The sequence below is a fragment of the Paraburkholderia phenoliruptrix genome, from assembly GCF_902859825.1.
GTDB classification, from domain to species: Bacteria; Pseudomonadota; Gammaproteobacteria; order Burkholderiales; family Burkholderiaceae; genus Paraburkholderia; species Paraburkholderia phenoliruptrix.
In genome coordinates this window covers 1-99,010 of record NZ_CADIKB010000026.1, presented here as the reverse complement: position 1 = coordinate 99,010, position 99,010 = coordinate 1, and the positions used below count along the sequence as shown (strand labels likewise).

The window sequence follows — 99,010 nt, the reverse complement described above, 5'->3', positions numbered from 1 at the left end:
GGCGGTTCTCCTTGGTTCCCTGTTCGGGAGGTTGGTCCTGGAAACCCGATTCTCTCGGATTCCACTGGCGAACCGCCGCCTTCAACCTTCAACTACGCCTGGGACATTGCCTCGGGTAACCGAGCAGCGCACTGCGCAGTTCACCGACTGGCTTACATCCAGTCATCCAATCGTCACAGCTTTGCCACGCGAGCGTCACCGGGCGTTACTACATTGGCGAAAAAAGACTCACCCTTTTTCGACCAGGACGCCCCAATGCGAGAACTGCCGACGCCTACCCTGCCCCTCGCTTCGATCTTCGAGTCGCGTCGCCTGCCCCGCGCTGAAGAGACGGTTACCGCGCAACACCGGCTGCGAGTCACGTGGGCTCGCACCGACGAAGAGCTTCGCGAGGCGCAGCGTCTGCGTTACCGTGTGTTCGCCGACGAAATGGGCGCGCGCCTCGCGGGCCCTGCCGGCCTCGACGTCGATTCGTTCGATCCATACTGCGATCACCTGCTGGTGCGCGACCTCGATACGCTGAAGGTGGTCGGCACCTACCGCGCGCTGCCGCCGCATCAGGCCGCGCGCATTGGACGCCTCTACGCGGAAAGCGAGTTCGACATCTCCCGTCTCACGCATCTGCGCGCGAAGATGGTGGAGGTGGGCCGCTCGTGCGTGCATCCCGACTATCGCAGCGGCTCGGTGATCATGTCGCTGTGGGCCGGCCTTGCGGCCTATATGAAGCACAACGGCTACGAGACGATGCTCGGCTGCGCAAGCGTCGCGATGGTCGACGGCGGCCACTATGCAGCAAACCTCTATTGCTCGCTGCGCGACAGCGCGCTCACGGCGCCGGAATATCGCGCATTCGCGCACACGCCGCTGCCCGTGGACGAACTGCAAACGGGCGCCAATGTCGCGCCTCCGCCGCTCGTCAAGGGATATCTGCGTCTCGGCGCGAAGATTTGCGGCGCGCCCGCGTGGGACCCGGACTTCAATACGGCCGATTTCCTGACCCTATTCCGTCTTTCGGACATCAATGCGCGCTACGCCCGCCACTTCCTCGGCGACGCATTGCCGCGCTAGGCGCGCACGCGCAGCGCCGGGTGCATGAATACAACAAGCAGAAAAGCCCGGCAAAAACCGGGCTCTTCTTCATCTTCAGCCTGCTTCGCCCAAGCGCGGGAAAGGCTCGGCGTCATGCATCAGTCGTCCGTATAGACCACTCGATACGGAATGCCAACCTTTTCCCACTCTGCCGCCTCCTGAATCAGGCTGTAGTCAGTGAGCGGATTATTGGCGACCCATTCATTGGGCAAACGCACCTCATAACCGCCGTTCGCCTGCGCGACCGTAATGCCGGGCAGCCCGACGTCGGCACGCCGGCGGCACAACAATGCCGCGAGCCGCAGACAGAACAGCAACGGCCACTCGACCTCGCGCGTTTGCGACAGCTTGCCGAGCTTGCCTGCATGACCGAGCACGAGCGAGGCGAGCCGCGCCTGGTCGGTGCGCGAAAAGCCGGGCATGTCCGCGTTGCTCGCGATATACGCCGAATGCTTGTGATACGCGCTGTGCGAAATCGACAAGCCGATTTCGTGCAGCGCCGCTGCCCAGCCGAGAAACATGCGATTTTCGACGCGGCGTTCTTCGTCCGGCTCCGCGAACTGATCGTAGAAACGCACCGCCAGCTCGCCGATGCGCCCCGCCTGCGGGCGGTCCACGCCGTAGCGGCGCATGAAGCCTTCCACGGTCACCGTGCGCATGTCTTCATGCTGCGAACGGCCGAGCAGATCGTAGAGCACGCCAAGGCGCAACGCGCCGTCCGTCGTATCGACGTAATCGACGCCCAGTTCGTCGAACACCGCGATCATGATCGACAGACCGCCGGCCAGGACGGGAATACGGTCCGCCTTCAGCGCAACGAGCTTCAGCCGATTGACGTTTTCCGCCTTGATCAACGCGCGCTTCAGGCGCTCGAGGCCGCCGCGCGAAATGCCGTGCGTCACGCCGGGGTCGTTAAAGCCGTTCGCCTCGACCAGTTCGGCGAGCGCGCGCGCCGTGCCCGACGAACCGATGGCCTGCTCCCAGCCCGTCTTTTTGTATTCCGACGAAATGATCTGGATTTCGCGGCCCGCGGCGAGTTCGGCCTGACGCATCGTGTATTCGTCGACGTTGCCTGCGGGGAAAAATGCCCGGCTATGGCTCACGCAGCCGATATACAAGCTCTCCATCTTGATCGGCGTGTAATGCGAGCCGATGATGAACTCCGTCGAACCGCCGCCGATGTCGACCACGAGCCGCTTGCCGGGACTCGCCGGCACCGAATGCGCGGCGCCAGCGTAGATGAGCCGCGCTTCTTCGCGGCCCGCAATCACTTCGATCGGAAAGCCGAGCGCCGCTTGCGCTTCACCGAGGAATTCGCCGGCATTCTTTGCGATGCGCAGCGTGTTGGTCGCAACCGCGCGCACGTGATCGGGATGAAAGTCGCGCAGGCGCTCGCCGAAGCGCTTCAAGGCGTCCCAGCCGCGCACCTGCGACGCCCGGTCGAGCATTTTGTCGCGCGACAGACCCGCGGCGAGCCGCACCGGCTCGCGCAACGCATCGACCTGATAGATCTGGCTGCCGGCGTCGGTTTCCTCGACCCGGCCGACGATCAGCCGGAAGCTGTTCGAACCGAGATCGACGGCAGCAAGGAGTTGTGGGGTATTGACCATCGGGTATGCGGACTCCATGCGCGCGAGCGCGGCAGCGGTGGATGCGAGCAAGGCGGAACCTCCGCCAGAGGTTCCCGGCGCCTTGCGACCGGCCGCGCTGTTCAAAGACGCCATTCTAAGCGTACCGGAGCTCACGATGTCACCTCGCGGAGATGGGGGTGCCCCATGCTCCCATACGAACTGCGTCATCTTGACGACAGGCGAGGAACACAGCGTAGAATTTATAACATCGAGAATGTCATAACAATGTCATCATATTGTGAGAATTTCCGAGCGTCTTTCCGCCCCTATATCCGAAATTCCATTCTCGCTGCCGATGTCCATCCGCTACCCCTTATTGAACCGCGAGCTGGGCATTCTGGGTTTCAACGAGCGTGTGTTGGCGCAGGCTGCCGACCCCGCCGTCCCTTTGCTCGAACGCCTGCGTTTCATCTGCATCACCAGCAGCAACCTCGACGAGTTCTTCGAAGTCCGCATGGCCGGTCTGCAGGAGCAGATGCGCGACAATCCCGGCGCGCTGTCGCCTGACGGCATGTCGCTGCAGCACGTGTACGACCTCGTGGTCGAGCGTGCGCAAAAGCTCGTGCATCGGCAGTACACCATGCTGCACGACACCGTGCTTCCCGCGCTCGAGGCGGAAGGCATCTATTTTCACGGCACGGAAGCGTGGAGCGAAGCGCAGACCGAGTGGGCGCGCAATTATTTCTTCGACGAACTGCTGCCCGTGTTGACGCCGATCGGCCTCGACCCGGCGCATCCGTTTCCGCGCGTGCTCAACAAGAGCCTGAACTTCGTCGTCGAGCTGGAAGGCAAGGACGCCTTCGGCCGCCAGGCGATGATGGGCATCGTGCAGGCACCGCGCGCGCTACCGCGGCTCGTGCGCATGCCGCAGGAACTATCGGGCTATCCGCATGGCTTCGTGCTGCTGAGCTCGCTGTTGCAACGCTTTGTCGGCGAGCTGTTCCCCCATCTCGTCGTGCGCAGCTGCAACCAGTTCCGCATTACGCGCAACAGCGAGCTGTTCGTCGACGAAGACGAAATCACCAACCTGCGTGTCGCGTTGCAGGGCGAACTGCCGGCGCGGCATCTGGGCAACGCGGTGCGGCTCGAAGTATCGGCGGAAACGCCCGCGCATGTCGTGCGGCGCCTGCTCGACGAAAGCAGCCTCAGCAATAAGGACTGCTACTACGCGAACGGTCCTGTGAATCTCGTGCGTCTCATGCAGTTGCCGGAAATGGTGGATCGGCCGGACCTGAAGTTCGTGCCGCACATTCCCGCCATTCCCGCGCCGATTGCTAACGCCGCCAGCATGTTCGACGTGATCGATCAGGGCGACGTGCTGCTGCATCATCCGTACGAGAGCTTTCAGCCGGTGCTCGAGCTGCTGCTGCAAGCGGCCAAAGACCCGAATGTGGTCGCGATCAAGCAGACCATCTACCGCACGGGCACCGACTCGCCGCTCATGGATGCGCTGATGCAGGCCGCGCGCAACGGCAAGGAAGTGACGGTGGTGGTCGAACTGCTCGCGCGCTTCGACGAAGAAACCAACATCAACTGGGCGGCGCAGCTGGAAGCGGTCGGCGCGCATGTCGTGTACGGCGTGGTGGGCCACAAGTGTCACGCCAAAATGATGCTGATCGTGCGACGCGCAACGGTGGGCGGCAAGACGACGCTCAAGCGCTACGCACACCTCGGCACCGGCAATTATCATCCGCGCACCGCACGTCTTTATAGCGACTTCGGTCTGATGACCGCCGATCCGAAAATCTGCGAAGACGTGCATCACGTGTTCCAACAGCTTACCGGCATTGGCGGCGAACTGAAGCTGCACGAGTTATGGCAGTCGCCCTTCACGCTGCATCCGAAGCTGGTGGAGGCCATCCGCGCCGAAGCCGACCATGCGCGCGCGGGCAAGAAGGCGCGCATTGTCGCGAAGATGAACGCGCTGCTGGAACCCACGGTGATTGCGGAGTTGTACGAAGCGTCGCAGGCTGGCGTGAAAATCGACCTGATCGTGCGCGGCGTATGTTCGCTGCAGCCCGGCGTGCCGGGCCTCTCCGAGAACATCACGGTGCGCTCGATTGTCGGGCGCTTCCTCGAGCACCATCGCATCTATTATTTCTACGACGACGGTCGCGAGCAGGTGTATCTGTCGAGCGCGGACTGGATGGATCGCAACTTCTTCCGCCGCGTCGAAGTCGCGTTTCCGGTCAACAATCGGCGGCTCAAGCGCCGCGTGATCGCCGAAGGTCTCTCGGCATTTCTTGGCGACAATCAATCGGCGTGGCTCATGCAAAGCGACGGCCATTACCGCCGACGCCGGCCCGGCAAGTCCTCGCGCAACGCGCAGATGAGCCTGCTCGCGAAGTTCTGTTCGTGAATCGGGGTGCTCGCCTCAACGAGCGCTGAAGTCTTACGAAGCGCCTCGCGCGGTCAGAGAAAAAAAGCCCGCTGCTTAGCGGGCTTTTTTTTCTCTGACCGTCAGCTGTCATGCATGCGCCGGCTGCCGCCGCGCCGTGCGATACAGCGGAAATCTCACGGAAAACGTACTGCCCCGCCCTTCTTCGCTTTTGACGTCGAGTTGCGCATCGTGCCGTTGCAGCACGTGCTTGACGATCGCGAGTCCGAGACCGGTGCCTCCCGTATCGCGCGAGCGGCTGCGGTCGACCCGATAAAAGCGCTCGGTCAGACGCGGAATGTCCGCGGCCGGAATGCCGAGGCCGCTATCGGTCACCGCGAAGACCGCCGCACCGCCCTGCGTGAGCCAGCTCACCTTGATGGTGCCGCCGTCAGGCGTATAGCGGATCGCGTTGGTCACGAGATTGCCGAACGCGCTCAGAATCTCGGTTTCGACGCCCGTGACGGTCAGGCTTTCGTCGGCTTCGAAGGTGATGGTGTGGTGATCGCTCGACAGGCTTTCCGCGTCGTCGCGCAAATGGCGTAACACCGCGCGCATGTCGATCATCTGATCGCTCGGCGGCTTGTTGTCGCCCTCCAGTTTGGCAAGCACCAGTAGATCGTTGACGATGTGCCGCATGCGCGACGCCTGCTGCTCCATCAGGTCGAGATAGCGCGTGCGCTCCGCTTCCGCGAGCGGCAATTCGCGCATCGTCTCGAGAAAACCCGACAGCACCGTGAGCGGCGTTTTCAGTTCGTGCGACACGTTGGCCACGAAATCGCGGCGCATCGCATCCGTTCTTTCCAGCTCGGTAATGTCTTGCGACAGCACCAGCTTGCGGTTCTCGCCATAAGGGAACACCTGCACGGAGAGCACGTTTTGCCGCTTCTCGCCCATGCCGCGCATGATCAGCATTTCTTCGTACTGGTGCGAATTCAGGTACCGCACGAAGTCCGGCTGACGCACCAGATGCGTGATGTGCTGACGCAGATCGCGCTTCGCGTCGAGGCCGAAATGCACTTCGGAGATGGCATTGCACCACTCGATCTGGTCATGATCGTCGAGCATGGCCACCCCATTCGGCGAGGCCTGAATCGCCTGAATGAAGCGCGAGTGCTGCTGTTCGACCTGGCGCACCTGCGCATGCCAGCGCTTCGCGAGCTTGTGCAGACGGTAGTAGATTTCGCCCCAGATGCCGGGCGCACTCGGCACCTCGCCGTAGACCGGCGCGTCGAGCAAACGCCACAAACGCTCTTTATGGAAGGTGCCGACGAGGCTCTGCACGAGCAGCATGACGACCGCGAGGATCAATGCCGCCTTTACGTTCACGAATGCGCCGACCACCGCGCACAGTATGGCGAGCAGCACGATCGAAACGATGGAGCGCGCCCAGATGATGTTCATGGTCTAAACGATCGAAGAGAACGGCATGCGCGCCGCGGCGAGAGGTCAAGCGCTCTTGGCCAGACGGTAGCCGCTGCCGCGGACCGTCTCGATCATAGCATCGCAACCCGCCGGCTTGAGTGCCGCGCGCAGACGCTTGATATGCACGTCCACCGTGCGCTCTTCGACGAACACATGGTCGCCCCACACCTGATCGAGCAATTGCGTGCGGCTGTGCACGCGCTCGGGGTGCGTCATGAAAAAGTGCAATAGACGGAATTCGGTCGGACCGAGGTCCAGCTTGATCTCGCTGCCTTCGGCGTGCGCGGCCACCCGATGCGTAGCCGGGTCGAGCTTGAGCCCGTTGATCGCGACCACGTCTTCGGTGAGTTGCGGCGCGCGGCGGCGCAGCACCGCCTTGATGCGCGCCATCAGCTCTTTCGGCGAAAACGGCTTGGTCACGTAGTCGTCCGCGCCGATTTCGAGGCCGAGCACCTTGTCCTGCTCGTCGCCGCGCGCGGTCAGCATGATGATCGGGATGTGCTTCGTGCGTTCGTTGTTGCGCAGGTCGCGCGCGAACGCAATGCCCGACTTGCCCGGCAGCATCCAGTCGAGCAGGACGAGGTCAGGCAATACGTCGCTGATCAGGTTCTGCGCCTGTTCCGCGTTGTACGCGCGAATCGGGCAGTGTCCGGCGTGTTGAAGATTGACCGAGATCAGTTCGGAAATAGCGGGCTCATCTTCAATGACGAGAATGCTGCTGGGCATCGGCACCTCTGGTCCTTATCTCTGGATTTAACTGAGCGCTTCGCGTTCGAGCGCGTCGCGCGACTTGTGCCGCACGTCCGTACCCTTCACGATGTAAATGATGAATTCCGCGATGTTCTTCGCGTGGTCGCCGATCCGCTCGATCGCCTTCGCGATGAACAGGAAGTCGAGTCCCACGGAAATGGAGCGCGGATCTTCCGTCATATACGAAATCAGCTTGCGCACGAACGCGCGGAATTCCTCGTCGATCGCCTTGTCGTCGCGCACGATCTGCGCGGCGGCGACCGTGTCGAGGCGCGCGAATGCGTCGAGCGCGCGGCGCAGAATCGACACCGCCATTTCGCCCGACAATTTGATCTCGGCGATATTGATGGTGCGCGACGCGCCGTCTTCCATGAGACGCTTCGTGCGCTTGGCGATTTTCTCGGCTTCGTCGCCGGCTCGCTCGAGATTGGTAATGGTCTTCGAAATCGCAATCAACAGGCGCAGGTCGCGCGCGGCCGGCTGACGGCGCGCGATGATGTTGCTGCACTCCTCGTCGATTTCCACTTCCATCGTGTTCAGGCGATCTTCGGCGGCGATAACCTGCTCGGCGATCTCAAGATCGAATTCGTTGAGCGCCTGCATGGCTTTGACGATCTGCGATTCGACGAGGCCGCCCATTTCGAGCACCTTCGAGGAAACCAGATTCAGGTCGGCGTCGAACTGGCTGGAGAGGTGTTTGTCGGACATGTCGTACTCCGTTGGGTTGCCCGGCGCTTAGCCGAAGCGGCCAGTAATGTAGTCTTCCGTTTCTTTGCGGACCGGCTTGATGAAGATCTTTTCGGTGTCGCCGAACTCGATCAGCTCGCCAAGGTACATATAGGCAGTGTAGTCCGAACAGCGGGCCGCCTGTTGCATGTTGTGCGTGACGATCACGACCGTGTAATCGCTCTTCAATTCGGCGATCAGTTCTTCGATGCGACCCGTCGAAATCGGGTCGAGCGCCGAGCACGGTTCGTCGAGCAGCAGCACTTCAGGACGGATCGCGATGCCGCGTGCAATGCACAAACGCTGCTGCTGGCCGCCCGACAGGCCATAGCCGCTCTGGCCGAGCTTGTCCTTCACCTCGTTCCATAGCGCCGCCTTGGTCAGCGCCCATTCGACGCGGTCGTCCATTTCCGAGCGCGGCAGCGACTCGAACATTTTCACGCCGAACGCGATGTTGTCGTAGATGGACATCGGAAACGGCGTCGGCTTCTGGAACACCATGCCGATGCGCGCGCGCAGCAGCGAAATATCGCGCTTCGAGGTCAGCAGGTTTTCGCCGTCCATCAGGATCTCCCCTTCGGCGCGTTGCTCCGGATAGAGCGCATACATCTTGTTGAACGTACGCAGCAACGTCGACTTACCGCAACCCGACGGGCCGATGAACGCCGTCACCTTGCCTTCGGGAATCTGCAGGTTGATGTTCTTCAGCGCGTGATACTTGCCGTAGAAGAAGTTCAGGTCGTTGACCTCGATCTTCGGGCGTGACGGCGAAGGCTCCTGGCCGCTTTGCGCGGGATCGAAACCGGCGGGCGCAGTGGGACGCGAGATCGGATTGAGTTGAGTTTCTGCCATGTTCATCGGATTACACTCCGCCCTTACTTGTTCGAAAAGATCGTGCGCGCGAGGATGTTCAGTCCCAGCACCGCGAGCGTGATCAGGAAGACGCCGGCCCACGCGAGCGATTGCCATTGCGCGAACGGACTCATCGCAAACTTGTAGATCGTGACGGGCAGATTGGCGACCGGCTGGCCCAGATCCGCCGAAAAGAACTGGTTCGACAACGCGGTGAAAAGCAGCGGCGCGGTCTCGCCGGCGATGCGGGCCACCGCCAGCAGCACACCGGTGACGATGCCGGCCACGGAAGCCTTCAGCGTGATCGACAGCACCATCTTCCACTTCGGCGTGCCGAGCGCGAACGCCGCTTCACGCAAGGCGTTAGGCACGAGCTTCAGCATATTTTCGGTCGTGCGGATCACGATCGGAATCTGCAGCAGCGCGAGCGCGAACACGCCGGCCCAGCCGCTGAAGTGACCCATCTTCGCGACGACCAGCGCGTAGACGAAGAGACCGACGACGATGGACGGCGCCGACAGCAGAATGTCGTTGATGAAGCGCGTGACGCTCGCGAGCCAGCGCTTTTGCCCATACTCGGCGAGATAGACGCCCGCGAGAATACCGATCGGCGTACCGACGAACGTTGCGATCACAACCAGCAGCAGGCTGCCGACAATCGCGTTGGCGAGACCGCCGCCGTCGGTATTCGGCGGCGGCGTGGACTGCGTGAACAGTTCGATGGACAACCCGCCGACGCCGAGGCGCAGCGTCGTGTACAGAATCCAGATCAGCCACAGGAGACCGAAACCCATCGCCGCAAGCGACAGCGTCAGTGCGATCGCGTTCTGCATGCGCCGGCGCCCTTGCAGACGCTCGCGCATTTTCTCGAGCGCGGCGGCGTCGCTCGAGCCCGGCATGTTCAAGGTGGGCTGGCTCATTTCGCGCCCTCCCCTTTCTCGAGACGAAGCAGCATGATCTTCGAAATCGCCAGCACGATGAATGTGATCACAAAGAGAATCAGGCCGAGTTCCATCAGCGCCGACGTATGCAGGCCCGGGTCGGCTTCGGCGAATTCATTGGCGAGCGCCGACGTGATGCTGTTGCCCGGCGAAAAGAGCGACACGTTGTCGAGCAGGTTCGTATTGCCGATCACGAAGGTGACGGCCATGGTTTCGCCGATTGCGCGGCCGAGGCCGAGCATCACGCCGCCGATCACGCCGCTCTTCGTGAAGGGCAGCACGATCTTCCACATCACTTCCCACGTCGTGCAGCCGATGCCGTAGGCCGACTCCTTCAGCAGTACGGGCGTGACTTCGAAAACGTCGCGCATCACCGACGCGATGTACGGAATGATCATGATGGCGAGAATCACGCCGGCGCACAGAATGCCGATGCCGATGGGCGCGCCCTGGAACAGCGCGCCGACGACCGGAATGCCGCCGAGCACCGCGCCGAGCGGCTTCTCGAACCACGTCGCGAAGATCGGCGCAAACACGAGCAGGCCCCACATGCCGTACACGATCGACGGAATCGCGGCCAGCAGTTCGATCGCGATGCCGAGCGGCCGGCGCAGCCACGCGGGCGAGAGTTCGGTCAGAAAAAGCGCGATGCCGAAGCTGACGGGCACCGCGATGATGAGTGCAATGATGGACGTGGCAATCGTGCCGTAGATCGGCACCAGCGCGCCGAATTGCTTGCTGGGCGGATCCCATTGCGCGCTCCACAGGAAGCCGAGGCCGAACTGCCTGATCGACGGCATGGAAGCGATGATCAGCGAAACGATGATGCCGCCGAGCAGCATCAGCGTCACGATGGCGGCGAGGCGCGCAAGGCCGCCGAAGATCACGTCGCCGGCGCGGCTGGGCGCCTTCTGCTGCGACGCGCCGCCGGGCGGAGTCGCCCTCGGTGCGCCGGACGCTAATTGGATATCGGACATAAGAGCCTGATGGACCTTTTCCAGTTGCCATGCGACGTATGTCGCGCGGCGGGTCATGCATGTGTGCACTGTGATCCGGGCCCCGCTTCGGCGGGCAGAAATCCGCCGGTAAAAGCGGCGCCGGTCAATGCCATTGGCCGTCCTCACACGAGGACGGCCAATGTGTTACATGAAGCCGTGGCGGATGACCGCTGCGGCCACGCTTACTCGGCGAGCGGCTTGCCCGACGCGTCCTTCACCTTCGACTTCCACTGCGTCTTGATTTCCGACACGACGGAATCCGGCAGCGAGATGTAGTCCAGATCGTTTGCAGCTTGCGTGCCGTTCTTGAACGCCCAGTCGAAGAACTTCAGCGTTTCGCTGCCTTGCGGCGCCTTTTCCTGCGTCGTGTGCAGCAGCACGAACGTTGCGCCGACGATCGGCCATGCGTTCTTGCCCGGCTCGTTCGTCAGGATCTGGTAGAACGACTTCGACCAGTCCGCGCCCGCAGCCGCTGCCTTGAACGTATCCGTCTTCGGCTCGACGACCGTGCCCGTCGAGTTCTTCAGCGCGACGTAGGTCATGTGGTTCTGCTTCGCGTACGCCCATTCCACATAGCCAATTGCGCCCGGCAGACGTTGCACGAAGGCGGCGACGCCGTCGTTGCCCTTGCCGCCCGTGCCGGTCGGCCAGTTGACCGTCGAACCTTCACCGACCTTCGACTTCCACTCGGTGTTGACCTTCGACAGGTAATTCGTCCAGATGAAGCTCGTGCCCGAACCGTCGGCGCGGCGGACCACAGCGATGTCGGTGTCCGGCAGCTTGATCTTCGGATTCAGCGCGACGATCGCCGGATCGTTCCACTTCTTGATCTTGCCCAGATAAATGTCGCCCAGCACTTCGCCCGAAAGGACCAGCTCAGCCGGCTTCACGCCCGGCACGTTGACGACCGGCACCACGCCGCCGACCACCGTCGGGAACTGGAACAGGCCGTCCTTCGCGAGTTCGTCGTCCTTCAGCGGAGCGTCCGAGCCGGCGAAATCGACCGTCTTCGCGATGATCTGCTTGATACCGCCCGACGAGCCAATGCCCTGGTAGTTCACCTTGCCGCCGCCCGACTTCTGGTAAGCGTCGGCCCACTTCGTGTAGATCGGTGCTGCGAAGGTGCTGCCCGCGCCGGTGATGTCGGCTGCCTGTGCTGCCATCGCGAAAAACGCGCCAGCGACGCCAGCGAACACGGTTTGCATCAATTTCATCGAAACCTCCAAGGTGTGAGCGGTATGAAACACGAACACCGCGAAGCTTAGGGTCTCTTTGTGACAGTAACGTGACTAACCGTGAAACGCATGTGACAGTGCGTTTACTAACGTGAAAGGCGTTGCAGCGGAAAAGTCAGCGGTTTGATGGCGCGTGGCCGATGCCTGTACAGATTAGGCGAAAAAGAGGGGGCGCGAACGTTTGCGAGCGCGCGGCGCGGCTTTCGCGCGCTGCGTGGCAAGGTTCGTATGCTGATGACGCGCGGCGTGCTGCAGGAAGGACGGAGCGCCCCGGCGATGTGCTCCGTCCATGCGTGTAAATAAATGTCCGCTTAAGCCGTTGCCTGCTGCACGGCCGCCGCGATCGACTCCGCATGGCGGACCGCGTCGTCGACGTGTTCCGCTTCGACCATCACGCGCAGCACCGGCTCCGTGCCCGAAGCGCGAATCAACACGCGCCCGCGGCCATCGAGCGCGTCTTCCGCGCTCGCAATTGCGCGACGGATCGTGTCGCTGCTTTTCCAGTCGGCGTCCGGCTTCATGCGCACGTTGATCAGCTTCTGCGGGAACAGCGTGACGCCGTCGAGCAGTTCGGCGAGCGTCCGGTCGCTGCGCTTCATGGCGGCGAGCACGAGCAGCGCCGAGACAATGCCGTCTCCCGTGGAATGGCGATCCAGCGACAAAATATGGCCGGAGCCTTCCGCGCCGAGCTGCCAGCCGTGCTCGCGCAGCTGTTCGAGCACATAGCGGTCGCCCACGGCCGCGCGCACGAACTTCACGCCGGCCGCCTGCAACGCGACTTCGACGGCCATATTGGTCATCAGGGTGCCGACCGCGCCTTCCACCTTGCCGTCCGTCGCGATGCGGTCCTTGACCAGCACGTACAGCAGCTCGTCGCCGTTATAGAGGCGCCCCGCTGCGTCGACGACCTGCAGACGGTCGGCGTCGCCGTCGAGCGCAATGCCGAGGTCCGCGTGGTTCGCGCGCACCGCGCGCACCAGCGCGTCCGGCGCCGTGGCGCCGACGCCGTCGTTGATATTGAAGCCGTTCGGCGCGACGCCGATCGGAATCACCTCCGCGCCCAGCTCGTGAAAGACGTGCGGCGCGACGTCGTACGCGGCACCGTGCGCGCAGTCGACCACCAGCTTCAGCCCGCGCAGATCGAACGCCGCCGGAAAGGTGCTCTTGCAGAACTCGATGTAGCGGCCGGCCGCGTCGTCCAGCCGCCGAGCCTTGCCGAGCTGCTCCGACGCCGCACAGGCGAGCGGCAGCTCCAGCTGTTCTTCGATCTGCGATTCGACCTCGTCGGGCAGCTTGTTGCCGTCGGCGGAGAAAAACTTGATGCCGTTGTCGTAATACGGATTGTGCGACGCGCTGATCACGACGCCGGCCGCGAGCCGCAACGCGCGCGTCAGATAGGCAATACCGGGCGTGGGCATCGGACCGGCCAGCATCACGTCGACACCGGCGGCCGAAAAGCCCGATTCGAGCGCCGCTTCGAGCATATAGCCCGACACCCGCGTGTCCTTGCCGATCAGCACCGTGGGCCGTGTGCCCGTGCGCGCCCAACGGTCCGCGCCGACCAGCACCTTGCCTGCCGCATAGCCGAGCCGCAGCACAAACTCCGGCGCAATGGGGCCTTCGCCGACTTTGCCCCGAATTCCGTCCGTGCCGAAATAACGACGTGCCATCTTGTGTGTTCCTCCTTGCTTGTGGCTCAGCTGCGCGGGCCGGCGTGATTCGCCGCGTCGCGCAGGGCTGCCCATACTTTCAATGCGTCTACGGTTTGCGCGACGTCGTGCACGCGCACGATGGCTGCGCCGCGTTCGGCTGCCAGAACCGCTGCCGCCACGCTGCCCGCCACGCGCTCCGGCGCCGGGCGGCCGGTGACCGCGCCGATCATGGATTTGCGCGACATGCCGGCGAGAATGGGGTACGGCGGCTCGGCACGCGGCGCGGTGTCCGCGAGACGTGCGAGCAGCGCGTAGTTATGCTCGACCACCGCCTTGCCGAAGCCAAAGCCCGGGTCGACGCTAATTCGCTCGCGCGCAATGCCGGCCTGCCTGAGCACCGCCACCCGCTCCTCCAGGAACTGACGGACTTCGCCGACGACCTCGCCATAAGCCGGCTCGCCCAGCTGCATGGTTTGCGGCTCGCCCAGCATATGCATCACGCACAGGCCGCAGTTGCTCTCGCGCACCGCTTCGACGGCACCCGGCATGCGAAAGCCCCAGATATCGTTGATCAGGTCGGCGCCGGCAATCAAGGCGCGCCGCATCACTTCGGGTTTGTAGGTATCGACGGAAAGCGGCACGTTGGCGCCGTGCAGTTGCTCGATAAGCGGGATCACGCGTTCGAGTTCTTCGTCGAGCGGAACCGGCGGGGCGCCGGGGCGCGTCGATTCGCCGCCGATGTCGATCATGTCCGCGCCTTCGAGCATCATGCGCTCGGCGTGGCGCAGCGCATCGCCGCGCATCGCGTGCTGGCCGCCGTCGGAGAAAGAATCGGGCGTGACGTTCAGGATGCCCATGACCAACGGGCGTTCGAAGCTCAGCTTGAATCGGCCGCACTGCAGCGGCTCGGGAAGGGAAGGTGGAGAGAAAGCGGGTGTGGGCACGTAGCGTTGCGTTAAATGAATGCGGATAAATGCAAAACGGGCCGGTGTGGAAACACACCGGCCCGCACTTTCTACTGACAGCCGATCAGGCCGGCGCCGTCGCGCTGCCCGGCTTGACCTCGGTGCCGGGGCTGCCGCCCGACGACGCGTCGCTGGCCGACGGCGGCGAGCTCTTCGGCGAGCGCGGCGGACGTCCGGCCATGATGTCGTTGATCTGATCGGAATCGATCGTCTCCCACTCCATCAGCGCGGCGGTCATGGCCTCGACCTTGTCGCGGTTTTCTTCCAGCAGGCGCTTGGCGAGGTTGTATTGCTCGTCGAGCACGCGGCGGATCTCCGCGTCGACCTTCTGCTGCGTCGCTTCCGAAATGGTGCGCGTGAAGCCGCGGCCGAAGGGCGTGGCGTCGTTTTCGTCGTCCACGTAGACCATCGGTCCCAACGCGTCCGTCATGCCGAAGCGGGCCACCATGGCGCGCGCGGTTTGCGTGGCCTTGTTGAAGTCGTCCGACGCGCCCGTGCTGATCAGGTTCAGGAACAGCTCTTCCGCGACGCGGCCGCCGAACAGAATCGCGAGACGGTCGAGCAGATAGTCTTTCGAGTACGTTTCGTTGTCGTGCTCCGGCAACTGCCACGTAACGCCCAGCGCGCGGCCACGCGGAATGATCGTGACCTTGTGCACCGGATCGGCCTTCGGCAGCAGCTTCGCAATCACGGCATGGCCGGACTCGTGGTATGCGGTGGCGCGCTTCGACTCCTCGCGGATCACCGCGGACTTGCGCTCCGGACCCATGAAGATCTTGTCCTTCGCGTCTTCGAAATCGGTCATTTCGACAATGCGCTTGCCGCGGCGCGCCGCGAACAGCGCCGCTTCGTTCACGAGGTTCGCCAGATCGGCGCCCGAGAAGCCCGGCGTGCCGCGCGCAATGACCGCTGCGTCGACGTCATTCGAGATCGGCACCTTGCGCAGGTGGACCTTCATGATGTGCTCGCGGCCGCGGATGTCCGGCAGACCGACATACACCTGACGGTCGAAACGGCCCGGACGCAGCAGAGCCTTGTCGAGCACGTCCGAACGGTTCGTGGCAGCAATCACGATGACGCCGGAGTTCGCCTCGAAACCGTCCATTTCGACGAGCATCTGGTTCAGCGTCTGCTCGCGCTCGTCGTTGCCGCCGCCCATGCCGGCGCCGCGATGACGGCCGACCGCGTCAATTTCGTCGATAAACACGATGCATGGCGCGTGCTTCTTGGCCTGCTCGAACATGTCGCGCACGCGCGCCGCACCCACGCCGACGAACATTTCGACGAAGTCCGAACCCGAGATGCTGAAGAACGGCACCTTCGCTTCGCCCGCAATGGCGCGCGCGAGCAGCGTCTTACCGGTTCCCGGCGGGCCGACGAGCAGCACGCCGCGCGGAATACGGCCGCCCAGCTTCTGGAATTTCTGCGGATCGCGCAGGAAGTCGACCAGTTCGGAGACCTCTTCCTTCGCTTCGTCGCAGCCGGCGACGTCGGTGAAATTGATTGCGTTGTTGTTTTCGTCGATCAGACGCGCGCGCGACTTGCCGAACGAGAAGGCGCCGCCTTTCCCGCCCCCTTGCATCTGTCGCATCATATAGAACCAGAAACCGATGATCAGGATCGTCGGCCCGAGGTAATACAGCGCGGAAACCAGCGCATTGGGTTCGTCGTCAGCCTTGCCGCTCACCTGAACGCCGTACTTCATCAGATCGCCGACCATCCAGATGTCGCCGGGCGATACGATCTGGTACTTCTGGCCGTCTGCTGGAGTGACCGTGAGGTTCCGCCCCTGGACAATGACGTTCTTGACTTTGCCGTTCTTCGCGTCGTCCATGAACTGCGAATAGGAAACGCCTTCCTGGACACGGGGCTTGTCGAACTGCTTGAACACCGTAAATAGCACCAGTGCGATAACCAGCCACACTGCTGCCTTCGAAAACATATTGTTGTTCAAAGCACCACTCCTTCACTTAGACGGGCGCCTACATTTGCCTTGCGGCACCACGAAAGCATTCTAATCCAGTCCGCAGACCCCTGCCATAAGGTTTCGCTACCACAGAAATAGCATGGCGGGGGCTGCGCGGGACGCCCTAGACGGGCTTCTTCAGATGCTTACCCAAAATAAACGTTTCTGACGACTTGTCCCGCGAAGCCTTGGGCTTGCGGGCAGCCACCACCTTGAACTGGCGCTTGAACTTTTCGACAATCTGGCTGTAACCGCTGCCGTGAAAGCATTTGACTAAAAGGGCTCCATCCGGTTTCAGGTGATTTTGCGAGAATTCCAGCGCGAGATCACACAAATGCTCGATTCGCGCCGCATCCGCCACCGCCACTCCCGACAGGTTGGGCGCCATATCCGAAATTACAAGATCGACTTGCCGCTCGCCGACTAATTCTTCCAGCTGAACCAGCACGGAGTCTTCGCGGAAGTCGCCCTGAATGAAGTGGACGTCGGCGACGGGCTCCATCGGCAGGATGTCGAGCGCGATGATCGTGCCGTCGATGCCGCCCTCGCGCTCCGCGTCGCGCTGCGCGCCTTTGGCGAGCTTGTTGCGCGCGTACTGGCTCCAGCTGCCCGGCGACGACCCGAGATCCACGATCACCTGCCCCGGCCGGATGAGCTTGTCCTGCTCGTCGATTTCCTTCAGCTTATAGGCGGCGCGGGCGCGATAGCCTTCCCGCTGCGCCATTTTCACGTACGGATCGTTGATGTGGTCATGCAGCCACGCCGTATTGAACTTGTTTTTTGCCATTAAACGTTGAACTCTTGCTGCGTCATGTCACGCTTTAGCGGATAATACGCGGTTAATTCGCGCGGCGACCGCCAGAAAACCGGCTGTTATCCGCGATTCTGTTGTCCTTGCGCGCCGCCTGCCGCAGTGTCCCAATCGTGTTCCGCTCCACCGCGTCGAAAGACGGGATGGGGAACGCAGGTGCCGCCATTTTAGTCGAGTCTCCCACTTCACATGCCCGCCCTCAAAGTCTCCTCCGACCAACGCGCCGAGTTGCGCTCCCAGGCACATGCGCTCAAACCGGTCGTGCTCATCGGCGCGGAAGGCTTGACTGACGCCGTGCTCGCCGAGATCAAGGTTCACCTCGCCGCTCATCAGCTCATCAAGATCCGCGTATTCGGCGACGAACGCGAGGAACGGATCGCGATTTACGAACAGATCTGCGACACGCTGAACGCCGCGCCGATCCAGCATATCGGCAAGCTGCTCGTCATCTGGAAGCCGGAAGCGGCCGCCCAGCCCGCGGCGAAAGCCAAACGCGGCACCCTGCCGAGCGCGCGCGAAGCCGCGGTCGAAGCCAAACCCGGCAAGGGCCGCGCGCCACGTGTCGTCAAGGTCGTGAAGCCGAGCGAAGTGCCCATGCGCAAGCCCAAGGCGAAGGCGGTGCTGGTGCGCGGCAACGAGCGCGTCACGCAAGGCGGGAACATCAAGCGCGCGAAGAAGCGCCAGACCAGCACGAAGCGCGCGCATCAATCGAAGTAAGCCGGCCGGCCAAGGTGCGGCGAGATCCGCGCCCGGGCCGCGCCGTGGCTTGTGGGCGGCTCGCGTTGAGCGGTTTCCGCTTCCCTAGCCCGCCGCCTCTCCGGGAACGTCGCGCGCGCCCTGCCGCGCGGCGCCGGCTCCGCTGTCCACGGGCAGCTTCCACACGAGCGCAATGCCGAGCAGGCTTTCGATCAGATAAAACACGCTGGACACACCGTGCAGCATGCCAAAGCGCGCTGCATAGGCGGAATGCGCGAGGTCCGTGCCCGCTTCAAGTGCCGCGACGCGCATCGCGTTCATGAACGGCTGCAACGCGAAGTACCCGACGAGCACGCAGATCAGCATGCCGGCCACGAGCCAGCGCAAACGCCGATAGGCATTGCCGCCGCGCCGGACCATCACGTTGGCGAGACCCAGCAGCAAAATGCCGCAGACGGCGCCCAGCACGCCTTCTATGCGAAACAACTGAGCCGCCACCGCGCCTGCCGTCGTCCGGTCGAGCGAACTGAACAGCACCGGCGCAACGGCATAGCCAATGGTCAGCAGACTGCCGACCCACACGACCGTCAAGAGACGAAAAATTCGATGCGGCATCAGAGACACCGGAGCCGCCTTCAAACGTAGCTGACCGCGATGATTTCGTACTCGCGCACGCCGCCCGGCGCCTGCACCGACGCCACGTCGCCTTCCGATTTGCCGATCAGCGCGCGCGCGATCGGCGAGCTGATGGAGATCAGACCATGGTCGATGTCCGCTTCGTCGTCGCCGACAATCTGATATTTGACCGACGCGCCCGACTCCAGGTCTTCCAGTTCGACTGTTGCGCCGAACACCACGCGGCCGTCAGCCTCTACTTGCGACGGGTCGATCACCTGCGCGCCCGCCAGCTTCGATTCGATTTCGGCAATGCGGCCTTCGATAAAGCCCTGTTTTTCTTTCGCGGCATCGTATTCCGCGTTTTCGGACAAATCGCCCTGCGCGCGCGCTTCCGCAATCGAGTTGATCACGGCGGGACGCTCGACCGATTTGAGTCGCTGCAATTCGTCGCGCAGCATGTCTGCGCCGCGCTTGGTCAATGGAATAGTGCTCATAAACAACTCTCGAGAAAACGCCGGGCCGCTTCCAGTTTTCGTAGCCCTATTCGGGATCTGGCGCAAAAGCGGCAGAAGCGGGCGCTGTGGAACGAAAAACGGCCGTAAAAAAAATCACCGCGGTTAAGTGCATTTCGCGGGAGCCGGCGGCCGGGGGAAAACCCCGACCACAGCACCTGCGAAACGCCGCTTAACCGCGGCACTTACATCCTGGACAGGTATTTGAAGCCTTAGTTTAGGCGAGCGTGCAAGCCTTGTAAATCATAGACTTCCAGGTCCTTCAGGTAGCGCAGGCCCTCGACCGCCGCGCGCGCGCCCGACATGGTCGTGTAGTACGTGACCTTGTTCGCCTGCGCGCTCATGCGGATCGAGCGCGAATCGGCAATGGCGGCACGGGTTTCGTCGACGGTCGTGAAAACCAGCGCAATCTCGCCGTTCTTGATCATGTCGACGATGTGCGGACGGCCGTCCTTCACCTTGTTGACCACCTTCACCGGTACGCCGGCCGCTTCGATCGCGGCAGCCGTGCCTTTGGTCGCCACGATCGGATAGCCGAGCTCGTGCAGCATGCGTGCGACTTCGACGGCCTTCGGCTTGTCGGCGTCCATCACGGTCAAGAGCACCGTGCCCGACTCCGGCAGGCGCGAACCCGCCGCGAGTTGCGACTTGAAGAGCGCCTCGCCGAACGTGCGGCCCACGCCCATCACTTCGCCGGTGGAACGCATTTCGGGTCCGAGCACCGGATCGACTGCCGGGAACTTGACGAACGGGAACACCGCTTCCTTCACGCTGAAATACGGCGGCTCGATTTCCTTCGTCACGCCTTGCTGGGCAAGCTTCTGGCCGACCATGGCGCGCGCGGCGATCTTGGCGAGCGGCAGGCTCGTCGCCTTCGACACGTACGGCACCGTGCGCGACGCACGCGGATTCACTTCGAGCACGTAGATGATGTCTTCTTTCGAACCGTCCGCCTGCGGAACCTGCTGGATCGCGAACTGCACGTTCATCAGGCCCACCACGTTCAGTGCCTTCGCCATTGCACCCGTCTGACGCTTCAGTTCGGCCACGGTCTCCTTCGACAGCGAGTACGGCGGCAGCGAGCAAGCCGAGTCGCCCGAATGCACGCCCGCCTGTTCGATGTGCTCCATCACGCCGCCGATGAACACCGCGTCGCCGTCGGAAATGCAGTCCACGTCGCATTCGATCGCGTCGTTCAGGAAGCGGTCGAGCAGCACCGGCGAATCGTTCGACACCTTCACGGCCTCGCGCATGTAGCGCTCCAGATCGCGCGGCTCGTGGACGATTTCCATGGCGCGGCCGCCCAGCACGTACGACGGACGCACGACAAGCGGATAGCCGATTTCGTCGGCGAGCTTGAGCGCTTCGTCTTCGGCGCGCGCCGTGCGGTTGGGCGGCTGACGCAGGCCGAGGTCCTGCAGCAGCTTCTGGAAGCGCTCGCGGTCTTCTGCCGCGTCGATCATGTCCGGCGACGTGCCGACGATCGGCACGCCGTTCGCCTCGAGATCGAGCGCGAGCTTCAGCGGCGTCTGGCCGCCGTATTGCACGATCACGCCGACCGGCTTTTCCTTGTCGACGATTTCGAGCACGTCTTCGAGCGTGAGCGATTCGAAGTACAGGCGGTCGGACGTGTCGTAGTCGGTCGAAACGGTTTCAGGGTTGCAGTTGACCATGATCGTTTCGTAGCCGTCTTCGCGCATGGCGAGCGCGGCGTGCACGCAGCAGTAGTCGAACTCGATGCCCTGGCCGATCCGGTTCGGACCGCCGCCCAGCACCATGATCTTTTTGTTGCTGGTCGGATTCGCTTCGCACTCTTCCTCGTAGGTCGAGTACATATACGCGGTTTTGGTGGCGAATTCCGCCGCGCAGGTATCCACGCGCTTGTACACCGGGCGCACGTTCAGCTCGATGCGGCGTGCACGTACGTCCGCCGGCTTCGCGCCGAGGAGCTTCGCGAGACGGCGATCGGAAAAGCCGCTTTGCTTCAGATACTTGAGCTCTTCTTTCGAGAGGCTGGCCAGCGTACGGCCCGCCAGCGCCTTTTCCTTCAGCACGATCTGTTCGATCTGCGCGAGGAACCACGGGTCGATCGACGTCTCTTCGAAGATCTCTTGCGCCGTCATGCCGATACGAAACGCGTCGCCCACGTACCAGATGCGGTCCGGGCCCGCTTCGCCGATCTCGCGAATGATCTCGTCGCGATTCGTGGTCTTTTCGTCCAGACCATCCACGCCGACTTCGAGGCCGCGCAGCGCCTTCTGGAACGACTCCTGGAAGGTGCGGCCGATGGCCATGACTTCGCCGACCGACTTCATCTGCGTGGTCAGGCGCGAATCGGCTTCGCGGAATTTCTCGAACGCGAAGCGCGGAATCTTCGTGACGACGTAGTCGATAGTCGGTTCGAACGAGGCCGGCGTCTGGCCGCCGGTGATTTCGTTCTTCAGCTCGTCGAGCGTATAGCCGACAGCCAGCTTGGCGGCGACCTTGGCGATCGGGAAGCCGGTGGCCTTCGACGCCAGCGCCGACGAGCGCGACACGCGCGGATTCATTTCGATCACGATCATCCGGCCGTCTTTCGGATTGATCGAGAACTGCACGTTCGAGCCGCCGGTGTCCACGCCGATTTCGCGCAGCACCGCGAGCGACGCGTTACGCAGCACCTGATATTCCTTGTCGGTGAGCGTTTGAGCCGGCGCGACGGTGATCGAGTCGCCGGTGTGGATGCCCATCGGGTCCAGGTTTTCGATCGAGCAGACGATGATGCAGTTGTCCTTTTTATCGCGGACCACTTCCATCTCATACTCTTTCCAGCCGAGCAGCGATTCTTCGATCAGCAGCTCGCGGGTGGGCGACAGATCCAGGCCGCGCTTGCAGATTTCCTCGAACTCTTCGCGGTTGTAGGCAATGCCGCCGCCCGATCCGCCCAGCGTGAACGACGGACGGATCACGACCGGATAGCCGCCGGAGCCGGTTTCCGCCGCGATGCGCGCGTGGACCTGCAGCGCTTCTTCCATGGAATGCGCGGTGCCCGACTTGGCCGAACCGAGGCCGATCTTCGTCATCGCGTCCTTGAACTTCTGGCGGTCTTCCGCCTTGTCGATGGCTTCCGGCGACGCGCCGATCAGCTCGACCTTGTACTTGTCCAGCACGCCGTGCGCGTGCAGGTCGAGCGCGCAGTTCAGCGCCGTCTGGCCGCCCATGGTCGGCAGGATCGCGTCGGGGCGCTCCTTCGCGATGATGCGCTCGACCACTTCCCACGTGATCGGCTCGATGTAGGTAACGTCGGCCGTGTTGGGGTCGGTCATGATCGTCGCCGGATTGCTGTTGACGAGAATGACCTTGTAGCCTTCCTCACGCAGCGCCTTGCAAGCCTGCGCGCCCGAGTAATCGAACTCGCACGCCTGGCCGATGATGATCGGACCCGCGCCGATAATGAGAATGCTCTTGATGTCTGTCCGCTTGGGCATAACGCTCTCGCTAATTTATTCCTGTGTCGACCGGAGTTGGCGCTTCAGCGCCTTACTCCCGGTCCACGCAACTTGTTTGCCATTCTTTCCGTCGACGCGCGCCGCCTGTGCGGGTGCGCGCTGTGCCTTTCGCCGCTCTTCGCCGGGCTCCTGCTTATGCCGCCGCAGTCTTGCCGGCCTCGGTCTTGCCGGCCTTTTTCGCGTCCATCAACGCGGTAAAGCGGTCGAACAGATACGCGATGTCGTGCGGACCCGGCGACGCTTCCGGATGGCCCTGGAAGCAGAATGCCGGCTTGTCGGAGAGCGCGAAGCCTTGCAGCGTGCCGTCGAAGAGCGACACGTGCGTCACGCGCGCGTTGGCGGGCAGCGTGGCGGCATCCACCGCGAAGCCGTGGTTTTGCGACGTGATGACCACGCGGCCGTCTTCCAGATCTTTCACCGGATGGTTCGCGCCGTGATGGCCCGTCTTCATCTTGACGGTTTTCGCGCCGAGCGCGAGACCCATGATCTGATGGCCGAGGCAGATGCCGAAGGTCGGGATGCCGCGCTCGATCAGCTCTTTCGTGGCCTGAATCGCGTAGTCGCACGGCTCCGGGTCGCCCGGGCCGTTCGACAGGAAAATGCCGTCCGGGTTGAGCGCGAGCGCGTCCGCCGCGCTCGCCTGCGCCGGCAGCACGGTGACGTGGCAGCCGCGCTCGGCCAGCATGCGCAGAATGTTGTACTTGACGCCGTAATCGAACGCGACGACACGGTACTTCGGCGCGTTCTGCTTGCCGTAGCCCTCACCCAGACGCCATTCTGTCTGCGTCCATTCGTAGCGTTCCTTCGTCGACACGACCTTGGCGAGGTCCATGCCCGCGAGGCCCGGGAACGAGCGCGCGAGTTCGACGGCCTTCGCTTCGTCGTCGGAACCGGCGAGGATTGCGCCGTTCTGCGCGCCCTTGTCGCGCAGCACGCGAGTCAGCTTACGGGTATCGAGGCCGGCGATGGCCACCACGCCTTCGTCCTGCAGATACTGGCTGAGCGTGCGCTCCATGCGGAAGTTCGACGCGAGGACCGGCAAGTCGCGAATGATCAGCCCGGCGGCATGGACTTTCGTCGCTTCGACGTCTTCGGCGTTCACGCCGACGTTGCCGATATGCGGATACGTGAGGGTCACGATCTGGCGCGCGTAGCTCGGGTCAGTCAGGATTTCCTGATAGCCGGTGATAGCCGTGTTGAACACGACTTCGCCGATGGTATGCCCGGGGGCGCCGATCGAATAACCACGAAAGACCGTGCCGTCGGCGAGCGCGAGCAGAGCGGGAGAAAATGACGGCAACACGGGAGACTCCTTGGGGGAACACCCTGTTGCCGACCTGCCTATCCGGTTTGCGAGCCGCAGCGGACAGCATCGTGCGATGCGCGCGCAGACTCGCTCGCGTACTGCCGTTGACGTTGCAAGGGGCGCGATGGGTCCATTGTGTGGACGGATCGGCAAGGTGCGGGCCCTTCTTGCGACGCCTGTGGCGCGCGGCGGATGAACGGTATGGGAGAGGTAGGCGCTAGGGTGCGGGTTGATAAGCTCAAACCTTGAAATTATAGCCTGAAACTGCCCTTCTCTCCAAATGTGAGATGGCCGGGCGCGCGCGTGGAGGCGCGCATGGAGCCGGCGAAAGCCTTATTGGAGGCGGCTAGCGCTGGGGCAGACCACATCCGCGAGAGGCGATTCGGGATAGCGCCCGGCCGCCACTCGGGCTCATGCGAATCGCCCGACAGGCTCTTACACCGTGGCTCGGCAAGCGGCGCGGCGTGCCGCCGGGTGACAGCTTAGGTGCGCCCCAAATGAAAAACGCCGTCACCACAGGGTGACGGCGTCGAAAAATCCGGGAGTGCGGAGGCTTCTGCGCGGACCGGCACTTCAACCGCCGCCGCGGCGTATCCAAACATCCGGCTTACTTGCTCTTTTTGGTGCTGGCCGCGCTCTTCGTTGTCTTGCTGGAGGTCGAGGCCGACACCTTCGTCACCTTGCCGGCAGGCGCCGCGGACGCTTTCGCTTTACCGGCCTTCGTCACCGGCTCCGACACCTTCACGACAGCGGAATGGCCCCGGCCCTTCCTGGTGTCGCCGCGCGATTCGCGCTTCGAGCCGCTGACGTGCGTGCCGATCTTCTGGACACCGCCGCCCTCGACGTCGGTCGCGATACGCTCCGGCCCCGGCTCGCTCGGAACAGCCTTGCCGACCGGCACATGCAGCACCACCACCTGGCCGCGCGACACGCTGTCGCGATGCGTGCGGTTCCAGGCCTTCAACTGGCCGACGGACACGCCGTAACGCAGCGCGATAGCCGCCATCGACTGATTGCGGCGCACGCGGATCAGCATCTTGCGCGTGTCGGGGACGTCGGGCTCCATCGCGAGCACGGCGCTTTCTGCAACGTCCGCGCTGATGTCCTCGTCGTCGTCCGAACCGCGCGGCACGACGATAGTGGAGCCCGGCTTTAGACGCATACCGACCGGAATCTTGTTCACTTCCATCAGCGTGTCGGCGTCGACGCCGATTTTTTGCGCGATGGCCGCCGGCGCCGAGCGCTCCGTGACCGTGTACGTGGTCCACGACGACAGCGAACCGGAATAGGTTTTCAGATTGCGCTCGAACGCGCTCGCATTGTCGAACGGCAGGAGAATCTGCGGCTGCGTGGCGCCGAGAATGACCGGCTTCCTGAACGACGGATTCAGCGAGCGGAATTCGTCGAGCGACATATTGGCCAGTTTGGCGGCCATGTCCACGTCGATGTCGTGCGACGTGGTCACCGTCACGAAATACGGGTGATTCGGAATGGACGGCAGCGTGAGCCCGTACATTTGCGGGTTCATCACGATGTTCTTGACCGCCTGGAGCTTCGGCACATAGTTGCGCGTTTCGTTCGGCATGCGCAAGCTCAGGTAGTCGGTGGGCAAGCCCGCCGCTTCATTGCGCGCGATGGCGCGCTGCACGTTGCCCTCACCCCAGTTGTAGGCGGCGAGCGCAAGCTGCCAGTCGCCGAACATGTCGTGCAGGCGGGACAGATAGTCGAGCGCGGCGCTGGTGGACGCCAGCACGTCGCGGCGCTCGTCCTGCCACATGTTCTGCTTGAGGTTGTAGGTGCGGCCCGTGCCCGGCATGAACTGCCACATGCCGGCCGCCTTCGCCACCGACAACGCCTGCGGGCTGTACGCCGACTCGATAAACGGCAGCAACGCGAGCTCGGTCGGCATATGGCGCGCCTCGAGCTCCTCGACGATGTGATACAGGTACTTCTGCGAGCGCTCGGTCATGCGCTGCACGTAGTCGGGGCGCTGCGCGTACCAGTTGACCTGCATGTCGACGAGGTCGGTCTGCAAGTCGGGCATCTGGAAACCGCGGCGAATACGGCCCCACAGATCGGCGTCCGCGCTCGTCAGTTGCGTGACGGAGCCCTGGTCGACGTTAATAGTTTGCTTGGCGGTGGCTGTCTTGCGAAGTGCGTCGGCTACGTCTTGCTGGCTGGCGGGATTTGTTGCGGTGGTGGGGCTGACCGTTGTTGGTCCCTGGCTCGCGCAGGCGGCGAGCGTCAGGACCAGCAACGCACTAAAGATAAATCTCATGAACGTCTCGGCTTCCACAAGGGCTGGAATTTGCAGCCGATAGTACGAAACCGCAACGTCTACGTCAATCGGAAATTGACAAAAAAATCAAGCAAATCTAGGGCTTGGCGAATTCTTCCGATTCTTCGCTTGAGGAAAACCCCGAGGCCGACCCGGTCACCTGAAGCGGTTCTTCCATTCGCGCATCAAGGTGAACGCCGTCAGCCGGTCGAAAATTTTCTCGTGCAACTGCTCTTGCAGCGTGGCGTGGACGGCGGGACTGTCGGAGCGCAGGAAAGGATTCACCGCGCGCTCGTGGGCAATGGTGGTCGGCAGGGTCGGCTGATTGCGCGCCCGCAGCTCGCTCGCCTTGTCGCGCCAAGCCTGCAGCTCCACGTTGCCCGGCTCGCAGGCGAGCGCGAATCGAATATTGGAGAGCGTGTATTCGTGCGCGCAGTGAACCTGCGTCGCGCCGGGCAGCGCGGCAAGCGCGTCGAGCGACGCGAGCATCTGGGCCGGCGTGCCTTCGAAGAGCCGCCCGCATCCGCAGGCGAAAAGCGTGTCGCCGCAAAACACGTGAGGCGTGCCGCCGGGATCCGCGGCCTGGAAATACGCAATGTGGCCGCTCGTGTGCCCCGGCACGTCGAGCACGCTGAATTCCAGTGCGGGCTTCGCAATCGTCACCCGATCGCCGTTTTTAAGACGCTGCGTGACATGCGCAATCGCTTCGCCGGCGGGGCCGTAGACGGGAACGGCCTGGCCTTTCAGCAGATCGGCCACCCCGCCGACGTGGTCTTGATGATGGTGCGTGAGTAAAATAGCGCTCAGCCGCCACCCGCGTTTGGCCAGACAGGCGCGAACAGGAGCGGCTTCGCCCGGATCGACGACGACCGCATGGTGCCCGTCGGAAACGACCCAGATGTAATTGTCTTCAAACGCCGGGACCGGTACGTACTCGAGCGCATTCATAGGCGACGCATTTTTGATATGACTGATCGAGCGATTATAGACTGGCCCGCCTGGACGGATTCGCCGCCTGGCCGCTACGTGCTTGAGTGGGAACAAACCCAGCTCGACCGGGTGGTCTCCGACGTGTTCGGCTACCACGCACTGCAGCTCGGCCTGCCGCAGCTCGACGCCTTGCGCGAAAACCGCATGCCCTGCCGCGGGCTGGTGCTCGACGCCGCCAGCGGCGCGAGCGCACCCTACAGTTTTCCGCGCGCAGGCCCGCACGGCGGCCATGGCGGGAACGGAGCGGGCAACGGCATGCACGCGGGGCCGGCGCCCGGCGGCTACGCGCCGCTGCCCGCGCCCGGCGGGCGCAGCGCCGTCTGGTGCGACTTGCTGGATTTGCCTTTCGAAGCCCAAAGCGTCGATCTGCTCGTGATGCCGCATACGCTCGAATTCACGAGCGACCCGCACCGCCTGCTGCGCGAGGCCGAGCGCGTGCTGATGCCGGAGGGTCAGTTGATCATTCTCGGCTTCAACTCGCTGTCGCTATGGGGCGCCCGGCAATCGGTCGGCAAGATGACCGGGCGGCCGTTCGTGCCAGCCGCCGTCGACCTGATCGCCTTCACGCGCCTGAAAGACTGGATCAAGCTGCTCGGCTTCGATCTTGAACGTGGGCGCTTCGGCTGCTATCGTCCGCCGCTCGACAGCGACCAGTGGCTCTCGCGCTACGGTTTCATGGAAGCCGCCGGCGACCGCTGGTGGCCGATCTTCGGCGCGACCTACATGATCAAGGCGATCAAGCGCGTGCGCGGCATGCGCCTCGTCGGGCCGCTGAAGGTCAAAAAACCCGTCCTCGCCGCCGGCCTCGCGCCCGCCGCCACACCGAACACACGCAACCACACTCAATGACAGCGAACATCATCGACATTTATACCGACGGCGCCTGCAAGGGCAACCCGGGCCCCGGCGGCTGGGGCGCCCTTTTGCGCTTCGGCGATCAGGAAAAAGAGCTGTTCGGCGGCGAAGCGAATACGACCAACAACCGCATGGAGCTGATGGGCGTGATCTCCGCGCTCGAAGCATTGAAGCGCCCATGCCAGGTCGTCGTCCACACCGACTCGCAGTATGTGCAGAAAGGCATCAGCGAATGGATTCACGGCTGGAAGAAGAAAGGCTGGGTCACGGCCGCGAAGCAGCCTGTGAAAAATGCGGATTTGTGGAAGCGGCTCGATGCGCTCGTCGCCCAGCATGAGGTGCAATGGCGCTGGGTGCGAGGGCACAACGGCCACCCGGAAAACGAGCGCGCCGATCAGCTCGCCAACCGCGGCGTGGCGTCGCTCGCGGAACTATGACGCCCGGGCGCTTTACCTGCGCTCTTTTCTCTGCGCCATGTACCGCGTCGTCCTCGGCATTTTTCTGTGCTGATTTCCGGCTGCAACTTTTCAGGCAAAGCTAATCCGACATGCGTCAACTCATTCTCGATACTGAAACGACCGGCCTCAATGCGCGCACGGGCGACCGCATCATCGAAGTCGGCTGCGTCGAACTGGTGAACCGCCGCCTCACCGGCAACAACCTGCACTTCTATATCAATCCGGAGCGCGACAGCGATCCGGGCGCGCTGGCGGTCCACGGCCTGACCACCGAGTTCCTCAGCGACAAGCCGAAGTTCGCGGAAATAGCCGACGAGTTTCGCGATTTCATTCAGGGCGCGGACCTGATCATTCACAACGCGCCGTTCGACATCGGCTTCCTGGATGCCGAATTCGCGCTGCTCGGGTTGCCGCCGGTGAGCACGCATTGCGGCGAGATCATCGACACGCTCGCGCGCGCCAAGCAGATGTTCCCCGGCAAGCGCAATTCGCTCGACGCGCTGTGCGATCGCTTCGGCATCAGCAATGCCCACCGCACGCTGCACGGCGCGCTGCTCGACTCCGAACTGCTCGCCGAGGTGTATCTCGCGATGACGCGCGGCCAGGAAAGCCTCGTCATCGACATGCTGGGGGAATCGCATGCCGGCGGCGAAGCGCATGCGCCGCGCGTCGCGCTGGACTCGCTCGACCTCGTGGTGATCGCAGCCAGCGACGAGGAACTGGCCGCGCATCAGGCGGTGCTCGACGGCCTGGACAAGGCGATCAAAGGCACGAGCGTGTGGCGTCTGGAACCTGCGCCCGTGTCGGATGAGCAGGCTGCTTAAAAAGTGCTGGACGAGTCAGGAAATCCCTGACATAATCTCTATCTCTTCGGGTGGTTAGCTCAGCGGTAGAGCACTGCCTTCACACGGCAGGGGTCACTGGTTCGATCCCAGTACTACCCACCAGATTCTTGGTGTGTCGATCACCGAAGACAAAGGGCTTACGCAGCAATGCGTAAGCCCTTTTTCCGTTTTGTCTTTTTTGCTTTGTGTGCTCTGGCTCTGCAAGCGCAAGTGCGGTCAACACCGAAACCTCGTCGTTTGCGGCAGTCAGCCATGCTGATATAGTCGGTTCTCGGGCATTCGCTCCGTCAACTTTCTCCACCTCATCGACTACAGGGAGGCGTCACATGTTCGCAGTGCATATGGCTGTCCCTGACATAGTCCCGCGACGCGTTACTTCGTCGCTCTCTCGTGGCCCGCGGTCGCTGATCCGTCAGTAAGCCGTTGCCCTTCGCGGAGCAGCCCGACAAGGCGCTCCACGCAATTCCAGACAGTCAGTCCACCGCTCGGTACGCAGGCCTATTGCCCGCCGCCGCATTGCCGTTCAGCGGCACGGTCGACTGTCTCTTCATTCTGCTTTTGACTGGAACCCCGCTGCGTCACGCGCACCCGGGTTGTCACACATGACCGGAAAAAAACTCGACTTTCGCGGGCAGGCCTTCAAGGATGTCCTCGGCTTCACCTTCCATCACTGGGCGCAACAGCCGTGGCGGATCGTCGTCATTGCTGCGCTCGTCATGCTCTCCGCCGTGGCGGACGTGCTCACGCCGATGTTCGCCGGCCGTCTCGTCGACGCCATCGCGTCCGGCCCGGCCGCGCGCGGCAGCGCCTGGCACGCGGCCATCACGGCGTTCGGCGTGCTCGGCGCGCTGGGACTCGGCGCGACGCTGCTGCGCCAGGGCATGTACTTCAACATCATCAAGCTGACGCTCAAGATGATGAGCGAGATCGCCGCCAACGCGTTTCATCGCGTGCAACGGTTTTCGACCGACTGGCATGCGAACAGCTTCGCCGGTTCGACGGTACGCAAGATCACGCGCGGCATGTGGGCGCTCGACCTGCTGAACGACACGCTGCTGATCGCGCTCTTTCCGTCGCTGATCATGCTGGTGGGCGCGACGCTCCTGCTCGGCTGGCGCTGGCCGATGATGGGCGCGGTGGTCGGCGTCGGCTCGCTGGTCTACATCGCCGTGACGGTCGCGCTGTCGCTCGGCTACGTGGCGCCCGCCGCGCGCCTCGCCAATGCGTGGGATACGCGCATGGGCGGCGCGCTCGCGGACGCAGTGAGCTGCAACGGCGTGGTCAAGGCCTTCGGCGCGGAAGCGCGCGAAGAGCTGCTGCTTGCGCGCGTGATCGCCAAGTGGCGCGAGCGCACGCGCCGCACGTGGACCCGCGGCACGATCAACGGCGGCGTGCAGGGCGCGATGCTGGTGGCGATCCAGACTGCCATTCTCGGCACCGCGCTGGTGCTGTGGCTGCGCGGCGAGGCGAGCGTGGGCGACATCACCTTTGCATTGACGATGTTCTTCATGCTGCAAGGCTATCTGCGCGAGGTCGGCATGCATATCCGCAACTTGCAGCGCTCGGTCAACGACATGGAGGAACTCGTGTCGCTCGAGCGGCAGCCGCTCGGCATCGAGGATCGGCCGGGCGCCGGTCCCATTGCGATCGGTAAAGGCGAGATCCGCTTCGAGCACGTCACGTTTCACTATGGCGCGAACGCCACCCCGCTCTATCGCGACTTCTGCGTGCGCATTGCGCCGGGCGAACGCGTGGGGCTGGTCGGCCATTCGGGTTCGGGCAAAACGACCTTTATCAAGCTGATCCAGCGTCTCTACGACGTGTCGGAAGGCCGCATCACGATAGACGGTCAGGACATCGCACAGGTGAAGCAGGCGTCGCTGCGCAGCCAGATTGCCACCGTGCAGCAGGAGCCGGTGCTGTTTCACCGCTCGCTCGCCGAGAACATTGCGTATGCGCGTCCCGACGCGAGCCGCGCCGACATCGAGCGAGCCGCGCGGCTCGCCAATGCGCACGAGTTCATCAGCGCCCTGCCGCACGGTTACGAGACGCTGGTCGGCGAGCGCGGCATCAAGCTCTCGGGCGGCGAGCGTCAGCGGGTGGCCATCGCGCGGGCATTTCTCGCGGACGCCCGCATCCTGATCCTCGACGAAGCCACGTCGAGCCTCGACAGCGAAAGCGAAGTCCTGATCCAGCAGGCTATGGAACGGCTGATGGTGGGCCGCACGACGCTCGTCGTGGCGCACCGGCTGTCGACGGTGCGCGCGCTCGACCGCCTGCTCGTGCTCGACAAGGGCAAGGTGATCGAGGAAGGCACGCACGAAACGCTGATCGGTCTCGAAAACGGCGTGTACCGGCGGCTTTTCGAACGCCAGGCGCTGGAATTGATCAAGGGTCTCGGCGAAGCGCCGCTCGCGCACGAAACGCGGCGCATGCGCAGCGCCGCAATCGACGATTCGAGCTTGCTGGTCGGCAAGTAAGAACGGCAGCGAGGGCACGCGTCGGGCGCAAGCGCGTATCGCCGCAAGCGCTTTGCGCGGACGCGCCGCCGGTCACACCACGCCGGAAGGCAAACCGATGCCGCGCGCCATGCCCGTCGCCGCGAACACCATCAGCACCAGCAAGACGGTCTGAATCACGCTCAGGTGCGCATAACGCCGCGCGTGGTGCAGGTCCGGCGCCTCGCCCTTGCGGATCGACGCGCGCCAGCGCATCAAGGCCAGCATCGACGGCACTTCCAGCACGATGATGATGACGAGCAGCGCCATCTTCACGTGAAAGAGCGGCTCGTGGATATAGTAGTCGGCGCCCTTTTCGTAAGGACCGAAAAGCCGCAGCAGTCCGGTCGCGACCAGCACCGCCGCGGACAGCCCCCAGCGCGTGTCGGCGCGGAACACCGAGCGTAGCGCGGCCGGCACCGCCGCGCGGCGCAGCGACCACGTGCGCCGCAAGATCGACGCAAGCGCAAAGCCATAGGCGAGCAGATGAAGAGCGGCAAGTAACCAGCGAACCAGCATAGCGACTCCTGCAAACGACACGGCACATCGATTGTTATCACTCGCCCGCCATCCGGCGCGGGCGGCATCTTCATTTCATTATCGGCCAGGGCTTACTTTACAACGCGCTCGCCAGTCGCAGCGTGTGACCGACTGCACACAGCGCTCACGCTTGCCGCAAGGTGCTGTCGAGCGCGCGTGCCGCCACGCGGTCGCCTTCGGTCGTCAACGCGGCGCGAAATACCGTCTGCCTGTTGTGGCCCGCCGCAGCCGGCGAATCCCATAGCAACTCGATCTTCGGACGCCGCCCGAATGCGGCACGGGCAAGCGACGGCGCACCGGTCGAGCGCGGCGCCGCGGCCGTGGCGAGCGTGTCGCCCGCGGCATGGAGCGCGACCATCGGCGTGGGCGGCGCCGCAGACCGCGTGCCTGGAGCGTCCGCCCAACGCACCGAGAGCTCGCGGGCGTCGTACTGCCCCACCTTGCGACGCTCGGCCCACACGCTCACGGTCCGCGTCAGCGGATCGAGCGAGACCGCATAGCGCCCGATTGCAAAACGGCGCGCGGCAATGTTGGTGCGCCACAGCGCGCGCGGCCGGCAGATCCACAGAACCGCCGCATAGAGCGCGGGCGCGGCCAGCAGCCAGCCGTTCGTCGCCGCCACTGTTTGCGCGGCGCGGCGCCAGCCGGCACTGACCGCGAACGCACTGACGATCCAGATGGCGAACACCAACCCGAGGAAGGCGAACAGACGCAGCGTTTGCCGCAGCCACTGCGGCAACGGATGGAACGGCCGCTCGGCAACCGCGCGCGCGCCGGGCAAAAAGATCAGCAGGAACAGGAAGACGAGGTTGATGCATGCCCACGGCGACGACGCCATGGCCGACAGCGATGTCGTCAGATTCATCTCCGACATCGAAAACAGCCAGCGGGCGAGGAGCACGAGACCGATGGCGCGCAACGCGAAAATCGTTCCGGCGCCGGGCGCGGCATTCGCACGCGTCTCTTTCGTTCTCGCCAAGGCATCCTCCTGTCGTCGGCGGCGCCGCAGCCAAATTTGCGGCACGGCCATTATAGGGATATTACGAATCTCGGCTCGCTGCGGGGGCCGCGAAACACTCAGTTTGCATCGCAGAAAGCAAAAAAACGCGGCGCGGATGCAACAACGCCCCGCGAGCGGCTTGCACGCGGGGCGTTGCGGGCGGCCGGCGAAGCGCCCAAAGGGCACTTTATCCGCCGAACCTGTTGGCTGCGACCGGTCGTTTCCGGTCTCGCACGCTTACTTTGCGCTCGGTTCGCGCTTAGTTCGCATTCACTTCGCGCAGCACGGTGCGGTGCTTCTGACGCAGCAGCTCTTCATACGTGGCGACGTAGTTGCGCGCCATCACCTTCGACGAGAAGCGCGCCTCGAACGCCTCGCGCACCTTCGCGCGCGGCAGCGCGTGCAGACGCTTCACCGCGGCGACCGCGCTGATTTCGTCTTCCACGACGAAACCCGACACGCCGTTCTCGATCACTTCCGGCACCGAACCGCGATTGAACGCGATCACCGGCGTGCCGCACGCCATCGCCTCGATCATCACGAGGCCGAACGGCTCCGGCCAGTCGATCGGGAACACCAGCGCATGCGCGTTGCCGAGGAACTCACGCTTTTCGGCTTCGCCGATTTCGCCGATGTACTCGACGTGCGGCAGCGCCATCAGCGGCTTGATCACTTCTTCGTAGTACGCGCGGTCGGCCTTATCGATCTTCGCGGCGACCTTGAGCTTCATGCCTGCCTGGCCGGCGATGCGGATCGCGCGGTCGAGGCCCTTCTCCGGCGAAACACGGCCGAGGAAAGCGAGGTAGCCCGGCTCGACATTCGGGATCGGCTTCAGCACGTCTTCCGGCAGGCCGTGATAGACGGTCTGCAGCCAGTTGGCCTGCGGCAGCGGAATGCGCTGGTTGTCCGAGATCGACACGACCGGCACGTCCTTGAACGTGTTGAAGATCGGTTGCAGTTCCGGCAGGTCCAGACGTCCGTGCAGCGTGGTCAGGAACGGCACCGGCTGGCGTGCGAACAGCGAAAACGGGTAATAGTCGATGTGGAAGTGCAGCACGTCGAACTCGTCCGCGCGGCGGCGCACTTCTTCGAGCAGCAGCATGTGCGGCGCCATTACGTCGCGGATGGTGGGGTCAAGGCGCAGCGCTTGCGGCCAGAACGCTTCCAGCTTTGCCGAGGTTTGCGAATCGCCGCTCGCAAAGAGCGTGACGTCGTGGCCCTGCTCGACCAGCGCTTCGGTCAGATAGGACACCACACGTTCCGTACCACCGTACAGCTTGGGAGGAACCGCCTCGTGCAACGGAGCGATTTGAGCGATTCGCATAATGGAGAACTCCTCGTAAAAAACCGGCAAAAGTACTGCGTTTGGTAAAAGCGACTCGCTTGCTCGCCAGGGCAGTCGGCCGGACAGGCCGGCGCAGGCCTGATTCTCTCGAGATATCCTGCGATAGATCGCTTCAGTCTAAATAGCCCGGACGATGATCACCGCCCATGCCTGTGCGGTAAACGCACAGGCGTGCACGACGTTGACAAACTGTCAGAAATTTCGGCAGGGCTTACAGCGCATGCATTATCAATGCCGGAAGTTACGCTGCGCCACAGCATTTCAAAGTCTTTACGTTGTTACAAGGCGGATACACTTTGCAAACCCTTGTTTTGCAAGACAGTTCTACAGTAACCACTGGTCGGCGCGGCCGCCTCGTATGGGCTCGCCGGCTGCGTTTTGTAAGTTCGTGCATGAGGCTTGCCGGCACCCGTTGAAAAGACTCCAGCAGCCCGGCTGAATGCAATTTGTAATTATATCCCGAAATATTCCGCAAACCGCGTGAACCCCTGCCGCCGCCACCGGTCGAGCTAGAGGTAGATCGCGGACGTCCATCGCGACATCAATCGCGCCAAAAGCCCGGATACATAGGGCGCAATCGCCGTTGCATGTTTACAATGCGAAGCATTGGCTTCGCCACGGAACTTTTCGCGTGGCCCGTGCCTTGCATGCACACCCCCGAACCACACCGACCTCTCGCTCAATTGGAACATCTGACCATCGCCCAGCGCAACGCCCAGAACGCAAAGCTCGCGAGCTATGCGCACAGGCCGCTTGCGTTCCTTTTCCGCTTTATCCGCCGCCATCCGCTCGCTCATGCGACCGTGCTGTGCAGCGTGATAGCGGCCGTGGGCTGTGCGCTCGCTTCGCAGTACGCGATCAAGCATCTTATCGATGTGCTCGGCACCGGCCGGCATCATCCGGGTCCGCTGTGGGGCGCGTTCGCGATCCTCGTCGGGCTGATCGCAGCGGACAACCTGCTGTGGCGGGTCGGCGGCTGGGTGGCGGCGCACACGTTCGTGGCCGTGACCGGTGACCTGCGGCGCGACCTGTTCCAATACCTGAGCGGCCATTCGCCGACCTACTACGCCGAAAAGCAGCCGGGCATGCTGGCAAGCCGGATCACCGCAACCTCGAACGCGGTCTACACGGCCGAGAACACCACAGCCTGGAACGTGCTGCCGCCGTGCATCGCCGTGCTCGGCGCGATTTTCATGATCATCGCGGTGAACCCGCTGATGGCGGGCGGCCTGATGCTGTGCTCGGCCATTCTGTCGGTGGTGCTCTACAAGCTCGCCGGCCGCGGCTCGGTGCGCCATCACCATTTCGCGACCAAGGCGGCGTCGGTGGACGGCGAACTCGTCGACGTGATCAGCAATATGGGCCTCGTGCGCGCGTTCGGCATGACCTTTCGCGAGCAGCAGCGGTTCGGCGCGACGGTCAAGGCGGAAATGGACGCGCGTCAGCAGAGCCTGCTCTATCTGGAAAAGCTGCGCCTGCTGCACGCGGTCATCACGGCGCTGCTCTCGGCGGGCCTGCTCGGCTGGGCGCTGGTGCTGTGGGATCAAGGCAAGGCGACCTCGGGCGACATCGTGCTCGTCAGCTCGCTCGGCTTCACGATTCTGCACGGCACGCGCGATCTGGCGGTCGCGCTGGTGGACGTGACCCAGCACGTCGCGCGTCTCGCGGAAGCCGTGCGCACGCTGCTCGAGCCGCACGGCATGCCCGATCGCGACGGTGCGACCGAACTCGTGCCGCAAGGCGGGCGCGTCGACTTTGAAGGCGTGACGTTCGCCTATCCGCGCCGCCGGCCGATCCTCGATCATTTCGACCTGCACATCGAACCGGGCCAGCGGGTTGGACTGATCGGCAAATCGGGCGCGGGCAAGTCGACCGTGCTCGCCCTGCTCCAGCGTTTCTATGAGACGCAAGGCGGCGCGATCAGGATCGACGGCCAGGACATCGCGACCATCACGCAGGACAGCCTGCGCCACGCGATCGCGCTGGTGCCGCAGGACATTTCGCTGTTCCATCGCACGGTGTACGAGAACATTGCGTATGGCCGTCCCGAAGCGAGCCGCGAAGAAGTGCTGGCCGCGGCGCGCGAGGCGCGCTGCACGGACTTTATCGAGGCGATGCCGGAAGGCTTCGACACGATTGTCGGCGACCGCGGCGTGAAGCTCTCCGGCGGGCAGCGCCAGCGCATTGCGATTGCGCGCGCCATCCTGAAGAACGCGCCGATCCTGCTGCTCGACGAAGCGACCTCGGCACTCGACAGCGCCTCGGAAGAAGCCATCCAGAAGGCGCTGGACCGCCTGATGGTGGGCCGCACCGTAATTGCCATCGCGCACCGCCTGTCCACGCTGCATAACTTCGACCGCATTATCGTGATGAGCGCCGGCAAGGTAATCGACGACGGCAGCCCCGAAGAATTGCGCCAGCGCCCCGGCCTCTATCGAGACCTGCTGTCGAAGCAATACGGCAAGGGCACAACGCTGCACATCGGCGGCAAGAAGGTCGACGAACAGCATGTGATCTGAGCGGCCGCGCGTCGCACCGAAGCGAGGAGCGCGTCAGCAACGCGCCGGGATCGCCCAACGAAAAAGCCGCTGTCAAGCGGCTTTTTCATTTCAGCTGCGCCGCGCACGAAGGCGGCTAGCCCTCGCTCGCCAGAACCTCGCGCGCGCTTTTCTTCCCCACTCGGGCGCGCGAGCGCGCACTGCCGGTGCGCGTTGCACCATCGGTGCTCTGCAGATCGCGCATGAAGTTGTCGCGCCAGACCGACACATTGTTCTCCCGCAATTGCGCCATCATGCCGCGGTGACGCGCCTGGCGCTCCGCGAGCGGCATGTCCAGCGCCGTCGCGAGCGCATCGGCCATTCCGTCGATGTCGACCGGATTCACGATCAGCGCGCCGTCGAGCTCCTGCGCGGCGCCGGCAAAGCGCGACAGCACGAGCACGCCGGGATTCTCGGGGTCCTGTGCCGACACGTACTCCTTTGCGACGAGGTTCATGCCGTCGCGCAACGGCGTCACGTAGCCGACGTGCGCAGTGCGAAACAGCGCGGCGAGCACGGAGCGCTCATATTGCTTGTGGATGTAGAGAATCGGCGTCCAGTCCAGCTCCGCGAAGCGTCCGTTGATGCGGCCCGACTCCCCTTCCAGCTGCAGGCGGATGTCCTGATAGGCGTGCATGTCCGCGCGCGTGGGCGGCGCGATCTGCAGGAACGACACCTTGTTGCGCTGCGCGGTGGCGTGTTCCAGCAGACGCTCGAACGCGCGAAAACGCTCGACGAGTCCCTTCGAATAATCGAGGCGGTCCACGCTCATGATCAGCTTGCGCGAATGCAGCGTCGCTTTCATCGTGCGCACGGGCTTGCCGCGTTCGCCCGCTTTCGCGAGTTCGGCGATCTCGTCCGGATACACGCCGATCGGATACGCCGCGGCGCGCAATGTACGGCCAAACGCGTGAATGGCGAGCGGGCCGGCAGCGGATGGCTCGACCGTGCCGTTCGCCTCGTTGACGATGTAGTCGCAAAACGCGCGCAGATCCGGCGCCGTCTGAAAGCCGAGCAGATCGAACGAACACAGAGCTTCCACGAGCTCGCGATGCGGCGGCACGGCGAGCAGCACTTGCGACGCCGGAAACGGAATATGCAGGAAAAAGCCGATGCGATTCTTTACGCCCGCCGCGCGCAGTGCCTCGGCGAACGGAATCAGGTGATAGTCGTGGACCCAGATCACGTCGTCGTCGCGCAACAGCGGCACCAGTTGCTGCGCGAGCCACGCATTCACGCGGCAATAGCCGGCGAAATCATGCCGGTCGTAATGCAGCAGATCGGCCCGATAGTGGAAAGCCGGCCACAGCGTCGCGTTCGAGAAGCCGCGGTAGTACTGGTCGTAGTCGCGGCGCATCAGCGCAATGGTCGCGAACGTCACGGGGCCGCGCTCCTCGACCTTGATCTGCGGCTGGCCGGAGCTCAGCACTTCGCCGCTCCAGCCGAACCACATGCCGCCGGTTTCCTTCAGCGCGTCATACACGCCGACCGCGAGACCGCCCGCCGCCGGGCCGCCCTCCGAGATCGGCGCAACCCGGTTCGAAACGATAATCAGTCGGCTCATGAAGCGCTGTCCCCGATGTAATGCGTCGTTGTCGCGCTATGTCGTGCGCGTTGTAAGCGTTGCGGCGCCGGCGAAGCAAGCGTCATGCGCCACGCGCGGCCGCGACCACTGTCTGCAGCCAGTCGAGCAGCGCGCTCACCGAGTCGAGGCGCGTGCGCGCCGTGGTCTCGCCCGCGCCGACCTTGATGGACAGCCCGTCGCGCTCGTTGACGACCGCAAAGCCCTTTTCGTCGGTCAGGTCGTCGCCGGCAAACACCGCCTTGCGTCCGACGAACGGCGGCTCGTCGAGGAACGCGCGCAGCGCGCGGCCTTTGTCGACATCTTTCGGCTTGATCTCGTAGACCATCTTGCCCGGCTGCAGCACGTACGAGCTCGGGTAGTCCGCGACGAGCCGCTGGGTCGCCTCGCGCGCCGCCGGCTCGCGGTCCGGCGCGTTGCGATAGTGCAGCGCGAGCGCCGCGCCCTTGATTTCGAGCAGCATGCCGGGGTTCGCGTTGACCACGTCGGCGAGCACCTGCTCCATACGCAGAAGCCGCTCATCGTGAAAGCCGATGCGTTGCGTGTCGCCATTCGCGTCGCGCCGCTCGGCGCCGTGCAGACCGGCAATCGGCAAATCGGGCATGCCGAGAAAGCTGTCGATGCTGTCGATGCCGCGACCCGACACCACCGCGACCGCCCCGTTCGTCAGGCGGCGCAATTCGCTCAGCAGGTCGATCACGCGGGGCTGCACCTGCACGCCGTCGGGCGTAGGCGCGAGTTCGACGAGCGTGCCGTCGAAATCGAAGAAAAACGCGGTCTCGCTCGGAGACAGGAAAGCTGGAAGTGCGTGCATCGGTCAATTTGCCTTTCGGCCTGTACAGCCGGAAAAGTGTGCGCATCTTACCGCGCATCCACCAATTTTTCGAGAAACGAAGCCGCGCCGACAGCGCCAAGGCGCGGCGGCGCCGCTCGATCAGAGCGCGCTCGCCCGCATTGCGTTCAAAACGGAAACGATCCGGCTTCAGTCGGCTTTCAGCCGCGTGCGTCAAATTGCCTCGCAAACCGCGCGCCCGTCGGCTGCGAGCGACGCCCTCCGGCAATTTGCGATACAGTCGCAGCCACACGAGACTTTGGCGTTACGACGATTTTTGTCCACTATCGCGAACCGCACGCTTTGCGAGGCGCGCGCCTTGACGGCGTCGGAGCGCACGCGCGGCGGCAAGTGCCGCTCTTCAATCGAGTCATGGATATCTGCTTTGTTCCCGACCCTCTCACTGCGACGGCTGCAACCTGACCCGGCGGCATCGCGCCGCGCCGGAACGACGCGCCGGCTGGCGTCGGCGGTCAGGGCGGGCGCGCTCGCCGCCATGGTCGCGCTGGCGGGCTGCACGAATGCCGGGCCGCCCTGGCATTTGACCAACGTGAGCGGCCATTTGCCGGACCTCGACTTCTCGCTGACAGGCGACGACGGCCGTCCCGTCACGGGCGCTTCGTTCCGGGGCCGCGCGTCGCTCGTCTATTTCGGCTACACGCATTGCCCCGACGTCTGTCCCGAAACCATGGGACGGCTGATGGAGGTGCTCGCCAAACTGGGCCCCGACGCGCAAAAGGTGCGCATTCTCTTCATCACTGTCGACCCCGCGCGCGACACGCCGCAGGCGTTACACGACTATGTCGGCGCCTTCGACTCGAAGCATGCCGAGGGGCTGACCGGCACCGACTGGCAGATCGAGTCGCTCGCAAAGCGCTACCGGGTTGCGTATCAGATGGAAAAGCGCGACCCCAGCGGCAATTACGAAGTCACCCATAGTTCCGCCGTCTACGTTTTCGACGCCCAAGGCCGCGCGCGCCTGCTCGCGACCGACAACGACACGCCCGATGCCATTGCAGAAGACCTGCGCCGCATCGTCGATCAACGCTCCTGACCATTGACCATGACTTCTATCACGAACCACGTCCGAACTCTGTCCGCGCGTGCGGGCGCATTGGCCGGCGCCCTTGCCCTCTCGCTTGCCTTCGCGAGCAACGTCCACGCGGCCGGCGCGCAGGCGATCACCGCCAAAGACGCGTGGGTGCGGTGGCTGCCGAACAACCTGCCGGCGGCCGGCTACGTGACGCTCGTCAATGCCGGCGACAAGCCGGTCGACCTCGTCGACATTTCGAGCAGCGATTACGGCGACGCGATGCTGCATCAAACGGTGTCGAACGGTTCGTCGCAGAAAATGGTGATGGTCGACAAGCTCACGGTGCCGGCGCACGGCCAGGTGGCGATCGCGCCCGGCGGCTATCACGTCATGCTCGAAGATGCGAAGCACAAGATCGCGCCGGGCGACACGGTGCACCTGAAACTGAAGTTCTCCGACGGCGCCACGCTCGACACGCCTTTCGCCGTGAAGTCGCCGGCGCAGACCAAGTAAGCCCGACTGTGCCACTGTCCGCAGCAATGAACCTGCTCTACTGGCTCGATCCCTGGGAATTTTCGCCGACGGTTGTGCTCGCGCTGCTTGTGCCTGCCGTATTGTTCGTGCGCGGCGCGGGCCGGGCAAAGGTATCGATGGCGCGGCGCATTGCCTTCTGGTTCGGGCTTGTGGCCTTGTACGTCGCGTTGCATACGCGGCTCGATTATTTCTTCGAGCACGAGTTCTTCATGCATCGCGCGCAGCATCTCGTGCTGCATCACCTTGGACCGTTTTTTATCGCGCTGTCGTATCCTGGCGCCGCCTTGCGCGCGGGCATTCCGTTCAGCTGGCGGCAACGCTTCGTGCGGCCCGTGCTGGCCACGCCGGCCGTGCGCAAGCTGCTCGATGTCGTCATGCATCCGGTCGTCGCGGTGGTGCTGTTCGTCGGGCTCATCTACTTCTGGCTGATGTCGCCCATCCATTTTGTCGCGATGCTCGACTGGCGGCTTTACCGCGTGATGAACTGGAGCATGGTGATCGACGGCCTGCTGTTCTGGTGGCTCGTGCTCGATCCGCGGCCCGCGCCGCCCGCCCGTTTGTCGCCCGGCAAGCGTGTGCTGGTGGTCATCGCCGCGATTCCGCCGCAGATCGTCCTTGGCGCGTTTATCTTCTTCACGCCGCACGAGCTCTATCCGATCTACTCGATCTGCGGCCGCGCGTTCACATGGCTGAGCCCGATGCGCGATCAACAGATCGGCGGGCTGCTGCTGTGGATTCCCGGTTCGATGATGAGCGTGATCGGCGCGCTCATCGCGCTGCGTCACTGGATGCGCTTGTCCGCCCGCGGTCGCCTGCGCGGTGAGCGCCGCGCGATGGCGCGGGGAGCTGCGCGGGCCGACGCCAACCGCGCAACGAATGCACTCGCCGCGAGAACCGCCTCGTCAACCGACACGAGCCGCGGCTGATGCGCACCATGATGCACGACTCCCGCGGCGCTTGAATCTGCGTCGACGTAAAGGCCGTGGGCCCCTTCAGGCCGAACGCATCCAGACGTGCGGAATGCCGTCTTCTTCGTGAATCTCCGAGACAGGCTCGAAACCGAACGCGCCGTAGAAACGTTGCAGATGCGCCTGTGCATGCAGGCGAACCGGCGTGCCGGGCCACTGCGTGCGAATGTGCGCGATCGCGCGCTCCAGCATCGCGTTGCCGAGGCCGATGCCGCGAAAGGCCGCGGTCGTCAGCACCCGGCCGATGCGGATATCGGCGTCGTCGGCGTCGGGCAAAAGCACGCGCAGATAGCCGGCAAGCGGCGGCCGCGTCGTGAGCGCCGCCGTTCGCGCGGACTCACCGGCGGGGGCACCGAATGCGAGCAGATGCCACGCGTCGAGGTCGAGCCCGTCGATATCGCCATACAGGCAGTTCTGCTCGATCACGAAGACTGCGCTGCGCGCGGCGAGCATGGCGTAGACCTCGGCGCTCGTCAGTTCGTCGAACGCTTTCCAGCGCCATTCGAGTGCCGCGAGGCGCGCGGCGGCGGTTTGCTGCGGTTCAGTCATGAGAGGATTTTCTTGTAGAGTCGCGCCGTTGCAAGCAACAGCGCGACAACGGCGAGGCAACGAGCCAACGCTCACGGCTCACGGCGACGACGCCGTGATGCGGCGCGCGGCATCCGGATGGTGCTACGGTTATTCAGGAAACCGCGTGATTTTACGCGCCTCGGCAAGATCGCCGCTGGTTCTCGCGCCGCTTTGTTGCACAGCTTCGTTGCACAGTTTTGTCGGGCAGCTTTGTGACCCAGCTTCGTTGCGCCGCTTTCTGGCGCTGCTTTGTCGCGCCGTTTCGTCACGCAGTCACTCCCGCCGCTTCCGCCCTACTCGCTTTCGAGCACCGGTTGCACAGGCCGCGCGAGACGTTCGACGAGATTCCCCGGTCCACACAGATGCAGTGCGCCCATCACCACCAGCGTGCGCTGCGCTCGCGGAAACAGGTTTTTCACGCGCTCGGCCCACAGGCGATTGCGCGTATCCAGCATCGCGCGCCGGATCTCGGGCAAAGCGAACATCGGCGATTCGACAGCAATGCGATGCACGGCCGCGAGATCGCCCTCGAGCCACGCCGCGTGCATGCGCTCGAGCGTGCGCTGCGGCTCGCCGACGTCCTGCATCAGCGCCGCGAGCGCGGCGGCGACGACATCCGGCGGAATCGACTCGAGCGCGTCGGCGACTTCGCCCGCCGTCTCCAGATACTCGAAAGGTTTGCCATGCACAAGCGCCCAACGCAGCATGCGCGGCTCGACGCCCTCGACGAGCTGCTGAAAAAGCGTCGGCGCGACGATCAGCGCGGCCCACGGCCTGAGATCGGCGAGCGGCGCCAGCGGGCCTTCAGGCGGCCATGCGGCTTGCAGACGCGTCCACGCGTCGGCGGAAAGAAGCGCGTGCAGGCGTGGCACGCCGCCGGCGGAATCGGCTTTCAGGAAAGGCAGGATGGTCGGCGGATCGGATTCGAATATCAGCGTTTCGGCCCAGTCATAGGCTTCGTCGACCCAAGGCGGCGTTCGGCGGCTCGCAGCGGGAAAGAGATGCATGGAGCCAAGCAGGCGCACTGTCGTGCCGGGAATGTGCAGATACATGCGTGTCGGATGGCGAAGGGCGAAGAGCAAAGCCGCATTGTGCGCCATGTCGTCGGCGTGGTGCCGCTGGCGTTGGAGGCCTCGCACTGCACACGCGTTCAAGCCGGCGACGAGCGCGGAAAAAAGAAAAGCCCCGACAGGTCGGGGCTTTTCTGCACTTCAACTTCTGGAGGCGCGAGCCGGAGTCGAACCGGCCTAAACGGCTTTGCAGGCCGCTGCATAACCGCTTTGCTATCGCGCCGCAAGCGGATTGGAACCTAGCTGCAGATTCGCTGATTTGTCTCGTGGACAACCGTCAGTCCACCAAACAAAAAGGGAAGCGTTGCTTCCCCTGATGTATGGAGCGGGAGACGAGGCTCGAACTCGCGACCTCAACCTTGGCAAGGTTGCGCTCTACCAACTGAGCTACTCCCGCATTGCACTGCTTCGCAACGCCTTGCACTTTGACTTCGCCACACTACTTACTGAACAACGCGCTGCTTCAAAAATCTGGAGCGGGAGACGAGGCTCGAACTCGCGACCTCAACCTTGGCAAGGTTGCGCTCTACCAACTGAGCTACTCCCGCATTGCACTGCTTTCTTCTACTGCCACCGACGCTCAGAACTGCGTGCATCGGAGAAACGAGATTATGGAGAAACGACTGAAACGTGTCAACCCCCTTTGCTAATCTCTTTAACTGAACAGATTTCACTCACGGGCTTGCCGCTTGTCGCTGCTTTTCGTCGTGCTTCTCGCCACTTGTGGCTGCCTGTCGCTGCCCTACGAAACAGGCTGGACCACGCGGGAATTCAGACCACCCCGCCCCGTTCGCGGATTTGCGGCCACGCGAGCTTCATGTAATAGAGCATCGACCAGATGGTCAGGAATGCCGCGAGATAGATGAGCCACAAGCCCCACGTGCGCGTGTCGATAGCCACGCCGCCGCCGAACGACAAGGGACCGTTGAACAGCAGCATGGGAATCGCCACCATCTGGCAAGCCGTCTTGAATTTGCCGAGCGAGTTCACGGCGACGCTCTTTGACGCCCCGATCTGCGCCATCCATTCGCGCAGCGCCGAAATGGCGATCTCGCGTCCGACGATCACGAGCGCAATTGCCGAGTCGATGCGCGCGAGCTGCACGAGCACGAGCAACGCGGCTGTCACCATCAGCTTGTCGGCGACCGGATCGAGAAACGCGCCGAACGCCGAGGTCTGATTCCACTTGCGAGCCAGGTAGCCGTCGAACCAGTCTGTCAGCGCGGCCAGCACGAAGATGGTCGCCGCCGCGAGATTGCGGTGCGCCGGGCTCATCATCATGTCGGGCAAATAGAACACGCCGACGACGAGCGGAATCAGAACGATCCGCAGCCAGGTCAGGAAAATCGGGAAGTTGAACGGCATGGGAAGGCGCAGCGTCTGACAGGAGAGATGCAATTGTGCCGTGTCACCGTGCCTGCCACAAGCAAAGCGGCGCCGCGAGCCCGGGTGTGCGCCTTACGTGTGCGCCTTACGTGTGCGCCCCACGCGCGCGCCTGACGCGCCGGCCCTCGCGGGCCGCACGGCTGCTGCCGCCGGGGCGCCGAGCGGCGAGCGTCGCCAATCAGTGCAATTGCCGGTAGATCTGCTCGGCGAGCGCCTGCGAAATGCCTTCGACGCTCGCGAGATCCTCCACGCTTGCCGCGACCACCCCGCGCAAGCCCCCGAAGCGCGCCAACAGCCGCTGACGCCGCTTCGCGCCGACGCCCTCCAGTTCTTCGAGCCGCGACGTCTGGCGCGTCTTGCCGCGCTTCGCGCGCATGCCGGTGATGGCAAAGCGGTGCGCCTCGTCGCGGATTTGCGCGACCAGCATCAGCGCGGCGCTTTCCTTGCCGAGTTCGAGCGGCGCGCGGCCGTCGGCGAAGATCAGGGTTTCCAGGCCGACCTTGCGCCCCTCGCCCTTCGCGACGCCGACGAGCATCCCCGTGTCGAGGCCGAGCTCGGTGAACACCTGGCGCGCGATTTCGACCTGGCCTTTGCCGCCGTCGATCAGCACGATGGTCGGCAGGATGCCGCCCGACGCGACCGGCTCCGCGGCCTCCGGCGCCAACGACGGATCCACGGCCGCATCGCTTTGCAGATCGACGGCTTCGTCGGAGGCGTTCGCGGCGGCTTGGGCGACCATCTTCTCGTAGCGGCGCGTGAGGACCTGGCGCATGGCCGCGTAGTCGTCGCCGGGCGTGATGCCGGTAATGTTGTAGCGGCGATATTCCGACGACTGCATCTTGTGATGGTGATACACCACGCACGACGCCTGCGTCGCCTCGCCCATCGTGTGGCTGATGTCGAAGCATTCGATCCGCACATGCGCGAGGTCGTCGCACTCCATGCCGAGCGTGTCGGTGAGCGCGCGCGTGCGGGCCTGCTGCGAGCCTTGCTCCGACAGTAGCCGCGCGAGCGCGAGCCGCGCATTCTGCTCGGCCATCGCGAGCCACGCGCGACGCTGGCCTTGCGGCTGACGCAGCACGGTGACCTTGTGGCCGGCCTGCTCGATCAGCACGTCGACGAGTTCGCGCGTAGCCGGCGCGTGACTGACGACGAGCACGGGCGGCACGCGGTTGCCCAGATAGTGCTGGGCGATGAACGCCTCGAGCACTTCGGATTCGATGCCGCCCGCCGCGCGGCGTTTGCGCGGCTTGGCGGGTTCGCTGCCGGATGCGGGGTCGGTGTCGGCGCTGCTGGGGTCGACGCTGTCCGAGTCGTTGTCGGCCGGGTCATCGTCGGTTGAGTCGCCTTCGCTCCCTTCCTCGTCTTCCGGCAGCAGCTCCTCTGCAATGGCGAGCGCGTCGGCGTCCGCTTCCCGGCCTGCGTCGTGTTCGACCGACGAACCCGCGTCCGGCGCGATGCCCGCCAGCGCGTCCTCGTCGCCGGCATCTTCCAGACCGCCCTCTTCCGCGGTGAGCGCGCTTTCCACGTGCGCGGGAAAATAGGCTTTATCGCCGAGATGCCGGCCGCCGCGCACCATCGCGAGGTTCACGCAAACCCGCCCGCCCAGCGCGACCACCGCGAGAATGTCGACGTCGCTGTCGCTGCCCACTTCAATGGCCTGCTGATGAAGCACGGTCGAGAGCGAACTCATCTGGTTGCGCACCGCCGCCGCCTGCTCGAACTTCAGCTCGCTCGCGAACGCGTGCATCTTCTGCTCGAGTTCCTTCATCACCTCGCCCTGGCGGCCGAGCAGAAAGCGCGATGCATTGGCGACGTCGCGCGCGTAATCCTCTTCGCTGATGTTCGCGACGCACGGCGCCGTGCAGCGCCCGATCTGGTGCAGCAGGCACGGCCGCGTGCGGTTGTTGAAGACCGAGTCCTCGCAGGTGCGCAGCTGGAATACGCGCTGCAGGATCTGAATGCTCTCGCGCACCGCCCAGGCGCTCGGAAACGGCCCGAAGTACTGGTTCTTCCGATCCACCGAGCCGCGGTAGTACGCCATGCGCGGGAACTTGTGCCCGGTCAGCTTCAGATACGGATACGACTTGTCGTCGCGAAACAGAATGTTGTAGCGCGGCGCGAGGGCCTTGATCAGATTGTTTTCGAGCAGCAGCGCCTCAGCCTCGGAACGTGTGACGGTCGTCTCGATACGCGCGATGCGCGTCACCATCATCGCGATGCGCGGCGACAGCTGCGTTTTCGTGAAATAGCTCGACACGCGCTTTTTCAGATCGCGCGCCTTGCCGACGTACAGCACCGCGCCGTGCGTGTCGTAATAGCGATAAACGCCTGGCAGATGCGGCAACTGGGCGAGCACTGTCTTTGGCTCGAATTCGATGCTTGCTTCGGGTTCGGTCATGCAGATGGGCTGGGTGGAACGGTCTCGCGAAGAGTCGCGCCGCCGCACGCGCGCCCGCGTTGCGGCCGGCGCGCGAAAATTGGACGGATGCTGCGTACAGGTGCTTTAGAATCGCCAGTTTAGAACATTCCGCGTCCGCCCGAGCCCTGCTCATGTCCTCCACTGCGCCGCTCCCCGGCTCTCCCGCCGCGCCGCCGGGCCCACCGGCCGCTGCCATTGCGTGCGATATTTTCTGCGCGGTGATCGACAATTTCGGCGACATCGGCGTGTGCTGGCGTCTTGCGCGGCAATTGGCCGCCGAGCACGGCTGGCAGGTGCGCGTCTTCGTCGACGATCTGCATGCGTTCCAGAAGCTGTGCCCGTCGCTTGCGCCGGATCGCGCGCGGCAGACGGTCGCCGGCGTCGTCGTCGAGCATTGGCATACGCCCGCGCACGCGGGCGACACGCTGGAGACGGCCGACGTCGTGATCGAGGCGTTCGCCTGCGAGCTGCCGCCCCTCTACGTGGCGGCGATGGCGCAGCGCGAGCGCGCGCCCGTGTGGATCAACCTCGAATATCTGAGCGCCGAAGACTGGGTTGCCGACTTTCATCTGCGGCCGTCGCCGCATCCGCGCTATCCGCTCGTCAAGACGTTCTTTTTTCCCGGACTCGGTCCGGGCACGGGCGGCGTGCTGAAGGAACGGAATCTGGATGCCGCGCGCGCCGCGTTCGAAGCATCGCCGGCCGCGCGCGATGCCTGGTGGCGCGAAACCGTCGGCCGTGCGCCGCCCGCCGACGCGACCGTCGTATCGCTTTTCGCGTATGAGAATCCCGCCGTCGACAGCCTCCTCGAACAATGGCGCGACAGCGCGGAACCCGTGGTGCTGCTCGCGCCGGAGGGCCGCATTTCCGGTGCGCTGGCGCGCTTTTTCGGGCTGCCTGCGTTCGGCGCGGGTGCCCATGCGGAGCGCGGCGCGCTGAGCGCGCACGGCCTCGCGTTCACGGAGCAGGCGGGCTACGACGCGCTGCTGTGGGCGAGCGACCTGAACTTCGTGCGCGGCGAGGACTCCTTCGTGCGCGCACAGTGGGCCGCGAGGCCATTCGTCTGGCATATCTATCCGCAGGCCGACGACGCTCATCTGCCGAAACTCGATGCCGCGCTAGCGCACTACGCGCGCACGCTTGCCGCCGAGCCCGCCGCTGCGCTCGCGCGCTTCTGGCACGCGTGGAACGGCGGCGGCGTCCCCGACTGGGCGGCGCTGTGCCGTCACGCTCCCGCGCTCCGGCGGCGCGCGGTCGAATGGGCCGGCGAGCTGGCGCAAGTGGGCGACCTCGCGGGAAATCTGGCCTTGTTCACAAAAACTCAGTTAAAATAAGCGGTTATCCAACGGCCGACGACGCAAGCGCGGCCCGATCGCAGCAAAAATCCTGGTCGAAAGCGGGTTCGAGCGAACTCGTAAAAGCGCCCGGACCGCGCTGCCGACCGGCGCCACTCGTGGACACGCCCGCATCGGGTAAAAAAGCAGGTAACGGACTGCGGCGGACTGCGGCGGACTGCGGGATAGTGGGGCTGTGACACTGTGGCGGCGGCTAAATAGGCAACATCAGTCGCAACGTCGGCGGCAACGTCGGCAACAGCGCCACCCAATCCCGCGGCAAGCCCGCCACGCTTCATGCACGCTTCCCGCCAGGCCGTCCCGGCGCGGCGCGAGGTGCCGGAAACGTCGAAGCCGCTTGCGCCGTATGCCGTTGAGCACCAGTTACAGCTACTTATTTCGTACAGGACAGTTTTATGAAGACCGCACAGGAACTCCGCACGGGCAACGTCGTGATGATCGGCGCTGACGCCATGGTCGTGCAAAAGGCCGAATACAACAAATCGGGCCGCAACTCCGCCGTCGTCAAGATGAAGTTCAAGAACCTGCTGACCGGCGCAGGCATGGAAAGCGTCTACAAGGCAGACGACAAGTTCGACGTCGTCGTGCTCGAGCGTAAGGAAGTGACGTACTCTTACTTCGCCGACCCGATGTATGTGTTCATGGACGCCGACTACAACCAGTATGAAGTCGAAGCCGAAATGATGGGCGACGCAATGAACTACCTCGAAGACGGCATGGCTTGCGAAGTTGTCTTCTACAACGACAAGGCCATCTCCGTCGAACTGCCGACCACGCTGGTCCGCGAAATCATCTATACGGAACCGGCTGTCAAGGGCGACACGTCGTCGGGCAAGGTGCTGAAGAACGCCAAGCTCAACACGGGTTTCGAACTGCAAGTGCCGCTCTTCTGCAACATCGGCGACAAGATCGAAATCGACACGCGTACCCACGAGTACCGCAGCCGCGCCTAAGCGCCGGCCACCTCTCTTAGCGCGACGCATCGCGCTTGAGAAAAAATAAGAAAGCGCCCAGATTGGGCGCTTTTTCTTTTTTGTGCCGCCGAGTATCTTTGAGGAAAACTTTACCGGCAATTTTCTCAAAATTGCCGGCGCCGCCGCCCGTTCTTGCCGGCTCTCGCCCGGTAAGCCATTGATCTAGCAAGCCAAAACGCATTGGCACAAGTCATGCTAGTCAACACTTACCTTATGTTTCTCGACTGCGGAGATGCGAGATGAACAACGACATCGCGGAAGGCAAGTGGAAGCAACTGGTTGGCAAAGCCAAGGCGGCATGGGGCGAGCTGACCGACGACGAACTGACGAAGGCCGAAGGCCGCGCCGATCGTCTGGCCGGCCTGATCCAGGAACGTTACGGCAAGACCCGCGAAGAAGCGGAGCGTGAAGTGCGCCGCTTTTTCGACAGCAACCGGGATATCTGACGCGAGAAAGTGAGGTAGGTACCGGCGCCCTTGCCTTCACATCGTGGCCGCGAGGGCGCCGGCGGATTCCGACGGGCGGCCCGACGCGGAGCAGGGAGTCGCGAATCGCCCTTTTGCTGCAACAAAGGACCAGAACTACGTGAGTCGACTCGCCGCCCGCATCGCCCGGCGTCATACCAGCCGGATACCGCACTCATGCCGACTGGAGGGCCGCTGCCGCGCCGACTCCATCGAGGCAGCGCGCGTGGCGACGTATCCGACCGACAGTACCGGCCAGCCATCGCGCCCGCGCCGCACGCCCCGCTCCGGGCGCGCAGAAGCAGGTCTTTCATCCATTTAATAAGTTGCGCTCGCCATGCCACACGCCCTGATTGTTGAAGACGATCCCAATAGCCTGTCGGGCCTGTCCGCCATTCTTGCCGCCGACGGCTTCTCCGTCGACACGGCGACGACCATCGCCGAAGCGCGGGCCGCGCTGACGCGCTTCATTCCCGACGTCGTGCTCGTCGACCTGAATCTGCCCGACGGCAGCGGCCTCGACCTGTTGCAGCATTTGCCCGCGCATCCGCCGGGCGGCGCCCTGCCCGTCATCGTGATGACCGGCAACGCGACCGTCGAAAGCGCGATCGAGGGATTGCGGCACGGCATCTGGGACTATCTGCTGAAGCCGGTGAACATTCCGCGGCTGCGCAGCCTGCTCGCGCGCATTCCGCGTCCGTACGAGCTGACCGAGGAAGTGCAGACGCTGCGCGCGTCGCTGCGTCAACTCGGCCGCTTCGGCTCGATGCTCGGCCGCAGTCCGGCCATGCAGCACGTCTACGACACGATCGAACACATCGCGCCGACGGAAGCCGCCGTGCTCATTTCGGGCGAAGCCGGCACCGGCAAGCAGGTCGCGGCCCGCACGATGCACGACATGAGCCGGCGCCGCAAAGGTCCGTTCGTCACGCTCGACTGCCGCGGCGCGGGCGGCCCCCCGGCGCTCCGTTCGCTCGACAGCGTGTTGTTCGGCCACGAACGCGGCGCGTTCAGCGGCGCGGAACAGCGCGAGCCGGGCCTGTTCGAGCAGGCGAGCGGCGGCACCCTTTTCATCGACGAAATCGCGGAGTTGCCGCGTGCGCAGCAGGAGGCACTGCTGCGCGCGCTCGATTCGCAGACTTTCATGCGCGTCGGCGGGACGAGCCAGGTGGTGACCGACTTCCGTCTGATCGCGTCGACGCGCAAAGTGCCGCGCGCTGCGGTGGCCGACGGCAGCCTGCACGAAGATCTGGCGCTGCGCCTCGAAGCCGCGGCGGTGACACTGCCTCCGTTGCGCGAGCGCGGCGAAGATCCGGCGCTGATCGCGCAGGCTATCGTCGACGAACTGAATCACGACGCTGCCGCGCGCGGCGCGTCCGAGATCGCGAAACAGATCGGGCCGAATTTCCTGCGCGAATGCCTGAGCTACGAATGGCCGGGCAACGTGCGCGAGCTCGAGGACCGCGTGCGGCGGGCGTATCACGCGTCGGGCGACGTGCTCGAATCGTTGCGCGCGGACGAAGCCGGCTCCGTCAATGGCCGCGATCTGAACGGCAGCCGTGTGCAGGTCACGGTCGGCACGCCGCTCGCGGACGTCGAAGAAATGCTGATTCGGGCGACGCTCGACGCGGTTGGCGGCACGCGCCATCGGGCGGCGTCGCTCCTCGGCATCAGTCCCAAAACGCTCTATAACAAGCTGCAGCGAATGCGGCTGAACTGACGCGAGCCGGCCGCCTCCGGGCATCGGATGCAAAAACGGCGTCTCATTCGAGACGCCGTTTTTTTTGACTACCGCTCGCCGCTTGCCGCTCAGGCGAACACGCTGCGCAGCAGCGCCTGCGCTTGCAGATACTGCGGCTGCGCGATCAGCTTGCTCCACTTGAGCGGCTTGCCGCGGGCCCGCATGCGCTTCAAGCGCTGCTGCGATTCCTTCGACGGCGTAAAGCGCAACTCGTCCAGCACCTTTTCAGCCTGGTCGGGCTGATTGCAGATCAGCACCATGTCGCAGCCGGCTTGCAGCGCGGCAGTCGCGCCTTCGGTGAGCGTGCCGCCCTGCCGCGCGGCTTCCATCGAAAGGTCGTCGCTGAAAATCGCGCCCTCGAAACGCAGCTTGCCGCGCAGAATGTCCTGCAGCCACACGCGCGAAAAACCCGCCGGCTTCGAATCGACTTGCGGATACACCACATGCGCCGGAATCACCGAGCCGAGCGCGAGGCCTAGCCAGTCATAAGGCGCGACGTCGTCGCGCAGGATGTCGTCGAGCGAACGGTCGTCGACAGGCATCGCGACGTGCGAATCCGCATGCGCGAAACCATGCCCCGGGAAATGCTTGCCGCAGTTGCTCATGCCGGCAAGCGCAAGACCGTGGTTGAGGCTTTTCGCGAGCAGCGTCACCACGCGCGGATCGCTGTGGAACGCGCGATCGCCGATCACCTGCGACTGACCGTAGTTCAGGTCGAGCACTGGCGTAAAGCTCATGTCGATCCCGCAAGCGCGCAGCTCCGATGCAAGGATATAGCCGACCGCAGTGGCGACCTTGGTGGCATGCAGCACGTCGCTGTCCCATAGCGCGCCGAGCTTGCCCATGGCCGGAAGCACTGTGAAGCCGTCCGTGCGGAAGCGCTGCACGCGCCCGCCTTCGTGATCGACGGCAATCAGCAGATCCTCGCGAATCGCGCGGATCGAATCAGTCAACGCGATGAGTTGCGCGCGGCTTTCGTAGTGGCGCGCGAACAGGATCACGCCGCCGGTCATCGGGTGAGCAAGGCGGCGCTTGTCGTCGTCGTTCAGCGTTTTGCCGACCACGTCGAGCATGACCGGTCCAGGAATGGTTTTCATCGAATTCCGTTGGAAGAATGCGTGCAGCAGGAAAAGACGCGGCCGCGCGGGCCGCGCCCCGGAGTTGTTATTCGGCGGCGCTCGAGGGCTGCGCGCCGCCCGCCTCGTCGACGCGCGTGGTTTCGGCGATCACGAACGACACCGCATAGTCGCGCTCGTCGCTGATCGTGACGCGCGCCGTGATGCCGCGCGCGTCGAGCCATTCGGCGAGTTCGCCGGATGCGACCACCATCGGCTCGCCGCTCGGCTTGTTGAGCGTTTGCAGCGCGCGCCATGTCATCGGCCAATGCATGCCGAGACCGATCGCTTTGGAGAACGCTTCCTTCGCCGAAAAACGCGTGGCGAGAAACGCGAGGCCGCGCGCCGCCGAACGTGCGTGGCGTGCGTGATAGACGCGCAGTTCGTCGGGACCGAGCACTTTCTCGGCGAAGCGGCCGTTGGTGCGCTGCATGACCGCCGCGACGCGGCTCACCTGCACGATGTCCGTCCCGATACCGTAGATCGCCATATGCGTTAGTGGCCCTCGCGACGGCATCAGGCGCGCGCGCCGAGACGCGCGGCCACCATGATCGCCTTCATCTCGCGCACCGCGTTGTCCCAACCGGCGAAAATCGCGTGCGCGACGATCGCATGACCGATGTTCAGCTCGACAATGCCGTCGATTGCCGCGATCTGCTGGACGTTCGTGTAGTGCAGGCCGTGCCCGGCATTGACCTTGATGCCGAGCGTCGCGCCGAACTCGACCGCGCGGACCACGCGCTCGTATTCGCGCTGCTGTTCCGCGGGGTCGTGGGCTTCGGCGTAGCGCCCGGTATGCAGCTCGATCACCGGCGCGCCGGCCTCGTGCGCGGCGCGAATCTGCGTTTCGTCCGGATCGATGAAGAGCGACACGCGCGAGTTCGCGTCCGCCAGTTGCCGGCATGCGGCGCGCACGGCCTCGAACTGGCCGGCCACATCGAGCCCGCCCTCGGTCGTCAATTCCTGGCGCTTTTCCGGCACGAGGCAAACGTCGTGCGGCTGCACCTCGCAGGCGATGTCGAGCATTTCCTGCGTGACCGCGCATTCGAGGTTCATCCGCATCTTCAGGAGCGGACGCAGCGCGCGCACGTCGGCGTCGACGATATGGCGGCGGTCCTCGCGCAAATGCAGCGTGATGGCGTCGGCGCCGGCCTCTTCCGCCATCAGCGCGGCGCGGATCGGATCCGGATACGAGGTGCCGCGCGCGTTGCGCAGCGTGGCGACGTGGTCGATATTCACACCGAGATCGATCACATTCGGCGACGTTAGGAAGAAGCTCATAAGTTCTGCAAGTCGATCAGAATCTGGCGCGTCGCGAGCGGCGTGCCGCCAAGATAAGTGTTGAGCAGAAAGCGCATCAGCGTTTTGCTTTGCGCCACGGTCTGCGCTCGATGGTAATCGTCCTTTTCCATATCGAGCAAGGTCTGGCCTGCGACCACCGGCCATTGCGCCGGCAAGTCGCCGGAGGCTTCGCGCACGCCGCGTTCCGGGTCGAACACGTAGCGGCCACCGGCTTCGACGGCTCTGCGCGCGACCGTGCGATCCAGCGACATCGCGTAACCGGTCTCGCGCAACAGCACGCGCTCGAAGGAGCGGAGCACCTGGACCGGCGGCTCGTCGTGCGCGAGGCGCGTCATGGTGACCACGTAGTGATGGAAGAGTTGCGGATGCGGATCTTCGCGCGCACAGAACTTGACGAGCAGCTCGTTCACGTAGAAACCGCACAGGAGCGCGTCGCCGGTCAGAGGCAGCATGCCGCCGACCCATTCGGCGCCGGTGAGCGTGCGCACTTCCGACTTGCCCGACCATGACAGCGCGAGCGGCTGGAACGTCTGCAAGACGCCGCGCAATGCCGAGTGCGGCCGCTTCGCGCCCTTTGCGACGAGCGCGAGACGCCCGTGATCGCGCGACAGCACGTCGATGATCAGACTCGTCTCACGGTACGGATAGCTATGCAGAACGAAGGCGGGCTGCTCGGCGATCCGGTATTCGGAAGCTGCGCCCCCGCGCGACGACTTGCGGGCTGGCGCCTTGTGCGCCGGATCGCCGGCTGCGGCGCCGGCTTCAGCGGATTTTTTCGCGGATGATGTGCGGCTAGCGCGAGCGGACTTGGAGCGCTCGCGAGACGGCTCGGCCGGCTCCGAATCGTCCGGACCGGTGTCGGAATTCAGCGTGACCCACGCGTCATTCGTACCCATACGCGCGAAGTCCTGCTTCATTGTCGGCCCAGCCGCTCTTCACCTTGATGAAGGTTTCGAGATAGACGGGGCCGTCGAACAGCTTTTCCATGTCGAGGCGCGCCTCGGTGCTGATCTGCTTCAGCTTGGCGCCCTTCTGGCCGATGATCATCGCCTTGTGCGTGTCGCGTTCGACGAGAATCGTCGCGAAGATACGGCGCAGGCGCCCTTCGGTTTCGAACTTGTCGATCAGTACGGTGCTCGTGTAGGGCAGTTCGTCGCCGGTCCAGCGGAACACTTTTTCGCGCAGAATTTCCGCCGCGAGAAAGCGCTCGCTGCGATCGGTGAGATCGTCTTCGCCGTAAATCGGCGCGCCTTCCGGCAGGTAGGGCTTGACGGTCGCCATCAGACGCTTGATGTCGTCGGGGTTCTTGGCCGACAGCGGCACGATCTCGTTGAACGGGCGCAGGGCGCTCATCTGCTGCATGAACGGGAACAGCGAATCTTTGTCCGACACGCGATCGAGCTTGTTCGCGATGAGCAGCGTGGGCACCGAAGGCGGAATCAGGTCGAGCACTTTCTGATCGTCCGCGCCGAAACGGCCGGCCTCGATCACGAACAGGATCGCGTCCACGGCGGTGAGCGTGGACGTCACCGCCCGGTTCAGCGACCGGTTCAGCGCGCTGCTGTGCTTGGTCTGGAAGCCCGGCGTGTCGACGAAAATGTACTGGGCGTCTTCCAGCGTATGGATGCCGGTGATGCGATGGCGCGTGGTCTGCGCCTTGCGCGACGTGATGCTGACTTTCTGGCCGACCAGCGCGTTCATCAGCGTCGATTTGCCGACGTTCGGGCGGCCGACGATCGCGACCATGCCGCAGCGAAAACCAGTGGGAGTGGGAGCGTTCATATTCGGGCTACGGCAGGTTCGGATCGACGCGCGAAAAGGCGCGCCTTGGCAATCAATGGCCCGCGTCGGCGACGCGCGTGGGTACCGCGTCGGCTACGCCGGGTTCGTGTTCGGTGCGCGCCGCGGCGCTGGTCGCCGGGGCGGCGCCGCTGCCCGCTGCCTCGCGGCTGCGGTGCGGCTTGTCCGTGCCGCGGGCGGTGGGGTCGGCGGGTTTCGTGTCGACGGGTTTGGTTTCAGCGGGTTTAAGGTCGGCGGCCTTTGGGTCGGCGGTCTTCAAGTCGGCAGCTTTAGGGTCCGCACTCTTTGAATCTGCGGCCCGCGGTTCCGCGGCCTTCAAGTCCGCGACTCTCGACTCCACCGCCTTCGATTCAGTCGGCTTGTCTGCTGCGGATTTCTCTGCCGCCTTCTCCACCGGTTTCTCGCTCACCTGCGCGGCAGGCCTATCCAGCCTGTCGGCTTTGTCCGCCATGTTGCCTCTTTCGGCCTTCTCGGCCTTGTCCGCGCGTTCGAGCCTCTCCGGCGCGCTGTACTCCACGTGGGCGGCGCGAATCACGGCAAGCGGTGCCGCGGCAGTCGCCACCGCGAGGGCCGCCCGCTCACCGACGGGCTCCGCGCCCGCCACCGTACGCGCTTCGCCTCGCGCCGCCGCGCGTTCGCTCTTGCGGTCGGGGCTGCGCAGATCCAGCGCGGCCTGCACGCCGGTGACGCCTGGCACGATTTCGGCCTCAGCCTTTTTCGCCGCGCGGGCGCCCTTTGACCGCTTCGACTTGGAGACGACCGCAGGCGCTGCGGCCATGACTTCGTCGAGCGCTTTTTTCGCTGCAGCCTGCTCCGCCGCCCGGCGGCTCGCGCCGGAACCGGACACTTTCACGTCCAGCTTGGGCACTGTGCATTCGACTTCGAATTGCTGATTGTGCGCCGCACCATGGGTCGCGACAACGGTGTAGGTGGGCAGCGCAATCTTGTGCCCTTGCAGATATTCCTGCAGAAGCGTCTTGGCGTCCTTGCCGAGCGTGCGCGGGTCGATGTGATCGAGAATAGGCACGTAAAGACGCTTGATGACGGTCTGCGCGGCTTCAAAGCCGCCGTCGAGGAACACCGCACCCAGCACGGCTTCCAGCGTGTCGGCAAGGATGGACGGCCGGCGGAAACCGCCGCTGCGCAGTTCACCCTCGCCGAGGCGAAGTCCTTCCGAAATATTCAGGGCCTGAGCAATTTCGTAAAGCGATTGCTGCTTGACCAGATTCGCACGGACGCGCGACAAATCGCCCTCGTCCAGCTTGCCGAAACGTTGGAACAAAAGCGCAGCCACCGCGCAATTCAGAACGGAGTCGCCAAGAAATTCGAGCCGTTCGTTATGCGTGGAGCTATGACTGCGGTGCGTTAAAGCCTGGCGCAGCAATTCCGCATTGCGAAATTCGTAGCGCAGACGGCTTTCCAACGGAGATGAGGGCATGGGCAGAGTATAACGCGGGCGCCGTACCGGGCGAAAACGCGGTACGGCCAGCGGAAAAAGCGTGGTGAAGCGACGTTACCGGAGTTTCTTAAAGTGGCGTGGCAACACACCGCCGCTTTGACGGCCGCGTTCGTGATCGATCATGGACATGCGATCAGTCGAGAAGCGGCGCGGCTCGCGGCGTGTCATGCGGCTCACGCGAAGCTCACTGGAACGAACCAATGCGCTTGAGATTGCTGAAGTTCATCCAGATAAAAAACGCGCGGCCGACAATATTCTTATCCGGCGCAAAACCCCAATAGCGGCTGTCCGCACTGTTATCGCGGTTGTCGCCCATCATAAAGTAATTGCCCGGCGGCACCTTGCAGATAACGCCGCGTGCGTTGTAGGTGCAGTTATCGCGATAGGGATAATCTTCCGCGCCGACGATAAACGGCGGCACCGCAGGATTGTTCAGAATCGCATTCTTGCGGCCGTCCAGGTTTTCTTCAAACTGCTTTGCATAACCAAGACGTTCCTCGTCGAGATAATCGGGCAGCGGCGTTTCGGGCACCGGCTTGCCGTTGATCGTCAACTGCTTGTCCTGATAGGCGACCGTGTCGCCCGGCAAGCCGATCACACGCTTGATGTAGTCGACCGACTCGTCTTTCGGATAGCGGAACACCACCACATCGCCGCGCTCAAGCGGCCGGCCCTCGGTGAGTTTGGTGTTCGTGATCGGCAGACGGATGCCGTAGTCGAATTTATTGACGAGAATGAAGTCGCCCACGACCAGCGTCGGCACCATGGAGCCCGACGGAATCTTGAACGGCTCCACGACGAAAGAGCGCACCACGAAAACCACCAGAATCACCGGGAAAAAGCTCGCCGAATATTCGAGCCACCACGGTTGGCGCAGCTTGTCGTCACGCAGACGAGCGCGCGTTTGCGCGGCGTTTTCATCGGCGAAACGCTCGCCGATGCGCTCCTGCTGACGGTCGAACTCCGCGACCGCCGCTTCCGCCGCGCGCCGCCGTTGCGGCATGAAAACCAGTTTGTCTGCGACCCATGCGACGCCCGTCAAAATGACGAGCACAAAAAGAATCAGCGCAAAATTCATAGGGTTCCGTTGTTCGTCTTATTTGTCTTCGACACGCAGGATGGCGAGGAAAGCCTCTTGCGGAATCTCGACGGACCCCACTTGCTTCATTCGCTTCTTGCCTGCCTTCTGCTTTTCCAGCAGCTTCTTTTTACGTGTAATGTCGCCGCCGTAGCATTTTGCCAGCACGTTCTTACGCAAGGCTTTAATGTTCTCACGCGCGATGATGTTCGAGCCGATGGTCGCCTGAACCGCGACGTCGTACATTTGACGCGGAATCAGCTCGCGCATTTTCGCCGCCACTTCGCGGCCGCGATACTGGCTCTGCGAGCGGTGCACGATGACCGACAGCGCGTCGACCTTGTCGCCGTTGATCAGCATGTCAACCTTCACCACATCCGACGCGCGATATTCCTTGAACTCGTAATCCATCGACGCATAGCCGCGCGAAATGGACTTCAGGCGGTCGAAAAAGTCGAGCACGACTTCGCCCATCGGAATCTCGTAGGTCAACTGCACCTGGCGGCCGTGATACTGCATGTTGATCTGCGTGCCGCGTTTTTGCGTACACAGCGTGATCACCGGGCCGACGTAGTCCTGAGGCATGTACAGATTGACCGTGACGATCGGCTCGCGCACTTCTTCGATCTTCGACGGGTCGGGCATCTTGGCCGGATTCTCGACCATGATGACGGTGCCGTCGCGTTGCACGACCTCGTACACGACGGTGGGCGCGGTGGTGATCAGGTCCATGTCGAACTCGCGTTCGAGACGTTCCTGCACAATCTCCATGTGCAGAAGACCCAGGAAGCCACAGCGGAAACCAAAGCCCAGCGCTTGCGAAACTTCAGGCTCGTAATGCAGCGATGCGTCGTTCAGTTTCAGTTTTTCCAGCGAGTCGCGCAGCGCGTCGTACTGATTCGCCTCGACCGGATAGAGGCCGGCGAACACCTGCGGCTTCACTTCCTTGAAGCCCGGCAGCGGCTCCTCAGCGGGACGGTTCACGAGCGTGACGGTATCGCCCACCTTCGCGGCGGCCAACTCCTTGATGCCCGCGATGATGAAGCCCACCTGCCCTGCCGACAACATTTCCAGATTCTTCGACTTGGGCGTGAACACGCCGATGTGCTCGACCGGATACTGCGCGCCGGTGGCCATCAGGCGGATCTTGTCTTTCGGACGCAGCGTGCCGTTGACGATACGCACGAGCATGACGACGCCGACGTAGTTGTCGAACCACGAGTCGATAATGAGCGCCTGCAGCGGCGCTTCAGGGTCGCCCTTCGGCGGCGGCACTTTGGCGATCAGCGCCTCGAGCACGTCTTCGACGCCGAGACCGGTCTTCGCGCTGCAGTGTGTGGCGTCGGTCGCGTCGATGCCGATCACGTCTTCGATTTCGGCGATCGCATTTTCCGGATTCGCGGCCGGCAAGTCGATCTTGTTGAGCACGGGAACGACTTCGACGCCCAATTCGATTGCCGTGTAGCAGTTGGCGACCGTTTGCGCCTCCACGCCCTGGCTCGCGTCCACCACCAGCAGCGCGCCTTCGCATGCCGACAGCGAGCGGCTGACTTCGTACGAGAAGTCGACGTGGCCCGGTGTGTCGATCATGTTGAGGTTGTAGACCTTGCCGTCGCGCGCGCGATAGGACAGCGCCGCGGTTTGTGCCTTGATGGTGATGCCGCGCTCGCGCTCGAGATCCATCGAGTCGAGCACCTGGGCTTCCATCTCGCGGTCGGACAAACCGCCGCAAATCTGGATGATGCGATCGGCGAGCGTCGACTTGCCGTGGTCGATGTGCGCAATGATCGAGAAGTTACGAATATGATCCATTCAGTGCCGATCAAGCAAAAAAGGCGCGCTCGGACAATAGCGGAGCACGCCTTGTAAGTAGGTGAAAAACTTATCTATTTTAGCCGAAAAGGCCGGCGCCCGGCGCATCTTGCGCGCTTTGGGCGAGAAGCGGGTTCCCGAAAGACGCCCGAGCCGGGCAGAAAAATCCGCCTCCAACGTGCGTAGGCAGGCGGGAGACACTCGCGGCAGAGCGCGCCCGCCTTCAGCGAGCCGGTTCGGCGCCGGCAACGCGAGCCGCTAGCGCGCCGCGCACGCGCGCTTCGTCGAGATGGTAGTGACAGAGCTGCACGCCGTCGCACACCAGCACCGGCACGAGTTCGTTGTAGCGGGCCTCGAGCAACGGATCGCTGTCGACGTCGATCACGACGAGCTGCGCGCCGAACTCGGCCAGCAAGGGCTCGAGCGCCGCGCGCATGTCGTCGCACAAGTGGCACCACGCGCGCCCGTAGAGCGTGAGCGGCGCCGTCTTCGTCATTTCTGGACGCCGCGCGGACGAATCGGCACGAACTGCGTGTTCTCGCCGCGGCGGACCAGCAGCGCGACCATTTTCTGCGAGTCCAGATGCGCAGTGAGTTCGTCGAACTGCTTCGCACTCGTGATGTCGGTATCGCCCACGCGCAGAATGATGTCGCCCTTCTGCAAGCCGACCCGCGCGGCCGGACCGTCCACCGCGTCGATCTGCACGCCGTTGCGCAGTTTGAGCGTGCGCAGCTGATCGGCCGGAATATCGCTGACGGCAAGCCCGAGCGCGTTCGTGGCGCGCTGCTTCGGCGCCTGCGGCTTCTTCTGATCGGCCTTCGATGTCTTGTCAGGCTGCATCTCGGCGATCGTGACCGGCAGATCCCGCGTTTGGCCCTTGCGCCAGACGGTGATGGTCGCCTTCGTGCCCGGCTTCGTGTCGCCGACCATGCGCGGCAGGTCCGTCGCCGTATCGACCGAATGGCCGTTGAACTTGAGGATGATGTCGCCCGGCTGCACGCCCGCCTTGTCCGCCGGGCCGCCCGGCTCGACGCTGCTGACGAGCGCGCCTTGCGCCTTCGGCAAGCCGAGCGAGTCCGCGACATCTTTCGTCACTTCGCCGATTGCCACCGCGATGCGGCCGCGCACCACCTTGCCCGACGCTTTCAGCTGGTCGGCCACGCGCATTGCCTCGTCGATCGGGATGGCGAACGAAATGCCCATGAAACCGCCGGTGCGGCTGTAGATCTGCGAGTTGATGCCGATCACCTCGCCCTGCATATTGATGAGCGGGCCGCCCGAGTTGCCCGGATTGACGGCCACGTCGGTCTGGATAAACGGCAGATAGTCGCCGGTATCGCGCCCCTTCGCGCTGACGATGCCGGCCGTGACCGTATTCTCGAGGCCGAACGGCGAGCCGATCGCGACGACCCACTCGCCCACGCGGACCTTGTTCGAATCGCCGATGGTGATGGTCGGCAGGTTCGCGGCGCTGATCTTGACGACCGCGACATCCGTCCGGTCGTCCACGCCGATGAGCTTCGCCTTGAACTCGCGCTTGTCGGTCAGCGTGACGTAAATGGTGTCCGCGTCGTCGATGACGTGCGCATTGGTCATCACGTAGCCGTCGGCCGACAAGATGAAGCCCGAGCCGACGCCACTGTTCTGTTCCGGATCGTTGCTGTCCGGCCCGTCCTGGCTGCCGCCGCTACCACCGTTATCGCCGCCGCGCGGCGCGCCGGGCGATTGCGGCGACTGCGGCATCGGAATGCCGAAGAAGCGGCGGAAGAACTCGGACATGTCGCCGTCGTCCATGCCCGGCGGCAACGCGCCCCGCGGCCCCCCGCTGCTCGTCACGCGCGTGGTCGTGCGAATGTTGACGACAGCCGGACCGACCTTGTCGACGAGGTCAGTGAAGTCGGGCAGATTGGCTGCGGAGGCCGCCGACGCCGTGTGCGGTGCGAACGGCAAACATGCCGCCACTACCGCGGCCGCGAGAAATTTGCGCACCGAGAAAGTCGTCATATCGTAGGAAGCCGAGGGATGCAGGAGTCGGAGAATTACTTCGGAGCCTTGTATTCTATGGCAGACGCAAATTGCTGCAACGTGGCCTGAGGGACTTCACCGAGCAGGGTAATCCAGAAGTCGCCGCGGCGCTTCACCAGCACGTGGGTCGCGCCGCTGCTGCCCGCGCCTTCCTTGCGCGTGTTGTTCTCAACCGGCTCGATGAACACCGAGACCGCGGCGAGACCGTCGGAAAACACTGCCTGATCGACCGGAATGGTCGGTTGGCCGGCTTCCCGCGCCGCCATGGGACGGCGCAATTCGCGAATCTTGCGGAAACCCGGCACGGCCGAGCCGAATTGCCACCCTTGCGCAGCCATGTCGACCGGCTCGATGGGTGGATGCACCACCGTCCAGCCGGCGGTGTTGCGAATACCGCTCACGATACCGGCCTTCTCGACCGGCACGCCGATGCGAATTTGCGAAAAGGACAGTTGTTCGAGCACCTGACCGTTCGGATCGAGCGTTTGCGCGCGCAGCAGCAAGCCCGTTTTCTTGTCGGCCCACAGCTTGTAAGCGAAACGGTAGGCGTCTTTGGGGTCGAGTTCGATCACCTGGCTTTCAACGCCCGCCACGCGATCGTCGCCGAGCAGTTTCGGCTCGTATACGGACAGCACCTGCTCGCCGCTCACAGCCAGCAAAGCGGGGAACGAGTCCTTGTTCTGGCGCTTTTCGACCACACACAAGTGGCGCTCGGGCACGAACGTGTAGAGCTCGTCGTTATGACGCAGCATCTTGCGCGGCTTGCCGTCGAGGCTCTCCAACTGCTCGAACTCGCCTTCGGCCCGGGTCGCGTAATGGGCGATGCGCGACGTCTGAACGAAATTGCCGCGCTGATAGACGAACGCGCCCTCGTAGTTCTGCTGCTGCGCGGCCTGATGAATGCGGTCCAGCAGATCGGCGGCCGTGCGGCGGGCGACGAGCGGGTCGTCGGTTTGTGCAAATACCCGCGGTGTAGCGGACAACAATACGGCTGCGCAGAACAGGAATGCCGGCAGCCGCCCCCAGATAGTCGTTTTATTGAACCGCGGAGTCTGCATCAAACTATTGGCCTTGCGTGGAAACGGCGGCAGCGCGGATCAGCGGCATGGAGCCCGGCATGACCGGCTGCTGCGCGAATTGCTGATGGGCTTCCAGATACTGGTCGAGGCTCGCGTCGCGAATGATATTGGCGTCTTGTGCGATCGGCACGACATTGGCCGCGGGCACGGGCGCCATGGCGACCTTCTGCAGCGCGTCGCCATGCGAGGACACGGAGGCAACCTGGGTGGCGCCGGGGCCACCCGGCACGCCTTGGAGCTGCGGCACAACGATCCACGTCAGCGTAGCGGCCGCCGCCGCCACCGCAAAGGCCGGCACCACGCGGCGACGCAAAGCCAGCAGGCGCCGCGCGACCGGCTGCGCAGCCGGCGCGAGCAGATGCGGCTCGCTCTCGAGGCGCGCAGCGAAGCCACTCAGGAAAGCGCTGCTGGCCGCGGAACTGACCGCGAGATCGTCGGAACGCAACGCGTCGCCGATCAGGTGATAGCTGGACCATGCGGCGCGATCTTCGCCGTCCAGCTCGGACAGAAACCTGTCAAGATTCAGATGCTCTTCGCCGAACAGCTCACCGTCGACAAAAGCGGACAGACGCTCGCCGCGCGAACTGGCTTGCGATTGCATCGAGACCGACCCCATGATGCTCCCCATCTTACAAAAACCCCGTAGTGACACCACTAATCCAGATATTGCCCCCGCGCCCCGTTCGGCCGGCTGGGCTTACCAGCGCTTGCCTTCAGGTGTGTCAAGCAACGGACGCAATTTTGCCGCAATGGCTTCGCGAGCGCGGAAAATTCGCGATCTGACGGTGCCGATCGGGCAGCCCATCATCTCAGCGATTTCCTCGTAGCTCAAACCTTCAATTTCACGAAGAGTAATGGCGGTGCGCAGCTCTTCCGGTAAAACCGCCATTGCCGCATTGACCGTCTCGGCGATCTGCTTGCTCATCAACATCGACTCAGGCGTGTTGATATCCCTTAGTTGGTCGGCGTCGGAGAAAGTTTCAGCTTCTTCAGCATCGGCTTCCGTCGATGTCGGCGCGCGCCGGCCTTGGGTCGCAAGGTAGTTCTTCGCCGTGTTGACCGCAATCCGGTACAACCACGTATAAAACGCGGACTCGCCGCGAAATTGCGGCAACGCGCGGTAAGCCTTGATGAAAGCGTCTTGCGCGACGTCTTCCACTTCGGCGGGGTCGCGCACGAGGCGCGAGATCAGCCGGAGAATCTTGCGGTGGTATTTGGAGACCAGAAGCTCGAACGCGGCCTTGTCGCCCTTCTGGACGCGTTCGACCAGCACCTGATCAATTTCTTTTTCGCTCACCTGATAAATCCGTTAACTTGAGGGCGCATGACGGGGGCACCATTGTAGCGTCCGCCCCGACGGGGCGCGTTACGGGGGACATGCCGCCCGGTAACAGCGGTTACAGTCGTAACAGTCACGCGCCGGCGCGCCGCCGGGCCCGCACCGCGAGCTCGCGGAAGACCGCTGGCGGGACTGTGTCGGCGGGCACAAGCAGCGTGTGCCGGCGGCCCTCGTCCGGCTTCAGGACGAGCACGAGCAAACGGTCGCTCCAGTGCGCGCAACCGGCTATGCGGCCCTGCGCAAGCAGAACACCCGCCCGCCCCCACGCAGTGAGGCTCTCGCGCCCCATTGTCAGCGCGACAGGCTGCGCCCGCTCGTGACTCACCGAGCACAGCGCAAGAAGCGCGAACGCGGCAAGCGCCAACGGAAGCGCCTGCAAGACGCCCAGCCACGACGACACGCAGCTATAAACCGCCGCCGACGCCGTCGCGACGCAAGCGGCAGACACAGCACGCATCGTGAAAGAGCGCCGCAGCGCGATTCGCTGCGGCGCTCTTGCGGACGTAGCCGTCTCAGGGGAAAGCGCCGGCGAGGCCGGCGCCGTCGGCTGGCGCGTCACCCGGCTGCGAGCCTCAGGCGCGCTTGAAGACCAGCGTGCCGTTCGTGCCGCCGAACCCGAATGAGTTCTTCAGCGCGACGTCGATCTTCATCTCCCGCGCGGTGTTGGCGCAGTAGTCCAGGTCGCAAGCGGGGTCCTGGTTGAAGATGTTGATCGTGGGCGGCGACACCTGATGGTGCACGGCAAGCACAGTGAACACCGACTCGAGACCGCCGGCGCCGCCAAGCAGGTGACCCGTCATCGACTTCGTCGAATTCACGACGATGTTTTTGGCGTGGTCGCCGAACGCGCGCTTGATACCGGTCGTTTCGGCCAAGTCGCCGAGCGGCGTGGACGTGCCGTGCGCATTCAGATAATTCACCTGATCGGCGTTGACGCCCGCGTTCTTCAGGGCTGCGAGCATGCAGCGGCGCGCGCCGTCGCCGTCTTCGAGCGGGGCGGTCATGTGATAGGCGTCGCCACTCATCCCATAGCCGCCGACTTCGGCGTAAATCTTCGCGCCGCGTGCCTTGGCGTGCTCGTACTCTTCGAGCACCATCACGCCGGCGCCTTCGCCGAGCACGAAACCGTCGCGGTCCTTGTCCCACGGACGGCTCGCCGTTGCCGGATCGTCATTGCGTTGCGACAGCGCGCGCGCCGCCGCGAAGCCGCCGATACCGAGCGGCGAGACAGTCGACTCCGCGCCGCCCGCGATCATCACGTCGGCGTCGCCGTATTCGATCAGGCGCGACGCCTCGCCGATACAGTGCAGACCCGTCGTACACGCCGTCACGATGGCGAGATTCGGACCCTTGATGCCGAACTTGATCGACAGGTGACCCGAGATCATGTTGATGATCGACGCCGGCACGAAGAACGGCGAGATGCGGCGCGGCCCGCGATTGAGCAGCTCGGTTTGCGTGACTTCGATCATCGGCAGGCCGCCGATACCCGAACCCACCACGACGCCGATACGTTCCGAATTTTCGTCGGTGACTTGAAGGCCGCTGTCCTGCATCGCCTGGATGCCTGCGGCCACGCCGTAATGGATGAACGTATCCATGTGGCGCGCTTCCTTACCGGGGATGTAGTCCTCGATATTGAAGCCCTTCACCTCGCCGGCGAAACGAGTCGAGAAGTTCGACGCGTCGAACTTCGTGATATTGGCAATACCCGACTTGCCGGCGACCAGATTGGCCCAGCCGTCGGCAACATTATTGCCAACAGGCGAAATCAGCCCCAGGCCTGTAACAACAACACGACGGCGGCTCACGGTAACCTCTTTTTCATAGATGACAAAAACAAAAGCCACAGCGGCCACAGGAACCTGCCCTGTGCACCCTGTGGCTGTTAAGTCGGCAATCGCGCGGAAACTTGCGCTGTCAACATCGCTGGCTCCTGCATGGCAACGCTTGCGGCAAGCGGCGTGGCAAAGAACGCCGGCCCCGATAGCGTCGGCAACCGACGCGACAGGGCGTCATACGCCGCTAACGCCAGGACGCAGGTGCGAATGACCTTAGGCCTTGACGTTTGCGCGAGCGTAGTCGATCGCTTGCTGAACGGTGGTGATCTTCTCGGCTTCTTCATCCGGAATTTCCATGCCGAATTCGTCTTCGAGGGCCATCACGAGTTCAACCGTGTCCAGCGAGTCGGCGCCGAGGTCGTTCACGAACGAAGCTTCGTTCTTGATTTCCGCTTCGGCCACGCCCAGTTGTTCTGCGACGATCTTCTTGACGCGCTGTTCGATATTGTCCATTACCCCTCCAAGGGAAAAAAGTTCAAAAATACAGGTGCGCGCATTTTATCAGGTTTGACCCGGCAAAAAAGCGGCGCATCAGGTTGCTGTCAAGGCATGCGCCCGACGCATTCGAGGAACGCATCAAGGCGCGGATAGTAACCGAATTTGGTTACGACATGTACATTCCGCCGTTCACATGCATCGTCGTGCCGGTGATGTAACCGGCTTGCGGCGACGCGAGAAAAGCGACGGCGTGCGCGATATCTTCGGGGCTGCCGAGACGGCCCAGCGGAATCTGTGTTTTGAGCGCGGTTTGCTGTTCTTCGGGCAAGGTGCGCGTCATGTCGGTGTCGATGAAGCCTGGCGCCACGCAGTTCACCGTGATGCCGCGGCTGCCGATTTCACGTGCGAGCGCGCGCGTCATACCGGCCACGCCTGCTTTCGCCGCGGCATAGTTGACCTGCCCCGGGTTGCCGGCCGAGCCGACCACCGACGTGATGTTGACGATGCGGCCGCCCTTCGCCTTCATCATCGGGCGCAGCACCGCGCGCGACAGACGGAACACCGACTTCAGGTTCGTGTCGATTACCGCGTCCCAGTCGTCGTCTTTCATGCGCATGGCCAACTGGTCCTGCGTGATGCCGGCGTTGTTCACCAGCACGTGCAGCGCGCCGAATTCCTTCACCGTGCCGTCGATCAGCGCTTCCGCAGCCGCCGCGTCGTTCACGTCGAGCACCGCGCCGCGGCCGCTCACGCCGGCCGCATTGAACGCTTCACTGATGGCCGCCGCTCCGCTTTCGCTGGTCGCCGTGCCGATCACAGTGGCGCCCTGGCGCGCGAGCTCCAGCGCAATGGCGCGGCCAATGCCGCGCGAGGCGCCCGTGACGATTGCGATGTGCTTGTCGAGATTCTTTTCCATCTGTCGATCCGAATGCCCTTCGGAGGGCTGATTGATTGCTGATGCTTGCTGCGCTGTCTGTGCGACGTCGCACTCAGTTGGCTGTCAGGAGCTTGAGCGTTTCTTCGAGCGAGGCCGGATCGAACACCGATGCACCGATCAGATTGCCGTCAATGCGCTTGGTCAATCCCGCAAGGACCTTGCCCGGCCCGCATTCGACGACGTGCGTCACGCCCTGCGCCGCCATGGCCTGCACGCTCTCGACCCAGCGCACGGCGCCCGCCGCCTGGCGCACCAGCGCGTCCTTGATCTGCGCCGGCTCGTTGACGATGGCGACGTCGACATTGTTGATGACGGGGATGGACGGCACCTGCACGTTGACGCTTGCCAGGTATTCGCGCAGCTGATCCGAAGCCGGCTTGAGCAGCGACGAGTGGAACGGCGCCGAAACCGGCAGCGGCAGCGCGCGTTTTGCGCCCTTCGCCTTCGCGACTTCGCAGGCCTTCTCGACGGCGGCCTTATGGCCCGCGATCACGACTTGCGACGGCGCATTGAAATTGACCGCTTCGACGACGCCCGCGGCCGACGCTTCCGCGCACACCGCGCGCACCGTGTCGTCGTCGAGACCGAGAATCGCCGCCATGCCGCCTTCGCCGACGGGCACAGCCGTTTGCATGGCTTGCGCACGGAAACGCACGAGCGGCACGGCGTCGCGAAACGCGATGGCGCCCGCCACGACGAGCGCCGTGTATTCGCCGAGACTATGGCCGGCGACGAGAGCCGGCGCCGGGCCGCCTGCCTGCTGCCACGCGCGGTAGATCGCGTAGGCCGCCGTCAGCATGACGGGCTGGGTGTTGGTGGTGAGATTGAGATCTTCCGCGGGGCCTTCGGCGATCAGCTTGCCGAGGTCCTGATTGAGCGCGTCGGACGCTTCCTGAACCGTCTCGCGCACAAGGGGCTGATCGGCGAAAGCGTTGAGCATGCCGACCGATTGCGAACCCTGTCCAGGAAAAACGAACGCAAATTTCATATCGTCCCCAAAATCGATGTAGTCAGATGTAGGCGCGGCTCGTGAGCACGCGGCGCGAGGCGCCTTGCAGGCGCCGCCCGAAGTCAGCCGCCGCTTAGTAACGGATGACCGACGCGCCCCACGTGAAGCCGCCGCCGACGCCTTCGATCAGCACGTTCTGGCCGCGCTTGATGCGGCCGTCGCGCACCGCGACGTCGAGTGCGAGCGGAATGGAGGCCGCCGACGTATTGCCGTGCTCGCCCACCGTGACGACCATGCGCTCCTGCGGCAAGCCTAGCTTGCGGCAAGTGCTTTGCATGATGCGGATATTGGCCTGATGCGGAATCAGCCAGTCGATCTGATCCGCCGACAGATTCGCTTTCTCGAGCGCCTCGACCGCGACTTTTTCCAGCACGTTGACGGCCAGCTTGAACACCGCCTGCCCGTCCATGTGCAGGAACGCGCTGCCCGCCACCACGCCGCCGTTCACGTTGCCCGGCGTGCAGAGAATGTTCGAATGGCTGCCGTCCGCGTGCAACGCGCTCGACAGGACACCCGGTTCTGCCGATGCCTGCAGAATCACCGCGCCCGCGCCGTCGCCGAAGAGCACGCAGGTGGTGCGGTCGTTGAAATCGAGAATGCGCGAGAACGTCTCTGCGCCGACGACAAGCGCCGTGCGATGCTGGCCGCCGCGAATCAGGCTGTCCGCCATGGACACCGCATAGGCGAAACCGGAACACACGGCCTGGACGTCGAACGCCGCGCCGTGATTCCTGATGCCGAGCTTGTTCTGCAGCAGGCACGCCGTGCTCGGAAACACGAAGTCCGGCGTGGAGGTGGCGACAATGATCAGGTCGATGGCTTGCGGGTCGATGTCCGCCGCTTCGATCGCCCGCTGCGAGGCAATCTGCGCGAGGTCGCTCGTGGTGACGTCCGGGTCGGCGAAGTGACGCGCATGGATACCCGTGCGGGCCACGATCCATTCGTCGCTCGTCTCGACGCCCTGCTTCGCGAGACGCTCGGCGAGGTCCTGATTGGTGACGCGCGCGGGCGGCAGATAGCTGCCGGTTCCCAGGACGCGGGAATAAATTGTCGATTGAGCCATTATGCCTTCGAGGATTGCGCAGCGTAGGGCTCGGCCGGCTGGCCTGCGATGGGGCTTGCGTGACCCGCACCGCTTGCGTCGCGCGCCGCCTGTTCAAGAGAACCGGCGTTCTCTTCCATCGCTCGCGCAAGGCGCTCCAGCACGCCGTTTTTGACGGCATCATACCCGCGTTTGATAGCCCACTCAAACCCGTAGGCATCCGCCGAACCGTGGCTTTTGATCACCAGTCCGCGCAGGCCGAGCAGCGCGGCACCATTGTATTGCCGATGATCGACGCGCTTCTTGAAGCGCATCAATACCGGCAACGCCAGCACCGCCATCACCTTCGTGAGCCACGAACGGCCGAACTCTTCCTTGATGATGTTCGACAGCATCTGCGCTAGGCCTTCGGACGTCTTGAGCGCCACATTGCCGACGAAACCGTCGCACACGATCACGTCGACCGTGCCCTTGAAGATGTCGTTGCCTTCCACATTGCCGTGAAAGTTGAGCGTGCTCGCGCGCAGCAGTTCGCCGGCACGTTTGATGGTGTCGTTGCCCTTGATGACTTCTTCGCCGATATTGAGCAGCCCAATGGTAGGCCGCTCCTTACCTTCGAGCGCGGACACGAGCGCGTGCCCCATCTCCGCGAATTGCAGCAGATGCTGCGGTTCGCAGTCGACGTTGGCGCCCAGGTCGAGCATCATGGTGTAGCCGTTGGGGTTCGGCAGCGCGGACGCAATCGCCGGACGCTCGATACCCGACAGCGTTTTCAGCACATAGCGCGAAACCGCCATCAGCGCGCCGGTATTGCCGGCGGAAATGCAGGCTTGCGCCTCGCCTTCCTTCACGCGGTTCAGCGCCACGCGCATGGATGAATCTTTTTTCTTGCGCAGCGCGACTTCGACCGGATCGTCCATAGCGACGATCTCGGAAGCGGATACGACCGTCAACGCCGACAGGTCCTGAGCCTTCAACTTCTTCAGCTGCGCACGAATCGCACTTTCAATGCCGACGAGCAGCAACTGCGCGTCAGGATGCGAGCGAACGAAGTTGACGGCAGCGGGAACGGTCACGGACGGGCCGTGGTCGCCTCCCATGCAATCTATCGTGAGCTTTACTGTCATGGAGTGCGGCGAATTTCAGACGCTCTGCATGGGATCGCAGTCAGCGCTGAAGCTGCAACTGCAATCGACACAAAAAAGCGGCAATTCAATGCCGCCTTTTTGCCGAGCCGGGAAAATGTCAAGCGAACTGGTCGCCACGCGAAACGCCGGTTGGCGCAACGCAGTGAAACGATTAGTCGTTCTTCGTCTTGACGACTTTCTTGCCGCGATAGTAGCCGTTCGGGCTCACATGGTGACGGAGATGCACTTCGCCCGTACTCGGTTCCACAGCCAGCGGCGCTGCCGTGAGGAAATCGTGCGAACGGTGCATGCCGCGCTTCGACGGCGACTTCTTATTTTGTTGAACTGCCATGACTAACTCCTAAAAATTTTCCGAATTCTAACACAGCCCGACGCGGTGTCCGCCATTGGCCGAATGGCCAATGCGCCCGCCTCGCGCTCCCATGCAACTGTTCAGTGCTTCTTGTCGCCCGGCTCGCCGCGCTTGAGACTTTCGAGCGCCGCGAACGGATTCGGCCGCTCGAGCTCGCCACCCTCATCCGCGCCGTCAGCCTCGTCCAGCGCAGCTTCGTCGCCCTCGCCTTCGGTACCGGCCGCACCGGAGACGAGACTCTCGTGCACCTCGGGACAAACCTCGTGCTTGGGCACGAGCGGCAAGGAAAGCAGCAACTCTTCTTCGATCAGGTCGACGAGATCGAACTGGCGCGAGCCCACGATCACTTCGACCTCATCCTCGTCGAGCGGAAACTCTTCGGCTTCCGCCTCAGTGTTGACGATCCGGTAGGTCGCGTCGACATTGAACGCCTGCGAGTACGGTGTCATGCACCGCTGACATTCGAGCCAGGCAGCGCCGTGAATCGCCATCCTCAAATAAGGCTGGGGACCCTCGGTGCCGTCGTCCTGCAATTCCGGCTGCGTCGCCCCTTCGGCTTGCCAGGTGAACGCGGTGTCGCGGTCTGGCGCTTCTGCCGGGACTTCGTTTAACATGCGCGGCAGTTGCGAGACGCGCACGACACCCGCGGCCTGCCGGCCGCTCCGCGCAAATTCGAACAGATCGAGTTCATGCGGGTCGGACAGACCTGCAGGTTTGCCAGGATGTAGAGTCATGTGCGCTCCTGCGTCGGCAATGTTCGCCGCCAAGTTTTGCTGCCAGGTTTCACCGCTAAATCACGGGACAAATCAGTTTGCGAGAAAGCCCGCGTAGCTTCAGTGATGCGTCAGCAGCCGTTCTCCGCTTGCTTCTTGCCTGCTTCTTGCCTGCTTCTTTGCTTGCTTCTCAATTCACTGCTGCGGCACGCACCGAGGCTCGCGTAACGCAAGCATACCGATGAAAAGCCCAAAATCATATCCGTTTTGTCTTTTCGAGTCAAACACTTAAGCCCGTACTTGCGCAGCATTCGCGCAACTGCGTATGCCCCACCCTTCCAGCCGTCAACCGCTCATGCCTGATTCCCTGAAAAGCCCGCCACGCCTCATTCTGGCGTCCAGTTCGCCGTACCGCCGCGAGTTGCTCGAGCGCCTTCGCATTCCATTCGACGTGGCCGTGCCCGCGATCGACGAAACCCCGCACGCCGGCGAAACGCCCGAAGCCACCGCTTTGCGGCTCGCCGAGGCGAAGGCGCGCGCGGTCGCCGCGGCACTTGCGCCGGACGACGCCGTGCTTGTGATCGGCTCCGATCAGGTCGCGACTTACGACGGCCTGCAAATCGGCAAGCCGGGCACGCACGAGAAGGCGCTTGCGCAACTGCAGGCGATGCGGGGACGCGAGGTGCTGTTTCATAGCGCGCTGTGTCTTTTCGACAGCCGCTCGGGAGCCGCGCAGAGCGTCGACGTCATCACTCGCGTGCGTTTTCGCAATCTGCCGGATGCGGCGCTCGAAGCCTATCTGCTCGCCGAAACGCCCTATGACGTCGCAGGCAGCGCGAAGTCCGAGGGACTCGGCATTGCACTGCTCGAAGCAATTCACTCCGACGATCCGACGGCTCTCGTCGGTCTTCCGCTGATCGCGCTGTCGGACATGCTGATGACGGCGGGCTACCCGCTTTTGGGGGCGCAATGAGCGGCACCCTCTATCTGATCCCGAACACACTGGGCGAAGGCGACGCCGACGCGCTCGGCGCCGTTCTGCCTGCTCCGGTTCGCGCCCGCGCCGCGGCGCTTCAGTACTACATCGGCGAAAACGCCAAAACGACCCGCGCTTTTCTGAAGAAAGTCGGCACCGAGCGGCCGATTCAGGAGATCGAGATCCGCGAACTCAACGTCAATACGCCGGCCGGCGAGATCGACAAACTGCTCGCGCCGGTCCTGGCCGGCACGGATGCCGGACTGGTGTCGGAAGCAGGCTGCCCGGCAGTTGCCGATCCGGGCGCGTTACTGGTGCGCCGGGCCCACGAGCGCGGCGTGAAGGTCGTGCCGTTCGTCGGCCCGAGCTCCATCCTTCTGGCGCTGATGGCCTCGGGGCTCAACGGGCAAAGTTTTGCGTTTCACGGCTACCTGCCGGTCGACGCAGCCGAAAGGGCCAAGCGCCTGCGCGAGCTGGAAATGCAATCGCGCAAGGCCAAGCAGACGCAGATCTTTATTGAGACGCCGTACCGCAACCGGGCGCTGCTGGACACCTTGCTGGCCACCTGCGCACCTTCGACGCTTGTCTGCGTCGCTGTCGATCTGACGCTGGGCACGGAAACCATCCGCAGTCACACGGTGGCGGACTGGAAGAAGAAACCTGCCATTGACCTGCACAAGCGGCCGGCGATCTTTCTGATATTGGCGACGTAAAGCCGCTCGCCGCGAGGAGAGGCCGCGTGCAACCGCGCGGCCGCCAACCTCAACGCAGATTGAGCCTCGCGCCAAACGCCAGCGCGCGCACCGCGCCGCCGCCCACCGCCGCGCCGAATTTGCGCGCGACGCGGTCGGTAATGCTCTCCTTGACCGTGTAGTCGACGATGTCCGGCGCCTTGATGATTTCGCGCGCCACGTAATTGGCATCGCCGAAACCGTCGGCGAGACCAAGCTCCACGCTTTTCTGGCCGGTCCAGAAAAGGCCCGAGAACATGTCCGGCGTCTCGTGCAGACGCTTGCCGCGCCCTTGACGCACGGCGTCGATGAACTGGCCATGAATCTGGTCGAGCATTTCCTGCGCATGCTGATCCATTTTCGGCGTTTCAGGCGAGAACGGATCGTAAAAGCCCTTGTTCTCACCGGAAGTGTGCAGCCTGCGCTGGATACCAAGCTTATCCATCAGCCCGGTGAAACCGAAGCTGTCCATCAGCACGCCGATCGAGCCGACGATACTCGCCTTGTCGACATAAATCTTGTCGCCGGCCGCCGCGGCATAGTAACCGCCGGACGCGCACATGTCCCCCACCACGACGTAGAGTGGAATTGACGGATGTTTGGCACGCAAACGCCGCATTTCCTCATAAATGATGCCGGCCTGCACCGGACTGCCGCCCGGGCTGTTGCAACGCAGGATAACGCCCGCCGTACCGGCGTCCTCAAACGCGCTCTCGAGCGCGGCGCTAATATCTTCGGCGTTCGCTCGCGTATCTGCGGATATTTCGCCGTCAAGTGCAATGAGCGCCGTGTGGCGGCCCGACGCGGTGATCTTGTCGCCGGAGAAATCGAACACGGCCCATACCACGAGGCCCAACACGACGAGGAACAAAAGCCGGAAGAAGATCTTCCAGCGGCGCGCCGCCCGCTGCTCGTTGATGGCGGCGAGCGCAATACGCTCGAGCGCCGCGCGCTCCCAGCCGGGTTCGTCGGCGGAAGCGCGGTTGCGGCCGCTGATGGGCGGCTCTTTCGTTTCAGGCGTCAAGTTGTCGGACATGCGGACTTTGGAATGGTCGGGAAAGACGGGGAAAACGCGAAAAGCGGCGCCAAAGCTGACTGCGGCGGCTAATCACGGCGGCAGATCACGGCGAGGCGGGACGCAATTCGCCGTCCGGCAACCAGAAAACGGCGCGGCCTTCGGGCGTGTCGCGCTCGTCCACCCGAAGCGCGCGCAACCGGCCGCCACGGCACGGACCGCCTACGCATTTGCCGGTATCCGGCGCGTAAATGGCCCCATGTGTGGCGCACATCAAGTATAAACCGGACGATTCGAAGAACTGACCCTCCGCCCAGTCGAGTTCCATGGGCACGTGCGCGCAGCGGTTCAAGTAGCCATAGGCGCGACCGTCGTAGCGCACGAAAAACACCACAACCTCATCCGGGCCGATTCTCGCCGCGCGCCGAACGCCCGTGCCGCCGTCGACCAGCTCCTCCGAGCCGCACACCCGCACGGCCTGCGCCGCAGCCTCCGCAGCCTGCCCGTTCGCGTTTTCGGTCGAACTCATGCGTTTTCCTTCAACCAGCCCGACAATGCGCTGACGCTAGACGCCACGTATTTCGGCGCGAGCGCGGAGAGCGAGTCGGCCGGATGGGCGCCGTAGGTCACGCCGATGCCCGCCACGCCCGCATTGATCGCCATCTGCAGATCATGCGTGGTGTCGCCGACCATGACCGTGCGCAGCGGATCTTGCCCGAGCTCGCGCGTCAGTTCGTGCAACATGGCCGGATGCGGCTTGGAGAACGTTTCGTCCGCGCAGCGCGTGCCGTCGAACAGGCTCGTGAGGCGCACCTGATCGAGCGCGCGGTTCAGCCCGACGCGGCTCTTGCCCGTCGCGACCGCGAGCAGATACCCCTGATCGCGCAATTCCTGCAGCATCTCGCGCACGCCGGCGAACAACTCCGTAGTCTGGTCCTTGACCAGATAGTGGAAGCGGTAGCGCTCAGCAAGGCGCGGGTAGTCGGCGGGATCGAGCGTGGGCGCAGCGATCTGCAGCGCGTCGCGCAAGCCAAGCCCGATGACGTAGCTCGCCGCTTCGTCCGCAGGCACCGGCAAGCCGAGATCGCGGCAGGCCGCCTGGATACTGCGCGTGATGTGCACGGTCGAGTCCATCAGCGTGCCGTCCCAGTCGAAGACGATCAGATCAAATTGCTCTCTAGCCATGCGATGCCGTCTCCGGGTGTGACCCATTTCGTAGTTCGTTCAATTGCGCGATGAAGTTGCGGCACTCGGCCGGCAAGGGCGCCTCCAGCTGCAGCGGCGCGCCGGTTGCCGGGTGCGTGAGCTTCAACCGGTAAGCGTGCAGGAACATGCGCTTGAGCGCCGGCTTTGCGTTCGCGCGGGCGAGCGCCTTGTTGAGCGCAAAGTCGCCGTATTTGGCATCGCCGACGATCGGCAGTTCCAGGTGCTGCAGATGCACGCGGATCTGATGGGTACGGCCCGTCTTCAGCTCCGCTTCGAGCAGCGCGTATTCCGGCCAACGGTCGATCAGATTGAACACCGTATGAGACGCGAGACCGTCAGCCTGCACGCGCACACGCCGTTCGCCGTCGGCGGTCACGTATTTGTGCAGCGGTTCCCTGACCGCCCGGCGACGCCCCCAGTCGCTCGCCCATTCGCCGTGAACGCACGCATAGTAGCGTTTATCCATCCGGTTTTCGCGAATCTGGTCGTGCAGATTCACGAGCGCCAAGCGCTTCTTGGCGAGCATCAGGATGCCGGACGTTTCCCGGTCCAGCCGATGCACGAGCTCGAGGAACTTGGCCTGCGGACGCGCCTCGCGCATCTGCTCGATCACGCCGAAAGCGACGCCGCTGCCGCCGTGCACCGCGACGCCGGCCGGTTTGTCGATTACGAGCAGATGCTCGTCTTCGAAAATGATTTTGAACTGTGCGCTCGGCACGGGCGCCAGAGCGGCCGCCTCGTCATGTTGCGCGACGCGAATGGGCGGCACGCGCACCAGGTCGCCGAGTTCGAGCCGGTATTGCGCGTCGATCCGGCCCTTGTTCACCCGCACTTCCCCGCTGCGCAAGATGCGGTAGATGTGGCTCTTGGGCACGCCTTTACAGACGCGCAACAAAAAGTTGTCGATGCGCTGTCCGGCCGCGCTGTCGTCGATCTCGATGACCGAGACGTGATCGCTCGCGACCGCGCTTGATACCGATTTCTGGGATATTTTGCCTAACTCTTTCATTCTGAATATAATTTGCCCAGCAGTCTGCGGCGGCCGGCGCAGTGTCCGGAATCCGGGCGGATTGCGCAGGTGCAAGCGTAAATCGTTATTTTACTTGCGCCGGGGGCTGGTTGCTCGCCCTGAAAATGAGATGCAACAAGTTGCATGCACGAGGTCAGTGCCCGGCAGGGACGGCGCCCACAGGCGCGTTCGGTCAAGGTCGGCCTCGACGGTAACGGAATTTTGGTAAAAAAGAATTTAACTTCCAGCTTCGGTATCGGGCGGCGTCACGCCCGGCTGTACGAAGCTGCTGGTTGCGAAAATACGGCGTGCGCCCGTGGCGTCTTGTAGAAAGTACAAGACTTGGCGACGTCAAAATGAGGCGAGACACCCCCAGCAGGAAAAGACGCGCCGCTTGCGCGAACTTCCCGTTGCGGCATGACCGCACCTTCGACCCTCCGGTCCCGCGCCCAGCAGGCGCGCCGGCGAGGGGGACGGGGGTTTTTGAAGGTCTGCCGGCAGAACCCGCGGCGTGTCGGGTCGTAATTTGAAGCCGTGTTCGCATGTGCCCTGCGGCACCGCGCCCTGCGTTTATAGGGCCGGGCCCCCTCAGGCAATTCTCCCGCCATTGTTCCCGCTCCAGCGTGCTTGTGAAAACACAATAAGGCGCGGCATGCCGCTGCCTCCTGCTCTCGCGACTGACAACCGCAAGAATCGGAGGCCGGCCGAGCCGCTCTGGAGCCGTTCAATGAAACGCATGTTGTTCAATGCGACGCAGCAGGAAGAGTTGCGCGTCGCCATCGTCGATGGGCAAAAACTCATCGACATCGACATCGAAACCGCCGGGCGCGAACAGCGCAAAGGCAATATTTACAAGGGCATCATTACCCGCATCGAGCCGTCGCTCGAAGCCTGCTTCGTCAACTACGGCGAAGATCGCCACGGCTTCCTGCCGTTCAAGGAAGTCGCCCGCCAGTATTTCCGCGACGGCGTCGACATGCGCTCCGCGCGCATCCAGGACGCCCTGAAGGAAGGCCAGGAACTGATCGTCCAGGTCGAAAAGGAAGAGCGCGGCAACAAGGGCGCAGCGCTCACCACGTTCATCTCGCTCGCCGGCCGCTACCTGGTTCTGATGCCGAACAACCCGCGCGGCGGCGGCGTGTCGCGCCGTATCGAGGGCGACGACCGTCAGGAACTGCGCGAAACCATGGCGCAGTTGCAGTTGCCCGAAGGCATGAGCATCATCGCGCGCACGGCCGGCATCGGCCGCAGCGCCGAAGAACTGCAGTGGGACCTGAACTACCTGATGCAGCTGTGGCGCGCCATCGAAGCCGCGTCGCAAAGCGGCTCGGCGGGTCAGCCTATGCTGATCTATCTCGAATCGAGCCTCGTGATCCGCGCGATTCGCGACTATTTCCAGCCGGATATCGGCGAAATCCTGATCGACACCACGGAAATTCATGACCAGGCGCGCGCCTTCATGGACATCGTGATGCCGGACAACGTCGGCAAGGTGAAGCGTTACCACGACGACGTGCCGCTCTTCTCGCGCTTCCAGATCGAGCATCAGATCGAAACGGCGTATTCGCGCACGGTGCCGCTGCCGTCGGGCGGCGCGATCGTGATCGACCACACCGAAGCGCTCGTCGCGATCGACGTCAACTCGGCCCGCGCCACCAAGGGCGCCGACATCGAGGAGACCGCCGCGCGCACCAACCTCGAAGCCGCCGACGAAGTCGCGCGCCAGTTGCGCCTGCGCGACCTGGGCGGCCTGATCGTGATCGACTTCATCGACATGGAATCGGCCAAGAGCCAGCGCGAAGTCGAGCAGCGCCTGAAAGACGCGCTCAAGCACGACCGCGCACGCGTCCAGATGGGCAAGATTTCGCGCTTCGGCCTGATGGAACTGTCACGCCAGCGTCTGCGTCCGGCTCTGTCGGAAGGCAGCCACGTGACCTGCCCGCGCTGTAACGGCACGGGCCACATCCGCGATACCGAATCGTCCGCGCTGCAAGTGCTGCGGATCATTCAGGAAGAAGCGATGAAGGAAAACACCGCGGCGATCCATTGCCAGGTGCCGGTCGAAGTGACCGCCTTCCTGCTGAACGAAAAGCGCTCGGAGATCAACAAGATCGAGTCGCGCTTCAAGGTCAATGTCGTGCTCGTGCCGAACAAGCACCTCGACACGCCGCATTACAAGCTGGAGCGTCTGCGTCACGACGACGCGCGCCTCGACGATCCGCGCGCGTCGTGGAAAATGGCAGAGGAAGCGGCTCGCGAGATGGAGTCGGAAACCGGCTACAGCAAGCGCACCGAAGAAGTGAAGCCGAAGCAGGAAGCGGCGGTCAAGGGCATCACACCTGAAAAGCCGGCGCCGAGCGCACCGGTTCGTCCGGCGGCAGAACCGGCTCCCGTGGCGGCGACGCCGGCGAGCGGCGGGTTCATCGGCTGGTTGAAGAATCTGTTCGGCATGCAGCCGGCGGCGCCGGCGCCTGTCGTACCGGCCGCGCCCGAAAAGCAGGCACGTCCGCAACGCGGCGAGCGCCAGGAGCGCGGTGAGCGCACCGGCGAGCGCGGCGGCGACCGCAACCGTAACCGCCGTGGCGGCGCGGGCCCCCGCGATGCCGCGGCACGCCCGGAAGGCACGAACGGCGGCCGTCAGGGCCAGCAGCCGTCGCAGCGCCGTGAGGAACGCGAACCGCGCGAAGGTCGTGAAGCACGTGAACCGCGCGAGGCACGTGAAGCTCGTGAAGCTCGTGAGGCGCGCGAACCGCGCGGCAGCCGCGAGGGACGCGAAGCACGCGAGCCGCGTGAGGCCCGTGAGAGCCGCGACAATCGTGACAATCGCGACAATCGCGGCGGCGACCGTGCCGAAACGGCAGAAAACGCGCCGCGCGGCGAACGTCAGGAACGCGGTGAGCGCCGTGAACGGGGCGAGCGCGCTGAGCGCGGCGAGCGTCGCAAGCAGCAGGCGGAAAGCGCGGATGCCTTGACGCAAGCCGACACGCAAGCCGCGGAAGAACTGGTGCAAAACCAGGCCGCCGTCACCGAAAATGCTGCGCCGGCCGATCAGGAAGCCGTGGCGCGCGAGGGTGAAGAGCGTCGCCGCCGCCGTCGCGGCCGTCGCGGCGGTCGTCGCGAGCGCGAAGAGGACGTGAACGGCAACCTGGCTGCGGACGTCGCGGAAGCCGAGGGCGACAACGTCAACCTCAGCGAAGAAGCCCCGCTGCGTGCGGCTCAGCAGCCGGCGGAACGCAAGCCGGAAGCAAACGAAGCCGCCGTAGCCAAGGAAATGGCGCCGGTGGAAGTCGTCGTGGCGGCTGTCGCGACCGAGCAGGCTGTGGTCACCGAGCTGCATGCGGCTACGGAAACACCGGCTCTCGCCGCCGAAAAGGCCGCGAAGACGGAAACCATCGTGCCGGTCGCTAAAGTGCCGGCGGCTCCGGCTGCTGTCGAGCCGGTCCCAGAAGTGCCCGTCGCGCAAGCTGCCACGCCGGTAGAACCGGCGCAGACGGCGCCTGCGGCTGCGGAGACGGTGTCGCTGGTGGAACCGGTCGTTCGCGAACAGGCGGCCGAGGTGCAAGCCGCGCCGGTTCAGGCGCGGCCCGCCGCTCCCGCTGAGGTAGTTGCAGCGCCGGCCGCTGAAGTCGCGCCGCAAGCGGAAATCGTCGAGCCCAAGCCGGCTGTAACCGCAGCCGCGCCGGCGGTCGAACCGGCCGCTGCAGCCGCTGCAGCCGCCGCACCGCAAGCGCCGCAAGCGCAAGCCGCGACGGCAGAGGAGGCGCCGCAAACCGCGCAGCCGTCGCAGGCAGCGTTCAATGGCGGCATTTCGGCCGAAGCGCTGAAGCCGGTGCTGGAAAAAGCGGGGCTCGTCTGGGTCAATACCGATGCCGACAAGCTGCGCGCCGCGCAGGAAGCGGCTGCCCAGACCGTGAAACCGCCGCGTGTCGTGCGCGAGCGCAGGCCCTTGCCGCCCGCCGACAGCACGCCGATGCAGCAGGTGGAAACGGTGCGACATCCGCAGTAAGTCTGTGGCGCATCGCGTCGTGTCGAAAAGCCCGCCCTTACCGGCGGGCTTTTTTTTGCCCGAACCCGCTGCCAGACAGACACGTGTCCAACCGCCCTCCTCCCCGTATACCCCGACAGCGCCGGCCTTCGCCCAGCCGCGAGATGCATTTCCGCTAGAATGAATCACTCGTCCTTCCGCTTTGACGCAACGCAAGCAATCCATGTCCCGACGCATCATCCCTGTTGCCGATCTCAGCGCGGCGCCGGTCATCTCCGGGCCGCTGCAGACACCTAGCGGCGCGCTGCACGACACCCTCGCACGCCCGCTGCGCGACCTGCGTATTTCGGTGACGGACCGCTGCAATTTCCGCTGCGTCTACTGCATGCCGCGCGCCGTCTTCGACAAGGACTATGCGTTTCTGCCGCACAGCGCGTTGCTGAGTTTTGAGGAAATCGAACGGCTCGCGCGGATTTTTGTCGCGCATGGCGTCGAAAAAATTCGTCTGACGGGCGGCGAGCCGCTCCTGCGCAAGAATCTGGAGTTCCTGATCGAGCGGCTGTCGCAGCTCACCACGCCGACCGGCCGGCCACTCGACCTGACGCTGACCACCAACGGCTCGCTTCTCGCGCGCAAAGCGCGCAGCCTGAAAGACGCCGGTCTGTCCCGCGTCACGGTCAGCCTCGACGCGCTCGACGACACGCTGTTTCGCCGCATGAACGACGCTGACTTCGCGGTCGCCGACGTGCTCGACGGCATTGCCGCCGCGCAGGCCGTGGGCCTCGCGCCCGTGAAGGTCAACATGGTGGTCAAGCGCGGCACGAACGACAGCGAAATCGTGCCGATGGCGCGCCACTTCAAAGGCTCGGGCGCGGTGCTGCGCTTTATCGAATATATGGACGTCGGCACGTCGAACGGCTGGAATATGGCCGAAGTGCTGCCGTCCGCTGATGTGATTGCGCGCATCGCCGAGCATTTCCCGCTCGCGCCGCTCGAAGCGCACAGCGCCGCCGAAACCGCCCAGCGCTGGGGTTACGCGGACGGCAACGGCGAGATCGGCGTGATCTCGAGCGTGACGCGCGCCTTTTGCGGCAGCTGCACGCGCGCGCGCCTTTCGACGGAGGGCAAGCTGTACCTGTGCCTCTTTGCGTCGGCCGGACATGATCTGCGCGCGTTGCTGCGCGGCGGGGCGAGCGATGCCGACATCGCCACCGCCGTCGCCGAAATCTGGCAGGGGCGCGCCGATCGCTACTCGCAACTGCGCGGCAGCAATATGGCCGAGCCGGGCGCGCAGGATGCGCGGCGCGTCGAGATGTCGTATATCGGCGGTTGATTCGCAGGCATGCAGCGACTCCCGCGTCCATCGCGCGAACAGATCACGGGCCTCGTGCTCGCAGGCGGCCGCGGCACCCGGATGGGCGGCGTCGACAAGGGCCTGCAGCCGCTCCACGGTGAACCGTTGGCCGCCCACGTCCTCACGCGCCTCGCGCCGCAGACGGGCGCGCTGCTGATCAGCGCCAATCGTCACGCCGATATCTATGCGGCGCTCGGTGCGCCGTTCGGCGCGCAGGTCGTCGCCGACACGCTGCCCGAATTTCCCGGACCGCTCGCCGGTTTGCTCGCCGGTTTGCGTGCGGCACGCAGCGATTACCTGCTCAGCGCGCCGTGCGACAGCCCGTGGCTGCCCGCGGACCTGGCCGCGCGCCTCGCAGACGCGCTCGCGTCCAATTCGGCCGACATCGCGACCGTCACTACTTGCGACGCCGGAGGCAAGCTGTCGCTCCACCCCGTCTTCGCGCTGCTGCGCACGGGTCTCGCCGACGATCTCGCGAATTTTCTGCAGGCCGGCGAGCGTAAGGTTCGCGCGTGGTACGCGCGCCACAGGACAGTGGAAGTCGCCTTTGCCGACGAGCGCGCGTTTTACAATATCAATTCTTTACAAGAACTCGCCGACCTCGAGCGTCATCGGGGCCCCGGCTGAAATCCCGCTCCGCCGCACGGCCTCTGCCAGTCCCGCCGCCGGCCGCGACGTCCAGCTTCTTCATGACCACGCACAACGAATTTTCCCGCTGCGTCGCGCAGTACGATCCTCACGCGCTGCCTGTGCCGGCCGCTCAGGCCATCACGCGCGAATGGGCCACGCCGGTCACGGCCGTCGAGCGCGTGGCGCTGCGCGACGCACTCGACCGCGTGCTCGCCGCGGACATCGTCTCGCCCATCGACGTGCCGTCGCACGATAATTCGGCGATGGACGGCTATGCGTTCAATGGCGCCGCGCTGGCGGCAGCCCCGCCGGCCGTCGAACTGACGGTCGTCGGCAAAGCCTTGGCGGGCCATCCGTTTCCCGGCCGCGTCGAGGGCGCGCAATGCGTGCGCGTGATGACAGGCGCGTGCATTCCGCAAGGCTGCGACACGGTCGTGCCGCAAGAGCTGGTTGAGCGCAGCGCAGACTCGGCGTCGATCCGCTTTTCAGCCGACGCCGTGCGCGCCGGTGCCAACCGGCGCCTCGCCGGCGAAGATCTTGCCCGCGGCCACGCGGCGTTGCGCGCGGGCCGCGTGCTCCGTGCGTCCGACCTGGGCTTGCTGGCTTCGCTCGGCATCGGCGAAATCAATGTCCGGCGGCGCCTGCGCGTCGCGTTCTTTTCGACCGGCGACGAACTGCGCTCGCTCGGCGAACCGCTCGACGCGGGCTCCGTGTACGACAGCAATCGCTACACGCTCTTTGCCATGCTGCGGCGCCTGAACGTGGACACCCTCGATCTCGGTGTGATCCGCGACGAACCCGCCGCGCTCGAGGCCGCGCTGCGCAGCGCCGCGGCGAGCGCGGACGTGGTGCTGACCTCGGGCGGCGTCTCCGTCGGCGAGGCCGATTTCACGAGGCAGATGTTGCAGACATTCGGCGACGTCGCGTTCTGGAGCCTCGCCATGCGCCCGGGCCGCCCTCTCGCGTTTGGCCGCGTCTGGTCCGGCGAGCGGCCGGGTCTCGGGCTGCCTGCGTTATTCTTCGGTCTGCCGGGCAATCCCGTGGCGGTCATGGTGACGTTCTATCAGATCGTGCGCGAGGTCCTGCTGCTCATGTCCGGCGCAACGCCACAACCGCTGCCGGTGATCCAGGCGGCAAGCCAGTGCCCGATCCGCAAGCGGCCCGGACGGACCGAGTTTCAGCGCGGCATCGCCACGCAGGCTGCGAACGGTGCTAACGGTGCAAACGGCCAGTGGCAGGTCACACCGACAGGCTCGCAGAGCTCGGGCGTGCTGAGTTCGATGAGCGAGGCCAACTGTTTCATCGTGCTCGGCCACGATGAAGGCGACATCGCCGAGGGCGAACCCGTGAGTATCATGCTGTTCCACGGCCTGATCTGACGGTTGCGCGCGTTCGCGACCCGGCGCTTTCATCGCGTTCACGTTTTGCTTTACCCATTACCACTACGACATGCGGGTTTGACTTACATGAAAAAACAGATCTCGTTCATTGCACCGGGACAAACGGCCAAAGCACTTATCCTCGTCTATCTGACGTTTTCGGTGCCTATCGTGCTGCTCGGCGTGCTGGTCGCGTTCGTTCGCTATGGCTCGGTCGAACTGAGCACGGTGTTCAGCGCCCTGCTGTTGAACGCGATTCTTGGCTTCATCCTGCTGTGGATTGCCTGCCACGCGTACAACTGGGTCGCGTCGCGCTTCGGCGGCATTGAGATCCAGCTGACGGACGCACCGGAAGAAGCTTGACCCGCGTTGTAAGGCGGGCCATGGCGGCGGCGCCGGCCACTGCTACCGCCGCCCGCGATGCCGGCCTGGCCCTCGGCCGACGCCGGACTGATGCCGGACCGATGCCGGCCGTCGCGCGAGGCCGATGCCGGCTGCTGACGTCAACGTTGACGGCTCACACGCCGCGCCGGCCTCCCTTGCCGCCTCACTGCTCGTCGGGCTCGATGCCCGACAACGCACCGCCTATCAAGCCATTCGCCTCCTCGCCCGGCAACGCTTCCACGTCGCGCAGCTTGCGGCTCATGACGCGAGTGCGCGTCTCCGCTGCCTCGATGGAACGCGTGACCGTTTCAAGCTGCGTCTTCGTTTTCGCAAGCACGTCGCCGAATTTGCCGAACTCCGTCTTGACCGCGCCGAGCACCTGCCATACCTCGCTCGAACGCCGTTCGATTGCGAGCGTACGGAAACCCATCTGCAAACTGTTGAGCAGCGCAGTCAGCGTCGTCGGGCCGGCAATGGTGACGCGGTAATCGCGTTGCAGCAGGTCCGAGAGCCCCGGCCGGCGCAGCACTTCGGCGTATAGACCCTCGGTCGGCAGGAACAGCAGCGCAAAATCTGTGGTGTGCGGCGGCGACACGTATTTTTCTGCGATGGTCCGCGCCTCGGCGCGAATCCGCGCTTCCAACGCGCGTGACGCTTCTTCCACCGCGACCGGATCGGCCCGTTCCTGCGCGTCGATCAGACGCTCGTAGTCTTCGCGCGGAAATTTCGCGTCGATCGGCAGCCACACTGGCGCTGCCGCGCTGCCGGCGCCGCCCGCTTCGACCCGTCCCGGCAAGCGGATGGCGAACTCGACGCGATCCGCGCTCTTCGGCACGGTGGCCACATTCTTTGCATATTGGTCCGCGGTGAGCATCTGCTCGAGCAGCGCTTCAAGCTGGACTTCTCCCCATGTACCGCGCGTCTTGACGTTCGTCAGCACCTTCTTCAGATCGCCGACGCCCGCCGCCAGCGTCTGCATCTCGCCCAAACCGCGGTGCACCTGCTCGAGCCGGTCGGACACGAGCTTGAACGATTCGCCGAGGCGCTGTTCGAGCGTCGCATGCAGTTTTTCGTCGACGGTACGGCGCATTTCCTCCAGCTTCGTGGCGTTGTTCGCCTCGATGTCCTTCAGCCGCTGCTCGATGGTCGCGCGAACCTCGGCAAAGCGCCGATCGTTCGCTTCGGTCAGTTGGCCGAGTTGCAAGCTGAGCGTATCGCCGAATTGCTTGAGCGAGCGCCCCTGTTCATCGCGCGCCTGCTGCGCCTGTTGCTGCAGGCTGTGCCGCACGGCGTCGAGCTGCTGCGCGAAGCCGTCGATCTTGCCGCCCTGCACGGTCGTCATGCTGCTGAATTGCGCGGCGAGCGTCTGCTGGAAATGCGCGAAGCCACTGCTCTGCTCAGTGCGCGACACGCGCGCCGTCTCGGCGATGTCATTGCGCAATTGCCGCTCGAGACGCTCGTACGCGTGCGCCTGCGCATCCGCCGCGGCGTCGATGCGCTCGCTCAGCAGTTCAAACTCTTCCTGCCCGGCCGCGCCGCGCTGCCCGCGCATCAGGATGGCCAACGCAAGCACGAGCGCCACCGCCAGCACGGCGACGGCCGCGATAAGCACCATCGTCATGCACGTGCCCGGCCGATGACTTCGGCGTTGATCGGATTAGGCGGCTGACCCGCGCGCGGGCCTTCGCCGAGACCGGCAATCAGGTTATCCGCGGCGAGGTTGGCCATCGCGCGGCGCGTCGCCTCCGTGGCGCTCGCAATGTGCGGCGTCAACACGACGTTCGGCACGGTGAGCAAGTCAGGGTTCAGATTGGGCTCGCCTTCGAACACGTCGAGGCCCGCGGCGGCGATCTGCTTCGCGCGCAGTGCCTCGACGAGCGCCGCATCGTCGACGATGCCGCCGCGCGCGATATTGGTCAGCGTCGCAGTCGGCTTCATCAGCGCGAGTTCGGCGGCGCCGATCGTGTGATGGTTCTCGTTTGTGTAGGGCAGAACGAGCACGACATGATCGGCACGCCGCAGCAGGTCCTGCTTCGACACATATTCGGCGTTCAGCTCCGCTTCGATTTCCGGCGCGACGCGCGAGCGGTTGTGATAGATGACCTGCATATTGAAGCCGCGGGCGCGCCGCGCGAGCGCCTGACCGATGCGGCCCATGCCGATCACGCCGAGCGTCGAGCCATAGAGGTCGCTGCCGAGGAAGCTGTCGTACGACCATTTCTGCCATTTGCCCGCGCGCAGCCAGTGCTCCGATTCGGCGATGCGCCGCGCCGCGGCCATCATCAGTGCCCAGCCGAAGTCCGCCGTCGATTCGTTGAGCACGTCCGGCGTATTGGTGCCGAGCACGTTCGCCGCGTTGAACGCCGCCATTTCGAAATTGTTGTAGCCCACGGCCATGTTCGACACCACACGAAGACGCGGCGCGGCCGCGAGCACGTCGGCGCCAATGGGGTCGCCGGCCGTGAGCGCGCCGTCCTTGTCGGCGAGGCGGCGCTTCAATTCCTCCGCGGACAGCACGTCGCCCTGGTTCCAGTCGACGTCGAAATAGCGTTGAAGCCGTTCGATCACGTCAGGAAAGATCGGACGGGCGACGAGTATCTTCTGCATTGCAATTCTCCGTGTAGCGTGTCGAGTTCGACGGCCTCGGCAGCAAGCTCAGTGTCAGAAAAACAGCCAGCCGGTGACGAGAAAAAGCGGCAGCAACACGGCACCGGACCAGCCGAGATAAGCGAAAAAGCCCGGCATACGCACACCGCGCGACTCCGCGATGGCCTTCACCATGAAGTTGGGCGCATTGCCGATATAACTGTTCGCGCCCATGAACACCGCGCCGGCTGAAATAGCGGCAAGCGTGGTGGCCCCGGCGGTCATGAGCGACGCCGCGTCGCCGCCCGCGAGGTTGAAAAACACGAGATACGTAGGCGCGTTGTCGAGAAACGAAGATAGCAGCCCCGTCGCCCAGAAGTACATGGCGTTGTGCGGTTGACCCGCGGCGTCGTTCACGAGATGCACGACGCCGGCAAACGCACCCGCTTCCCCCGCGCGCAGCATCATGATAACGGGAGCAATGGTCACGAAAATGCCGGCAAAGAGTTTGGCGACCTCTTCGATAGGCGCCCAGTTGAAGTCATTGCCCGCGCGAGCCGCGCGCGGCGTCCACGCAAGAGAAAGCAGCGTGACGCCGATGAGCGCGACATCGCGCACGACGTTTTGCAACGCCACGTGAGTGCCGAGCACGTCGAAGCTCACGCCCGGCTTCCACAGCCCACTCATCAGCACGAGGCCGATCACTGCGCCGAGCAACAGAAAGTTGATCTTCCCGTCGATACCGAGACGCGGCGAGTCAGGCGTCGGATCCAGAAAAGGCGAGCGCTCCTCTTCCCGCCGATGGAAAAAGTACCAATCGAGACAATAGAACGCGACGAGCAGCACGCCGCAAACAAACAGCATCGGCAGCGCGAGATGCGTGGTCGTCCAGAAGAAGTCGACACCCTGCAGGAAGCCGAGGAAAAGCGGCGGATCGCCGAGCGGCGATAATGAACCGCCCGCATTGGCCACCAGAAAGATAAAGAACACGACCACGTGAACGACATGCCGGCGATTGTCGTTCGCGCGCAGCAACGGCCGGATCAGCAGCATGGCGGCGCCGGTCGTACCCATCACGCTCGCGAGCAAGGTGCCGAGTGCGAGAATGGCCGTGTTCAGGCGCGGCGTGCCGTGCAGATTGCCGCGCACGCAGATGCCGCCCGCGACCGTATAGAGCGCGGTCAGCAGGACGATAAACGGAACATATTCTTCGAGCAACGCATGCATGAGCGTGCCGAACGCTGCGCTTGCGCCGAAGGCGAACGCGAACGGTACGAGAAACGCCAGCGCCCACGCCGCCGCGATCTTGCCGAAATGGTGATGCCACACAGCCGGCGCCACAAGCGGAAACACGGCAATCGAGAGCAGCACGCCCGCGAACGGCAGTCCCCACAGCGCGGAAAGCGACGCGCCGTTCAGAGTGGCGGCGCACGCCAACTGAGGCCAGCTCATGAGCGTCAAGACAGCCACGAGCACCATGCTCGACGGCACGGCACGTCGATTCATAACCTGGAAGTCCCTCTGCTGAAATGGGAATGGATAGCGCAGACCGGCACGTGCGCATGAAAAGCGCATGCAAAAACGGCCGACGCCCGGCTCACGCGCCGAGTACGACGATCACGTGCACGCGGTAAGGTCCATGCGCGCCGAGCACGATGGTCTGCTCGATATCGCCGGTGCGTGAAGGCCCCGATACGAAGTTGACCGCGCGCGGAAGCTCGCCCCGCTCGCTACGGATCAACGCAAATGCTTCTTCATGTCCTGCCACGATGCGCGAGGCGGGCACCACGGCAATGTGCGTTTCCGGCAGCAGGCCGGCCGATGCATAGGTTTGCGGCCCCGAGAGCAGCACGAGCGAGCCCGTCTCCGCCGCGGCGCAGAAGCAGCCTGTGAGCCCCACCACGTCGCCGTCTTGCGGCTTGCGAAATTCGACAGCCACACCGGCGTCGTTCCAGCGCAGATCTTCAAGCGTTTGCCATGCAATGGCTTGCAGCGGCAGCGCATGTTCGACCAGATAGCGATGGGCGGCGGCCGGCACGTCGCTCAGCGACGCGACAGTCTCGACCGTGGTCGACATCTTCTGCGCTTCTTCGATAAAGCGAGCGGTGAGATCGAGCGGCATGTCCGGGCGCGGCCCCTGCGGATGGCGCGCCAGATAATCCGCCACGGCCTCGCGCTCGGACGCCGACGGCTCGGGCTCGCGGCCTTGCGCCGCGCGAATGCGCGCCAGAATGTTGCGGCGGGCGATCGATGTGTCCATGTGCGAAAGTCCTCGAGAGTCTCGTGTCGACAGCCGTGCGATATACAACATATGCAGCATATGCAGCGCTTGCATGCCGGGAATTATACCGGCCGCCCTCGCGGCGAACACCCTGGCCGGACGGCATAGGAACCCATCGGACACACGCGCAACGCGTTACTTAGCGGGCTCTTCCTCGGGCTGTGCGATGCCGAACACCTGGCGCAAATACGCGAGATACGCCTTGTCTTCGCACATGTTCTTGCCCGGAGAATCCGACAGCTTGGCCACCGGCTGCCCGTTGCAGCGGACCATCTTGATGACGATCTGCAGCGGGTTATAACCCAGGTCGTTGGTGAGATTCGTGCCCACGCCGAACGCGAGCTTGCAGCGGCCGCGAAAACGCTCGTACAGTTGCAGCACCTTCGGAATGTCGAGCGCGTCGGAGAACACCAGAATCTTCGTGCGCGGATCGCAACGGTTCGCCTCGTAGTGCTTGAGCAGGCGCTCGCCCCAATCGAACGGGTCGCCCGAGTCGTGGCGCGCGCCGTCGAACAGCTTGCAGAAGTACATGTCGAAGTCGCGCAGAAACGCCTGCATGCCGTAGACGTCCGACAGCGCGATGCCGAGGTCGCCGCGATATTCCTTCGCCCACATTTCAAAGCCGAAAATCTGCGAATCGCGCAGCCGCGGACCCAGCGCCTGGCACGCCTGCAAATACTCGTGCGCCATCGTACCGAGCGGCGTGAGCCCGTGCTTCATCGCGTAATAGACATTGCTCGTGCCGGCGAACTGCTCGCCGAGACCATCCTTCAGCGTGAGAATCACTTCTTCGTGCCATTGCTTCGAGAAGCGGCGACGGGTGCCGTAATCGGCGATCTTGCAGTCGGCAAATTCCGGTCGGGCGCCGAGCAGTTTCATCTTTTCGACGAGGCGTCCGCGACCTTCGCTGTAGTCCGGTTCCTGTTGCGTGTTGCGGAAGTAGACCTCGTTGACGATCGCGAGCATCGGAATCTCAAAGAGGATGGTGTGCAGCCATGGCCCCTTGATCTCGATGTCGATCTCGCCATTGTTTTTGGGCGACGGCTCGATCGAAATGTACTTCTCGTTCAGATGGAAAAGCGCGAGAAATTCGATGAAATCGCCCTTGATGAAGCGCATGCGCCGCAGGTAGTCGAGTTCCTCGTCGGTGAAACGCAGCTTGCAGAGCTTGCGCACTTCCGCGCGAATCTCGCCGATATACGGCACGAGGTCGACATTGGGCGTGCGGCAACGGAAGCGATACTCGACGTTGGCCGCCGGAAAGTGATGCAGGACCACCTGCATCATCGTGAACTTGTACAGATCGGTGTCGAGCAGCGAAGTAATAATCATGATGGTGCAAACGGGACCGCGGGAAAGACGGAAGGCCTGACTCAACCCATGCATATGGCGCGCGTCGTGCGCACCGGCTTGACGCATGTTACCCGAATGCGCCCGCCTTCAGGCTTCGGCACGCGGCCCGCCAGCCGCCGCCCTCGCCCGTCGCGTTACTTCCGGCGGACGCAATAAACTAATCACGAAAACATATAAAAGCCAGGGTGCGATGCCGCATGCGCCTCTTGACGTTACGTTACAATAGCGCTTTTGGCGTTTGCGCCTTCCCCGATTCCGCATGCAGGAGCTGCCTGAATGACTCACGTTGTGACCGAAAGCTGCATCAAGTGCCGCTATACCGACTGCGTCGATGTGTGCCCGGTGGACTGCTTTCGCGAAGGTCCCAACTTCCTCGCGATCGACCCCGATGAATGCATCGACTGCGCCGTGTGCGTCGCCGAGTGCCCGGTGAACGCCATTTACGCCGAAGAAGACGTGCCGGGCGACCAGCAGAACTTCATCGAGCTGAATGCCGACCTCGCCAAGAACTGGCCGAGCATCACGAAGACCAAGGCGCCGCTGCCGGAAGCCGACGAGTTCAAGGACGTCAAGGAAAAGCTCGCGCTGCTCGTGCGCTGAGCATTTCGGCCTGCCGCGCGTCCTGCCCGCTTCAATCAAATTGAGATAAACGCGAGGTATTGACAGGCGCTTAAGCTGGTCCTACAATTTCGTTTCTCTGCTGTTGTTGTTCTGTTCCTCGATAGCTCAGTCGGTAGAGCGCCGGACTGTTAATCCGTAGGTCCCTGGTTCGAGCCCAGGTCGAGGAGCCAAGAATTGCAAAAGCCCGTTAACCAAGACGGGCTTTTTTATGTAGATCAAGTTGTACTGCTGTTCCTCGATAGCTCAGTCGGTAGAGCGCCGGACTGTTAATCCGTAGGTCCCTGGTTCGAGCCCAGGTCGAGGAGCCAAAATTTGAAGGCCCGCATTCGTGCGGGCCTTTTCTTTTATGCGCTTGCTTGTGCGCCTTTTTGTGCGCCGACGCCGACGCGTGTTGCGGTGCGATCCACTGGCCGCGCTGTTAACCGTTGCGCCACATCCGCCGGGTCCCCGTGCTCGCCGTCGCAATCGCATTCATCCGCCGACAGCCTGGCCTCTCATCGCGCGAATCCCGCGGCGGTATACGATGACGGCTTCGCAGCGCACGGCCGCGCTGCCCAACGCACTTCGGCCATCAGCCGGCAATCTCATGAAACTTATTTCGTCGCGCATGGCGCTTGCAGGCGCCTCTGCAGTTCTCTCCGCCGCCGTTGTCTTCGCGCCTGTCGCTCACGGCGAAGAAGTCGGCAGCGTCAATACGAACTTTCACATCACGGGTTCGGATCGCGTGGTCGTCGAGGCGTACGACGATCCGCTTGTGCAAGGCGTGACCTGCTACGTGTCGCGCGCCCGGACCGGCGGCGTGAAGGGCACGCTCGGTATCGCGGAAGATCCGACGGAGGCGTCCATCGCCTGCCGCCAGGTCGGCGCGATCCATTTCACCGGACCGCTGAAGCAGCAGGCCGACGTGTTCTCAGTCAGCATGTCGTTGATCTTTAAGGCTTTGCACGTGGTGCGCGTGGTCGACACCAAGCGCAACGCGCTCGTGTACCTCACGTACAGCGACCGGGTGGTGAGCGGCAGCGCAAAAAACAGCGTCAGCGCGGTGCCCATGCCGGCCGCCACGACGATCCCGCTGAAGTGACACACCGTACGCGCGCCGCGTCCTACGAGAAAGCGCACCGCCCCTGCGGCGACGCACGGCGCGCTGCCGCGCGCGCCAACTCCCATGCCGCGCTAAACTGAGTGGTTGTGCGAGAGCCCTGCCATGACCGCCGCCCACCGTTTCCGCAATTCCGCCCGTTACTGGCGCACGCCGCTGCTGCCCGGCGCGGATCTGCTTACGGCCGAATACCACGACCATGAATTCGCGCCGCACTGGCATGACGCGTACACGATCCCGGTGATCGTGGCGGGCGCGGAGGGTTACCGGTATCGCGGCTCCGACTATGTCGCCGAAGCGGGCGGCGTGCCGATCATCAACCCAGGCGAGCTGCACACTGGCTCGAAGGCGGTGGAAGCCGGCTGGCGCTACCGCGTAATGTACGCGCCGGTGCCGTTCATCCAGCAACTCGCCAACGACGTCGCCGGCAAGCCGCAGCCGCTGCCCTGGTTCGCGCCCGGCGTGATCCGCGATCCGGACCTTGCCGCGCGGCTCGCCAACGCCCACCGCCAGCTCGAAGCCGGCACCGAGGGCCTCGCCGCCGAGGCCGCGATGCTCGACGCGCTGTCCACGTTGCTCGTGCGCTATTCGCAGACGCAGCCGGAGCCCGCGCGCGTCGCGCCTGACGACGCCCGCGTCGCCGTGATGAAAGAACGTCTGACAGGCGACCTGCTCGAACCCGTCACGCTCGCTCAGGTCGCGCAGGCCGCCGGCCTTTCGCCGTTCCACGCGGCGCGCCTCTTCACTCGCGCGACCGGACTGCCGCCGCACGCATGGCGCAACCAGGTGCGCCTGCAACGCGCGCTGGCGCCGCTGCGCGCGGGCGTTCCGGTGACGGAAGTGGCCGCCGCCAGCGGCTTTACCGACCAGAGCCACTTCACGCGGCATTTCCGGCGCATGTTCGGCGTGCCACCGGGGCGCTGGCAGGGACTTTGATCTGCGAGCGCGCGCAAGAACGTACAAGTCCCGCCGCGCCGCGCCCGCTATGCTTCCCGACTCAAGGAGGCAAGTCTTGACCCAGTCGAAACCATTAAAGGAATTCACCGCAGGCGCGCGCGACATCATCCCGATGATGGTCGGCGCCGCGCCCTTCGGCGTGATCTACGGCACGCTCGTCGCGTCCGGCCCGCTACAGCTGTGGCACGGTCAGCTGATGTCGCTCGTCGTGTTCGCCGGCTCGGCGCAGTTCATCGCGCTCGGGCTGATTGCCGGTCACGCGAGTTTCGCGGTGATCTGGGCGACCACGTTCGTCGTCAATCTGCGGCACGTGCTGTACAGCGCGACGCTCGCGCCGCACGTCGCGCATCTGCCGGCGCGCTGGCGCTGGGCACTCGGCGCGCTGCTCACCGACGAAGTGTTCGCCGTCGCCTGGGAGCACTACCGCAACCGTGAGCCGGGCACTGTCGGCCCGCATTATTTCTTCGGCGCCGGTCTCGCGATGTATTTGAACTGGCAGTCGTGGACGGTGGCGGGCCTCCTGTTCGGCGCGGCCTTCCCCGGCCTGCAGTCACTCGGGCTCGATTTCGCGATGGTAGCGACGTTTATCGCGATCGTCGTGCCGCAACTGGTAGCCTTGCGCTATCTCGCGGCCGCGGCGACGGCCGGCACGCTGGCCTTTCTGTGGCAGGCGTGGCCGTACAAGCTCGGCCTGCTGGGCGCGGTGTTCGCGGGCGTCGCCGTCGGCGTCGTGCTCTCGGCGCCGCGGCTTCGCCCGCGACGCGCGCGCCGGTCCGCGGAGGCATCGCGATGAACTACGTCGTCCTCATATTCGGCATGGCGCTCATCACCTGGGTGATCCGCGCCGCGGTGTTCGTCTTCGGCGACCGGCTGGTGTTTCCGCCGCTGGTGCGCACCGCCCTCGGTTTTGTGCCGGTCACCGTGCTGACGGCCATCATCGTGCCGATGGCCGTCTCGCCGCACGGCGCCGAGGCCGGCGCGGAGCTGACCTGGCGCAATCCGCAACTGGTCGGCGCGCTCGCCGCCATCGCGGCAAGTGCACTGACGCGGCGGCCGCTTCTCACCATCGCGATCGGGCTGACGGTGTTTTTTGTCTGGCAGTGCGTGGTGCTCAGGTAAAGGCGCGGGCCGCTTGCCCTGGTAAGCGCCTACTTACACGGCAGGCCGCGACAGCCTGGGATCTGATCGTCGCGAGGCCGGTCAACGCGGCGGCTGGCCACCGCCGGTGCCTATCCGCCGGGCACAATGAGCGCCGCCCGGCAAAGCTTTGACGCCTGCGCGCTACCCGATAAAACCCTTAAGTTTCCCGTCGATCCGCCGATATGCAGTCGAGGTCCGCTCGTCGGGATACATCCCGGCCAAGACGCGGCAACAGGCAGGAATCAAGCGCGCGGCGATCGCGCGTCGCATCTTCCGGGTCCGCTTGCGACCGGAACACACGACAAGGCCGCGCGGCAGCACCAAACGGGATAGACACATGGGTCAAATCACCCTCACGCTCAAAGACGAGACCATTGCGACGCTGCGCAAGGATTTCGACGCTTTTCTGCGCGTATCGCTGAAGCTCGATCCGCAGTTCGCGACGCCGTCGTTCGAGGACTTTTTGCGCGCCAAGCTGCTCGACAACATGGTGCCGCTGACGGAACACGCGGTTCAGCGGATGTTGCAAGGCGGCCAGTACGCGTGGGCGAAACGCACGCTGGACAAGGAGTTCCCCGACGTCGTCGCGATCCTGATGCAGCAGGCGGGCGAATTCGGCTTCGGCTTCGCGGCCCGCTCGGAGTGGACGCCCGAAGAGCTGGCCAAGCAATGCCGCGACTGGGCGGCCGCCATCGTCAAGGAAGCCGAAGGCGACGCCGTGCTGGTCGACCCGCTTGCTGCGCAGATCAAGGGCGCGGTGCAAGACATTCAGGCGCTCGAGGAAATCATGCAGACGCCCGCGTGGCGGCTCGTCGAATCGCTGCGTCAGCGCGTGTACGAGGCGAAGGTGGCGTGCGAAACGACGGTGGGCAGCACGGCGCGCGAGAAGCTCGGCGAGCTGCGCGGGCTGTTGCGGCTCGGCATTTCGCACGGCTCGTTCCAGAAGCAGGAAGCGCAACAGATCATGGAATATCTGCGCCTGCTGAAACCGGAAATTTTCGTCGAGGAGCCGTACGACGTGTTCTCGCGGATGGCGGCATGGCTGCGCAACTTCTTCGTCCCGCCGCGTCCGACCGCCCAGCAGCAGCGCCAGTCGCGCTGAGCGCCCGCTCGCAAGCGCGCCGCCACGCCCCCTCGGCCGACCGGCAGCTAGTTGTCAGCCAGTTGTCAGCTAGCCGGCAGCCGCGGGCACGACCGCTTTCGGGTTCAGTCCCACATCTTCCTGAGCTTCGCCCCGATTTCCAGCCGGGCCTGCGCCGCGGCAGCCAGCCCCGCGGCGCTCGGCGCGCTCGGCACGGGGACGCGCGGCCACGCGTAGGCGTCGAACAACGGCATGAGATGCGCGGGAATGAAGCGCGTGCGCGACGCCCAGACATGGCGGTCGCCGAGATGCGTCTGGTTGTGCACGTAAAAACGCTGCGGCACCACGATATGCAGGTCTTCCTTGGCGCGCGTCATGGCTACATAGAGCAGGCGGCGCTCTTCGTCGATGTCTTCTTCGCTGCCCGTGCCGAGATCGGACGGAATGCAGCCGTCGACGCCATTCAGCACGAACACGTTGCGCCACTCCTGCCCTTTCGCCGAATGGATGGTGGACAGGATCAGATAGTCTTCGTCGACGAGCGGCACGCCCGACTCGTCGCTGGTGGCGTCGGGCGGATCGAGCGTGAGTTCCGTCAAAAAGCGTTCGCGCGACGCATACGTGCCCGCGATGCTTTCCATTTGCAGCACGTCGGCATGGCGAATCGCAGCGTCTTCGTGATTGCGCGCGAGATGCGGCTCGTACCAGCGCCGTACCATCTCAAATTCGGCGGGCCACGGCGTCTCACGCCCGTACACGCTCGACATCAGCTTGACGAACGGATGCCAGTCTTCCTGCGCGCGAGGCGGCGGGGCGAATGCCGCGAGCGCGCCTGCCGCCGTCGCGAGCGCATCGCCGGCAGCGGCGCCGGCGCGGGCGACGATGTCGTCCAGCACCTTCGCGGCGGTGGCCGGCCCCACGCCCGGCAGCAGCTGCACGACGCGAAAACCCGCCACGCGGTCGCGCGGATTCTCGGCCCAGCGCAGCACCGCGAGCACGTCCTTGACGTGAATCGAATCCAGAAACTTGAGCCCGCCGAATTTCACGAACGGAATATTGCGCCGCGTGAGTTCGATTTCGAGCGCGGCGCTGTGATGCGCGGCGCGAAACAGCACGGCCTGCGACTTCAGCTTCATGCCCTGCTCGCGTGCTTCCAGTATCTGCTCGACGACGTAGCGCGCCTGGTCGGCCTCGTCGGCGACCGTCACGAGACGCGGGCGCTGTGCCGATGCCTTGTCGGTCCAGAGGTTCTTGGTGTAGCGCTCGCTGGCCAGCTCGATCACCGCATTCGACGCCGCGAGGATCGGCTGCGTGGAGCGGTAATTGCGCTCCAGCGTGATGCGCGTGGCGGGCGGATCGAATTGCGCGGGAAAGTCGAGAATATTCCGCACGGTCGCGCCGCGAAACGAATAGATGGACTGGGCGTCATCGCCCACCACGGTCAGGCCGCGCCCGTCCGGCTTGAGCGCACGGAGAATGGACGCCTGCAGCCGGTTCGTGTCCTGATATTCGTCGACCAGCACGTGGTCGAAGCGCGCCGAGAGATCGGCGGCAATGGCCGGCTCCGCGGCCATATGCGACCAGTAGAGCAGCAGGTCGTCGTAATCGAGCACGCTCTGCTTCTGTTTTGCGTCGACATAGGCGGCGAACAGCATGCGCAAATCCGCTTCCCATTCGCGGCACCACGGAAACGCACTCTCCAGCACCTGGCCGAGCGACGCGCCGGTATTCACGACCCGCGAGTAAATGGCGAAGCAGGTGCCCTTGGCGGGAAAGCGCCGCTCTTTCGCCGACAGCCCCAGTTCGTGGCGCACGAGGTTCATGAGGTCGGCGGAATCTTCGCGGTCGTTGATCGTGAAGGCGGGCGCGAGGCCGATAAGCTCCGCGTATTCGCGCAGGAGCCGCGCGCCGACGCTATGAAACGTGCCGGCCCAGCTCAGCCCTTGCGCGAGCGCGGCGCGCGTGCCGAGCGCCGCCGTGGCGATGCGGGTGACACGGCGGGTCATTTCCAGCGCCGCGCGGCGCGAAAACGTCAGCAGCAGGATTCTGCGCGGGTCGGCGCCCTTCACCATCAGATTGGCGACGCGATGCGCGAGCGTGTTGGTCTTGCCGGAACCCGCGCCTGCGATCACGAGCAGTGCGCCGGGCGGCGCATGCGGGGTATCGGCGCCGTATTCGACGGCCTCGCGCTGTGCGTCGTTAAGCTTGGCGAGCCACGCGGCGGCGTCGGAGGGCGGAGATTCGGCGACGGAAAGCACGATGTTCTGGCAGGCGTTGAATGGATCGAGGATGGCGACGCATACTGTATATCCATATGGGCTATCCATTTAGCTCCACTTGCGCCATGATCGGGTAGTGAGCGAACTCAAGCATACCCCGACTGCCGGTGAAGATTTCCCTCGAACATGGAGCCAGTTTC

Annotated in this window: 88 protein-coding genes and 6 tRNA genes; 31 read left to right on the top strand and 63 right to left on the bottom strand. The window is 64.2% G+C overall.

Features of this window, described 5'->3' with window-relative positions:
• Positions 1-255 precede the first annotated feature (255 nt).
• On the top strand, positions 256-1,068 hold the full coding sequence (locus HV711_RS22830) for a GNAT family N-acetyltransferase (protein ID WP_013589107.1): 813 nt from the start codon (positions 256-258) through the stop codon (positions 1,066-1,068).
• A 119-nt stretch (positions 1,069-1,187) separates the two neighbouring features.
• On the opposite strand, the gene ppx is transcribed toward HV711_RS22830, so the two are convergent.
• Complete coding sequence (ppx, locus tag HV711_RS22825) at positions 1,188-2,813, bottom strand: exopolyphosphatase (RefSeq protein WP_015003355.1); 1,626 nt, start codon at positions 2,811-2,813, stop codon at positions 1,188-1,190.
• Between the two features lie 202 nt (positions 2,814-3,015).
• On the opposite strand from ppx, the gene ppk1 reads away from it, so the two are divergent.
• On the top strand, positions 3,016-5,079 hold the full coding sequence (ppk1, locus tag HV711_RS22820; protein WP_013589109.1) for a polyphosphate kinase 1: 2,064 nt from the start codon (positions 3,016-3,018) through the stop codon (positions 5,077-5,079).
• A 108-nt stretch (positions 5,080-5,187) separates the two neighbouring features.
• On the opposite strand, the gene phoR is transcribed toward ppk1, so the two are convergent.
• The 11 genes from phoR to HV711_RS22765 all read right to left on the bottom strand — a co-directional run bounded on the left by phoR (position 5,188) and on the right by HV711_RS22765 (position 17,394).
• The gene (gene phoR / locus HV711_RS22815) at positions 5,188-6,501 is read right to left on the bottom strand and encodes a phosphate regulon sensor histidine kinase PhoR (protein ID WP_035482150.1); all 1,314 of its coding nucleotides are present in this window, start codon (positions 6,499-6,501) and stop codon (positions 5,188-5,190) included.
• A gap of 45 nt (positions 6,502-6,546) precedes the next feature.
• Positions 6,547-7,248, bottom strand: a complete 702-nt coding sequence (gene phoB / locus HV711_RS22810) for a phosphate regulon transcriptional regulator PhoB (protein ID WP_006051991.1) — start codon at positions 7,246-7,248, stop codon at positions 6,547-6,549.
• A gap of 27 nt (positions 7,249-7,275) precedes the next feature.
• Entirely contained in the window at positions 7,276-7,980 is a 705-nt protein-coding gene (gene phoU, locus HV711_RS22805) for a phosphate signaling complex protein PhoU (protein WP_013589111.1), read from the bottom strand.
• Between the two features lie 27 nt (positions 7,981-8,007).
• Positions 8,008-8,856, bottom strand: coding sequence for a phosphate ABC transporter ATP-binding protein PstB (pstB, locus tag HV711_RS22800; protein ID WP_006051989.1), 849 nt, complete (start codon positions 8,854-8,856; stop codon positions 8,008-8,010).
• Positions 8,857-8,873: 17 nt separating this feature from the next.
• Positions 8,874-9,770: a phosphate ABC transporter permease PstA gene (gene pstA / locus HV711_RS22795; RefSeq protein WP_028363610.1), complete on the bottom strand. Its 897-nt coding sequence runs from the start codon at positions 9,768-9,770 to the stop codon at positions 8,874-8,876.
• Positions 9,767-10,768, bottom strand: coding sequence for a phosphate ABC transporter permease PstC (pstC, locus tag HV711_RS22790; RefSeq protein WP_035482152.1), 1,002 nt, complete (start codon positions 10,766-10,768; stop codon positions 9,767-9,769). The genes pstA and pstC overlap by 4 nt, the downstream gene beginning before the upstream one ends.
• A gap of 203 nt (positions 10,769-10,971) precedes the next feature.
• Positions 10,972-12,003, bottom strand: coding sequence for a phosphate ABC transporter substrate-binding protein PstS (pstS, locus tag HV711_RS22785; RefSeq protein WP_015003360.1), 1,032 nt, complete (start codon positions 12,001-12,003; stop codon positions 10,972-10,974).
• A gap of 332 nt (positions 12,004-12,335) precedes the next feature.
• Positions 12,336-13,694: a phosphoglucosamine mutase gene (gene glmM, locus HV711_RS22780; RefSeq protein WP_035482153.1), complete on the bottom strand. Its 1,359-nt coding sequence runs from the start codon at positions 13,692-13,694 to the stop codon at positions 12,336-12,338.
• Between the two features lie 26 nt (positions 13,695-13,720).
• Positions 13,721-14,533, bottom strand: coding sequence for a dihydropteroate synthase (gene folP / locus HV711_RS22775; RefSeq protein WP_035482154.1), 813 nt, complete (start codon positions 14,531-14,533; stop codon positions 13,721-13,723).
• Positions 14,534-14,705: 172 nt separating this feature from the next.
• Positions 14,706-16,595, bottom strand: a complete 1,890-nt coding sequence (gene ftsH, locus HV711_RS22770; protein WP_013340014.1) for an ATP-dependent zinc metalloprotease FtsH — start codon at positions 16,593-16,595, stop codon at positions 14,706-14,708.
• Between the two features lie 136 nt (positions 16,596-16,731).
• The gene (locus tag HV711_RS22765; protein ID WP_035482157.1) at positions 16,732-17,394 is read right to left on the bottom strand and encodes an RlmE family RNA methyltransferase; all 663 of its coding nucleotides are present in this window, start codon (positions 17,392-17,394) and stop codon (positions 16,732-16,734) included.
• 213 nt (positions 17,395-17,607) lie between these two features.
• Here HV711_RS22765 and HV711_RS22760 point away from each other — a divergent pair, with 213 nt between their 5' ends.
• Positions 17,608-18,135, top strand: a complete 528-nt coding sequence (locus HV711_RS22760) for a YhbY family RNA-binding protein (RefSeq protein WP_013589119.1) — start codon at positions 17,608-17,610, stop codon at positions 18,133-18,135.
• An 84-nt stretch (positions 18,136-18,219) separates the two neighbouring features.
• Here HV711_RS22760 and HV711_RS22755 read toward each other — a convergent pair whose 3' ends face one another.
• The 6 genes from HV711_RS22755 to gloB all read right to left on the bottom strand — a co-directional run bounded on the left by HV711_RS22755 (position 18,220) and on the right by gloB (position 27,264).
• Positions 18,220-18,729, bottom strand: a complete 510-nt coding sequence (locus HV711_RS22755) for a DUF4149 domain-containing protein (RefSeq protein WP_013589120.1) — start codon at positions 18,727-18,729, stop codon at positions 18,220-18,222.
• Positions 18,730-18,749: 20 nt separating this feature from the next.
• Positions 18,750-19,226 carry a transcription elongation factor GreA gene (gene greA, locus HV711_RS22750; RefSeq protein WP_013589121.1) on the bottom strand — a complete coding sequence of 159 codons (477 nt, stop codon included), beginning with the start codon at positions 19,224-19,226 and terminating at the stop codon, positions 18,750-18,752.
• A 230-nt stretch (positions 19,227-19,456) separates the two neighbouring features.
• Entirely contained in the window at positions 19,457-22,711 is a 3,255-nt protein-coding gene (gene carB / locus HV711_RS22745; protein ID WP_028363618.1) for a carbamoyl-phosphate synthase large subunit, read from the bottom strand.
• A gap of 154 nt (positions 22,712-22,865) precedes the next feature.
• The gene (gene carA / locus HV711_RS22740) at positions 22,866-24,035 is read right to left on the bottom strand and encodes a glutamine-hydrolyzing carbamoyl-phosphate synthase small subunit (protein ID WP_013589123.1); all 1,170 of its coding nucleotides are present in this window, start codon (positions 24,033-24,035) and stop codon (positions 22,866-22,868) included.
• A 610-nt stretch (positions 24,036-24,645) separates the two neighbouring features.
• Positions 24,646-26,316, bottom strand: a complete 1,671-nt coding sequence (locus tag HV711_RS22735) for a transglycosylase SLT domain-containing protein (RefSeq protein ID WP_035482159.1) — start codon at positions 26,314-26,316, stop codon at positions 24,646-24,648.
• A gap of 156 nt (positions 26,317-26,472) precedes the next feature.
• A complete protein-coding gene (gene gloB, locus HV711_RS22730) occupies positions 26,473-27,264 on the bottom strand; it encodes a hydroxyacylglutathione hydrolase (protein ID WP_035482162.1) in 792 nt (263 codons plus the stop codon).
• Positions 27,265-27,282: 18 nt separating this feature from the next.
• Between gloB and HV711_RS22725 the strand changes: the two genes are divergently transcribed.
• The 5 genes from HV711_RS22725 (at position 27,283) to HV711_RS22705 (ending at position 31,944) form a co-directional block, all read left to right on the top strand.
• A complete protein-coding gene (locus HV711_RS22725) occupies positions 27,283-28,155 on the top strand; it encodes a class I SAM-dependent methyltransferase (RefSeq protein WP_013589126.1) in 873 nt (290 codons plus the stop codon).
• Complete coding sequence (rnhA, locus tag HV711_RS22720; protein ID WP_013589127.1) at positions 28,152-28,598, top strand: ribonuclease HI; 447 nt, start codon at positions 28,152-28,154, stop codon at positions 28,596-28,598. Before HV711_RS22725 ends, rnhA begins: the two co-directional genes overlap by 4 nt.
• Before the next feature lie 110 nt (positions 28,599-28,708).
• On the top strand, positions 28,709-29,443 hold the full coding sequence (gene dnaQ, locus HV711_RS22715) for a DNA polymerase III subunit epsilon (protein ID WP_013589128.1): 735 nt from the start codon (positions 28,709-28,711) through the stop codon (positions 29,441-29,443).
• A 48-nt stretch (positions 29,444-29,491) separates the two neighbouring features.
• Positions 29,492-29,566: transfer RNA gene (locus tag HV711_RS22710), tRNA-Val, on the top strand.
• Between the two features lie 500 nt (positions 29,567-30,066).
• On the top strand, positions 30,067-31,944 hold the full coding sequence (locus HV711_RS22705; protein ID WP_035482166.1) for an ABC transporter ATP-binding protein: 1,878 nt from the start codon (positions 30,067-30,069) through the stop codon (positions 31,942-31,944).
• A gap of 72 nt (positions 31,945-32,016) precedes the next feature.
• On the opposite strand, the gene HV711_RS22700 is transcribed toward HV711_RS22705, so the two are convergent.
• From HV711_RS22700 to HV711_RS22690, 3 genes are all read right to left on the bottom strand, one after another.
• Positions 32,017-32,481, bottom strand: a complete 465-nt coding sequence (locus HV711_RS22700; RefSeq protein WP_028363622.1) for a DUF2214 family protein — start codon at positions 32,479-32,481, stop codon at positions 32,017-32,019.
• Positions 32,482-32,626: 145 nt separating this feature from the next.
• A complete protein-coding gene (locus HV711_RS22695) occupies positions 32,627-33,481 on the bottom strand; it encodes a hypothetical protein (protein WP_015003373.1) in 855 nt (284 codons plus the stop codon).
• 280 nt (positions 33,482-33,761) lie between these two features.
• Positions 33,762-34,826: a glycosyltransferase family 4 protein gene (locus tag HV711_RS22690; protein WP_013589132.1), complete on the bottom strand. Its 1,065-nt coding sequence runs from the start codon at positions 34,824-34,826 to the stop codon at positions 33,762-33,764.
• Positions 34,827-35,494: 668 nt separating this feature from the next.
• Here HV711_RS22690 and HV711_RS22685 point away from each other — a divergent pair.
• Positions 35,495-37,366 (top strand): ABC transporter ATP-binding protein, encoded by a 1,872-nt coding sequence (locus HV711_RS22685; RefSeq protein WP_049799295.1) that lies wholly within the window; start codon positions 35,495-35,497, stop codon positions 37,364-37,366.
• Positions 37,367-37,481: 115 nt separating this feature from the next.
• On the opposite strand, the gene otsA is transcribed toward HV711_RS22685, so the two are convergent.
• Complete coding sequence (otsA, locus tag HV711_RS22680) at positions 37,482-38,948, bottom strand: alpha,alpha-trehalose-phosphate synthase (UDP-forming) (protein ID WP_028363624.1); 1,467 nt, start codon at positions 38,946-38,948, stop codon at positions 37,482-37,484.
• Between the two features lie 82 nt (positions 38,949-39,030).
• Positions 39,031-39,780 (bottom strand): trehalose-phosphatase, encoded by a 750-nt coding sequence (gene otsB / locus HV711_RS22675; protein ID WP_028363625.1) that lies wholly within the window; start codon positions 39,778-39,780, stop codon positions 39,031-39,033.
• 514 nt (positions 39,781-40,294) lie between these two features.
• On the opposite strand from otsB, the gene HV711_RS22670 reads away from it, so the two are divergent.
• Genes HV711_RS22670 through HV711_RS22660 form a run of 3 tightly spaced genes read left to right on the top strand, consistent with a single transcriptional unit; the run spans position 40,295 to position 42,291 of the window.
• Positions 40,295-40,852 carry an SCO family protein gene (locus HV711_RS22670; protein ID WP_049799296.1) on the top strand — a complete coding sequence of 186 codons (558 nt, stop codon included), beginning with the start codon at positions 40,295-40,297 and terminating at the stop codon, positions 40,850-40,852.
• Between the two features lie 9 nt (positions 40,853-40,861).
• Positions 40,862-41,344 carry a copper chaperone PCu(A)C gene (locus HV711_RS22665; RefSeq protein WP_051224390.1) on the top strand — a complete coding sequence of 161 codons (483 nt, stop codon included), beginning with the start codon at positions 40,862-40,864 and terminating at the stop codon, positions 41,342-41,344.
• A gap of 26 nt (positions 41,345-41,370) precedes the next feature.
• Entirely contained in the window at positions 41,371-42,291 is a 921-nt protein-coding gene (locus HV711_RS22660; protein WP_013589138.1) for a cytochrome c oxidase assembly protein, read from the top strand.
• A gap of 66 nt (positions 42,292-42,357) precedes the next feature.
• On the opposite strand, the gene HV711_RS22655 is transcribed toward HV711_RS22660, so the two are convergent.
• The 7 genes from HV711_RS22655 to uvrC form a co-directional block, all read right to left on the bottom strand.
• Positions 42,358-42,882, bottom strand: a complete 525-nt coding sequence (locus HV711_RS22655) for a GNAT family N-acetyltransferase (protein ID WP_013589139.1) — start codon at positions 42,880-42,882, stop codon at positions 42,358-42,360.
• Positions 42,883-43,196: 314 nt separating this feature from the next.
• The gene (locus HV711_RS22650; protein WP_035482207.1) at positions 43,197-43,955 is read right to left on the bottom strand and encodes a TraB/GumN family protein; all 759 of its coding nucleotides are present in this window, start codon (positions 43,953-43,955) and stop codon (positions 43,197-43,199) included.
• Between the two features lie 167 nt (positions 43,956-44,122).
• A tRNA-Cys gene (locus HV711_RS22645) sits at positions 44,123-44,196 on the bottom strand.
• A gap of 98 nt (positions 44,197-44,294) precedes the next feature.
• Positions 44,295-44,370 (bottom strand) — tRNA-Gly (locus HV711_RS22640).
• 75 nt (positions 44,371-44,445) lie between these two features.
• Positions 44,446-44,521: transfer RNA gene (locus HV711_RS22635), tRNA-Gly, on the bottom strand.
• A gap of 223 nt (positions 44,522-44,744) precedes the next feature.
• Positions 44,745-45,338, bottom strand: coding sequence for a CDP-diacylglycerol--glycerol-3-phosphate 3-phosphatidyltransferase (gene pgsA / locus HV711_RS22630; RefSeq protein ID WP_013589141.1), 594 nt, complete (start codon positions 45,336-45,338; stop codon positions 44,745-44,747).
• A gap of 199 nt (positions 45,339-45,537) precedes the next feature.
• Positions 45,538-47,760: an excinuclease ABC subunit UvrC gene (gene uvrC, locus HV711_RS22625; protein ID WP_035482171.1), complete on the bottom strand. Its 2,223-nt coding sequence runs from the start codon at positions 47,758-47,760 to the stop codon at positions 45,538-45,540.
• Between the two features lie 152 nt (positions 47,761-47,912).
• Here uvrC and earP point away from each other — a divergent pair, with 152 nt between their 5' ends.
• Both earP and efp read left to right on the top strand, forming a co-directional pair.
• Positions 47,913-49,115 (top strand): elongation factor P maturation arginine rhamnosyltransferase EarP, encoded by a 1,203-nt coding sequence (gene earP / locus HV711_RS22620; RefSeq protein ID WP_028363042.1) that lies wholly within the window; start codon positions 47,913-47,915, stop codon positions 49,113-49,115.
• A 416-nt stretch (positions 49,116-49,531) separates the two neighbouring features.
• Positions 49,532-50,089, top strand: a complete 558-nt coding sequence (gene efp, locus HV711_RS22615; protein ID WP_013589144.1) for an elongation factor P — start codon at positions 49,532-49,534, stop codon at positions 50,087-50,089.
• Positions 50,090-50,105: 16 nt separating this feature from the next.
• Here the strand turns inward: efp and HV711_RS22610 are convergent, their stop codons facing one another.
• Positions 50,106-50,291, bottom strand: coding sequence for a hypothetical protein (locus HV711_RS22610; protein WP_035482175.1), 186 nt, complete (start codon positions 50,289-50,291; stop codon positions 50,106-50,108).
• Between the two features lie 58 nt (positions 50,292-50,349).
• Here HV711_RS22610 and HV711_RS22605 point away from each other — a divergent pair, with 58 nt between their 5' ends.
• Together HV711_RS22605 and HV711_RS22600 are read left to right on the top strand one after the other, a co-directional pair.
• Positions 50,350-50,556, top strand: a complete 207-nt coding sequence (locus tag HV711_RS22605; RefSeq protein WP_013589145.1) for a CsbD family protein — start codon at positions 50,350-50,352, stop codon at positions 50,554-50,556.
• Positions 50,557-50,911: 355 nt separating this feature from the next.
• Complete coding sequence (locus HV711_RS22600) at positions 50,912-52,294, top strand: sigma-54-dependent transcriptional regulator (RefSeq protein ID WP_015003385.1); 1,383 nt, start codon at positions 50,912-50,914, stop codon at positions 52,292-52,294.
• A gap of 89 nt (positions 52,295-52,383) precedes the next feature.
• On the opposite strand, the gene nagZ is transcribed toward HV711_RS22600, so the two are convergent.
• From nagZ to HV711_RS22490, 22 genes are all read right to left on the bottom strand, one after another.
• Positions 52,384-53,412, bottom strand: coding sequence for a beta-N-acetylhexosaminidase (gene nagZ / locus HV711_RS22595; RefSeq protein WP_035482177.1), 1,029 nt, complete (start codon positions 53,410-53,412; stop codon positions 52,384-52,386).
• 67 nt (positions 53,413-53,479) lie between these two features.
• Positions 53,480-53,920, bottom strand: a complete 441-nt coding sequence (gene acpS, locus HV711_RS22590) for a holo-ACP synthase (RefSeq protein WP_035482179.1) — start codon at positions 53,918-53,920, stop codon at positions 53,480-53,482.
• 26 nt (positions 53,921-53,946) lie between these two features.
• Positions 53,947-54,711: a pyridoxine 5'-phosphate synthase gene (gene pdxJ / locus HV711_RS22585; protein ID WP_035482181.1), complete on the bottom strand. Its 765-nt coding sequence runs from the start codon at positions 54,709-54,711 to the stop codon at positions 53,947-53,949.
• Complete coding sequence (gene recO / locus HV711_RS22580) at positions 54,708-55,628, bottom strand: DNA repair protein RecO (RefSeq protein ID WP_013589150.1); 921 nt, start codon at positions 55,626-55,628, stop codon at positions 54,708-54,710. Before recO ends, pdxJ begins: the two co-directional genes overlap by 4 nt.
• Complete coding sequence (era, locus tag HV711_RS22575) at positions 55,615-56,514, bottom strand: GTPase Era (protein WP_028362844.1); 900 nt, start codon at positions 56,512-56,514, stop codon at positions 55,615-55,617. Before era ends, recO begins: the two co-directional genes overlap by 14 nt.
• A gap of 52 nt (positions 56,515-56,566) precedes the next feature.
• Positions 56,567-57,970: a ribonuclease III gene (gene rnc / locus HV711_RS22570; protein WP_035482183.1), complete on the bottom strand. Its 1,404-nt coding sequence runs from the start codon at positions 57,968-57,970 to the stop codon at positions 56,567-56,569.
• 205 nt (positions 57,971-58,175) lie between these two features.
• On the bottom strand, positions 58,176-59,069 hold the full coding sequence (lepB, locus tag HV711_RS22565) for a signal peptidase I (protein ID WP_028362846.1): 894 nt from the start codon (positions 59,067-59,069) through the stop codon (positions 58,176-58,178).
• A gap of 18 nt (positions 59,070-59,087) precedes the next feature.
• On the bottom strand, positions 59,088-60,881 hold the full coding sequence (lepA, locus tag HV711_RS22560) for a translation elongation factor 4 (protein WP_013589154.1): 1,794 nt from the start codon (positions 60,879-60,881) through the stop codon (positions 59,088-59,090).
• A gap of 223 nt (positions 60,882-61,104) precedes the next feature.
• Complete coding sequence (locus HV711_RS22555; RefSeq protein WP_028362847.1) at positions 61,105-61,377, bottom strand: glutaredoxin family protein; 273 nt, start codon at positions 61,375-61,377, stop codon at positions 61,105-61,107.
• Positions 61,374-62,885, bottom strand: coding sequence for a DegQ family serine endoprotease (locus tag HV711_RS22550; protein WP_015003393.1), 1,512 nt, complete (start codon positions 62,883-62,885; stop codon positions 61,374-61,376). The genes HV711_RS22555 and HV711_RS22550 overlap by 4 nt, the downstream gene beginning before the upstream one ends.
• 35 nt (positions 62,886-62,920) lie before the next feature.
• The gene (locus HV711_RS22545) at positions 62,921-63,964 is read right to left on the bottom strand and encodes a MucB/RseB C-terminal domain-containing protein (protein ID WP_035482209.1); all 1,044 of its coding nucleotides are present in this window, start codon (positions 63,962-63,964) and stop codon (positions 62,921-62,923) included.
• A 4-nt stretch (positions 63,965-63,968) separates the two neighbouring features.
• The gene (locus HV711_RS22540) at positions 63,969-64,601 is read right to left on the bottom strand and encodes a sigma-E factor negative regulatory protein (protein ID WP_028362849.1); all 633 of its coding nucleotides are present in this window, start codon (positions 64,599-64,601) and stop codon (positions 63,969-63,971) included.
• A gap of 81 nt (positions 64,602-64,682) precedes the next feature.
• Positions 64,683-65,282, bottom strand: coding sequence for an RNA polymerase sigma factor RpoE (rpoE, locus tag HV711_RS22535; protein WP_006051939.1), 600 nt, complete (start codon positions 65,280-65,282; stop codon positions 64,683-64,685).
• Positions 65,283-65,397: 115 nt separating this feature from the next.
• On the bottom strand, positions 65,398-65,799 hold the full coding sequence (locus tag HV711_RS22530) for a protein YgfX (RefSeq protein ID WP_341809899.1): 402 nt from the start codon (positions 65,797-65,799) through the stop codon (positions 65,398-65,400).
• A 97-nt stretch (positions 65,800-65,896) separates the two neighbouring features.
• Positions 65,897-67,135 carry a beta-ketoacyl-ACP synthase II gene (gene fabF / locus HV711_RS22525; RefSeq protein ID WP_013589160.1) on the bottom strand — a complete coding sequence of 413 codons (1,239 nt, stop codon included), beginning with the start codon at positions 67,133-67,135 and terminating at the stop codon, positions 65,897-65,899.
• A gap of 243 nt (positions 67,136-67,378) precedes the next feature.
• A complete protein-coding gene (acpP, locus tag HV711_RS22520; RefSeq protein ID WP_004197638.1) occupies positions 67,379-67,618 on the bottom strand; it encodes an acyl carrier protein in 240 nt (79 codons plus the stop codon).
• Positions 67,619-67,769: 151 nt separating this feature from the next.
• Positions 67,770-68,519 carry a 3-oxoacyl-ACP reductase FabG gene (gene fabG / locus HV711_RS22515; protein ID WP_013589161.1) on the bottom strand — a complete coding sequence of 250 codons (750 nt, stop codon included), beginning with the start codon at positions 68,517-68,519 and terminating at the stop codon, positions 67,770-67,772.
• A gap of 73 nt (positions 68,520-68,592) precedes the next feature.
• The gene (gene fabD / locus HV711_RS22510; RefSeq protein ID WP_035482185.1) at positions 68,593-69,528 is read right to left on the bottom strand and encodes an ACP S-malonyltransferase; all 936 of its coding nucleotides are present in this window, start codon (positions 69,526-69,528) and stop codon (positions 68,593-68,595) included.
• A 94-nt stretch (positions 69,529-69,622) separates the two neighbouring features.
• The gene (locus HV711_RS22505) at positions 69,623-70,612 is read right to left on the bottom strand and encodes a beta-ketoacyl-ACP synthase III (protein WP_013589163.1); all 990 of its coding nucleotides are present in this window, start codon (positions 70,610-70,612) and stop codon (positions 69,623-69,625) included.
• A complete protein-coding gene (gene plsX / locus HV711_RS22500) occupies positions 70,612-71,718 on the bottom strand; it encodes a phosphate acyltransferase PlsX (RefSeq protein WP_035482186.1) in 1,107 nt (368 codons plus the stop codon). The genes HV711_RS22505 and plsX overlap by 1 nt, the downstream gene beginning before the upstream one ends.
• Positions 71,719-71,890: 172 nt before the next feature.
• Complete coding sequence (rpmF, locus tag HV711_RS22495) at positions 71,891-72,070, bottom strand: 50S ribosomal protein L32 (RefSeq protein ID WP_006051932.1); 180 nt, start codon at positions 72,068-72,070, stop codon at positions 71,891-71,893.
• Between the two features lie 101 nt (positions 72,071-72,171).
• Complete coding sequence (locus HV711_RS22490; protein WP_035482187.1) at positions 72,172-72,825, bottom strand: DUF177 domain-containing protein; 654 nt, start codon at positions 72,823-72,825, stop codon at positions 72,172-72,174.
• 334 nt (positions 72,826-73,159) lie between these two features.
• On the opposite strand from HV711_RS22490, the gene HV711_RS22485 reads away from it, so the two are divergent.
• Both HV711_RS22485 and HV711_RS22480 read left to right on the top strand, forming a co-directional pair.
• Positions 73,160-73,777: a Maf-like protein gene (locus HV711_RS22485; RefSeq protein WP_028362854.1), complete on the top strand. Its 618-nt coding sequence runs from the start codon at positions 73,160-73,162 to the stop codon at positions 73,775-73,777.
• Positions 73,774-74,493, top strand: coding sequence for an SAM-dependent methyltransferase (locus HV711_RS22480; protein ID WP_035482188.1), 720 nt, complete (start codon positions 73,774-73,776; stop codon positions 74,491-74,493). Before HV711_RS22485 ends, HV711_RS22480 begins: the two co-directional genes overlap by 4 nt.
• Before the next feature lie 49 nt (positions 74,494-74,542).
• Here HV711_RS22480 and HV711_RS22475 read toward each other — a convergent pair whose 3' ends face one another.
• The 4 genes from HV711_RS22475 to HV711_RS22460 all read right to left on the bottom strand — a co-directional run bounded on the left by HV711_RS22475 (position 74,543) and on the right by HV711_RS22460 (position 77,741).
• Positions 74,543-75,547 (bottom strand): S49 family peptidase, encoded by a 1,005-nt coding sequence (locus HV711_RS22475; RefSeq protein ID WP_035482189.1) that lies wholly within the window; start codon positions 75,545-75,547, stop codon positions 74,543-74,545.
• An 85-nt stretch (positions 75,548-75,632) separates the two neighbouring features.
• The gene (locus tag HV711_RS22470; RefSeq protein ID WP_013589169.1) at positions 75,633-76,055 is read right to left on the bottom strand and encodes a Rieske (2Fe-2S) protein; all 423 of its coding nucleotides are present in this window, start codon (positions 76,053-76,055) and stop codon (positions 75,633-75,635) included.
• Entirely contained in the window at positions 76,052-76,711 is a 660-nt protein-coding gene (locus HV711_RS22465; RefSeq protein WP_013589170.1) for an HAD-IIIA family hydrolase, read from the bottom strand. The genes HV711_RS22470 and HV711_RS22465 overlap by 4 nt, the downstream gene beginning before the upstream one ends.
• Positions 76,704-77,741, bottom strand: a complete 1,038-nt coding sequence (locus HV711_RS22460; protein ID WP_035482190.1) for an RluA family pseudouridine synthase — start codon at positions 77,739-77,741, stop codon at positions 76,704-76,706. The genes HV711_RS22465 and HV711_RS22460 overlap by 8 nt, the downstream gene beginning before the upstream one ends.
• Positions 77,742-78,468: 727 nt before the next feature.
• Between HV711_RS22460 and HV711_RS22455 the strand changes: the two genes are divergently transcribed.
• The 5 genes from HV711_RS22455 to HV711_RS22435 all read left to right on the top strand — a co-directional run bounded on the left by HV711_RS22455 (position 78,469) and on the right by HV711_RS22435 (position 85,452).
• Positions 78,469-81,747 (top strand): Rne/Rng family ribonuclease, encoded by a 3,279-nt coding sequence (locus HV711_RS22455; RefSeq protein ID WP_035482192.1) that lies wholly within the window; start codon positions 78,469-78,471, stop codon positions 81,745-81,747.
• Positions 81,748-81,949: 202 nt separating this feature from the next.
• On the top strand, positions 81,950-83,059 hold the full coding sequence (gene moaA / locus HV711_RS22450; protein ID WP_035482193.1) for a GTP 3',8-cyclase MoaA: 1,110 nt from the start codon (positions 81,950-81,952) through the stop codon (positions 83,057-83,059).
• A 9-nt stretch (positions 83,060-83,068) separates the two neighbouring features.
• Positions 83,069-83,707 carry a molybdenum cofactor guanylyltransferase MobA gene (mobA, locus tag HV711_RS22445; RefSeq protein ID WP_035482196.1) on the top strand — a complete coding sequence of 213 codons (639 nt, stop codon included), beginning with the start codon at positions 83,069-83,071 and terminating at the stop codon, positions 83,705-83,707.
• A gap of 62 nt (positions 83,708-83,769) precedes the next feature.
• On the top strand, positions 83,770-85,089 hold the full coding sequence (gene moeA / locus HV711_RS22440) for a molybdopterin molybdotransferase MoeA (RefSeq protein WP_035482198.1): 1,320 nt from the start codon (positions 83,770-83,772) through the stop codon (positions 85,087-85,089).
• Positions 85,090-85,176: 87 nt separating this feature from the next.
• Positions 85,177-85,452 (top strand): hypothetical protein, encoded by a 276-nt coding sequence (locus HV711_RS22435; protein ID WP_006053283.1) that lies wholly within the window; start codon positions 85,177-85,179, stop codon positions 85,450-85,452.
• A 184-nt stretch (positions 85,453-85,636) separates the two neighbouring features.
• On the opposite strand, the gene HV711_RS22430 is transcribed toward HV711_RS22435, so the two are convergent.
• The 5 genes from HV711_RS22430 to pncB all read right to left on the bottom strand — a co-directional run bounded on the left by HV711_RS22430 (position 85,637) and on the right by pncB (position 91,672).
• The gene (locus tag HV711_RS22430; protein ID WP_035482200.1) at positions 85,637-87,094 is read right to left on the bottom strand and encodes a DNA recombination protein RmuC; all 1,458 of its coding nucleotides are present in this window, start codon (positions 87,092-87,094) and stop codon (positions 85,637-85,639) included.
• On the bottom strand, positions 87,091-88,080 hold the full coding sequence (locus tag HV711_RS22425) for a 2-hydroxyacid dehydrogenase (RefSeq protein WP_035482201.1): 990 nt from the start codon (positions 88,078-88,080) through the stop codon (positions 87,091-87,093). Before HV711_RS22425 ends, HV711_RS22430 begins: the two co-directional genes overlap by 4 nt.
• 54 nt (positions 88,081-88,134) lie before the next feature.
• The gene (locus HV711_RS22420; RefSeq protein ID WP_156946654.1) at positions 88,135-89,538 is read right to left on the bottom strand and encodes a sodium:proton antiporter; all 1,404 of its coding nucleotides are present in this window, start codon (positions 89,536-89,538) and stop codon (positions 88,135-88,137) included.
• Positions 89,539-89,656: 118 nt separating this feature from the next.
• Entirely contained in the window at positions 89,657-90,319 is a 663-nt protein-coding gene (locus HV711_RS22415) for a LutC/YkgG family protein (RefSeq protein WP_013589180.1), read from the bottom strand.
• Positions 90,320-90,475: 156 nt separating this feature from the next.
• On the bottom strand, positions 90,476-91,672 hold the full coding sequence (gene pncB, locus HV711_RS22410; protein ID WP_028362861.1) for a nicotinate phosphoribosyltransferase: 1,197 nt from the start codon (positions 91,670-91,672) through the stop codon (positions 90,476-90,478).
• A gap of 297 nt (positions 91,673-91,969) precedes the next feature.
• On the opposite strand from pncB, the gene fdxA reads away from it, so the two are divergent.
• From fdxA to HV711_RS22370, 8 genes are all read left to right on the top strand, one after another.
• Complete coding sequence (gene fdxA, locus HV711_RS22405) at positions 91,970-92,293, top strand: ferredoxin FdxA (protein ID WP_006052862.1); 324 nt, start codon at positions 91,970-91,972, stop codon at positions 92,291-92,293.
• Between the two features lie 115 nt (positions 92,294-92,408).
• Positions 92,409-92,484: transfer RNA gene (locus HV711_RS22400), tRNA-Asn, on the top strand.
• Positions 92,485-92,546: 62 nt separating this feature from the next.
• Positions 92,547-92,622, top strand: a tRNA-Asn gene (locus HV711_RS22395).
• 278 nt (positions 92,623-92,900) lie between these two features.
• Positions 92,901-93,395 carry a CreA family protein gene (locus HV711_RS22390; protein WP_035482210.1) on the top strand — a complete coding sequence of 165 codons (495 nt, stop codon included), beginning with the start codon at positions 92,901-92,903 and terminating at the stop codon, positions 93,393-93,395.
• Between the two features lie 123 nt (positions 93,396-93,518).
• Positions 93,519-94,349 (top strand): helix-turn-helix transcriptional regulator, encoded by an 831-nt coding sequence (locus HV711_RS22385; protein ID WP_028362815.1) that lies wholly within the window; start codon positions 93,519-93,521, stop codon positions 94,347-94,349.
• A gap of 49 nt (positions 94,350-94,398) precedes the next feature.
• Positions 94,399-95,163, top strand: coding sequence for an AzlC family ABC transporter permease (locus HV711_RS22380; protein ID WP_051224393.1), 765 nt, complete (start codon positions 94,399-94,401; stop codon positions 95,161-95,163).
• The gene (locus HV711_RS22375) at positions 95,160-95,489 is read left to right on the top strand and encodes an AzlD domain-containing protein (RefSeq protein WP_013589185.1); all 330 of its coding nucleotides are present in this window, start codon (positions 95,160-95,162) and stop codon (positions 95,487-95,489) included. The genes HV711_RS22380 and HV711_RS22375 overlap by 4 nt, the downstream gene beginning before the upstream one ends.
• A gap of 358 nt (positions 95,490-95,847) precedes the next feature.
• The gene (locus tag HV711_RS22370) at positions 95,848-96,612 is read left to right on the top strand and encodes a DUF4088 family protein (RefSeq protein ID WP_013589186.1); all 765 of its coding nucleotides are present in this window, start codon (positions 95,848-95,850) and stop codon (positions 96,610-96,612) included.
• A gap of 104 nt (positions 96,613-96,716) precedes the next feature.
• Here HV711_RS22370 and HV711_RS22365 read toward each other — a convergent pair whose 3' ends face one another.
• Positions 96,717-98,849 carry an ATP-dependent helicase gene (locus tag HV711_RS22365; RefSeq protein WP_028362817.1) on the bottom strand — a complete coding sequence of 711 codons (2,133 nt, stop codon included), beginning with the start codon at positions 98,847-98,849 and terminating at the stop codon, positions 96,717-96,719.
• Positions 98,850-99,010 lie beyond the last annotated feature (161 nt).

Bases quoted from the DNA above. Each gene is read 5' to 3' on its own strand.
- HV711_RS22830 (WP_013589107.1), top strand. From the start codon at position 256: ATGCGAGAACTGCCGACGCCTACCCTGCCCCTCGCTTCGATCTTCGAG.
- ppx (WP_015003355.1), bottom strand. From the start codon at position 2,813: ATGGCGTCTTTGAACAGCGCGGCCGGTCGCAAGGCGCCGGGAACCTCT.
- ppk1 (WP_013589109.1), top strand. From the start codon at position 3,016: ATGTCCATCCGCTACCCCTTATTGAACCGCGAGCTGGGCATTCTGGGT.
- phoR (WP_035482150.1), bottom strand. From the start codon at position 6,501: ATGAACATCATCTGGGCGCGCTCCATCGTTTCGATCGTGCTGCTCGCC.
- phoB (WP_006051991.1), bottom strand. From the start codon at position 7,248: ATGCCCAGCAGCATTCTCGTCATTGAAGATGAGCCCGCTATTTCCGAA.
- phoU (WP_013589111.1), bottom strand. From the start codon at position 7,980: ATGTCCGACAAACACCTCTCCAGCCAGTTCGACGCCGACCTGAATCTG.
- pstB (WP_006051989.1), bottom strand. From the start codon at position 8,856: ATGAACATGGCAGAAACTCAACTCAATCCGATCTCGCGTCCCACTGCG.
- pstA (WP_028363610.1), bottom strand. From the start codon at position 9,770: ATGAGCCAGCCCACCTTGAACATGCCGGGCTCGAGCGACGCCGCCGCG.
- pstC (WP_035482152.1), bottom strand. From the start codon at position 10,768: ATGTCCGATATCCAATTAGCGTCCGGCGCACCGAGGGCGACTCCGCCC.
- pstS (WP_015003360.1), bottom strand. From the start codon at position 12,003: ATGAAATTGATGCAAACCGTGTTCGCTGGCGTCGCTGGCGCGTTTTTC.
- glmM (WP_035482153.1), bottom strand. From the start codon at position 13,694: ATGGCACGTCGTTATTTCGGCACGGACGGAATTCGGGGCAAAGTCGGC.
- folP (WP_035482154.1), bottom strand. From the start codon at position 14,533: ATGGGCATCCTGAACGTCACGCCCGATTCTTTCTCCGACGGCGGCCAG.
- HV711_RS22765 (WP_035482157.1), bottom strand. From the start codon at position 17,394: ATGGCAAAAAACAAGTTCAATACGGCGTGGCTGCATGACCACATCAAC.
- HV711_RS22760 (WP_013589119.1), top strand. From the start codon at position 17,608: ATGCCCGCCCTCAAAGTCTCCTCCGACCAACGCGCCGAGTTGCGCTCC.
- HV711_RS22755 (WP_013589120.1), bottom strand. From the start codon at position 18,729: ATGCCGCATCGAATTTTTCGTCTCTTGACGGTCGTGTGGGTCGGCAGT.
- greA (WP_013589121.1), bottom strand. From the start codon at position 19,226: ATGAGCACTATTCCATTGACCAAGCGCGGCGCAGACATGCTGCGCGAC.
- carB (WP_028363618.1), bottom strand. From the start codon at position 22,711: ATGCCCAAGCGGACAGACATCAAGAGCATTCTCATTATCGGCGCGGGT.
- HV711_RS22735 (WP_035482159.1), bottom strand. From the start codon at position 26,316: ATGAGATTTATCTTTAGTGCGTTGCTGGTCCTGACGCTCGCCGCCTGC.
- gloB (WP_035482162.1), bottom strand. From the start codon at position 27,264: ATGAATGCGCTCGAGTACGTACCGGTCCCGGCGTTTGAAGACAATTAC.
- HV711_RS22725 (WP_013589126.1), top strand. From the start codon at position 27,283: ATGACTGATCGAGCGATTATAGACTGGCCCGCCTGGACGGATTCGCCG.
- rnhA (WP_013589127.1), top strand. From the start codon at position 28,152: ATGACAGCGAACATCATCGACATTTATACCGACGGCGCCTGCAAGGGC.
- dnaQ (WP_013589128.1), top strand. From the start codon at position 28,709: ATGCGTCAACTCATTCTCGATACTGAAACGACCGGCCTCAATGCGCGC.
- HV711_RS22705 (WP_035482166.1), top strand. From the start codon at position 30,067: ATGACCGGAAAAAAACTCGACTTTCGCGGGCAGGCCTTCAAGGATGTC.
- HV711_RS22700 (WP_028363622.1), bottom strand. From the start codon at position 32,481: ATGCTGGTTCGCTGGTTACTTGCCGCTCTTCATCTGCTCGCCTATGGC.
- HV711_RS22690 (WP_013589132.1), bottom strand. From the start codon at position 34,826: ATGCGAATCGCTCAAATCGCTCCGTTGCACGAGGCGGTTCCTCCCAAG.
- HV711_RS22685 (WP_049799295.1), top strand. From the start codon at position 35,495: ATGCACACCCCCGAACCACACCGACCTCTCGCTCAATTGGAACATCTG.
- otsA (WP_028363624.1), bottom strand. From the start codon at position 38,948: ATGAGCCGACTGATTATCGTTTCGAACCGGGTTGCGCCGATCTCGGAG.
- otsB (WP_028363625.1), bottom strand. From the start codon at position 39,780: ATGCACGCACTTCCAGCTTTCCTGTCTCCGAGCGAGACCGCGTTTTTC.
- HV711_RS22670 (WP_049799296.1), top strand. From the start codon at position 40,295: ATGGTCGCGCTGGCGGGCTGCACGAATGCCGGGCCGCCCTGGCATTTG.
- HV711_RS22665 (WP_051224390.1), top strand. From the start codon at position 40,862: ATGACTTCTATCACGAACCACGTCCGAACTCTGTCCGCGCGTGCGGGC.
- HV711_RS22660 (WP_013589138.1), top strand. From the start codon at position 41,371: ATGAACCTGCTCTACTGGCTCGATCCCTGGGAATTTTCGCCGACGGTT.
- HV711_RS22655 (WP_013589139.1), bottom strand. From the start codon at position 42,882: ATGACTGAACCGCAGCAAACCGCCGCCGCGCGCCTCGCGGCACTCGAA.
- HV711_RS22650 (WP_035482207.1), bottom strand. From the start codon at position 43,955: ATGTATCTGCACATTCCCGGCACGACAGTGCGCCTGCTTGGCTCCATG.
- pgsA (WP_013589141.1), bottom strand. From the start codon at position 45,338: ATGCCGTTCAACTTCCCGATTTTCCTGACCTGGCTGCGGATCGTTCTG.
- uvrC (WP_035482171.1), bottom strand. From the start codon at position 47,760: ATGACCGAACCCGAAGCAAGCATCGAATTCGAGCCAAAGACAGTGCTC.
- earP (WP_028363042.1), top strand. From the start codon at position 47,913: ATGTCCTCCACTGCGCCGCTCCCCGGCTCTCCCGCCGCGCCGCCGGGC.
- efp (WP_013589144.1), top strand. From the start codon at position 49,532: ATGAAGACCGCACAGGAACTCCGCACGGGCAACGTCGTGATGATCGGC.
- HV711_RS22610 (WP_035482175.1), bottom strand. From the start codon at position 50,291: ATGCGTTTTGGCTTGCTAGATCAATGGCTTACCGGGCGAGAGCCGGCA.
- HV711_RS22605 (WP_013589145.1), top strand. From the start codon at position 50,350: ATGAACAACGACATCGCGGAAGGCAAGTGGAAGCAACTGGTTGGCAAA.
- HV711_RS22600 (WP_015003385.1), top strand. From the start codon at position 50,912: ATGCCACACGCCCTGATTGTTGAAGACGATCCCAATAGCCTGTCGGGC.
- nagZ (WP_035482177.1), bottom strand. From the start codon at position 53,412: ATGAAAACCATTCCTGGACCGGTCATGCTCGACGTGGTCGGCAAAACG.
- acpS (WP_035482179.1), bottom strand. From the start codon at position 53,920: ATGGCGATCTACGGTATCGGGACGGACATCGTGCAGGTGAGCCGCGTC.
- pdxJ (WP_035482181.1), bottom strand. From the start codon at position 54,711: ATGAGCTTCTTCCTAACGTCGCCGAATGTGATCGATCTCGGTGTGAAT.
- recO (WP_013589150.1), bottom strand. From the start codon at position 55,628: ATGGGTACGAATGACGCGTGGGTCACGCTGAATTCCGACACCGGTCCG.
- era (WP_028362844.1), bottom strand. From the start codon at position 56,514: ATGAACGCTCCCACTCCCACTGGTTTTCGCTGCGGCATGGTCGCGATC.
- rnc (WP_035482183.1), bottom strand. From the start codon at position 57,970: ATGCCCTCATCTCCGTTGGAAAGCCGTCTGCGCTACGAATTTCGCAAT.
- lepB (WP_028362846.1), bottom strand. From the start codon at position 59,069: ATGAATTTTGCGCTGATTCTTTTTGTGCTCGTCATTTTGACGGGCGTC.
- lepA (WP_013589154.1), bottom strand. From the start codon at position 60,881: ATGGATCATATTCGTAACTTCTCGATCATTGCGCACATCGACCACGGC.
- HV711_RS22555 (WP_028362847.1), bottom strand. From the start codon at position 61,377: ATGACGAAGACGGCGCCGCTCACGCTCTACGGGCGCGCGTGGTGCCAC.
- HV711_RS22550 (WP_015003393.1), bottom strand. From the start codon at position 62,885: ATGACGACTTTCTCGGTGCGCAAATTTCTCGCGGCCGCGGTAGTGGCG.
- HV711_RS22545 (WP_035482209.1), bottom strand. From the start codon at position 63,964: ATGCAGACTCCGCGGTTCAATAAAACGACTATCTGGGGGCGGCTGCCG.
- HV711_RS22540 (WP_028362849.1), bottom strand. From the start codon at position 64,601: ATGGGGTCGGTCTCGATGCAATCGCAAGCCAGTTCGCGCGGCGAGCGT.
- acpP (WP_004197638.1), bottom strand. From the start codon at position 67,618: ATGGACAATATCGAACAGCGCGTCAAGAAGATCGTCGCAGAACAACTG.
- fabG (WP_013589161.1), bottom strand. From the start codon at position 68,519: ATGGAAAAGAATCTCGACAAGCACATCGCAATCGTCACGGGCGCCTCG.
- fabD (WP_035482185.1), bottom strand. From the start codon at position 69,528: ATGAAATTTGCGTTCGTTTTTCCTGGACAGGGTTCGCAATCGGTCGGC.
- HV711_RS22505 (WP_013589163.1), bottom strand. From the start codon at position 70,612: ATGGCTCAATCGACAATTTATTCCCGCGTCCTGGGAACCGGCAGCTAT.
- plsX (WP_035482186.1), bottom strand. From the start codon at position 71,718: ATGACAGTAAAGCTCACGATAGATTGCATGGGAGGCGACCACGGCCCG.
- rpmF (WP_006051932.1), bottom strand. From the start codon at position 72,070: ATGGCAGTTCAACAAAATAAGAAGTCGCCGTCGAAGCGCGGCATGCAC.
- HV711_RS22490 (WP_035482187.1), bottom strand. From the start codon at position 72,825: ATGACTCTACATCCTGGCAAACCTGCAGGTCTGTCCGACCCGCATGAA.
- HV711_RS22485 (WP_028362854.1), top strand. From the start codon at position 73,160: ATGCCTGATTCCCTGAAAAGCCCGCCACGCCTCATTCTGGCGTCCAGT.
- HV711_RS22480 (WP_035482188.1), top strand. From the start codon at position 73,774: ATGAGCGGCACCCTCTATCTGATCCCGAACACACTGGGCGAAGGCGAC.
- HV711_RS22475 (WP_035482189.1), bottom strand. From the start codon at position 75,547: ATGTCCGACAACTTGACGCCTGAAACGAAAGAGCCGCCCATCAGCGGC.
- HV711_RS22470 (WP_013589169.1), bottom strand. From the start codon at position 76,055: ATGAGTTCGACCGAAAACGCGAACGGGCAGGCTGCGGAGGCTGCGGCG.
- HV711_RS22465 (WP_013589170.1), bottom strand. From the start codon at position 76,711: ATGGCTAGAGAGCAATTTGATCTGATCGTCTTCGACTGGGACGGCACG.
- HV711_RS22460 (WP_035482190.1), bottom strand. From the start codon at position 77,741: ATGAAAGAGTTAGGCAAAATATCCCAGAAATCGGTATCAAGCGCGGTC.
- HV711_RS22455 (WP_035482192.1), top strand. From the start codon at position 78,469: ATGAAACGCATGTTGTTCAATGCGACGCAGCAGGAAGAGTTGCGCGTC.
- moaA (WP_035482193.1), top strand. From the start codon at position 81,950: ATGTCCCGACGCATCATCCCTGTTGCCGATCTCAGCGCGGCGCCGGTC.
- mobA (WP_035482196.1), top strand. From the start codon at position 83,069: ATGCAGCGACTCCCGCGTCCATCGCGCGAACAGATCACGGGCCTCGTG.
- moeA (WP_035482198.1), top strand. From the start codon at position 83,770: ATGACCACGCACAACGAATTTTCCCGCTGCGTCGCGCAGTACGATCCT.
- HV711_RS22435 (WP_006053283.1), top strand. From the start codon at position 85,177: ATGAAAAAACAGATCTCGTTCATTGCACCGGGACAAACGGCCAAAGCA.
- HV711_RS22430 (WP_035482200.1), bottom strand. From the start codon at position 87,094: ATGACGATGGTGCTTATCGCGGCCGTCGCCGTGCTGGCGGTGGCGCTC.
- HV711_RS22425 (WP_035482201.1), bottom strand. From the start codon at position 88,080: ATGCAGAAGATACTCGTCGCCCGTCCGATCTTTCCTGACGTGATCGAA.
- HV711_RS22420 (WP_156946654.1), bottom strand. From the start codon at position 89,538: ATGGTGCTCGTGGCTGTCTTGACGCTCATGAGCTGGCCTCAGTTGGCG.
- HV711_RS22415 (WP_013589180.1), bottom strand. From the start codon at position 90,319: ATGGACACATCGATCGCCCGCCGCAACATTCTGGCGCGCATTCGCGCG.
- pncB (WP_028362861.1), bottom strand. From the start codon at position 91,672: ATGATTATTACTTCGCTGCTCGACACCGATCTGTACAAGTTCACGATG.
- fdxA (WP_006052862.1), top strand. From the start codon at position 91,970: ATGACTCACGTTGTGACCGAAAGCTGCATCAAGTGCCGCTATACCGAC.
- HV711_RS22390 (WP_035482210.1), top strand. From the start codon at position 92,901: ATGAAACTTATTTCGTCGCGCATGGCGCTTGCAGGCGCCTCTGCAGTT.
- HV711_RS22385 (WP_028362815.1), top strand. From the start codon at position 93,519: ATGACCGCCGCCCACCGTTTCCGCAATTCCGCCCGTTACTGGCGCACG.
- HV711_RS22380 (WP_051224393.1), top strand. From the start codon at position 94,399: ATGCTTCCCGACTCAAGGAGGCAAGTCTTGACCCAGTCGAAACCATTA.
- HV711_RS22375 (WP_013589185.1), top strand. From the start codon at position 95,160: ATGAACTACGTCGTCCTCATATTCGGCATGGCGCTCATCACCTGGGTG.
- HV711_RS22370 (WP_013589186.1), top strand. From the start codon at position 95,848: ATGGGTCAAATCACCCTCACGCTCAAAGACGAGACCATTGCGACGCTG.